The sequence below is a fragment of the Arthrobacter sp. JUb115 genome (assembly GCF_004365035.1).
Lineage (GTDB): Bacteria > Actinomycetota > Actinomycetes > Actinomycetales > Micrococcaceae > Glutamicibacter.
This window is the reverse complement of record NZ_SOBS01000004.1, coordinates 114,883-226,111: the sequence shown is the minus strand read 5'-3', so window position 1 is coordinate 226,111 and position 111,229 is coordinate 114,883. Positions and strand designations below refer to the sequence as shown.

Sequence of the window (111,229 nt, the reverse complement as noted above, 5' to 3'; positions counted from 1 at the left end):
TATGATTTGGCACGCTGGATATCAGGCCAGGATCCCCTGCAGGTGCACGCCTTCGGCTCGGCCCTGTCCGCCCCGGAGATTGCGGAATTTGGCGATGTGGACACTTCGATCAGTTCGCTGCAGTTCCCTAGTGGAGCGATGGCCCAAATAGATTGTGTGCGCCATACGAATTACGGCTATGACGAACGCATCGAAGCGCTGGGGTCTGAAGCCATGGCCGCATCTGAACGGCAACCCTCGGGGCACGTCAGCCTGTTCCAGGGGCAGCACGCGCAATCCCACGGGCTGCACGGCAACTGGTTCGACAGGGTCCAGCCAACCTATGCCGCCAGCTTGGGAGCCTTCGTTCAGGCACTGGACGAAGACCGGGAAGTACCTGTCACGTTGCGTGAGGGGCTCAAATCCCAGGCCATCGCCCAGGCCGCGGTGCGTTCCATCGCTACTGGCCATAGTGAAATGATTGACTACTCGCTCTAAGCACTGGGACAGCTAAGGCCTGGGCTTCTTCACCATCGCGAAGAAGCCCAGGCTTTAGCTGCGGTTGGGTCAGGCTGTTGCTTGAGAGTTCGCGCCCGCCTCTGCCTCTGCCAGCTCTTCATCATGTCCACCAAGCTGTTCAAGCTCATGAGCCAGTTCAGCGAGTTCAGCGCCACCGGCCATCTGGGCGGTCAGCTCTTCGACGGTGATTTCCGACTTCGAGTAGTACCCGATGGAGCGGCCGCGTTTCAGCAACAGGAACGAGTCCCCTACCGGATACGCGTGATGCGGGTTGTGCGTAATGAAGATGACACCCAACCCGCGGTCGCGCGCCTGGAGGATGTAGCGCAGCACCACGCCGGACTGCTTGACGCCCAAGGCGGCGGTGGGCTCATCGAGGATCAGGACCTTGGCTCCGAAATATACCGCGCGAGCGATGGCTACGCACTGGCGTTCACCGCCGGACAGCTGGCCGATCGGCTGCTCGACGTCACGCAGATCAATGCCCATGTCGGAGAGCTCCTGCTTGGTGATGTCCTTCATTTTCTGCACATCAAGCTTCTTGAACGGCCCAACCCCGGTGGTCAGTTCCGAGCCGAGGAAGAAGTTGCGCCAGATCGGCATCAAAGGAACGACCGCCAGGTCCTGGTACACCGCGGCGATGCCGGCATCCAGTGCGACGCGGGGACTCTTGAGCTTGATGGCCGAGCCATGCAAACTGAACTCTCCTTCATCGTGCTGGTGCAAGCCGGCGATGATCTTGATCAGCGTGGACTTGCCGGCGCCGTTATCCCCGAGAACGCAGGTGACCTTGCCCGGATCCACCACCATGTCGACACCGCGCAGGGCGATGATGCTTCCGTAGTGCTTGCCAACTCCCTTGAGGGTCAGCAGGTTGTCGCTGATCTTGGGCTCGAGCTTCTCGAGCAGGTCTTCGGTCTTCTTATTCTTGCGAGTCTTCATGATTTTTGTCCTTGGCTTCCTACTTGCTGGATTCCGCACGCTTTTTCACCACGATGTTGACCACCGTAGCCAAGAGCAGCATCAGGCCAAGGAAGAACTTGAACCAGTCCGGATTCCATTCCGCGTACACGATGCCCTTGTTCGCCATGCCGAAAATGAACGCCCCGATAGCGCCGCCAATGGCTGAACCGTAACCGCCGGTGAGCAGGCAGCCGCCGATGACCGCGGCAATGATGTAGAGGAATTCATTGCCGATGCCTTCGCCGGACTGCACCGAGTCAAAGGCGAAGAGGTTGTGCATGCCCAGCACCCAGCCGCAGAATCCAACGGCCATGAAGAGTCCGATCTTGGTGCGGACCACTGGAACGCCGACGGCGCGAGCGGCCTTCTCATCCCCGCCTACGGCGAAGATCCAGTTCCCGATCTTGGTTCGGAGCAAGATCCAGGAAGCGATGATCACCATGGCGATCCAGATGAACACGGTGATCTTGACGTCGATCCCGGCGATATTGACTGAAGAGGCAAAGACCGCCTTTGCGCTCTGGAATCCTTCAATATCCGCAATAGATGGAGAGGACACCGAGCCGCCAATGGCTCGCGTCAGGCCCAGATTCAGGCCGGTGAGCATCAAGAAACTGGCCAGCGTCACGATGAACGATGGCAGATTGGTCTTGATCAGGATGATTCCGTTGATGAAACCGATCAGCAGCGAGACGACCAAGGCCAAGGCAATGCCGACCCAGACGTTGAAACCGAAGTACCAGGAGATCATCGATGCACTGAGCGCCGAAGAAATGACGGCCACACCGGTGGATAGATCAAACTCGCCACCGATCATCAGCAGTGACACGCCAACGGCCATGATGCCGATGGTCGAAGCCCCATAGAGGACGGTGGCCAAGGATGCGGGGGCCAGGAAGACCGGAGCGACGACGGCGAAGAATACGAAGAGGGCGATGGCGCCCACGAGAGCACCGATCTCCGGACGGCCCAGAAGGATAGACAATGCGCTTTTCTTGCCGACGCGCTCGTCCAGAGCCGGAGATTTTCTCTTTTGAGAGGGTGAAGCTGTTATAGATGACATGGGATTTCCTCCGTGTCCAGGCTGCGCGCCGGATCGCCGCTACCGGCAGATCAGGCGCGCGCCGAGGGGATGTGGCTAGCGGACGCCTTCTTGGGCGAAACTGGTAATTTGCTCAGCGACGGCTTTGTCTACAACAGCCGGGCCGGACAACGTCGCCTGTCCACCGCCGATGGTGAAGCCGCCACGGTTGTTCTGCCACAGCGCATCAACTGCCATGTAGCCCTGCAACCAAGGCTGCTGGTCAACGGTGAACATCACATTGCCCTTGGTGATTTCTTCAACCAACTGCGAGTTCATGTCGAAGGAAGCTACCTCGACCTCGGACTTCGCCGTGGCTTTAGCCTTGAGCAGTGTCATCGTGATGGGTGCGCCCAGGCCGATGATCGCGTCGGCTTGCTTATCGGCTTGGAGCTTTGCGGTTGCCGTTGATTCAACCTGGGTCATGTCAGTGCCCTGCACGTAGAGTATTTCGGTGTCTGGGACGATTTTCTTCACGCCGGCGCAACGTGCTTCAAGCCCAACGTGCCCCTGTTCCTGGATGACGCATATCGGCTTCTTGATTCCCGCCTCCTTCAGCTTTTCGCCAGCGGCCTGGCCTGCAAGCTGCTCATTGGAACCGAAGTGGGCAAATGCTCCGAGATCCTTGAATCGGGCTTCACCGGCATTCAAGCTGACAATGGGGATCCCGGCATCGGCAGCCTTGCCTAGCGCTCCAGCCATGGCGTCGGGCTTGGCCAGGGTCACGGCGATGCCGTCGACGCCCTGGTCAATAGCCTGCTCGATCAGCTGGGACTGGCGTCCGCCATCAGGATCACTCAGATACTGGAGTTCTACGTTGTCCTTGGCCGAAGCTTCTTCAGCGCCCTTTCTAAGAATGTCCCAGAAGGTATCTCCTGGAGCCGCGTGGGTGATGACCGCGATTTTGATGCGGTCAGTAGCCGCCACCGCACCGCCACCGGCATTGCTTTCCGGTTCCGGTGCACGCCCGCCAGTGGACGAGCAAGCCGCCAGCCCCAATGCTGGAATGATGGCGAGCGTGATTGCGAGTTTGCGCCAAATTGGCTTTCCCATATTCGTTTCCCCTTCAGGAATCCCCGGCGCACCCCGATTGTCCCCTGGGGCGGGCCGCCTTAACAAGATGTTCCGTGACTTGAATCACAAGATGCCTAAAGTGTGCGTGACGAAAAGCGATCCGTCAAGACTTTGTTAAGACATAAGGATGTGAAGACGAGTAATTTGCCGACCTCGACAAGCACGGCGAAACGCCGCTTTCACAGGGTTCAACGGTGCAGCTGCGACGAGGAGCGCACGATAAGCCGCGGTGGAATCATCAACTGACGTGCAAATTTTCCTTCCGGATTCCGCATCAATTGGAGCAGCAGCCGCACGCTGCTGCGACCGAGATCTTCCGAATCCGAGCCGATGCTGGTCAGCGAAATTCTTCCCAGCGACGATAGGGAAATATTGTCGTAGCCAGTCACCGCCGCAGACACGCCAGCCTCATCCAGAGCCTGCAGCGCCCCAATGGCGGAAAGATCATTGAAACAAGCCAGCGATTCAGGCCGTGCTCCCGAGGCCAGCAACCGCGCTACGGCTTCATGCCCGGCCTGAATCGTTGGCCCGGCTTCCACCACCTGTACGTGCTGGCGCAAGCCATGGCGCAGCATCGCCCGATGATAGGCGGCTTCGCGCATCGCAGAAACCGGACCAGCGCCACCGGCTATATGGGTAATCCACGCATTTCCGCAATCGACCAAGTGGTCAATCACCATGCCGAAGCCCTGCTCATCATCAACCGAAACCGCGCCAGCGCTTGATTGGGCCTGGCGCCCGCCGCCAACAAATACCGCGGGAGTCTCACCCAAGGCGGCTTCGAAACTGACGGCGTCATCGGCTGATCCAACGACGAGAATTCCACTGACCCGCAAATCGCGCAAGGTCTGCAATTCCGCGGGCCCAACGCCCTGCCCGTCATGAATCGCGGCCGCACTGAACAGCACGTCAAGCCCTGCTGCTTGCAACTGTTCGCGCACCACTTCCGCGACGCTCAGAACCCAGGGATTATGCAGTTCCCCCAAGACAACGCCAATGGCATGCCGGTTCTCGGCCGAAAGCGAGCGCGCTGCCAGGTTGGGCTGATAGCCCAACTCGCGGATGGAGTCCTCGACCAGCGAACGCCGCATCGAACTGACCTTGCTAGGATCCGAGAGCACCAGGGAGACCAAGGATTTTGAGACCCCGGCATGCTTGGCGACGTCCCGGATCGTGGGGCGGCGGCGCGACGAGTCAGGCATGGCGGTCAGTATTGCACACTCGCAGCGCGCACCGGCTCATCCAGCGCCTGCCACGTGCCGCTTGCGGCAGATGCTTCGGCCGCTTCGACCACTGCGGCTGCCGCCACCGCATCGGCGATGGTGGAGTTCGTTTTCTCGCCACCGGCGACAGCCAGCAGGAACTTCTTGGCCTCGATGGTCTTGAGGTCGTCAAAGCCCATCGCGTTCCCTGGGCCTGGCTGGAACCGGGAGTATTCGCCATGCTTTGGCGAGCCGATCACCGTCGTGAATCCCTGTTCTTCGTTGTCTCGACCGAGCACGACTTCCAGTTCATTCATGCGTTCAAAATCCCACTTGACCGAACCTTCCGTGCCGTAGATTTCCAGCCGGTAACCGCACTGCGGTCCCACAGCCACCCGGGATGCCTCGATAGTTCCGATCGCGCGGTCCGCCACGCCTTCTGGGCTGAAACGCACCAACGCTGCGGCGTAATCCTCATTCTCGACTTCACCTTGCTCACCGCCTTCGATCAGGTCGAAGTGCGTGCCCTGGCCCATGGATAGTTTCGGCCGGGACGGGATCATGACATTGGTGGATGCGGAAATGCCCTGGATGGGGCCGACAACATGGCTGCATAGATCAGCTGCATGGCTGAACAGGTCAGCAAGCACCCCGCTGCCGGCCAGCTCCCGGTTGAAGCGCCACGACAGAGCGGCCCGGGGGTCTGCCGCATATCCGGCAAGGAAGCTGGCGCGGACATTCGTGATGGATCCCAGCCGGCCTTCTTGCACCAGCTGGCGGGCGCGTGCGATAGCTGGCGCATGCCGGTAGTTGAACCCGACCGAGGTGACCACGCCATTACGGATGGCGGCTTGCTCGATAGCCTGCGTTTCGGCCAGGCTTCGGCCGGCGGGCTTTTCGATCCAGAAGTGCTTGCCGGCCTCCGCTGCGGCGATCGCCATGTCGGCGTGCAGGAAGTTCGGAGCGCAAATCGAGACGACATCCACCTCGGGATCGGCTAGCACCTGGTGGTAGTCCAGTGTTCCGCGCTCGAAGCCCAGTGTTGAGATCGCGAAGTCGACTCGCGACTGCTCGGTGTCCGCGGCTATGACCAGTCTTGGCTTGATGCCCAGCTCTGGATAAGCATAGGGCACCGAACTGTAGGCGCGAGCGTGCAGCTTGCCCATCCATCCCACCGAGATCAGCCCCACGCCGATGCTGCGCTGTTCATTCATGATGTTCTCCTGTCTGCGGCGTTTAACGCCGTGATTCCCTGTGGCCGCCGCGGCTCGCCTCAAGTCTTGGACCGTTCCAAAAAACCATATGTGCCACTGGAATCCTCGGGCAATGGAATCTGCCGAATTTCTTATCTGGACGATTGGACAATCCAACCTGTTGTCCAATTCCCCTTGTCGGACCTCATGTCTGACTCGAACCCCGCGGCTGGCAACGCCGCTGGGGATCACCAACTTGCGTGGAGAATGCTTTGGAATGATTGGATTTCCAGCCAAAGGATGCCCAAATCGTGAACTTTCATATATAGTTTGTCCTGTCAAAGCGACATATCATGACAAAGTCGCCGGCAAGGAGCAACTGTGAGCACACCACTGAGCATCAAGATCGACCGATCTTCGCCCATTCCCCTTTACCACCAGGTAGCGCAAGGCATCGAAGGCGCGATCCGCGACGGTTCGCTGGCCTCGGGCACTCGACTGGAAAATGAAATCGAGCTGGCCCAGCGGCTGCGGCTTTCACGGCCCACCATTCGCAAGGCCATGGATGACCTAGTCCAGTCCGGCCTGCTGGTGCGCAAGCGCGGTGTGGGAACGCAGGTTGTTTCCAGCCAGATCCGCCGGCATCTTGAGCTGTCCAGCCTGAATGACGACCTTGAGCGCGCCGGGAAGAAGCCTTCTACCACCCTGCTCAGCTTCGAGCACATTCCCGCTCCGCCGGAGATCCAGGATCTTCTTTCGCTGCCCAAGGACGTCTCTGTCTACCACTTCACCCGGCTGCGTTCTGCCGGAGGCAGCCCGCTGGCCCTCATGGAGAACTGGGTTCGCGACGACATTGTCGAGCTGGACGAAAAGTCCTTGCAGGCCCATGGCCTCTACGAGCTCCTGCGCGAAGCAGGGGTGAACTTCCGCCTGGCCCAGCAGCGCATCGGGGCCACGACCGCAGATGAAGCCCAGGCCAAGACCTTGGACGCAGCGGCCGGTTCGGCCCTGGTGACCATGCAGCGCACCGCGGTGGATGACACTGGGCGCAACGTGGAAACCGGCTCCCATGTTTATCGAGCAGACGACTACAGTTTTGAAATGACCTTGGTGCAACGCTAGGCACCTGTCCCCCGCCGTCGAAAGGATCGACTGATGACCGATTGGATTTACCCTGCAGGTTCGGCCGCTAACGGAGAATGGAGCATCTCGCTCGGTGCCCATGACTCAGCCGTTTCCATAGACGGCTGGGCACACACCGGACTCAAGGTAGCTGAGCTGGCCCCTGGCCAAACAGTTGAACTGGAGGCCTGCAGCGAAGAACGGATCGTGGTCCCGCTCAGCGGCGAATCATTCACTGTCGCCATGGCAGGAACCGAACATGTTCTCAAGGGTCGCGAATCAGTCTTTGCTGGACCTGCTGATGTCCTCTACACCGGCATCAACACGGCGCTGTCCATCAGCTCCGCCAAAGGGGGCCGGGTCGCCGTCGCACTGGCCCCGGCCAAGCAGTCCTACCCGACCCGGCTGATCAGGGCAGAAGAGACCCCTGTGGAGCTGCGCGGCGCAGGAAACTGCTCCCGCCAGGTCCACAACTTCGGCACCCCGGCCGCCCTGGAAGCGGACCGATTCATCGTCTGCGAAGTCATCACTCCGGCGGGCAACTGGTCTTCCTACCCTCCGCATAAGCATGATCAGGAGAAGGAAGGCGAAACCAGCCTCGAGGAAATCTACTACTTCGAGACGCAGCTAGCCCAGGGCATGCCCGCCGAGGCGGCAAGCGATCCCATCGGCTACGCGCGCGTTTATGCTTCGGATGAACGCCCCATCGATGTAAATGCCGAGGTCCGCACCGGGGACGTTGTCCTGGTCCCCTACGGCTGGCATGGTCCGGCCATGGCCGGGCCGGGATACGACCTCTACTACCTGAACGTCATGGCCGGCCCGGGGCGGGTGCGCGATTGGCTGATCAGCGATGATCCCCACCACGGCTGGATCCGCCAGACTTGGGATTCGCAGAGCATGGATTCGCGCTTGCCTTTCGGCGCTGGCGCGTAGCTTCTCGGAACGCACGCCAAGTGGCGGCAGCAGGTTTTCCTGCTGCCGCCACTGGGCTTTAGACTCTCATTCCGATGCTCGGTGCATGATGCTAGCGCGCCACGGGCTTGGACAGCGGTGAAAACGCCTGGGCAAAGGCCGCGATGGCTCCTTCGGAATCTGCGCTGGCGTAGGCCTCCATGCCGATCGGGCCAGAATAACCCAGCTCGGCCAGCACACGGGCGACGGCCAGATAGTTGATCTCCCCGGTGCCCGGCTCGCACCGTCCGGGTACGTCTGCGACCTGGATTTCCCCAATGTGCGGAAGCGCCGAGCGCACCAGTTCGATGAGGTTCCCCTCGCCAATTTGGGCGTGGTACAGGTCCAGCATCATCTTCACGTTCGGGTGCCCGACGGCCTTGACCAGGGACATCGTGTCCTTGGCGCGTCCCAGCGGGATTCCAGGGTGATCCAGGATCGTGTTCAGGTTCTCCAGCATGAAGGTGACCTGGTGCTCTTCGCCGATGCGGCCCAGTGCTTCCAGCGTTCGCGCTGCGGTGAGCCACATCTCTCCGGTAGCCCGGAATTGCGGGCTGGCCGCCTGCCCGTCAACGAGCTGGGCCGGATGCACAACTAGCCGGTGGATGCCCAGCTGCTGGGCTGCCGGGATCAATTCCTTGGCGGTGCGAACAACTTCGCCCGCGCTGTCCGGATCGCAGAGGCTGCCTGCGCTGTAGCCTGTCATGGAGCCGAAACGGGCGCCGGTGGCCGCCAATGCCGGCAGGTCCTTGCCCCGGATATCCCAGAGTTCTATTTCAAAGCCGGCCTCGTCCAGGCGCTTCACCCGGTCGATCAGCGGAAGGTCCAGGAAGACCATTTCGGCACAGACCGCCAGTTGCCCGTTCATGGGTTCACCGCAAGGCGGGTGGCGGATTCCAACTTGACCGGCAGCCCGGATTCTGCGGATTCCAAGGCCGCCAGTGCGATGCGCAGGGCTGCGCGGGCGTCGGCGCCGGTGGGGACCGCCAGGGCTGCATCAGCCGTATCCTCGCGCAAGCCCCGGATCTTGCGGGCGAAGACCGAGAGCTGCTCGCGGTAGGCCTGGGCGAATAGCTCGATGTTCAACCGTTCGGTTGGCGCATGCGCTCCCTGGCTGTCGAAGCTGGCCGCGGCCAGCTGCACCGGATTGCCTGCCTGCACCATGCCCTTTGAACCGAAGACTTCTCCGCGCACGTCATAGCCGTAGCTGGCCGAGAAGTTCGCCTCGGCCACGGCGATTGCCCCATTGGAGTAGCGCAGGCTCACCACGGCGGTATCCAGCAAACCGGAGCCCCGGTGCTCAGGGGCCACCAGCGCATCGGACATGACGTGGACTTCCACTGCTTCGGCTCCCGGGTTCAACCAGTTCAGGGTGTCAAAATCGTGGATCAGGGTTTCAGTGAAAATGACGTGGGAACGGATCTTTGCCGCGTTGGGCAGCCCGCCGGCCACTTCTGGATCCCGGGTCAGCGAGCGCAGCAGTTGCGGGGTGCCAATAACTCCGGAATGCACCTGTTCCGCCACAACGGCGAAGTCCCGGGAGAAGCGCCGGTTGAAACCGATCTGCAGCAGCACCCCGGAAGCCTCCACGGCGTCAAGCGCGGCGTCCAAGTCCGACAACGCGTGCGCTGCCGGCTTTTCGCAGAAGATGTGCTTTCCGGCTGCGGCGGCTTGGGCGATCAAGCCGGCATGGAAGCTCGAAGGCGCCCCGATAACCACGGCGTCCACGCTGTCGTCGGCAAGCACGTCGGCGATGTCTTCGGTGTAGTTCGGGCAACCAAGCTCAGCGGCCAGTTCAGCGGCCCGGCCCGGCGCCGGGTCCGCTATGACATGCAATAGCGCATCCGGCAGATGCTGCGCCACGGTGCGGGCGTGGAATGCTCCGATCCACCCGGTACCGATAACGGCCAGGCGCAGCGGCTTTACTGAAGTTTCTGGCAGGGTCTGGTAAGCCATGAAGTCTCTCCTAGAACGTTCTAGATTTAGTGTTCAGGAAAATCATGGCACACTGGATAGCAACTGTCTATAACGTTCTAGAAGAAAGTTCCGCCCATGCCGACACCCCCTGCAAAACGCCCCACACTGGCCGACGTCGCCCGCGCCTCTGGGGTCTCGGTAGCGCTGGCCTCGATTGTCATGCGCGGTGCCGAGGGTGCCAGCGAAGAATCCCGGTCCCGAGTCAAGCAGGCGGCCGCGGAGTTGGGTTACCGCCCGGATTCGCGCGCGCGGTCGCTGCGCAGCAGCCGCAGCCGGACCATCGGTCTGGCCCTGGCGCTGGGAGAACCGTTGCATGCGGAATTGGCCGATGCCCTGTACGAGCAGGCAGACCAGAACGGCTTCGAGATCATCCTGGGCGCTACCGGCAAGCACCGCGATGAACGCCGAGTGCTCAATACGCTGATCGATGCGGGAGTCGAAGCGGTGATTGGCCTGTTCCCGGAACTTCCGCCGGCTCAACTGGTCCACGCCTCCAAGCAGCTTCCCATAATCAGCCTGCTGCGCACGATTGACGGCATCCCCTCCGTCATTACCAACGAAGCTGCCGGCGTTGAACAAGCCGTCAGCCACGTGGCCCAGCTCGGCCACACCCGGCTGCTGCATCTGGATGGCGGATCTGCCATCGCGGCGCAACAGCGGCGCGAGGCCTTTGCCGAATCCGCCGCCCGCGCCAACGCGCACGGCCAAGTGCTCCCAGCTGGCCCCGATGACGCCACCGCTTTCACGGTCCTGCGCGAATACCTGGAAGCAACTGCCCCAGCCGAACGCGCCACAGCGGTACTGGCCTTCAATGACCGTGCGGCGCTCGGCGCCCGCCAAGCAATCGACCTTGCCGGCCTGCATGTTCCCGAGCAGATCTGCCTGGTCGGCTATGACGACAGTGAATTCGCCAGGCTGGCGCACGCCGATCTGACCAGCGTTCGGCAAGATGTCGCGGCACTGGCCCAAGCCGCCATGCACGCGGCCCTGAACGCCCCGGGCGCTTCCAGCATCCATGCCCCGCAGCTGGTAGTGCGAGGCAGCACGGCAAGGCCCCGGGCATAGCAGCGAGCCCAGCCCCCTGCCACGTGGCGGGGGCTGGGCTTGCCAGCTCAGCGATGCGCCGCGATTCAGGCGTTGACCGCAGGCTTGACGTGGTAGATCGCTCCGGTGGAAACATCCTCTTCCAGCGCTTCCAGCGAGCGTCCACGGGTTTCAGGCACCTGCGTGGCTACGAAGAACAGTGCCAGCACACCGATGCCAGCGAAGATGAAGAAGGACCCGGTAATCCCGATCCCGGAGACCAGCGATGGGAAGAACAGTGCCAGCACGCCGTTGGTCGTCCAGCCGAAGAACACCGAGATGCCAATGCCCAGTCCGCGCATATGCAGCGGGAAGATTTCAGCCAGCCATACCCAGACGGCCACGTTCAGGAATGTCTGCATGGACATCACGAAGGCAACCACCAGGATCAGGATCACCACTGGCCGGATCGGGCTGCCAACTGGCAGCAGCATGCCCGCGATAGCCACCAGCAAGTGGCAGGTGGTGGTCAGCGACAGGCCAATCAGGAACGTCTTGCGGCGGTCCATGCGGTCCATGTTGCGCAGGGCGATAATTCCGCCAATGACAGCAACCACGCCAAAGGCGATATTCGCCAGTACTGCCTGCTGCTCTGACATCCCGGATTCTTCCAGCACGCGCGTGCCGTAGTACATGATCGAGTTGATGCCCGTGAGCTGCTGAGTCATGGAAACGCCGATGCCGATGGCGATGATGCGCATCAGCCATTTGTTCTTCAGCACCGCTTTGATGCCCACCGGCTTGTTAGCCAGCTTTTCCTCGTCGGCGACAATCTCGATCTCGTGGACTTCGGCCAGTGCGCGCTCAGGCGAACGCACGGTCTTGAGCACCCGCAACGCCTCGGCATAGCGGCGCTTTTCCACGAGCCAGCGAGGGGATTCAGGCATGCGCAGCATGCCGAAGAACAACGCCAATGCCGGCAAGGCGCAAATCGCGAACATGATACGCCAGATGCCATCCACTGTCCCGCCCAGAACCGTTCCAATGATCGCGTTCATGACGAAGGCGGCCAGCTGGCCCGAGACGATGGCCAACTCATTGCGGCCGGTGATCGAGCCGCGAATTTCATACGGTGCCAGTTCAGCCAGGTATACCGGTACGACCGTAGATGCGCCGCCGACGGCCAATCCGAGCATGATGCGTCCGGCAATCAGCACGCTGTAGCCAAAGGGCGAGAACGTTCCCAGTTCCGGTCCAGCAGGCGAAAAGACAACCAGCAGGCTTCCCGCGAAGAAGAGGACTGCCAGCATGATGATGGTTTTCCGCCGGCCCCACACGTCAGCGATCTGCCCACCGACCAGTGCGCCAATTGCGGCGGCGAAGACCAGCGAGCTGATCACCACGCCAATCTGCAGGAGATTCAGGCCCAGCTCGGCGGCCATCGGGCCTTCAGCACCGTTGGCAACACCTGTGTCATAGCCGAAAAGCAGACCGCCGAAACAGGCAACGATGGAGATTAAACCGAGACGTTTTGCATGGGGGCCCGGACTAAGGGGCGGCAGACTCGACTCTGCAGAAGCACTCTGCGCACTGGACATGGGGACTCCTTTGGATTGCCCGGGTGGAAGCGTGGCTGGCCTGCGGCCATCCATCGGATCAACTGCGATCCGGCTTCCTCCACTCGGTGCGGCGGGGGCCATTGAGCATTATTCCGGCCCCGTCGATAATTGAAAGTGATGGGCTTCACAGCCCTTATGTAAGGACAATACGTCATCAGTGTTTTCTGGGCAAGCATTCTTGGACATTTTGTCCTGGCGGATACTGCTTTTTGGACTGCCGCAGCCTCCCGGTCCGCCACTTCCCGGGACCATGCCCACAGATCATCACGGCATTTTGCGGCTCTTGCTGGATCCGCCTTCTGCGCAGGATGGCCCCTGGCAGGACGACGAAAGCCGAACCCATGCGGATTCGGCTTTCGTCATGTTGCAATTCGGCTCGGGAAGCCGGTTTGGCTAGGCGCGCACGGCACGGGCAGCGTCAACGCGGCTGCGCATCTGCTCCAACTGGTACTTGGCGACTGCTACGGCGTTCTCATTCTCGGCAAAAACGCAGGAGACCATCACGCTGTCCTGGCGGTCGGCAAATCCGTTGGCCACGAGGCCGGAGAAGAATTCGTCCCAGTTCACGTCTCCATCGCCAAGCTTCAGATGCTGGTGCACGCGCACCGCATTGCCCGGCGGGTTGGTGATGTAGCGCAACCCGTGCGAGGCATGATGGTTCATGGTGTCCGCCACGTGCACCACGCGCAGCCGCTCTCCCACTGCCTGCATGATATCCAGCGGCTTGTCCTTCATGTGGAAGGAATGCGAAGCAACGTAGACGAAGGACAGATTCGGCGAGTTCACCCCGCGGATCACCCGCCAAGCGGCCAGGCCTTCTTCGACAAAATCATCCGGATGCGGGTCAATGGCCACATTGATGCCCTCGCGCTCAATGATTGGCACGAGCTCTTCCATGGAGCGGTAGAATGCCGCCTCGGACTCCTCGGCGCGTTCCGGCCGCCCGGAGAATTCAGTGTTCATCTGGTTCACGCCGAGATCCACGGCAATCTGGATGGCGCGCTTCCAGTAGCGCACCGCGGCCTGGCGCAAATTCTCATCGGGCGAGGCCCAGCGCAGTACCGGCAGCACCGAAGCGATCTCCACCCCGGAAGCCCGGCAACGGGCCGCGAGCTGCGCGACCAGGTCATCGTCGGCCTTGGGGTGGGTGAAGAACGGAATCATGTCCGCATGCGGTGTCAGCTGGATGCTGTCATAGCCCAGCTCCGCTGCCAGTTCCGGGAACTGGAGCAGCGAATGGGTGGAATGGAACGGGGTCGGGTCCAGTGCGTATTTCATGATGCCCTTAGCTGTAGAGATCCGGCTTGCTGTTCAGCTTGACTGCCACCTTTTCGCCGGTGCGCTGGGCCTCGACTCCAGCCTCGCAGCAGGCCGCAGTGGCGTAGCCGTCCCAGGCGCTGGGCCCGCCCAATTCGCCTCGCAGCGCGGCGTCCACCCATGACTGGATTTCGGTATCGTAGGCGGCGCCGAAACGCTCCTCGAAGCCGGGGGTGACCTTGCCGCCCCACTGCCCGGCGGTACGCACATACGGTCCAGCGTCATTGCCGATGGACACGATGCCCTCCTCGAAGGAAGCCTGGGTCGCCACCTCGTAGCCGAACTTCGCGTTGACGTAGATCTCCACGTCGGCGAGCACTCCGGTCGAGGTTTCCAGCAGCACGTGCTGGGGGTCGTGCTGGCCGTTGGGAGCATTGCGGGTGGCCTTGCCCAAGCGCACCTGCACCGAGGTGATCTCGTCACCGGTGAAGTAGCGGATGGCGTCGAATTCGTGGACCACCGAGTCGTTGATCAGCATCTCATTGGTGAAGCCCTCCGGGGTGGAGGGATTGCGGTGCTGGTGGTGCAGCACCAGCAATTCGCCCAGGCTCTCGTCCTCGATCAGCTGGCGCAGCTGCCGGTACTCGGCGTCGAAGCGCCGCATGAAGCCCACTTGGATGCGCTTGCGGCCCAGCTTGGCCTCGGCCTCGACGATCTCCCAGGAGGAAGCGGCATCGGGGGTCAGCGGCTTTTCGCACAGCACCGGAATATCTGCCTCGAGCACCGCCAGCAGTGCATCGTGGTGCAGGAAGCCGGGGGTCGCCAGCAGTACCGCGTTGACCTCGCCGTCGGCGAGCGCCGCGGACAGGTCGGCGTAGCCCTTGGCACCCGGGATCCCGTCGATGGCCGCAGCGACCCGGTCGGTGTCGATATCGACAACGGCCGCGACTTCGGCTCCGGAAATACGGTGGTGGATCCGCTGTATGTGGTCGGCGCCCATGCGCCCGGCTCCAACGACGGCGACGCGCAGGTTATCTGGCACGATATGTCCTTTCAAGAATTCTTGGCTAGGTGGGGATTGCTTAGACGCGGCTGCGCGAGCCGCAGCTGAGCAGGTAGTCGCGGGTGCGGGTGGCGATGGGCAGCGGCACCGAGAAGTCGGCCACCGGGTACATGTCCTGTTCGACAATTCCGAAAATCGGACGGCCCAGCTTCTCCACTTCCTTCAAGACCTCGTTGAGGTCAGGCAACCCGGAAGGCGGTTCGCACATCACCCCGGCCAAGTTGGCCGCGGCCCAGGTCATGTCCTGTTCGCGGACCGTGGCCAGGATGTCCGGGTTGATCTGCTTCAGGTGCAGGTACCCGATGCGCTCCGGGAAGCGGCGGATCAAGTCCACGCTGGAAGCTCCACCGTATTCGGCATGTCCGGTATCCAGGCACAGGGTGGTGAATTGCGGGTCGGTGAGCTCAAGGAACTTCTCGATGTCGCCCTGACCGCAGACATGGGAGTCGGCATGGGAATGGAACTGCTGCTTGAGGCCGAATTCCTCCTGCAGGATCCTTCCCAGCCGGTCATGGCCCTTGGCCAGCGAATCCCAGGCCGAACCGTCCAGGGTGCCCGATTCGATGGCCTGGCCGGTGACGTCGTCGCGCCACATGGCAGGGATCACCACAATATGCTCGCCTCCCATGGCGGCGGTCAGCTCGGCCACCTTGCGGGCTGGCTCCCAGGCTTCTTCCCAGGCGCTGGCGCTGCCGTCGATACCGCGGTGGAAGGCGGTGAAGACGGTGCCGGCGCAGACGTTCAGGTCGCGGGCGGCCAGCTCGTCGGCCAGCTGCGCGGGGTCGGTGGGCAGGTACCCGTAGGGACCCAGTTCGATGGTCTTGTAGCCGGCTTCAGCCACTTCGTCGAGGAAGCGCTGCCAGGGTGTCTGCTGGGGATCATCGGGAAACCAGACTCCCCAGGAGTCGGGGGCAGTCCCAATGGTGATGTTCTGTGCCATGGTGCGTACCTTATCTTCTGTTCAAGGTGCCTAGTTGGAGGGGAAGTTGAAGGTGGCGGCCGTGCCCTGGGCCGGCTCCGGCCAGCGCTGCGTGATGGCCTTGCCCCGGGTGTAGAAGCGCACGCCGTCCGGGCCGTAGATGTGGTGCTCGCCGAACAGCGAGTCCTTCCAGCCTCCGAAGGAGTGCCAGGCAACCGGCACCGGCAGCGGCACGTTGACCCCGACCATGCCTACCTGGATGCGGCGGGTGTAGGTGCGGGCGTGGGCGCCGGAGGAGGTGAAGATGGCCGTGCCGTTGCCGTAGGGGTTCGCGTTGACCACTTCGATGGCTTCTTCCAGGCTGTCTACGCGCAGCACCACCAGTACCGGGCCGAAGATCTCCTCGGTGTAGGCGCTCATCTCGCGGCTGACCTTGTCGATGATGGTCGGGCCGACAAAGAACCCGTTCTCGTGGTCCTTGACCACCAGGTCGCGTCCGTCGATGACCAGCGCGGCGCCAGCTTCCTGCGCCTCGCCAACGATCTTCTGCAGGCGGGACTTCGAGGCCGGGGTGATCACCGGTCCCATATCCGCCGTCTCATCGAAGCCGTCCGAGACGTTGACGTTGCGGGCATGCTCGGCGAGCTTGTCCACCAGGCCATCGGCGGCATCGCCCACGGCCACGGCCACGGAGATGGCCATGCAGCGCTGGCCCGCGGAGCCGAAAGCGGCGGCGTTGATGTGGTCGGCGGCCAAGTCCATATCGGCATCGGGCATGATCACCGCGTGGTTCTTCGCCCCGCCCAGGGCCTGCACGCGCTTGCCGTGCTTGGTGGCGGTTTCGTGCACGTACTTGGCGATCGGAGTGGAACCGACAAAGGAGATGCCATCCACATCCGGGTGGGTGAGCAGCCCGTCCACGGTTTCCTTGCCGCCGTGCAGCACCTGGAAAACGCCGTCGGGCAGGCCGGCCTCCTTGAACAGCTCGGCGATCAGCAAGGCGGCCGAAGGGTCGCGCTCGGAAGGCTTGAGGATGAAGGCGTTGCCGGTGGCAATGGCCACCGGTGCCATCCACAGCGGCACCATCACCGGGAAGTTGAACGGGGTGATGCCGGCGACCACGCCCAGCGGCTGGCGGAAGGAGAACACGTCGATGCCGGTGGAGACCTGGTCGGAGTATTCGCCCTTCAGCGACTGGGAGATGCCGCAGGCATACTCCACCACTTCGATGCCGCGGCTGATCTCGCCGGCGGCGTCGGAGAGGACCTTGCCGTGCTCGGAGGTGACGATGCGGGCCAGCTCGCCGGTGTGCTCGGTGAGCAGCTGCTGGAAGCGGAAGAGGATCTTGCTGCGCTTGGCGATCGATACTTCGCCCCAGGTTTCGGAGGCGGCCTTGGCCACGGCCACAGCCTGCTGCAGGTCCTCGCCGCTGGCCAGGTGCAGCTGGCCGGTGATTTCTCCGGTTGCCGGGTTGTAGACCGGCTGGGTGGCGGTGCCGGTGCCGGCGCTGGGCTTGCCGTTGATGTAGTGCAGGATTTCGGTGACTTCGGTAGCGGTAGCAGTCATGGGTTCACGTCTTTCGGTATTCGAGTTGGTCTGGTGCGGTGCGCCTAGCCCAGCAGGGGCTTCTGGCGGGATTTGTGCTCGGCGTAGGTCTTGCGGGCCTGGGTGGTGGAGTCCAGCTCGGCGACCTCGCTGACCGGCACATCCCACCAGGACTCGCTGGAGGGAGCATCGGCGTAGAGGTCGGATTCGATGTGGATCAGGATCGGCCCCGAACCCTCGGGCGCGGCCTTGGCCTGGGCGATGGCCGCCGAGAGCTCATCGATGGCTTGGGGCCCGGGCTCGATCCGGATGACCTTCACGCCCAGCGACTCGGCGTTGGCAGCCAGGTCCACTGGCAAGGTCGCACCATCATCGAAGCTGTGGCGCTGGGCATCGAGCGTGCGGTACTTGGTGCCGAAACGCTGGGAGCCCAGTGATTCGGACAGGGCTCCGATGGAGGCGTAGCCATGGTTCTGTATCAGCACGGTGATCAGCTTCAGGCCTTCGGCCACGGCGGTGACCAGCTCGGTGTGCATCATCAGGTAGGAGCCGTCACCCACCATCACCACGACGTCGCGGGGCTCTTCGGAGCCTCGCGCGGTTTCAGCAAGGGCGGCGCGCTTGATGCCCAGCCCGCCGGCGATCTCGTATCCCATGCAGGAGAAGCCGTATTCCACGTGGTAGCCGAACGGGTCGGAGACCCGCCACATCTTGTGCAGGTCCCCGGGCAGCGAGCCGGCGGCGCAGACCACCACATCGCGCGGATCCATGGCCTGGTTCACCGCTCCGATGATGGCGTTCTGGCTGACCAGCGGGCTCAGCCGCTCGGCGAAGGCCGCATCAACGGTCGCGTCCCAGCGCTGCTTCTCCGTGGCGGCCTGGACTTCCAGGGCCCCCTCGACCCGGTACCCGGTCAGCGCCTCGCGCAGCGCGATCAGCGCCTTGCGGGCATCGGCGACCACCGGCAGCACGGTGCCGTGCTTGTAGGCGTCCAGCGCCGCGACGTTGATGTTCACGAACTTCACGCCCGGGTTCTGGAATGCGGTGCGGCTGGCGGTAGTGAAGTCCTCATAGCGGGTGCCGATGCCGATCACCAGGTCAGCCTGCTCGGCCAGCGCATTGGCGGCGGTGGTGCCGGTGGAGCCGATGGCGCCCAGGGAGTACTTGGAATCCCACGGCAGCACGCCCACCCCGGCCTGGGTATTGCCCACGGGGATGCCGGTGGCTTCGCAGAAGGCGGCCAGCTCCTCGGTGGCGTAGGCGTACAGCACGCCGCCGCCTGCGACGATCAATGGGCGCTTGGCTTCGCGGATCATGGCCGCGGCCGCCGCGATGTCCTCGGATTCCGGTGCCGGGCGGCGGATCTTCCACTCGCGCTCGGCAAAGAGCTCTTCCGGGAAGTCGAAGGCCTCGGCCTGCACGTCCTGCGGCAAGGAGATGGTCACCGCGCCGGTTTCGGCAGGGTCGGTGAGCACCCGCAACCCGTGGTGCAAGGCACTGGCCAGCTGCTCGGGTCGCGTGACCCGGTCGAAGTACTTGGACAGCGGGCGGAAGGCGTCGTTGACGGTGATGTCGTAGCCGTGCGGCATTTCCAGCTGCTGGAGCACCGGGTCCGCGGCGCGGGTGGCGAAGGTGTCCGAAGGCAGCAGCAGCACCGGCAGGCGGTTGGCGGTGGCCAGCGCCGCACCGGTGAGCAAGTTGGAGGACCCGGGGCCGATGGAGGTGGAGACCGCGTAGGTGGCGCGCCGGCGGGTGTGCCGCGCGTAGGCAACGGCCTGGTGCGACTGCGCCTGCTCATTGCGGCCCTGGTAGTACGGCATGAGGCTCGGGTCCTTGGCCTGCCACTGCTTCAGCGCCTGGCCCACCCCGGCAACATTCCCGTGGCCGAAAATCCCGAACATGCCCGGAATCAGCCGTTCGCGGTAGTGCGTGCCGCCGATGGAATCCACCGTGTACTGGCGGCCCAGGAATTCCACGACCGCCTGGGCAACGGTCATTGTGCGTGTAGTCATCGAGCTTCGTCCTTCTCAGCTGCGTACGGTTGCGGTGGTGTCCAGTAGCGATGCGGCGGTTGCCACGGCGGCGGCCACATCCCCGTCCTCGGGATACAGCAGGGTCCGGCCCACGGTCAGCCCCTGCACCGAAGGCAGGGCCAGCGCCGCCTGCCAGGAGGCGAAGACCTCGTCGGGACTGCCGGATGGATCCCCGCCGAGCAGGACCGTGGGCAGGGTGGTCGCGGCCATGACCCGTTCCATCTCCTGGACCACGGGAATCTTCAGCCAGGTGTAGGCGCTGGTTTCACCCAGTCCCGAGGCGATGCCCATGGACTTGATCACTGCCTCCGGGCGCAGGTCGTTGACTACCTTGCCCTCGGCCCGCTTGGAGATGAACGGCTCGACCATGGCCACCAGCTGGTGCCGGGCCAGATCCGACACGGCGTCGGCGGTAGCGGCCAGGGTTTTCACGGTGTCCGGATCCTCGTAGCTGATCCGGGTGAGCATCTTGCCGCCGTCGGCGCCCAGGGCAGCCAGGGCGGCCGCGCTGTGCCCGGTAAAGCGGTCGTCGATCTCGTTGACCAAGCCGGTGAGCCCGCCGCGGTTCATCGATCCGAAGACCAGCTTGCCTTCCAGCGCGCCCAGCAGCAGCAGGTCATCGAGGATATCGGGCGAGGCCAGCACCCCGTCGCAGGCGGGGTTCTGCAAGGCGATCTGCAGCCGGTCCAGCAGCTGGCGGCGGTCGGCCATGGCCGTGGCGCGCTTGCCCACGGACAGGGCGCCGCGGGCCGGGTGGTCGGCGGCGATGATGAAGTTCTGCCGTCCCAACACCGGGCCGGCGTGCTTCCGGCGCAGCGAAGCGGCGCGCTGCACCGAGGCCGGGTCTTCCAACCGCTGGCGGGTGATGGATTCGTAGCGGCGCGGGTCTTCCCGGTCCACTGGCAGCTCTGATGCCTGTTTCATATCTAGACCAGGTCTTTCTGGGAGTCGGGAACGGTGCGGCCGCGCTCGGCCAGCAGGGCATTGACTTCTTCCGGGTCCGGCATGGCGTCGGAGCAGGCAACCTTCGAGGCCACAATGGCTCCGGCGGCATTGGCGTAGTCAAGCACCTGTTCCAGCGGCCAGCCGGAGAGCAGTCCGTGGCAGAAGGCGCCGCCGAAGGAATCTCCTGCACCCAGTCCGTTAGCGGTCTGCACCGGGACCGGCGCGGAAACCACGCGCTCGGTGCGGGTTTTGGCCATGACCCCTTCGGGGCCGAGCTTGACCACGGCAATCTGCACACCGGCCTCCAGCAGGCGGTCGGCCTGCTCATCCGGGGTGCCTTCGCCGACGGCTACCGAGCATTCGGTGTCGTTGCCGATGGCCACGGTGGCCGATGGCAGGGCACGCGCTACCTGTTCGCGGGCCTGTTCCACGGAGTCCCAGAACATCGGGCGGTAGTCCAAATCCAGAATGGTGAACTGCCCCTGGGCCAGGGAATCTGCTGGGCGGGCGGCATAGGCCGCCAATTGCGCGGTGCGAGAAGGCTCGCGGCTCAAGCCGGTGACGGTGCTCCAGAAAATCCTGGAGTCCTTGACCGCTTGGAGGTCGATGTCGCTGCTGTCGATGTTCCAGTCCGGCGCCATCGGGAAGCGTCCGTAGAAGTACAGCGGGAAGTCGTCCGGCGGCATGATGGCGCAGAAGGTGACCGGCGTCTGCAACGTGGCGTCGCGGGCTACCTGGGTGCGGTCCACGCCGAAGCGGTCCAATTCGCGTTCCAGGAATGTGCCGAAGTCGTCGTCGCCGATTTTGGTGATCACACCGGCTGCTCGGCCGTGCCGGGCTGCCGCCACGGCGACGTTGGTGGCGGAGCCGCCGAGGTACTTGCTGAATGTGTTCACATCCGCGAGGGAAACGCCGATGTCATTCGGATACACATCGACGCTGATGCGTCCGAGGGTGAGTACGTCGTAAGTCACGCAGATCGACGTCCTTTCGAGTCAGAAGTTCAGGGATCGGCCAACTGCCGAAGATGTGAACGGTGCCACAAGAAATACTTTGCACCATGAATTCGGCACTGTCAAAGGTTTGTACTGACATATTTACAACATGAGTAACATGATGTGGACAAATCCCCGGAATTCCGGGGTTTTCCATCCGTTTCGGACGTTGAAAATAAAAAAATTTCCACATGCCATGTCATGGCTTCATGGCGTGGCCCGCGAAGTTCGACGCGTCGAAACCGTCCCGCACGGCCGTGCGCTCGAGCAAAACGCTAGGCTCTTAACGAGAACAACCGACACCCCCAGGAGGAACTGTGGCCGCAGCACGCCGTCGAGCGACCATCTACGACGTTGCCCAGGCCGCAGGTGTTTCCAAGTCGCTGGTGTCCCTGGTGCTGCGCGGCTCCCCCAGCGTCTCGGAAGCACGTCGCGCGGCAGTACTGGCCGCCATCAAGGAGCTGGATTACCGCCCCAGCCAGGCCGCCACGGCACTTGCCGGCGGCACGAGCCAGACGGTCGGCGTGGTCATCGACGACTACACCAACGTCTGGTTCGTGGAACTTCTGCGCGGGCTCCAAGAAGGACTGGCCAGCGCGGGATTGCGCATCGCAGTTTCCGACCGGGCGCTCAACGCCCACGTCGGGTCGGACCCGCTCGATGGATTCCTCAGCACCCGGGTAGAGGCTTTGGTACTGGCCACCGAACCGACTCCTGCCATGCGCTTTTCCGCGCAGGTTCCGGTCATTGTGGCCGGCAATCGCGCCACCCAGGTTCGCGGCGCGGATATTTCGTCCAGTGACGACAGGCTCGGGGCCCGCCAAGCCATTGAGTACCTGGTTTCGCTGGGCCATCGGAATATTGGCCACATCGCCGGTGGCGGCGGAGCCTCGATGCTGCGCCTGGCCGGGTACCAGGAGGCAATGAAGGCCGCGGGACTCGAAGAGCGCATCGTTTCGGTCAGCGAACTGACCACCGAAGACACCGGCTACCAGTGCGCACGGCAGCTTTTGGGCGAAGCCCCGGAAACAACGGCCATCTTGGCCGGCAACGACTCAATGGCCATGGGAGCCATGGCAGCCGCCCGGGAAGCCGGCCTGTCGACACCTGGGGATTTGTCAATCATCGGCTACGACAACTCGCCGTTCTCCGGCACCCACCTGCTGCGCCTGACAACCGTGGATAGCCGCAACCACGAGCTTGGATTGCACGTGGCCCAGCAGGTGCTCTCCCGGCTCGCCAATCCCGAACGCGAAGCCCAGCGCGTGCTGATGGAGCCGTCGCTCATCGAGCGCGGCACCTGCGCGGCACCACGCCGGCCCTGATTCCCTCCGGTTCCAAACCTTCTCCTGCAGACCCCTTGACCGCGATCTGAAATAGGTTCTAGACTCTTTTGGAGCGCTCCAAAATATTCCATGAACAGCTTTCATCCAGGAGAATTCCATGACAAAAACCATCGGCATTGCCGTCATTGGCGCCGGCATGGCCGGGCTGTCCCACATCGCTGGGTACCGCACAGCACCCACCCTCTACAGCTCCGACTTGCCGCCGCTTCGCTACGTTGCCGTGGCTGATGTGAACACCGAGCTCGCGGCCAAGGTCGCCAAGCGCTACGGCTACGAAAAGGCGCTCGGCTCCTGGCAAGAGGTGGCCGCAGATCCAGATATCGACGTGGTCTCGGTAGTTATTGCCAACCGTTTCCACCGTGAAGCCGTCGAGGGCCTGCTGGCTGCCGGCAAGCACGTTTTGTGCGAAAAGCCGCTGGCTGACACCCTTCAAGAAGCTGAAGCGATGGCCACCGCGGCCCGCAACGCCGACTCCGTGGCCCGCGTTGGCTTCACCTTCCGCCGCACCCCGGGCATCGCCACGATCCAGAACCTGATCGCCGATGGCACCCTGGGCAAGGTGCTGCATTTCTCCGGACGCTACTGGACCGACTACGGCCACAACCCGCAGGCACCGATGAGCTGGCGCTTCAAGGGCCAGCCAGGCTCGGGCGCACTGGCCGATGTGGGAAGCCACCTGGCTTACGTTGCCGAATTCCTGGCCGGCGAGATTCTTTCGGTCAGCGGCGGCCAGCTGAGCACCAGCATCACCGAACGCTTCCTGCCAGCCGGCGCCGTCACCGGCCACGATCTCGTGGAACTGAGCGACACGTCCGAGCCGGTAGAAAACGACGACTACGCGGCGTTCAACGTACAGTTCGCCGGGGCCGCAGGCAGCCTGGAAGTTTCCCGCGTGGCAGCCGGCCACCCCAATACGCTGACCTTCGAGGTCTTTTGCGAGAAGGGCGCCGCACGCTTCAGCCAGCTGCGTCCAGCGGAAATCGAAATCATGCTCACCGAGGGCCCTTCGGCAACCAATGGCTACCGCACGGTAAATCTCGGCTCGGAACACGCCTACCTCAGTGGCGGACTGCCCATGGATGCGCCAGGTGTCGGCTTCGGCCAGAATGACGCCTTCGGCTACCAGGCGCGCGCCTTCCTCGACGAGGTCTGCGGCCTGGGCAATGCACTTCCCATCAACGCAACATTCGACGAGGGCGTGCACAATATGCGGGTCCTCCAGGCGGTCGTGCAGTCCGCTGCCAATGACGGAAAGAAGGTTTCACTGTGAAACTCGGAGTCTACAACGCAATCTTCCACAACCGCCCGCTGGCCGAAGCCCTGGAGGTCATTGCCGCCCAGGGACTGACCGGCATCGAGTTGAACACCGGTGGCTTCTTGCCCCCAGTGCACGTGCCGAACATCGATGAGATCCTGGAATCCGACATCGCTCGCGATGCCTTCCTCGCCCAATTCGAAGGCACCGGCGTGGGAATCTATGGGCTGAACTGCAACGGCAACCCGTTGCACCCCAATCGCGAAATCGGCCAGAAGCACGCCGAGGACATTCGCCGCTCCATCAAGCTGGCCGCGCGCCTAGGCCAGACCCGCGTGGTCACCATGTCCGGCCTGCCCGCTGGAGACCCCAATGCTTCGACCCCGAACTGGGTAGTCAATGCCTGGAATTCGGCAGCCTTGGACCAGCTGGACTATCAATTCGGGATCGCCGCGGAATTCTGGAAAGAAATCGATGAGCTGGCTGTCGAACACGGAGTCAAGGTCGCTCTGGAGCTGCACCCGCAGAACCTGGTCTTCAACCCTGCAAGCTTTCGCGAGCTGTTGAAGCGGGCGGGTACCAGCAACATCGGAGTTGAACTGGATGCTTCGCACCTCTTCTGGCAGCAGATGGATCCAGTGGCCGTTGTCCGCGACCTGGGCCCATGGGTCTTCCACGCAGCAGCCAAGGATGTGCGCGTTAATCCGAATGCGGCCATCCAGGGGGTATTGGATAACAGCTTCCGCAAGCTGGGCGAAGACGAACCACGCACCAACCTCGGCGGGGATGAATGGGCGAACGAGTGGCCGAAGAATTCAGCCTGGGACTTCGTGGCTTTGGGCAAGGGACATGGCACCGCATTCTGGACCGAGTTCTTGCGCGCATTGCACGAGGTGGATCCGGAAATGATGGTGAACATCGAACACGAGGACACCGAGCTAGGTGCCGTTGAGGGGCTGGAAGTCGCTGCCAAGGTACTCATTGAGGCCGACGCGGCCCTGCAAGCTTCATTGGCTGCAACCTCCTAGGATCCTCCCGCTGGCGTGCAGAAGCCCGGAATTCACCGTGTGAATTCCGGGCTTCTGGCGCATGCCGTTTTCGAAGTACTCGATGCACCTAGACAGTGCGGACAACTGCTTCGTAGTCGAAGCGTGCTTTTGGCGAGCCGATCTCGCTCTCGGCTGGCTGGCCGATATTCACGACCAGGAAGCTCTTCTGCTCGCCTTCCGGGAAGAACGATGCGTCGATGGCGGAGAAGTCTGCGCCGGTCATTGGACCTACCGCGAAGCCCAAGCTGCGTGCGGCCAGCATGAAGTAGCCTGCCTGCAGGTGTGCGTTGTTGTTGCCGGTGGATGCGGCGAAGTCCGCATCAGCATCGTACATGGCCTTGGGCGCGTTGTAGCCGGGCAGGAAGTTGTCCCACTGTTCGTGCCATGCGGTGTCATAGCTGAGGATCGCTACCAGCGGAGCTGCGGCGGTCTTGGCTTTGTTGCCGTTGGAGAGCGCGTCGACCAGAGTGGCGCGGGCTTCGCCTGACCGCACGTAGGTGACGCGCAGCGGCTGGGAATTGAACGCGGTTGGACCGAACTTGGCCAGTTCGTAGATTTCCTGGGCCTGCTCCTCGGTAACCTCTCCGGTGAACGCGTTAGCGGTGCGCGCCTCGCCAAAAATGGCGTTGAGCGTTGCTGTGTCGGCCTGGAATTCCTGGGATGCAACTGTCATTGATTGCCTTTCAGATCTGTCCGAGGCCACTGGTTCGGGCCATTGCCGGATACGGTTTTCTTCTATCAATGCCCAACGAGGATCGGCTGCACCTCATTCCGGCAAGCCACGTGTTCTCCGCCACACGCAGGCCTAGGGACCGGCAGGGATTCGCGAGTTTGCGGAATCATCCCAGCTGCGATGAAGCCTGGCGCACCCGACTGCGCACAGTGCGATGATTGCGCCGAAGCAGGTCACTGCCATCGATTCGCCGCTGATCTGCCCTACCCAGCCCAGCCCCAGCGCCCCAAGTGCGGTCAGGGCGTAGCCCAGTACCCAGAAGGCGGAGCTGGCGCTGCCTCGATGCCGCAGCTCGATGCGCCGCAGTACGATGCCCAGTCCCACCGGGAACAGCGCACCATGGCTCAGTCCAGCAACCACCAGGCCAACCAGGTACACCGTGACCGCCAGGCCCCCGCCCAACCTCGGGGCAATAGCTATCAGCACCGCGCCCACCGCCAGCCCGGCATAGCCCAGCTGCACTTTTTCGCTGACCAGCTTCCCGCCCGCTTTCTGGCCCACGGCAGTGGCGGCGAAAATCAGCGAACCGATGAGCCCCAGCAGGCGCAGGTCGGTAATCCCAAAGGCGCGGACCACCAGGATGGACGTCATGGCTGTACAGCCGCCCATGACCGCAAAGCCCAGGGTCATCAGTCCGCCCACGCAGAAGTCCCGTCGTGCCAAACGCGGCACCAGCGGAAGGCTGAGTTTCCATCCGCCCCGGCGGTGCGCAACACTGTCGGGGATCATGGCCAGCAGCACGATGCACAGGCCCGAAAGCACCGCGTGCACGCTGAAAGCGATCATGGGGGTAGCCGGGAAGAAGAAAGTCAGAAATGCCGCCAAGGCCGGACCGCTGCCTAGTCCCGCCATATTCGCCAGGCTGGAAATGGCGGCACCGCGTCCGGAGCTGGAGACCAGATCCGCCAAATAGGCTGTGGCCGTTCCGGTGACCAGCCCGGCGCACACCCCGGACAGGGCCCGGGCAATGAACAGCATGGGAGCGTCGGTGGCCACGGCATAAAGCACCCCGCTGGCGGCCGAGGCGAGCAACCCGAGAATCATGACGGGTTTGCGGCCAATGGCGTCAGAGAGGGAACCGAAGATGCACAGCACCGTGAGCACCACCAGGGCGTAGATCGCAAAAAGCTGGGTCGAGTCGGCGGTGCTCAGGCCGTATTCATCCTGAAGCAGTGGATACAGCGCGGTCGGCATGGTGGTACCGCACATGGCGACCGCATAGGTTCCCAAAACGACTGCTAGCGGCCAGCCACGGGTCTGCGGCGGCTTCTCTGGCAGGACCATGCCGGAACCTCGCTCTCGTGTTGAATAACAACCCGAGCCTAGATAAGACCTAATGTCCTGTCAATGTTTATTGCTGTTGATTGAACCTCGCCAAATCAGCAGCCCCGATCAGGCCCGCCACCGGACCCAATTCGGCTTGGCTGATCTTCGCAAAGGGACGGTAGCCCCTGCCGGAGAGGGTGCGGCGGTAAGTCTCTTCCGCGGTGGCCACCAGTTGCTTCGACGCCGCGCCCAAGCCGCCTCCGATAACGATGGTCCCCGGATCCAGAACCGAGACCAGATTCGAGATGCCCAACCCGAGCCATTCGCCCATATCCGCAATGAGGTCGGCGCACGCCGGGTCGCCCTCTGCGGCAAGTCGAGTTACCTCCGCCCCGGTAACTGCGTCCGGATCATCGCCCACGGCCTCGCGCAGGCGGAATGCCACCGGCGACTTGCTGCGCACAAGTTCGGCTCCTTCCCGGCCCAGGGCATTGCCAGAGGCGTACTGCTCCCAGCAACCGCGGTTTCCGCAGGCGCACCGATGGCCGCCGGGAACGATCACCTGGTGCCCGAATTCGCCAGCAATCCCGGACTTGCCACGGTGGATTTGCCCTCCGAGGATGACCGCCCCGCCGATCCCCGTTCCGAGGGTCAGGCACACCATGTCGCTTTCACCCCGGCCCGCGCCAAAACGATGCTCGGCCCAGCCGGCCGCATCAGCGTCGTTGACCAGAGTCACTTCATGTCCTACCAGCTGCATCAGACGGTCGCGCACCGGTTCATTGCGCCAAGACAGGTGGGGGCTGAACAGCACGTTCTGCCCCTTGCGGTCCATCCATCCCGCTGCTCCAATGCCCACCGGAAGACCTTCGTTGCCCTTCGAGAGCTCGCGGATCATCTCAGCCAGGGCACGTTCGGTCCCCGCCACGTCATGGTCCGGTGTCTCGCGGCGGATTTGCCCGAAGGCGTTCCCCTCTTGATCCACAAGGGCTGCAAGGATTTTGGTGCCACCGATGTCAACGCCGATGGAAAGATTTGCTGAACTCACAGTCATCTAGCTTAGACCCTCGCAAAACGCCGATGCTCCCGCTGCCGCACAGGAGCCCCTGACTGGTCCGGTGCCTGCACGGAACATCCAACGCAGTCCAGCACTTGGGCCAGCCCTGCGCCAGGTGCCCGGAAAACTCGTCCGGCGGTGCTCCCTGGCTGTTCGCGCTGTGAAGTGCAACTGCTCGAGCTCGCGCAAAATGCCCGCAAACCGGAGTTTGCGAGCATTTCGCGCTAGCTGCTACTTCTCGTCATCGAGCAATTCCTCGGCCTCGGGTTCGGATGGGGCCGATTCCTCAGTGCCCTGATGTCTCGGCAGGCCTGGGTACAGGCATCTGGATGGCTCCGGTCTGGATCTGCTCGAATTCATCGGGTGTGACCACCGGAATTTCGTAGCCTTCCTTGTCGATGAGCTTGCCGCCCACGTAGTGGTCGCCATCGAGCAATCCGCAGATCTCCTCGGTCTTGACCATGCGCGGCGGAGCCGCCGAGAAGACCGATGCATCCTTTGTATTCCCGAACTTGAGTTCGTTGAACAGCAGGTTCAGCAGCACGGCCATCACGGCCGCCGAGGAAATCCCGGAGTGGAAGATCGTCTCGAACCACGTGGGGAATCCAGCGTAGAAGTCCGGCTTCACAATCGGGATGCAGCCAAAGGCAATCGATGCCGCGACGATCACCAGGTTCATGCCGTCGTACTTCACCTTGGACAGGGTCCGGATCCCGGAAGCGGCGACGGTGCCGAAGAGCACGATGCCTGCGCCGCCGAGCACCGGAGTCGGGATGGCAGCGACCACTCGTCCGAGGATCGGCAGCAAGCCGAGCACGACGAGGATGCCTCCACCGGCCGCGACAACGAAGCGGCTGGTGATGCCCGTGATGGCCACCAGGCCGACATTCTGCGCAAAGGCCGACTGGGTGAAGGTATTGAAAATCGGCGCCACTGCGGAAGAGGCCATGTCGGCACGCAGGCCGTCGGCAATGCGCTTGGAATCCACCTTCGATCCGGCGATCTCGCCCACAGCGAGGATGTCTGCGGTGGTTTCGGTGAGGATCACCAGCACCACGATGGTCATCGAGATGATGCCGCCGATTTCGAAGACCGGCATGCCGAAGGCCAGTGGCTGCGGGAAGGCGAAGATCGCGCCGTGCCCGACCTGCGAGAAATCGGCCATGCCCAGCAGCGCTGCGGCGACGGTGCCCAGCACGATGGCCAGCAGGATCGACATGCGGGAAATCGCTGCATTGCCGACCTTGGACAGCAGCAGGACCACCAGCAGTGTTCCGGCGGCCAGGCCGATGTTGGCCAGCGACCCGTAGTCATCGGCCTTGGCGTCCCCGCCCATGGCCCAGTTGGCCGCGACCGGGGTCAGCGAGATGCCGATCATCGTAATGACCACGCCGGTGACCACCGGCGGGAAGTACCTGACAATGCGGGCGAAGAACGGCGCAATGAGGAAGCCGATCAGCGCTGCGACGAGCACGGCCCCGAAGACCGCCTGGATTCCGCCTCCCCCGTTGACGATGGCCACCATGGTAGCCACGGATGCGAAGGACGTGCCCTGGACCAGCGGCAGCTGCGCCCCGAAGAACGGGATGCCCACGGTTTGCAGGATGGTGGCCAGCCCGCCGACAAACAGGCAGCAGGCGACCAGCAGGCCCACCTCGTCCGGGGCCAAGCCGGCAGCGTTTCCGATGATCAGCGGCGGGGCGATAATGCCGCCGTACATCGTCAGGACATGCTGCAGGCCATAGGCAAAGGACTTCCCCAGAGGGAGCTTCGCGTCCTCGGGACGATTGCCTTTGATAGATTCATCTTGTGTAGCGCTCAAGGCTGACCTCCTACGTCAGTCGCTGCCAAAGGTGTGCCGGCGTGCCAGCGCCGGCCCACCTTCAACGCCGTTCAGTTAGATAAATGCCGGAATATTGGCCCAGATGGGGTGATTCGCCTCGGTGCCTTCGCGGGTGATCGTCGCTTCGATCAGGCCGTATGGGCGATCCGCGGCGAAGAAGACCTCGTTCGGGTTGTCTTGGCCGAAGACTTCCAGGTCAACCAGGAAGTGGTGCTTGTTCGGCAAGGACATCTTGATTTCGGCGATTTCCGGATGCACTTCGAGCACTGCCTGCCCCATCTGGAACATGGTCTGCTGCAACGCGTACGAGTGGGTGTCGGCGAAGCGGGTCAGCAGCAGGTGGCGCACCGAGGTGTAGACCGCGTCGAAGTCGATGCCCTGGGCGATGGCCTGGCCGGTGTAGCGCCAGCGCGCAGTCACGTCGGTGGCCAGGATGCGGTCGGTGGTTTCCTTCAGGGTCGTGTACTTGTCCACCGGGAAACCGTGGAACTCGCTGCCCGTGGACTTCAGGACGGTGAGGTCCTCCAGGCCGGCAACGATGGACTTCTTGCCTTCGGCGTCGATTTCCAGCACGGCGGTGCGCACTTCGGACTTGTTCTGCGAGAAGGCGTGGTCATGGTCGTTGATGCGGTCCCAGAAGAACTGCTGGGCTGCCCAGCGGCCGCCGGTGATCCACTCGAATTCGCCAGTGAAGTGGTTTCCCAGCTGCACCAGGAACTCCTCGATGGCGCCCACGCCGTTGCGGGCCAGGCCATAGACGGTGTTCTTCTGGGTGTCGGTGGCGACGACGCGGCCGTTGTCGCCGTCCTGGTGCGCGGCGGTGAAGTCGCCGTGCAGCTGGCTGGTGACGTTCAGGTCCTGGATCTGGTGGCGAACGGTGTCGCGGGTGATCTTGACCAGGCGGACTTCGGCCTTGCCGTACTGGTTGGAGCCCAGCACGATCTTGGTATCTGCTGGGGCGGTGATTTCGGTAGTCATTGTTCTAACTCCCTCGGTACGTGGAATATGCAAACGGGCTGATAAGAAGAGGTACGTGGTAGTGTTCGTCGACGTCGTTGACGAAGAAATCGATGCTTACCGCGGGGAAGAAGCTTTCCGTTCCCTGCTTCCCGAAGTAGCCGCCGGTTTCAAAGGAAATCCGGTAGCGGCCGGCTTCAACCTGTATCGGTCCGAGGTTCTTGATGCGGCCATCGGCATCCGTGGAACCCGAGCCGATTTCTTGCCAGCCGGATGCCGTCTTGGCTTCCAGCGTGGCCTTGACACCGGAGGCAGGCCTCCCGGTCCCGGTGTCGAGTATGTGGGTGGTGATGTGGCTGCGTTCGCCGTTTCCATCTGCCATGTTCATCTCCTGGCTGTCGGAGGGATTGGTATCGATAAATGCGCAGGGTTCACCCCGGGCATGGGCTTAGTTGTCCACCGAGTTCTCCAGCCGCAGCAGCGCAATCTGGCGCAGCTGCTCGGCTACTTCAAGCAGTTCGGCCTGTTCTGCGTTGGCCAGCCGGCGTTCGCATTCGGCAAGGATCTCTTCGGTGCTGCGGCCGGCGGCGCGGATGAGGAATACCCTGTTGAAGCGCTGCTCATAGGCCCGGTTGGCTGCTGCCAGGCGGCCGGCGACATCGTCATCAAGGTCCAGGCCTGCCTGTTCGCCGCGGGAGAGGTCCGCTTCCTTGCTGCTTCCCTGCGCTTGTTCGCCGATGCGCGGATGGTGGGCCAGGGCGGCGGCAATTTCCTCGCGGCTGAAGGGAGCGACGTCCTGGAGCGCAAAGCTGGAAAGCGCATCGAAGCTGCTGAAAGGACGGGCGGAAACAAGGGCATCGATCCAGCGGTCGACATCGACGCAGGGGCGCAGGAAATCAGCGGCCTCGGCTGCGGGCAATTGGTTGAATACGTCTAAACGCATCGGGTGATCAGCTCTTTTCAAACGGTCGTTCTTTCCACGGACCTTGGCTGAACACCCTTACCACCGAAGGAGACTTCGGCTTCGACTCGATGCTGGTTTCGTGGAACCTTGTGTGACCACTGTAATCCACCTCACAGTGTCGCAGTCAAGGGAAAGCTGGAAAAACATTAACAAGTGTGACTTTTTGCCGGTTTCCATATTGTGGATAGATAATTTTGCGCCCAGCTATTGCAAACGCTCTGACCTAGCCCACATAATGGTTTCACAACACAGAAGATAATTTCCATATTATGGAAATGTGAAATCGCGAAGGAGGGTCGCAATGACCGCTATCAACCCAAGCAAGATCAACTGCACACCGGAGGACCAGCGCCTCATTGCCACCACCGACGCCTTGCGCACCGGACTGTTCCAGCCCATCGAGAACCTGGATCCGGATATTGCCCGCCAGCCGCGGATCACCCGTGAGGCCCCCTCGCTGTGGAGCCGCCTGTTCGGCCAGCACCCGGGACGCTAGGCGTCCCCTGAAGACCACGCAGAGGCCAACCCCTGAGGCGTCGGGACCTGGCCTCTGCGTTTTTTAATTCCGGCTGCAGCGCCTCGCGCCAGCCCGGCTAGTCCTCGCCGAATCCCATGAAGTCGGCCGCAGCGGTGCTTGGCGCCGCCAGCATGCCGACCATGGAATCGACCAGGAAGTAGCCCAGCGACTCCCAGTTGCCCCGCTGCTTGCCTTCATTGACCGTGCGCTCGTACTGCGCGCACAGCCCCAGGAACATCGGACCGAGAATCAGCGCACGCGACCTGACCACGACCTCCGGAATGCCCTCGAATTCCTTGCGAGCACGTCCTGGGCCCGCCACGCTCAGCACCTCGTCGCGCAGGCTGTCGCCCACAATCGCCGGCAGTCCTGGATGCAGCCGTGCCTGGTAGAGGAATTGCGCCCGCCAGGAGGGCCGCGGCAGCGCGTCAAAGGAATAGATCCAGGGAAGGGTCCGCACGGTGACCACCTCGCGCAGGCTCGCCTCCGGTCCGCCAGCAAGGGATGGCAGGCGGTTGCGGCAGCTGCGCATGTCGCCCAGTGCCCGCTGGAGCATGGCCTGCAACAGGTCCTCGCGGCTCCCGAAATGGTATTTGATCGCCGAATGGTTGGCAGTACCGGCATGCTCGGTAATTTTCCTATTCGATACGGCGTCTATGCCGTGGCTCGCGAAGAGCTCTTCTGCCGCATCGAGCAAGACCTCCCGCGCCTTATCGCCGTGTCGGCTCACCGTTCCCGCCTTTCCTCGCATCATCTCGTCCCGGCACCCAGGAAGTGAACCTCGGCACAGTTGCAGACAATTTTACGCCATATGGCGTAAATTAGTTGTTAGTATTCAACTAAAGACCTTGGCGGGTTGCCTCGCACCCCGCTGCAGACCGAGAATCCAAGGAACATGCGCAGTTGAGCAACGACGCCGCAGTCACTGAAAACCCGCCGCCCTCCCGCAGGGCCAAGCACGAGAAGCAGCCTCTTTCCGAGCAGGAAGCGGCCGCCAAACGCGCCAAGGCCGAAAAGATCGGCAGGACTGTCGCAGTCTTCATCATGCCATTGATGATCGTGGGCATGATGATCTGGGGCTACCTGGGAGCCATGCACCACCAGTCAGCCGCGAACATGCCGGTGGCCATTTCGGCCACCAGCAGCGCAGCGGCCGGTGACTTTGCCCGGGCGCTGGAGGACAGCAATGCTGAGGCCGTGGACCTGCGCATCGTGGACTCGGCCCGCGAAGCCCGCGAGCTGGTCTACGACCGCGAAGTCACCGCTGCGGTGGACCTCGATGGCGATACGGCCACGCTGTACACCGCCAGCGGCGCCGGCATGTCAGCCACCTCGGCCATCACGGCCGTGCTCACGCCGGTCATCATGGAGCAGTCGCTGGAACTGGCTTCCCAGGATCTGGTGCCGCTTCCGGAGAACGACTCCATGGGCATGGGCGCCATGCTGCTGGCCACCGCGATGATCACTGCCGGCTACATGCCCTGGTCGATGGCCTTCTCGAACTCCCCGGAACTGCTCAAGCGCCGCCGCGCGCTGCCGCTGCTGGGCGGATGGTCGATCCTGCTCTCCGGGCTGGGCATCCTCGTCGGCGGCCCGATCCTGGGCGTCATTCCTGCCGCGAGCATCCTGCCCGCGTGGTCGACCCTGGCCTTGGGCGTCTTCGCCGTGGGCGCCGGGCAGCTGCTGCTGACCCGCATATTCGGCGCCATGGCCGTCATCCCCGGAATGTTCCTGTTCATGGTGCTGGGCCAGCCGGCCTCCAATATGGGCATGTCGGTCTACACCCTGCCGAAGATCTTCCCGTTCCTGCACCAGTTCCTGCCGATGCCGACCCTGGGCGAAGCCATGCGCTCGGTGCTGTACTTCAACGGCGACGGAGCGGCCCGGCATATCCTGATTCTCGCCGGCGGTGCCGTCGCGGCGCTGCTGCTGGTCGCCCTGCTCGATGCCCTGCGCATCGCCAAGGGCAAGAGCGATATCCCCACCCAGATCAATGTCGCTTCCCTGCATGGCGGCCCGCGCCCCAAGAACAAGGCGTGGCGCTACATCACCTTGGCCGCACTGCCCTTCGGCATGATCGCCATCATGCTCAGCTCCATGCTCGGCGCCATGCAGACCCCGGTGCCACGCGACATGCCGGTAGCCGTCGTGGGCTCCTCCGTGGAGCAGGCCCAGCAGACCGTGGATTCGCTGAACGAATCCATGGAGGGCATGTTCGAGTTAACCGCCATGGACAATGCCGCTGACGCCCGGTACCTGGTCGAGTCCCAGGAGCTGTCAGGGGCCTTCGTGCTGCCTTCGGAGCAGAGCCCGGAAGCTGCCGTCTATACCGCCCAGGCTTCCGGCAACGCCGCATCGCAGCTGGTGGTCCAGGTGTTCACGCAGATCGGCCAAGCGCAGCAGATGGACGTGGACCACCAGGAGCTGGCCCCGCTTCCGGAGCACGACAATATGGGCACCGTGGCCATGTACCTGGGCATGGGCTGGGTGATGGCAGGCTTCATGGTCATCATGGTCGGCGCCACCGCGGCACCGCACATGGCCCCGCTGCAGAAACTGGTCCCGCTGGTGGCCGTGTACTCGGCCTTCATGTCCGCCGTGCTCTGCCTGATCGCCGGCCCGTTCACCGGGGCAGTGGTGGGCCACTTCGGGCAGCTGTTCAGCGTCGGCATGCTCGCGATTTTCGCGGTGGCCATGCTCACCACGGTATTCAACCGCCTGCTGGGCATGGTCTGCCTGGTCCCGACCATGCTGATCGTGATGTTCCTGGGCGTCCCCGCCTCCAATGGCGGGCTGTCCATCTACATGGAACCGCGCATCTTCACCATCCTGCACGACATCCTGCCGATGCCGGCTGCCGTTGAAGCCATCCGCGCGATCGTCTACTTCGACGGGGTCGGGCTCGGCTCCCACCTGGTGGTCCTGGCTATTTGGGCCTTGGCCTGCCTGGCCGTGACCATGGTCATCGACCAGCTCAAGCCGGTGCAGACCTCCAGCCACCCGGTTTCCGCCGAGGAGCTCGCCGCGCTGCAAGGCCGGGCGCTTGAAGCCAAGGCGAGCGAAGCCGCGGCATCCGCCGACGCCATCGACGCTGAAGCCGGGGACTTGGCAGACGCCGAAGCCGCGGCCGGCGAAAGCGGCACTGGAAACCGGGAGAAGGACGCGGTCAGCGTCTAATCAGTCCTTCTCCCCTGCAGATGCGGGCCGGTTCATGGATGTGAAATGGCCCGCATTTTGGTGTCCCCTAGCGATCGATCTTGGCTACGGTGAGCAGCACGCTGGAATCCTGCGTGGCGCTGATTTTCAGCCTCCCCTCGGGAAGCACAATGAGATCCTGGCTGCGCCCCTCCCACTGGTTGCCCATGGATGAAACGGTGACCCTGCCCTGGAGGACCAGCAGTGTCGCTTCGCCGGGATTCACATGTTCTTGCAGCTCGGTGCCGGCCGTGAGCCCAATGACGGTTTGGCGCAGGGTGTGCTCATGTCCGCCGAAAACCGTGCTGGCAGCTCGGCCATTGGTTGCATCCGCGGCTTCCCTCAGCTGGGTTCGGGCGATGGCGGCCAGCGAAAACTTCTTCATCAAATCCCTGCATCTCATCTCTCGGGCTGGATACTCCGGGCTGATTAGCCTGTGCTGCTACAAGACTGTCCCCGCACCGGGGCAAAGGTCAAGGAAAGCGCGGGGACTACTTCAGTACCAATTGAGCCAGCACCGGCAAGGCAATGACCGACAGGACGCAGGTGATCACGATGGCCACCGCAGTCGGCTCGCCATCCCCGGTGTCGTTCTGGGCCATGATGTAGGCGGTTGCGCTGACCGGCATGGCCGCCATGAGCACCGCGGCATTGAACCAGATGCGATCCAGATCCGGGGCGAAAACAAGCAGCATGGCCACCGTCAGCAATGGCATCGCCACGAGTTTGCCCAGCACCATGGCCGCGATGGAGGTTCTCGCCCAGCTGCCGCCAGCCGCAGAGCCATCCGGAGCAACCGGTGCATGCTTCCTGGCACGCGAACGGTCAATGGTCCGCTTCAGCGACATGCCGATGACGAAGAGCGCACCCGGGGCGGCCGCGGCGGATATCAGGTCAACGGTGTCGTCCACCGGCCGCGGCACGGGCACACCGAGGATTGCTACCGTGCCGCCAAGGACCATGGCCCAGGTGACCGGGCTGTAAACCAGGGCATTGCGGATGGTCCGGGCGATGCGCGCTGTGCTTGCCGGATGCTGGCCTCCTTTGCCGTTGGGCAAGAGAATTTGGGCAAGGATGGGGAATCCGACCATGAAGATGATGTTGTGGACCAGTTGCCCCATGCCCGCGGCGAACCCGGCTTCTGTGCCCATGACGCCGAGGATAATCGGGATTCCCAAGTACGACACGTTGCCGAAGCTGGTGGTCAGCATGCCGGCGAGCGCCCGCGCCCGGTTTGCGCGCAGCAGATAGCGGAAAGCCAGCCAGCTGAGCAGGGCGAAAAGCAGCGCGGAGACGATACTGATCCACAGGAATGCGAGTGGCACGCCTTCGCTGATATCCGCCCGGGCTACCACCTTGTAGAGCAGCGCCGGCAAGGCGACATAGAAGACGAACACATTCAGTGCCGGTTCCACGCTGGCCGGGAATTTGGGTGCATGGCTGGCGCCGTAGCCGATGAGCATGACGAAGAACAGCGGCAGCACGCCATAGAGCACGTCGAGGAACACAAGCCTCCTTAGGGAATGTTCGGCCGGGGTCGCGGGGACCGAGCACTTCAAGGTTAGTTGCTTGCCAGGCTGATCCGGGAAATGCGCCGGGGGCGCTTCGCAACATGCAGGCGAAAACTGGGGTTTGGCGGCGCAAATTCCTAGGATGAGACCACGCGCCTCGTCCGATCACTGTTGAGCTTTCCGCAAGGAGAATTGATGTCCCACGCATCTGGAGTCCCGCAGGCCCCGCGCACGATTGCCATCACCGGCGCAGGATCAGGCATTGGCCGCGCCACCGCACGCCTGCTGCTGGCGCAGGGATGGAATGTGGTGCTCGCCGGGCGCACCGCGGCTAACCTGCATGAGACGGCGCAAGGCCACGGTTCCGCCTTGGTGGTTCCCACGGATGTTAGTGATCCGCAGGCTGTGGAACACCTGTTTGCCGAAGCGGCGCAACGTTTCGGCACGGTCAATGCGCTGTTCAATAATGCCGGGATTTTCGGTCCCTCGGCAGCCATCGATGAGCTGAGTCCGGCCCAGTGGGATGAGGTTTGCCGGATCAACCTCACCGGGGCCATCAACGCGGCCCGCACGGCCTTTGCCCATTTCAAGGCCAACGACGGCGGACGCATCATCAACAATGGATCGATTTCAGCGCAGGTTCCGCGGGTGAACTCCGTTGCCTATACCGTCACCAAGCACGGCATCGCCGGCTTGACCAAATGCCTTGAACTTGATGGACGGGAGCACCGGATCAGGGCCACGCAGCTCGATATCGGCAACACCGCCAGTGACCTGCTCGATGATTTCGGTGCCACCCAGGGTGCCTTGCAACCGGGCGGCCAGCGGCTCGTCGAGCCGACATTCCCGCTGGCCCAAGCCGCTGAGGCCGTTGCGTACATCGCCGGGGTTCCGCTCGGTACCTCCATCAACCAATTCACCATCACTGCTGGCGGAATGCCCTACATCGGGCGAGGCTAGGGCGCAGGCAACCGGAGGAAGGAATTGGCGTGCAAGTCGATGCTCCGGTTGCGTGCGGCAATGCTCCGCGCCATCAGATCATCATGGGATTCTGGTTGCGCTACACGGCATGAACCTGCCAGAACTGCGCCAGTGGCCGCAGCGAAACGCCTTTCAGCCACGTGCTGCGCTTTGACTCCGCCGGCAAGAGCGCGAAACTGGCAGGCGTTCGCAGCTGCTGTGCTGGTTCTTCCCCTGCCGTACTAAAGGCCTAGAAGAATTCCGCCAGCAGCGCTTCGAGCTTCGCAAAAGCGGAATTCCATGCCTTGGTGCTGGATTCGATAACCTCATAAGGCAATGGGGTTTGGGTCAGCGTCAGCATCGTCTGCCCGGCGAATTCCTTGAATTCGATACGGGTTTCGATCACGAGGTCCAAGGTCATTTCGTGCGGGCCGTCGGCACTGACCAGGCATTCGTACTCGTCGAAAGACGTCAGGACCGCCTTGAGCGGCACCTTGGCATCCGGGTTATCAGCCTGCACCATATTCAGCTCATGCCGGCCGCCGACCTTGGCTTCGAATACGACGGAATCTTCCTCGACAAGCCAGCCATCGGGACCCCACCACTGGGCGATGATTTCCGGCTCGACGAAGGCAGCCCAAACGGCGTTCTTCGGTGCGGAAAATTGCCGGGCGACTACGAGTTCAGTCATCGATTCCATAAGGTCAATATTATCGCGGCCCGCCATCAGGTTCACCCGCAGGGGCAACTACCCCTGCGGACGGCGAGGCTCCATGCGGCTCGCGGTGTACAGCGTTTGCTCATCCGGCGAGGTTCCGGCAGCTTCATGGGCGCGCATGACCTTCATTGCGCGGTCCCATTTGATGCGTTCGCGAGGGCTGGCGAGGACACGGCGCTCGGCCGGACCGAAGATGGACAATCCCAAGTACTTCAGACGCCAGAATATGCGGTAGCCGACGCTTAGTCCGGTGGTATCGGAAATGATCGGCAGGGGTGATTCATCCATGATCGTCGTCCTCTTCGGTCATTGGGTTTGCGAGTACTGGCACTTCAATCATACGTCATTAGTTGGTGCACCAACTAAATGGGGTTCTAGCTTTTCGGAGCGTTCGAACCTGCAGCAATAATGCGGTCCAGGATGCCGCGCAGCTCCAGCACATCCTTGTCGGTCAGGGCAAGCCGGGCCATCATTTCGCGCGGCACCTCCACCGCTTCAGCACGCAGCGCGGCACCCTTCTCGGTGGGCTGAATGATGACGGCCCGCTCATCGTCCGGGTTCTTCGTCTTTGCCACCAAACCGGCAGTTTCGAGGCGCTTGACCAACGGGGAAAGCGTTCCCGGATCCAGGTGCAGATGCCCGCTGAGGGCACGGGCGCTGATCGGCCCCAAGTCCCAAAGGGCCAGCATCACCAGGTACTGGGGATGCGTCAGCCCCAGCGGATCCAGCACGGGCTTGTATGCCGAGATCACCGAGCGCGAGGCTACGGCCAGGCCGAAGCACACCTGCTTTTCCAGCTTGAGAAGATCTTCGTCGCGAAGAATAGCACTGTCCACGTTGTCGCAAGCTCCTTGAAAGATGCCTAATACCACTGCATTGATCGTACCGCGGTCGAGAATACCGTGCCCGGGCCGAAAGCTGCCCCGGGTCGCAGCGCCAATTCCAGTTGCGTTCGAATCGGTGGCGCAAGTAGTCAAAGCGGGCCACAGTGAATAGCCTTGGCATATGAGCAATCTTGAGCACCGGCCTGAGGAGATCGGCTGCAGTGCAGTGCGTTCCCAGGCAGAGGTTGAAATCCTGGAACCACGCGAAGTGCCCTTGGGCGGTCCGCGGGCAATGACGGTCTTCCGGACACTGCCGCAAAAGCAGCGCAGCCTGATCGGCGCTTGGTGCTTCCTGGACCATTACGGTCCTGACGATGTCGCAGTCACCGGCGGGATGAACGTGCCCCGTCACCCGCACACCGGACTGCAGACTGTCTCTTGGCTCTTCACCGGAGAGATCAACCATATGGATTCGGCCGGGTTCAAGGCGACCGTGCGACCCGGCGAGGTCAATCTGATGACCGCCGGGCACGGAATCAGCCATTCGGAGATCCTCACCGAAGACACCACCATCCTTCACGGCGCCCAGCTATGGACCGCGCTGCCGGATCATGCACGGGATATGGAACATACTTTTGAGAACTACCGCCCGGAAGCGCTCACCGCTCCCGGCTGGTCGCTGTCGGTCTTCCTTGGCACCTACGGGGTGTCGGGCAAGTCGTCCACCTCCCCGGTGAAGACGCACACCGAGCTCGGTGGCGCCGAACTGCGCCTTGAACCGAACACCGAGATCGAAGTGGTTGTCCCCGGGCACCATGAGCACGGGATCCTCCTGGACTCCGGCAATCTTGAAGTCAACGGCCATGAACTCGCTCCACGCGATCTCGGGTTCGTGCGTGCGGGATGCACGACCCTGCGCCTGAAGTCCGGGGACCAGCCGGTTCTGGCGCTGCTCATCGGCGGAGAGCCGCTGAAGGAAGACATCCTGATGTGGTGGAACTTCGTAGGCCGCACCCATGAGGAAGTCCTCGCGTTCCGCGCGCAATGGCAGGCCGAGATCGGGGCCGAGCCCGGGGATGCCTCCGAGGATCGCTTCGGGCCTTTCCCGCCTAATACTCCGGCAGCCTTGCCGGCTCCAGCACTTCCCACCGTTCGCCTGCGCCCGCGCGTGAACCCCGCCTAACCAATAAGGAACTCCCAATGAGCGACATCAAACCAGTATTCCTGCCCGAGCGCCAGCGCTTCGCCCTCGACGATGACGGCAAGATCATCGGAGCGGCGCACTACCGCGATTTTGATGGGGCCCAAGGCGTCGAGCGGATCTTCTTCCACACCACCGTGGATGAGGAATACGGCGGACAGGGCCTAGCCAGCGTCATGGTGAAATTCGCGCTGGAGAACACCATCGCCAGCGGTGCCAGGATCGTTCCGGTCTGCCCGTACGTGAAGGCCTACGTTGCCAAGCACACCGAGTATGCGCAGCATATCGTGGAACCGGACAAGGACCACCTGGGCATCCTGCCGCGCGGCTAAACCGGAGATCTCAGGGGTTCATCTTGAGGCCGCGTGCGGCCAGCTCGTCGCGGAGGATGCGGATGGCTTTCGGGCCGACGCCGTGCAGCGCGAGCAGCGCCGCGGTGCCGGCTTGCCCCGCCTGCTCGAGACTGGTGATGCCGGCCTGCTCGAAAGCCCTGGCGGCGGGGTTGCTCGTCTTGGGAAGCTCTGTGTCCATGATCCCAGCGTAGTCAGGCTGCTGGCTGCGCAACAGGTTTGGTGCGCGGCGAGATCGCGATCAGGACCAGAATCAGCAAGAGGCTGAAGCTGAAGACCGAGATGAACTCCATCCCGGTGGCGGCCATCGCGAAGATGACGCCACCGATGGCGGTGGTTCCGGCGTTGCCCAGGGAGTCGGCCACGGTCATTGCCGATGAGTTGAATCCCTGTTCATCCTTGGCAGACAGGGCCAGCATGTTCACGTTTTGCCGCGGGAAGATCATCCCCATGCCGAAGCCGCCCACGGCCCATCCGCAGACCAGCACGAGGACCGGCGGATGGAAGATCGCGGTGGCCAATGCGGTTGAAATCGCTACGCTGCCGGCGATCGCACCCACGGTGATGCAGGTGGAGGATTCCACCTTATCCCCCAGCTTTCCTTGCAGCCATGAACCCACCGACCAGCACAATGCCGAGGCCGTCAGGATCAGGCCCGCCCGGTCGGGACCCAGCTGGTAATCCTCGCGCAGCAGGTACGGCAGATAGACTTCCACGCCGAAGAAGGCCCCGGCCACGAAGATGCGGGTCATGATGGTGGACGGCAGCCCCTTGGCCAAGCTGAACGTGCCCTTGGGCAGCAACGGGCGAATTGCTGCAAGGGCTACCGCCAATGCCAAGACCAGTCCCAGAAGGGACCAGCTGCCCTGCGCATTGCCGAGCAAGTTCATGCAGATGACAGCCAGTCCAGCCAGGCCGGCCAGCATCAGCCGCTTCTTGGAAATCGGCCCCAGGTCCGGATTGCGCTGGGAGCTCAGCGACTTCAACGCCGGCACGATCCCGCAGAACGCGAGAACCACCAGCACCGCCACGCCGGAGAACACCCAGCGCCAACCGAGGTGCACGGCCATCAAGCCGGCCAGCCAGGGGCCGATCATCGCCGGGACCACCCAGGCGGTAGCGAACAGGGCGAAGATCTTGGAATGCAGATGCGCAGGATACGCGCGGGCAATGAGCACGTAGATGGCGACGGTGATCGCGCCACCGCCAATTCCCTGCAAGATGCGCCCGGCAATCAGGACCTGCATGTTCTCGGCTGAACCGCAGATCAGCAGCCCAATGCAGAAAACGGCCACGGCGATGGACAGCGGGTGCTTCGGCCCCCACCGGTCGGTGACTTCTCCGGCGGCAACCATCCCCAGCATCCCGCTGGCGATTGGCGCGGCAAAGGCCAGGGCGAAGTAGCGTTCGCCCTCCAGCAGCTCGCTGACCAGTGGCATTACCGTGGTCACGGCCATGGATTCGAAAGCGACCAGGAAGACGAGCACGAACATGCCAAGGGTGGTGGCAAGATACTGCGGAGCATAGATCGTTGACTCGGCGCGCTCGGCTGATTGGCTGCTGCGGTTCAGGGGCATGCATCCATGATCTCAGGTTTCCCCTAGCCGCCGATCACGTGCAGGCTGAAGGCCGCCAGGAAGCCCGAGGTCACCAGCAACCCTGTGTAGTCGAGCTCCACCTTGTAGGCTTCCGGAATCATGGTGTCGGCGATCATCGTCAAGATGCCTCCGGCAGCGACCGCGGTGGCGAAGGCCAGCACTTCACCGGGCATGGATTCCAGCAGCAGCGCTCCGAGGAAGGCAGCGATGCCGCAGGAAATGGCTATCGATCCCCAGAGCAAAACGATCGAGGACCCCTTGCGCCCGGACGCTTTCATCTGTGCGGTACTCGCCAGTCCCTCGGGGACATTGGAGATGAATATGGCGATGAGCATCGCCGGATTAATGCTCGCGGTGGCGACCACGGAAAGTCCAAGCGCCACGGACTCGGGAATGCCGTCGATGAGTGCACCGACCGCGAGCGCGGTTCCCGATGACTCCTGCTCTCCTGCGCGCTGCGCCTGCCGCTTTGAGGTTCTCCAGGCCAGCAGCCGGTTCGCGCCGAAATACAAGGCAGCGCCCACGATCACGCCGCCCAGCGTCGCAACGAGGCCGCCGGTTTCATAGGCTTCGAGCACCAGCTCGAAGGCCAGTGCGCTGACCAGGACCCCGGCACCGAAGGCCATGATGGCGCTGACCCAGACCTTGGGGATCTTCAGCCACCAGGCCGCGCCAGATCCCAGCAGCAGGGCCGAGCCGGCCACAGTGCCCCACAGCAAAGCCTGCATCGAAGCGAACATGGCACCCACTATAGCCAGCAATTCGCTGGCTTAGTAGGTGCCATATGAGTTCTGACTGGGACTAACCCTCGGTGGACATGTTATTGAAGCGCGAGTAGTGGCCCTGGAAGGCCACGGTGATGGTCTTGGTCGGACCGGCACGGTGCTTCGCGATAATCACGTCAGCTTCGCCCGGACGGTTTTCCTTGTCGTAGACGTCATCACGGTGCAGCAAAATCACCATGTCGGCGTCCTGCTCAATCGAGCCCGATTCGCGCAGGTCCGAAACCATTGGCTTCTTGTCGGTACGCTGCTCGGAACCACGGTTCAGCTGCGACAGCGCAATCAACGGAACGTCGAGTTCCTTGGCGAGCAGCTTGAGGTTACGCGAGAACTCGGAAACTTCCTGCTGGCGCGATTCCACGCGCTTGCCCGAGCTCATCAGCTGCAGGTAGTCCAGGATGATCATGCGCAGCTCATTGCGCTGCTTGAGGCGACGGCACTTGGCACGGATTTCCATCATGGACATGTTCGGCGAATCATCAATGAACAACGGGGCTTCGTTCAGCCGGCCCATGGTCGTGGCGATCTTGGTCCACTGTGCGTCTTCCACCGAGCCCTTGCGCAGATCCTGGAGCTGGATGGATGCTTCGGCCGAGAGCAGGCGCATCGCAATTTCATTGCGGCCCATTTCCAAGGAGAAGAACACGGTGGCCATATTGTGCTTGATGGCAGCAGAACGGGCGAAGTCCAGCGCGAAGGTTGACTTGCCCACCGCAGGACGGGCGGCGATGATGATCATCTGGCCGCCCTTCAGGCCCTGGGTCAGCTCGTCGAATTCATAGAATCCGGTGGGCACACCGGTAATGCCATCGCCCGCGTTGGCCGCGTTCTCGATTTCATCAACGGTGTCTTCGATGATGTCCGAAAGTCGCACATAGTCTTCACTGCTGCGGTTCTCGGCCACCTTGTAGACCTCTGCCTGGGCTTCGTTGACGATTGCGTCAACTTCACCATCTGGCGAGTAGCCCATCTGGACAATACGCGTTCCAGCGTCAACCAATCGGCGCAGCACGGCGCGTTCGCGCACGATTTCTGCGTAGTACCCGGCGTTGGCTGCAGTTGGAACCTGCTGGATGAGATTGTGAAGGTAGGCGGCGCCACCAATGCGCGAGATTTCGCCGCGCTTGGTCAGCAAGTCGGCTACGGTGACCGCATCGGCTGGTTCGCCACGACCGTAGAGGTCGACAATCGCCTCGTAAATTGATTCGTGGGAGGGACGGTAGAAGTCGGTGCCGCGAATGGATTCAACGACGTCAGCAATGGCGTCCTTGGAGAGCATCATGCCACCGAGGACCGACATCTCGGCCTCGATATCCTGTGGCGGCTTGCGCCCTGCGTCGGAATCTCGTCCTTCGTAAACCGGCTCAGCACTCATTGCAGACACTTCCATCCCCTATTGACCCGCTGGGAAAAATTATCCTTGCCTCATGGCAACGCTTCATCGTGTCAGTCGATACGGACATTTGGATGTCAGGCGCCTGTGGATATTTCTCTCCCGAACCCAACACTAGGGCTGTTATTAACAGGCGTAAACCTCATTATCCACAGAATATGTGGATAACACTCCTCTACCTGTGGAGTTCCCTGTTCACAGTCTGGGGAGAACTCTGTGGATTACCCCACTCTACGTATCATTAATATCTGTTGACTTGGTTGTTTGTATTCGCACACCTGTGGACAGAAACTTAATTCATTGAAGCTCACGCCAACCGACCCAAGGTTATCAACACCCTTAATCGCCCAGTTCCCGGGGTTTTTCACCCTTTGTACACATTTGCCCACGTCTTGTCCACAGTTTTGTGGATAACCTTGTGGATACTGGTGAATTTACAAAACCCTAAGTCACCGTGGATTAAATTCGCCAGCAAGGCCGGATCTTCCAGTAGTCCACAATCGGCTAGGGTTTCTGCGTTCGGGGGCGGTGGATAACTTAATGTGTGCAACGACTCGGCGGGCGAACCTGGATCAGCGACTGGGCTGCCGGCGCACTCTCGCCACTTCGCGTCCGCGACGCGCGCCAGTGAAGACCCCATAAAGCGCCGGTTTCATTTGTGATGCGCAGCCTTTGCATGGCTCGGAAACCCCATCCGAGGGTTGCCGGCAATTCGCTGCCACTCTGGTCCAGCGTGCAGCGAGGATCCATGAGCTACCTGCGCGGTTCTGTTCGACGACCCAGGCGGGTGGCGGATATGGCGAGTTCAAGGTTTCTCGCGACAGATACTTTGATGACGAGGTTATCGCCAAATGCCTGGGGCAGCTGGCCCAAGATGGCAGGCCATGAGATTGCCAGCCATCTTGCCACGTCTTCAGGGTGGCGAGAGAGAACGGGCATTGCCGGTGTCGAGGGCTGCGGGGAACGGCTCAACCCGCCTAACCGGAATTCAAAAAGCTCCGGCCAGATCGATGATTTGATCTGGCCGGAGCTTTGGAAGATGCGAAGCGCTTATACGAGCTCAGGAATCGGCAGCGAATGGAACCGCGAATCATGGAAGATCTGTGGCGAGTGCTCGGAGGTGCGGTGCCCGTGGACTTCCATCAGGACTACCCAGTGATCCCCCGCTTCGACCTCGTTGTAGATCGAAGTCTCCAGCCACAACGTGGAGTCGTTGACGAAGAGCGCGCCCTGGTCCGAGGAATAGGTATCGATTCCGCGGAACCGGTCGCCATTTTTCGACGCAATCTGAGCGCAGACACCATCATTGCGTTCGCTCAGCACTGAGACGCCAATGCGGCCAGCTTCGCGCAGCTTTGGCCAAGTGTTCGAGGACTTCTGCACGGCGAACATCACCAGTGCAGGTTCGAGGGAAACTCCCACGGTAAACGATGAAGCGACAATTCCGGTCTTCACGCCATCCAGTTCTGCACAGAGGGCGGCTACCCCTGATGGATGCTGAGCGAAAACCTTGCGCAGGGTCAACGGGTCAAGTTCAAGATTCAATGACATGGCTCGATTCCTTTGGGTCTTGCCCACCGCGCAGTAGCCTGCAAGCATTGGCTTCTCGTTACTCGAAGCCGCTTGGGCTGAAGTTCCGCGCCGTGTGCGGTACTTGTTCCAGCACATTTTGCGTGGAACCGAATCCTCACCTGGAGCACCCCACTACCGTTGAGAGGGTTGCCGATCAGCAAGCCAGGGCTTATAGCTGATGCTCTTGATTCTGTTTAAAACGATATGGCTCATGACGAACAGCCGTCAAACATTTCACTTCGCAAATCGCAATATTCGACGCAATATTCGATCCAAGGCCCCGCCAGAAGTCCTTGGGCAGTCTTTTATTCGCCATACGCCGCGCTTCTTGAACGCTTCGGCCCCATGATCGCAGCAGGCTTCCGCCGCTCTTGATTCGGCAGAACACTAACTCCTCCCCTGGGCTCGGGGCCCTGGCGCGAATTCCCTACCGCCCACCGTAATGAAACTTGGTTTCCCGGCATGACGCTGAGGTTCATGCCACTATTGGTCATGGAGTGCATTGAGTCACACTCCTGCTTATTGTTCTCCGTAACCATCGATGACGATTGAGGAATAGCCACACCATGGTAGAGATTCAGGCAAACCATTCAGAATTGACCCCACTGCGTTTCTTGGAACGCACAGCCGAGGCCTATCCGAAGAAGACCGCCGTCATCCATGGAACTCGCAGCTTCTCCTATGAAGAATTCGAAGCACGGGTGCACCGCTTTGCCCAGGCGCTGAAGGCTCGCATTGAGCCGGGCGACCGCGTGGCCGTGCTGGCACCGAATACTCCCGAAATGCTCATGGCGCATTACGCCGTACCGCTGGCAGGCGCAGTCCTCGTTGCCCTGAACACCCGACTCTCGGCCCACGAGCTGCAATACATCATTGATCATTCTGCTGCCAAGCTGATGCTTGCCGACACAGAGCTGCTGGAAAACACGAAGACCCTGCGCCGCGATAACCCAACGCTGGAGGCGCTCATCGAGATCACCGATGACCAGTACGCCGGAGAACGTCCGGACGTGCCCGTGGACGCCACCTTGGACGAGCTAATCGCACAAGCCTCGGATGAAAGACTTCCCTACGCCATCGCCGACGAGCGGGCTCCGATCACTCTCAATTACACTTCGGGCACCACCGGCAAGCCGAAGGGCGTGCTCTACTCGCACCGCGGCAGCTACCTGAACTCGTTGGGCGAAGCGCACCACCAGGGCTTCACGGCCAAGACCCGCTACTTGTGGACCCTGCCGATGTTCCACTGCAACGGCTGGTGCACTCCATGGGCCGTCACCGCAGCGGGAGGAACGCACCTGTGCCTGCGCGGCGTGCGCGAAGATTCCGTTTGGGATGCCATCGAGGATCTTGGAACCACCCACTTGTGCGGCGCTCCGACCGTCTGCTCAATCATCGCCGACTCCACCCGCGCCCACCAGCTCGATGCTCCACTGCGCATCACCACCGCAGGTGCTCCCCCGTCCCCGGCAATCATCTCCAAGCTGCAGAAGCTGGGCATCGAGGTAGTCCATGTATATGGCCTCACCGAGGTATACGGACCGTACACGGTGTGCGAGTACCAGGATGAGTGGGATGCCCTCGATGGCCCGGACCGGGCCGCGAAGCTCGCCCGCCAAGGCGTTGGCATGATTACCGCCGAGTCCGCACGCATTGTTGACGAGAACATGAACGATGTCCCGGCGGATGGACAGACCATGGGCGAAATCGTGCTGCGCGGCAATAACGTCATGATCGGCTACTACCGCGATGAAGCGGCCACTACCCAAGCTTTCCATGGCGGCTGGTTCCACACCGGCGATCTGGGTGTCATGCACCCGGATGGCTACATCCAGGTGCGCGACCGGTCCAAGGACATCATCATTTCCGGCGGCGAGAACATCTCCACCATCGAGGTGGAGCAAGCCCTCGCCTCGCACCCAGAGGTGCTGGACCTGGCCGTCATCGGCATCGCGGACGAGAAATGGGGCGAGCGTCCGGTGGCATATGTCATCCGCGCCAGCGGATCCTCCCTGGACGCGCAAACGCTGATTGAATTCGCCCGCGAAAAGCTTGCCGGTTTCAAGGTGCCGCGCACCATCGTCTTCCCGCAGGATCTGCCGCGCACCTCCACTGGTAAGGTGCAGAAGAATGTCCTGCGCGCCCAAGCGCTCGAAGCCAGCACACCGAACTAGCCTGAGGATCACCAATTGGAAAACACTGCACCGCGGATTCCCAACAAGACCAGCCGCTTCACCGAAAGCATCGGACTGGAATTCGACGAAATCACGGCCACGGAAGTACGCGGCCACGCGCAGCTGGACGAGAACCACCACACCCCTTGGGGCGTGGTGCATGGCGGCGTTTACACCTCGATCATCGAGAGCGCAGGATCAGTGGGCGCCAGCTACGCGGTGGCCGAACGCGGGCAATTCGCCGTGGGCGTGCACAACGCCACCGACTTCCTGCGCCCTTCCACCGGAGCACGGGTTCAGGTAATCGCCACCGCGCTATTCCAAGGGCGCACCCAGCAGCTCTGGGAGGTCATCATCACCGATGAATCCACCGGCAAGCAGCTATCCCGCGGCCAGTTGCGCACCCAGAATGTGGATTTGCCTGAGAATCCGGCCTAGCTGGTTTTCACACCGCGAGCACGGGCGTACGGTAGGTGGCATCTAACGCTCAAGCTCCAGGAGATTCGCCATGAGTGCGACCTATACCTTCGATGTGTTCAGCAGCCTCGATGGCTTCGGCAGCGCCGCCGGCGATTGGGGCGGCTACTGGGGAAAACAGGGGCCAGAGCTGTTAGCCCACCGCCTCGCGCTCTACACTCCGGCTTGCCGCATGGTTTTCGGGGCCAACACCTTCCGTCTCTTCAGCCGCTTCTGGGCAGAAATCGAGGCGAATCCCGAGGTTGAAGACGCGTGGGGTGTGGCCCTGCACGACAAGCCCGCCACCGTCATCTCCACCACCCTGGAAGAGCCGCTGTCCTGGCCAAACCCCACGCTGGAGCGCGCTGATGCACTGGAAGTCGTCGCACAGCTCAAGGAAGCTTCAGATGTGCCGCTGCGCTCCCACGGCTGCTTAGCGATGAACCATTCCCTGCTGGCGGCAGGTCTTGTGGACTTCATCCAGGTGACCATCTTCCCGGTACTGACCGGGCATAGCGGTTCTGCCCCGGTACTTGGCGGGGTCGATGACTACGATCTGGAACTTGTCGAGTCCAAGCTGCTGGACGGACGGATCCAGGAACTGACTTATCGCCCGACGCGCCATCAACCAGCCCATGCATAGCAGCTCGATGAAGCGCATTCTGGGTACCTGCCTAGTGCTCGGCGCAGTGTTCCTCGCCGGATGCTCCGCGCCAACCCCGCCTTCAGCTCCAGCTACCGAATCGCAAGCTGTTCCAGCACCACTGGCCACCGGCTTGGACGCCCCATGGTCCATGGTTTACGCCCAAGACAGCCTGCTGGTCAGCGAACGCGATTCTGGGCGGATCGTGGAGATCTCAGGATCCGGACCAGGCCGCGAAGTGGCTCGGCTCGATGATCTGGTGGCGACCGGAGAAGGCGGACTGCTGGGCTTGGCCTTCCTCTCCCCAGACCAGCTTTTTGCGTATTCCACCGCTGAATCCGGCAACCGCATCCAGCGGTTCACGGTGCAAGGCAGCGCCAGGAATCTTTCACTGTCGGCCCCGCGCACCTTGATTGACGGGTTGCCCTCGGCCAGCATCCACAACGGCGGGCGGTTGGCCATCGGTCAGGACGGGATGCTCTATGCCACCGTGGGCGATGCGGGCAATCCCCAGCAAGCCCAGGACCTGCAGCAGCTGGGCGGAAAGATCCTGCGCATGGCACCTGACGGCAGCGTCCCGGACGACAACCCGTTCGAGAATTCCCTCGTCTACAGCTACGGGCACCGCAATGTGCAGGGCTTGGCGTGGGGTGCTGATGGCACCATGTTCGCCAGCGAGTTCGGGCAGAACACCTTCGACGAGCTGAACATCATCGAAGCCGGGGGAAACTACGGCTGGCCCGAAGCCGAGGGAAAAAGCGGCGGAAATCCGTCGTACACCGATCCGATTGCGCAGTGGTCCCCGTCCGAAGCCAGCCCCAGCGGCATCGCGATCCTCGATGGCACCCTCTACCTGGCGAATCTGCGCGGAGAAGTGCTGCGCGCGGTGGAACTGGACGAGCCGGCCACCGAGCATGAACTGCTCGATGGCCGGCTCGGCCGGCTACGCGACGTGCTAGTGGATCCTGACGGCGCACTGCTGGTGCTGACCAACAATACCGACGGGCGCGGCCAGCCAGGGGCGGGCGATGACCGCATCCTGCGCATCGATCCCCGCCTGGCCGGCGACTAGCTGGCCGGGCGCATGTCTCCGGTCTCCTGGAAGCGCTGGTGCCAGGACAGGGCCTCGCCTAGCAGATGCGGGGTGTGCTTGCCGTAGCTGTCCTTGCACGCACGGTCGAAGTAGTCCTGCAGCATCGGGCGGTACTCCGGGTGGGCGCAGTTATCGATGACCAGCTGCGCACGCTGCTTTGGCGAGTGGCCGCGCAGGTCGGCCAGGCCCTGTTCGGTAATCAGGATCATGGTGTCGTGCTCGGTGTGGTCCACATGCGAAGCAAAAGGAACGATGCCCGAGATCTTGCCGCCCTTGGCGGTCGATGGGGACATGAACACCGACAGGTAGCCGTTGCGGGCGAAGTCGCCCGAGCCGCCGATGCCGTTCATCACGTGCGATCCCAGCACGTTGGTGGAATTCACGTTGCCGTAGATGTCGGCTTCGATCATGCCGTTCAGCGCAATGCAGCCCAGCCGGCGGATGATCTCCGGATGGTTCGAGATTTCCTGGGCGCGCAGCAGGATGCGCTCGCGGTAGTGGTCGACGTTGCGGTTGAATTCCTCGATGCCCTCCGAAGACAGCGAGAAGCTGGTGGCAGAGGCGAACTCGATGGTCCCGTCCTTGATCAGCTCCAGCATTCCGTCCTGGATGACCTCGGTATAGGCGGTCAGGCCCTTGTAGCCGCCACGGGCTAGGCCAGCGAGCACTGCGTTGGCGATATTGCCCACGCCCGACTGCAGCGGGAGCAGCTTCTCGGACAGGCGTCCGGCACGGATCTCGGAATCCAGGAAGGTCAGCAGGTGATCGGCGATCTTCTCGCTGGTCTCGTCCACCGGGGCGAAGGGGCTCAGGCGGTCTGGCGCGTCGGTTTCCACGACGGCGACGATCTTGTTGACGTCGACGTCCATGTACTGCTGGCCGATGCGGTCACGCACGGTTCTCAGGTCGATCGGCTTGCGGTGCGGAGGCAGTGCGGTGCCGTAGTAGACATCGTGCATGCCCTCCATGGCCGCAGATTGCTGGGAATTGACCTCGATGATGATCTTGTCGGCCATCTCCAGCCAGGTCTTGTTGTTGCCCACCGAGCTGGAAGGGATCAAGTCGCCCTCGGCGGTGACGCCGACAACTTCGACGATGGCCAAGTCGATCTTGCCGTAGAAGCCGAACCAGGCGTGCTGGGCGACATGGGACAGGTGGATGTCCATGTATTCCATGTTGCCCTCGTTGATGCGGCGGCGCAGCTCGGGGTCGGACATGTACGGCAGGCGCAGGTTCATGCCTTCGGCCTTGGCCAGCACGCCATCAAGCTCAGGGGCGGTGGAAGCGCCGGTAAGCACGTTGATCTTGAAGTCCTTGCCCGCAGCGTGCTGGCGCTCCATCTGCGCTGCCAGTGCCCCGGGCACGGCCTTCGGGTATCCTGCACCGGTAAAACCGCTCATGGCGACAGTCATGCCTGGCTTAATGAACTCTGCAGCTTGCTCGGCGCTCATCAAGCGATCAGCAAAGGCCCGGTGGTGAATACGTTCGTGCAAAATGCTAAACCAACTCTCTTGGTGGTAAATCAAATCTCTCATTGGGGTCGTTTACGGAAATACACATTCCCCGTCGAACAATTCTTTCCACCTTCGTGAAAAATCGACTTGGAAGGGTACGCATTTCCTGTTCCCAACCCTTTCAGCCTACACTCAGGACAATCGTTCTCGCACCGTTCTAGGAGACCCCATGCGAAAGCCATTTACCTTGCTGACATCCGTTGCCCTGGCACTAAGCCTTGTTTCCTGCGGTAACGGTTCCGCGTCAACGAACGTTGAAAAATCTGAAGATTTGGCAAGCGTGTCGCCTTCACAGCCAGTGATTCCTGGCCAGGGCAACATCAGCACTTCCGGCGTGGATTTCACAACGCTCACGCCAGCCGATCTCAAGCTCACCACGGACATGGACTACGAGTTCCTCTCAAGCAAAGGAGCCAGGGGTACGGTGACGTTCATCGATGCGACGGACCCCAAGGCTGCCGAGGTAGAAGCTTTCCTGAAGAAAGCCGTTGGATACCACCGTGAATACTTGAAGGTTCGGGTCGATAACTCCGAAGGCACCGACGTAGTCTCGATTCCGGAAGTCACCGTTGAAGGAGCAGACGAGCTTGAGTACCCATTCCTCAGCATGAACAGCACACTCAGCGAAGCAATTCCGGTGATGAATTCGGACTACTCCTACACCACCGCTGACGGAATGAAAGAACTCACCGAAGCGGAATACGAACAGCTCACCGAAGAAGGCTATGCGTTAGATGAGAAGCAACGCTTCAACATCAAACCAGGAGGAAAAGGGACTCTCCTCTTCGCCATGGAAATTGACGAAGGTGCTCTGCCTAAAGACATTGCAACCGTCTCAGTACCTGTCCACGGGATCTTCGAAGAAGTGATGGCCAAGAATGGTTTAGTCTCTGAATACAAGGAATGGAAAGCCTTCCAGGAGGCAGGCAAAGAGTGGAAAGCTTACTCAACCGCAGCACCCGAAGGCTAATCTCCAGTTCAAGTTAACTGAAAAAACGCCCGACCATTTTCGTTTCATCACGAAAATGGTCGGGCGGTTTTTTCATGGATTTTATACCGGTAAATATACCGACTCGCAACCAGCTTGCTTACCAGCATCAGGAAACACGCAAGTCACGTGAGGGCCTGCGCTGGTAAGCCGTGCGACTATTCGGCTTCGTGCTTACCGGTGCCCACTTCCTGCAGCTTGTCCGCCACACCGGTCGGTTTCCACAGGCCATAATGCATGGCCACGGCCACCAGGAACGAGCCGAGACCGGTCAAGAGCGCAGTGCCCACGTTGTACACGGTTCCGGCCTGCAGCGCGGCCGCCAACTCGGTGCACAAGCTGATCAGCACCGACAGAGCCGCGAGGAACACGGCCTTGCGGCCCGGGTTGGTCTCGCGCTTGGTCACGAGCCCGACCAGCAGCGGGAAGACCACGGCTGCCAGAAGCGTGAAGATCTGGAATAGCGGGATGTGAAACTCAATCATGGTTAGTCTCCATTGTTGGTGTTGATGTACCGCTGGAATCCGTGAATGGTCCAGCCTTCCGGATCGCCGTCCAGCTTGAGCGGCACACCCTTATTGGTCTTGTTGTAGAAGCCGCGGGCTTTGAGGAAGCGCTGCAGCTCATACCAGAACCAGTAACCGTCGCCGCCATCAACCTTGAGCGGAGTTCCCTTAGGGACCCCGGCGCGGGCATGCTGGGTCACCTTGTAGTAGCCGTTAGCCTGCAGCCACTCCATCGCGTCCTTGATGGTGCGCTGGCGCCACTCGCCATCCCAGCGCTCGTTGTACCGAACGCCGATCTTGACCGCTTCCATCAGGATCTGGAAAGCGCCCACGGTGATCTTGCCGAAATCCTTGTCCAGGATCAGATCTTCATAATCCGTAGGGAAGACCGTGGAGCCGTCAGGCGGGGTCGAGTTCAGCTGCTTCTTCACCGGCTTCGGTTTTGGCTTCGGCTTGGGCTTTGGTTTCGGCTTGGAGGATCCGGCCGGCTTGGTGGCCGGCTTCTGGCCCCGCAATACTGCCTGGGTCTGGGCGCGCATGTTGTCCATGGAGTAGCCGTTGATGTCGATCTTGCGGCCGCGCGGCAACGCATACTCTGAATGACCGCAGACGAACGACGCGTCATCTTCCCCGATGGCGTCCAGGAGAGCCGCGTTCAGCTTCGGGTAGGACTCGCGCTGCTCGTCGGTCCAGTCCGATGGGCCGGCCGCTTCGGCTTCGATACCGAAGAAATGCGTATTGCCGGTGTGGCCCTTCCATGTTCCGTACCCGGCGTGGTTGGCGCGTCCAGCCGCTACGATAACGGCGATGCCGCGACGGTCCAGGTAGACGTTGCACAGCGGACCGGGCAGGCCGGGGCGGCCGTTGGTCACGACTCGCAGGGACGGTCGGGTCTTGGAGTTCTTCGGGCCGGCCGTCCAGTGATCCATCACGCCCTTGGGAGTGAAGCTTGCCGATCCTCGGGTAGACCAGCCCTTCACGTATTCGACCTTGAGTCCGCGTGCTTCGAGCTTCCGAACAAGATTAGTTATGCGAGGCATGGTCAGTTTCCTTCCTCGTCGCCGGCACCAGCAGCGACGGTCTCTGGTTCTTCGTCGGATGCGTGGTCGATCATTCGACCGAAACGCTTGGTGTCCCAGTCGAGCGTCACGTCGTCATCGCTGATATCTGCAGCTGTCACGGCAGTACCGGCAGCTGGATCCTTGATGTCACTCATGAGTGAGGTTTTCCTTTCGGTTATTCGAAAGCCCCGATACCGGTTGGTATCGGGGCATAAAGAAAGCCACCTCGAAGGAGATGGCTTGGAAGGGTTATATGGTGCTCGTGTCCGGATCGTCTTCCGGTCGTTTGGGCGGATCCGGCGGAACGGGCCACGGACCGAGTTCTGCAGCATCCGCCCCGTATTCAATAGCCAGGCGCCGCCAAAGAGAAGCAGCGTCCTGCACTTGAAGACGGAAGTCCCTCTCGAATTGGTGCATGGCTTCGGCGTAGTGGGCACGGGCTACCAAGTTCTTGTTTTGCGTGCGTTCGGTCTTGGTTTTGCCGGATCTCACGCGGCCAATGGCAGCGAATATCTCCCGCAAGGTTGCACCACCGCCGAGAGCAGCGATAAGGGCGAGGATGAACTGTGGCCCGTCCATGGGGCCTCCTACTTACCGGGCTCGTAATCGTATTTTCGAATGGTCGCAAAGCGTCTAGCGAGACTCAAGAGCACGAGAGTCAACGCCAGGATCTGTGGCCATCGATTGCCGGCTGCCGTGAACTGCAGATACATGACCATGCCTAGGTAAAGCATGATCGCAGTCCCGCAGAGATAGATCGCTGGCCGCTCGATGATCCATTTGCCCCCGGGTGTTCCGTAAACCCCTGCCAGTCCGCCCAGCGCAGCGAACAAGCCCCACACGAGCGTGAACGTCGTCCCAGCCGGCGCTTCGATGCTCCGAGGCGGATCCAGAAGGACAACGATGCCCAAAGCCGAAAACACCAGGTATGAAATGGTCTGCAAGGCAGTGATCACACGAGGCTCTTGCAGGCGGAGCCAGAGGACTCCAATCCAAGATTGGCCAGCTCTCATAGCGAGCCTCCTTCAAGACTCGTCACCGCGGCAATCAGCACCGTGTCCGTCACGTTCTCGGTGGACACGGTGCCGTCAATATCGCAACTGATGCCATCTACACAGGCTTGGGTCACTTTGATGCGGTTGCTCATCGTGTCCGGCTTTCCTTCAATCTTGAAAGCAATTTCCAGACGGAATCCCCACATCGCATCGCCACTCAGCGCCCGCTGAATCTTCAGCAGATCGCTGGTGGTCTGCGGACGGGGCGGATCCATGACGGCGGGCGGTGGATCCACTTCTGCCGGCGGCGGATCCGCTTCGGCCGGCGGCGGATCCTCAGTCGAGATGACTGGTTCTACTGGTGTTTCGCTCACGTTCTTTCTCCTTTCCGCAATACGCGGTCACTTGGTGTACTTGATTTCGAGCTTGACTGAAGATCCCTTGGCGTAGCCGTAGTAGGTTAGCCCGGCATTACCGGCGCCTAGACCGATGCCCCGATAGGTGCCGTTCTTGAATCCGTTCCAGTACGACGATGGGATCGACAGGGTCACCGTGCCACCTCGTGGGACTTTCGCCTTCCACGCAGCCTGTGTCATGCTCGGCAGCGTGGTTGGTAGCGAGTTGGCGCCGTGCAGCATGAGCTCTGCCGTTCCTCCGGTGCCGTACCACCAGTGCGGGAAGGTGATCGTGACGCGCATAGAGGTGATCGTCGCGCCCGATAGGGCGGTTGCGATTAGTTCTCCGCGGGAACCGTTGCCAAACACCGCCACCGAGCGCAGCATGCCGGCATAGGGCCCGTCGCCCTGGTACATGCGGTTCTTGCCGTCCGCATAGGTGTATCGGGAACTGCCATCGAAGGAGCGGTATCCGGACGGCGTCCAGGTTTGGACGTAGTTCTCAGTTTCCTTCTCAGGCGGCGCTGGCGGTGCCGGCGCTGTCAGATCCCTGGCCGCGGTGCGGTTGATGCCAGTTTCCGGCGGGGCGAAACCAATATCTTCGACCCACACACGGAAGACGCTACCCGGGTTGAAATTTCCGAAGAGCATCTGGCCGCCCTCGCCGCGGAAAGTGAACAGGTAACGCACTCTACCGGCCGAGCCTAGGTCATAAAATGATCCTCCGATCGGCATGATGATGTCCGCGCTATTGCTATTTCGGACTACGATGCGGTGGATCAACGGGCTGTTCATGGTCGGTCGAGACCCATCACGAGTCTGATAGACGCAGAGCACTCCCGTGACGCCTGGCCGAATGTAGACCGACATCGGGGAGATCTCGATCCTGTATCCGCGACTTGGTAGGTTGTCGTAGGACAGTTCAAGGATCTCGCCCTCGCGGTTAGTCGCGCTGAACTCCCTGGTATCCCTGTACCCTCGAACAACCATGGCTCGTGGAAAGAAATCCAGAAGTCCGCTGCCATAGTCCGTCGAGAACCCTTCCAGGTTCGTGCCGCCCATGATCGGAACTCCAGCCATCGTCGCCTCGCCCTCGATGTTCAAGGACTTGCCAGTGACCCCGCCGTCGGCGTCCAAAGCGGCGAGCGTGTCGCCGGTTGCCGGGTCCGTAACCGCATAGACCGTTCCGCCATTTGCCCGAATCTCAGTGACCGGCTCGCCTCCTTCCGGTCCGTAGGCACGGAATCCGTTGCCGTCCAGCTTGACCCCGATGTCCGGAGCCGTGTGCGACTGGAAAGTGTTGCCGGTGAAGGTGCCGCCTTGGAATTCCTTGCCGACGAACATGTCCGCTTTGACGATGCGTGCTGTCAGGTCTGCGATGAAGCCCTGGTTTGCAGCGAGGTCTTCTACATCGAGCTGCTTGGCTTTTAGCGAGCCGTCGATGATGACTTCTCCACCGAAACGCCGTTTGACCGAAAGCCCAGCAATGCTTACCTGGGCGTTCGTCTCACTTCCCGAGCTGTGGTTGAAGTAGATCGTCGCGATGTAAGCCTGCCGGACTCCCGGCTTAGGAATCATCCGGGCACGCCACTTCGTCCAGGTCGTCGGCACAACTGCCCCTGAAACCGGATACGAGGTGTTGCCGTAGAACAGATCTGAGTCATCGATGCGAGTGCTAGTCATCGCGTGAGCGCCGTTTTGGTCACGGACCTCGATGTATATTCGAGAATTCGGGACGTTCGCTTTCACCCAAACGACAAACTCGTACTCGTCACCAGCCACAACGTCGAAGCGCGAAGCAGTCGAACCCTTGTTTCCCTGCCCCACTGCACTCTTGAACGCGACCGATGCTCCCGGGGGAACATCAACCAGGTCGGGCGTCAGTCCTGCGGCCCAATCAATTGCTTCGTTGTTGTAGCCCAGCCCGGTGGCGATGTAGTTCTGGAAATCTCCAACAGCGAGCATGTTGAAAGTGGCCTTGCGCGACATGACCACGTCTGCCCACAACTTGTTGATCACAGCTTCGGTCATCGTCCCTGTGGTTACATACAAGTTCTTCACATCAACCGTCTGGAATGTTGCAGTTGCAGCAGCGATTTCCAAGGCGTTCAATCGTGCCGTAGCAATGGTTCCGGAAGTGATCTGTCCTGCTTCCAATTCGAGGAAGCGGGCGATCTTGGCAGCGACAGAGTTTGCTTCAACGTGATCTCCGGTGATTGCACCAGTGGCGATCAGTCCTCCGTCTTTGACCCGGTACAAGGACGGCAGGTCCATGCGGACTCCGCCTGGTGCATCCTGGCGAAGATAGATCAGGCAGTAGGCCGCCGTCGCTGGGGCTTTGCCCTTCGCTTCGCGCTTAGTCCAGGACCAAGTCAACGGCTCCGGCGTTGCGGTGGTGGTCGCGATGTACACGCCTGCAGCGGTATACCAGACCAGGCCTACTGCAATCTTCGGCATGATCCCAGAAGGGTAACTGCCTCCGGCTCTCACGTAGAAGCTCGCTTTGAGTTCTTCCCCCGGCTCGACGCTCCAACCGGTAGATCCCATTGGGGCCGAGTATGGCCGCGAACCGATTCGCCACGTGTTGGAAATGGTGGTGATCGTGTCGGGAGCAACCATGTAAAGGTGGTTTCCCTCGGCAACGCCAGCGCCGACTTGGCGCCCGGGGTTTGCGCCGCCGACGGCGTAGCCGCTGATGTGTCCCCACGCTGCTGGATCGCTCGTCGAAAGGTCCCACGGAATCAGGTTCTCGCCCTGTCCAATGACAATTTGGTCAACCAGGATCTTTCGAGCGCGGATCACCTCGGCCCACAGCTTTTCGATCACCGCTTCTGCGACGAAAGCAGTGCCGGCAGTGAGCTTGCCGAGATCCAGATTCGAAATGGCGGAGCTGCTGACCATTCGGACAGCCCACGAAGTGCCTGTCCACTGCCATTCACCGATGACATCGCCAGTTGCGTCCACTTGGCGCCACAAGTCGCCCTTGCTTGTGCCGTTGCCGCTCGGACTCGTGGTGCCGTAGAAGACCGCGTTCTTCGTGCCTGCCATGGTCAGCGCGCTCGTCGCGGTGTCCTGGGCAGAGCCTGCAGCGTTGAGCGCTTCCTGGGCTTTCTGCTGGGCAGTTGCCGCTGCTTCGATGGCGGCCTGGGCTTCGGTAACATCCACAGCTAGGAAATCATCGACGTAGTAGGCGTTGTTTCCCGCTGCGATCCAAGGAGCGAATCGAATGTTCGTGATATCGGCCGTGGTTGGCTTGAAAGTCAGCGTGACTTTCGTGAACTGGGAGGTGCTGATCGAGCTGGGCTCGATACGGCCAACGGTATGCGAGGCGGTTCCGCCGGCAGCAGTCTTCACCTGGAGCACGAAACCCACGCCAAGATTCGGCACTTCGGTGCCGCTGCGTTTGACCCAGTACTCGGCATAGTAAGTTCGCCCGGGGGACGACGGTACCCACTCGGAAGTGGGCCAGATGTTGCCGCCCGGGTTGGGGCCAATCCTCAGAGCCTTCGCGCCTGAACGGGAGTTTCCAGATTCTACAGCCGAGGATGCATCTGTCCGCCAGCCATCCGAACCGGCTTCGAAGTCACCATTGCGGACCAGGTTCTGGCCGCGCGCGATGATCTGATTGATTTGAGTTGTCGCGGTTGACAGGGCCGTGTCCGCGGCGGTCTGCGCCGTCGCGGCAGCAGCCTTGGCTTCAGCGCTCACCTGCTCCGCGCCAGCCACACGGATGAACGCCGTGTCCATTCGCTCATTGAGCTGAGCTCCAGTTTCAGCCAGCCCCGCTTCGGCGACGGCGATCCGCTGGTTCATTGCGGGGAATTCGACGTCACGGAGATTGTCCATGCTGGATTCCAGCCCTGGCAGAACGTTGTCCTTCAGGTCGCCGATAACGCCTTCATTCGCCACGAGCCGAGTTTTGTGGTCTTCCAGTTCATTTGCTGCCTGGTCGAGCTTCTCGCCAATCTTCCCGGTTTCTGTAATCAGACCGCCAGTTACTTCATCGAATCGGATCAATTCGTCTTGGATGTCTACCGGCGATGGGAAGTCTGGGACATCGATCGTGACAGTTTCCGAAAGTGGTGACCACTTTCCGGCTTTCGACACGGCGACGAGACCGAAGGTCCACTCCCCCGGGTCGATCAGCACTACCGCCGCATCTCCAAGTTCACCGGTAATCGTCGCCAGCTGAGTCGCATTGCTCGGGGCGAAGACACTTACCCGGGATGCATGGAGCGAAACATGGGAGAAGTCCATCGGGGACAGGACGTTGTCTGCGAACTTACCCGACCAGCGAGCTTCAACACTGCCTAGGCCGGCGGTGACTGCTGGGGCGGCTGGTTCAGGCGGTACCGGACCGCCCACGGTGTTGGTCGTGTGGGTGCCATCGTGCTGCTCGCCGATGATCTGAACCAGGTTGCCGTCCTTGTCGTACTCCTCGATCCGGCCTGCCTCAATCGAAGAGGTGCCCAGCTGCGGCTTAGCAAGAGCGGTCGCCATGCGCCTTGTTTCAGCAATCTCGTTGATCAGCCAACGGGCATCATTGTCTAGACGGGTCAATTGCTACTCACTTTCAAACTCATGCGCCCCGTAGGGCAATCAATGTCGATGCTCATCACGCGAACCCACTGATCGATCTGCGCCCATCCTGCGTCGCCGGTGAGGTACAGCCAATCCCCGGCGTCGAAAGATCCGTAAGGGCACATGGGATGATCGAGCAGCTCAAGGTCCTCAAAGGTCCAATCTGACGTACGGGCAGCAAGCTCAATCCTCGCCTGGGCTGTAGCCTGTGAAGTCTTGGACAGCTCCTTGCGTTCCACGACTGCGACACGGCGCAACCTGCCCGTGTTGTTCGTTGCGGTGGCTCGCACAGTCGCCCGACCTTCGCCGGCACCAAGAACGACAACTTCAGAGGCGAAGTCGGCTTCATCCAGCGGCGGAGGGGCCGTGACGTTGACGCCTATCTCAAGTCGCAGATCCTCTCGCTTCACTCCAATATCGGGGTACCCGAGTATCAGACGGTGGCTGAGCGCATCATCGCCGTCCCACACAGTTTCTTCCCTGTAGTCGAAAGGAGTCTGTGTGGCCAGGTCTGTCAGCACTGAACCGAGATCCGTGGTCTCCCACCAGTTCAGCGTGTACGGGGCCGCTTCCTGCTCTGATAGATCAGAGACTCTAGACTTCGCCTCGTTGTACGCTTCCTTGGTCGCCCTCGCGTTGGCCTTGGCTACGGCCAGAATGGGCTTTCGATCCTCCCATTCGAAATAGAACTCGATCGCCGCGTCGAACTGCGCCGTCGAGACTTCCACCCACTGGCGGCCATCCCACTTGTGCAACGCGGTGATACCTTCGCTGTTGCCCTTGAACCACAAGTTCTTTTTCGAACGCTTATCTCCCGAAGGGGCTGAAGCTTGCTTGATCAATAGACCGCCAGCCGCCATTCCTGCAGCTTGGAAAGTGCTATCAGCGAAGTACTGCAGCGCTTCCGCTTCAGCCACAGCTTGGTCCGCCAGGGCATCCATCCGGGCTTTCTTGCTGGCCATAACCTCTTTGGCCTTGGTTAGTACGGCCCCCTCCGGTTTACCCAGATAGATCCCGGACTTAGTGGCATCCACCACCACTCCCAGATCCCCGTTGGCTTTGCTCTGGATACGGGCCCAGATCAACCTGACCACGTCCAACGCATCGACTCTCGTGGACGAGTACTCCGAATCAACCCAAGGCATCCCCATTGGATATGAAGTGAAACCGCCCGCCTGAACTTTCAGCCAATCACCCTCGGTATTCAGCCCGTCCACAATCGCGAATATCGGATCCCGGCCCTCCTGCTCGGCTACGATCGCTGAGCCCCATTCCGAAAGCCCTGGCTTCCCCGTGGGAGTCTTCAGCATGCGATACCCCAGGGGAAGCTCCCCGGAGATCCCCTGGGGAGCTGAGAGCGCGTCAGAGACCTTAGCCTTCTGCAACTGCAGGTCACGGTCCACCCACTCTCCATCCGGGACAGTGAGCAGGTGGAATCGCCAATCAGACATGGGAGTCAGTCCCTTCTATGAAGTCGCTCAGGTCGTGGACGGGTCTGCAGCTTCGAGGAACCGAACCTGCAGACTCATGCCGGAAACACCATCGAGCGAGATGGAATTAGTGACGCCGCCAAGCCGCTGCGCTTTAGGGACGAAAAGCTGCTCCGTCCCCCGGTATGCGGCAGGAATATAGACATCGTCAACAACGGTCCAATGCGCACGCGACACATTGTTTGCGGCCGGCGTATCGAACTGGAACTTCTGCGTTGATCGCTCACGTTGGGATGACGCTTGATAAGGCCCGTATTCCACCCAGGCCTGCCCGAATGCGTTGCCGGCCGCGTATCGGACTGATAGCCATTCACAGCGGATCTGAGCACGTGTTGCCCACGTGGGGATGTCGATGCTTTGCGGTCCGCCATTGTTCGGGAAGTACTCGCCCACACTGGTCGGGCTCGCGGTGAGCACTTCAGTATCCGGGGTTGCCATTGCCCTCGGCCGCCACACGTCTTGAGTCCTCGGAATCGCGACATCACGCAGATCGGTGATCATGCCGTTGGTGATCGTCCCCGTCGAAGCCGGGATCGTAATCTTCGCCAGGAGGACCGCCGGATAGGTGAGTCCCAGCTGGCTGATGTTCTTCAAATTCGAAGGCACACTTGCGATGCGTTCCAACCTGGCGTAGTTGAATCCCACAGGATCAGGCGGCGCTGCTCCCTCATACTGAGGATCCAGTACCCGAGCGATGATCGCATCGGTCCGGGAGCCAGTGGAACCCGTGGCAGGAATAGTGATCGATGTGGACGAAGGATTGCGCAGCACATAAGTCTGTTGAGTTCCTCCGGCATAGCGATTGAGAATCAGGGCGGCTCCCGGGCGGACTGAGACTGTTCCGTTCGGAGTTGTCTGAGCCTTCACGGCGAGCGAGGTCGGCTCCACAATGCCTTCGGCGCCCGATGTGGCTGCATAGGCCAGCAAGCGAGCTACTTCGGGGCTGTGCTGGGCACCTCCGCCGACAAACCACGGAGTCAGGTCTAAAGCCATGATGGCCTCCTTATCTAAATTGAGTAGTAGGCATTCCGCCAGCGAAGTTCCACCTGAGCGGTGCCTGTCGGATCTGTTCCGCCGAAAGTCAGGTCAGAAACGCCCGTGGGCAGGACCGCTGAGGAAAGACGTGTCTTCCTGGTCAGCAGCCCTGCCACAGGGCTCGCCCCTCGCAAGACGGTTCCAGCAAACGAATCGACAGTGATCGACTGCCCAGCGGGAATCGAGCCCTTGAGCGCGATCTCCCACCCTGCCGCAGCCCTGACGAACGGATTACTGATTGGACCCTTGAAGACGACCTTCAAAGGCGTCGCTGCGGTTCCGCGATTGTCTACGTAGCCCGCGCGCGGAGCCGAAGACCGAACAGTGGAAAGCGGCGCTTCCAACGGCGCCATCAGACCACCTGTCGAAGCCGGAACAATCGGCAGAGTCAAGACCGTCTCCGACTCGTCGAAATTCCGGAGATCCAGCACTCGGAAGTCGCATTCGATCCGGCCACGTCCCTGAACGGCCAGCACATCACCTCGCATGCCGGCATATTTATCCGGTCGCCCATAGACGCGGCGCCATCGGCCATCGATCTCGTACGACAGCGGGACCATCTTCATCGGACTCGTCCGGTGCTTCGGATCATGCCATCGCCGTGAAAGCCGCTCATCCTCGGCGAGCGCTGAGGTGAGGTCTTTGCAGTTGGTGGAGATGCTGAGGGCCCATGTTCGTGAGCCGAGGAAGTCTCGACCGGGGATGGTTCCGTCTCGTTGGGATTGGTCGGTGTCTGCGGTGCGGATGTCGGCCGGGCCGGGGTCGAAGTCGGTGACGAACAGTGGTAGTTTGTCTCCGAATTCGACCCCGTCGAAGCGGAATCTCATTGGCGTTTTCCTCCTCGGCCGTTGACTCGATGCGCGAAGCGCAGTTCGCGGGTCAGATCGGAAACGGTTGCTCCTTGTGGGAGTTGGATGTTTCCGATGTAGGTTCCTGGCTGGTTGCCGGTGCCTGGTGTTGCGCGTGTTGCCTCAATGGATTTGAGGATGGCGTCAACGTAGGACGAGCGGTTTCCGCTGATGGCGGCTAGCTGTGCCTGCAGGCTGGTGTTGGAAAGGATTTTCTCGGTCATGCTCGCGGTGCTGATTCGAGCTGTGGACGAGAAGTTCACCAGTTCGGGTCCTTCTTCTCCGACGAGTGAAAGGCCTCGTGCGAGGCCTCCCTTGGCGAATGCCTGGATTGGCTTGACCTGTCCGCCGGCGGCGTAGCTTCCGTGCTTCTGGTGGAATGTCCACGCGTTCATGGGGTTGCCGTATCGCTGCTTGATGTAGTTCAGGCCCCATTTGGCCTGTCCTTCGGCAGTGGATTCGACGGGACCATGGAGCGAGGTCATCTTCTGGAAGAGGCCACGTGCTGAGCTGCTGGAGTTCGCGGCATCGACTTTCCAGCTGGATTCCTTTTGGATGATGGACTGCAACGCATCCCATTGATCCCCGGATCCCCAGCCGTATTGTCCAGCCACGCCTTGGACTGCTTCCTTTGCCTTGGACTTTCCTCCGGTGAAGAAGCCCTTCACGTTGGACCAGGAGTCCTTGGCGAAGTCTCCGACGGTGGCTAGCTTTGACCAGGCCCAGTCCTTCAGGTCGGTGAAGATCTTCGAGCCGAAACCGACGGCAGCGTCCAGGAATTTTCCGCCGTCTGGGAACTTCTCGGAGAACCAGCCCTTGATCTTCCCGCCAACGTCGAGCAGCGACTGGATGGGATTCCATCCGCCGCCGCCTGCGCCTTCGGGCAGTGCAGCGCCGCCGAGGAACGGTGCCGGGTCTACTGGCTTGCCACCGGTCCACGTTTCGAAGTGAAGGTGTGGACCGGTGCTTCTGCCCGTGTTTCCGGAGAACGCGATCTTCTGGCCTTGCTTGACCATGTCGCCTACCTTGACGAGCAGGCGGGACAGGTGGCCGTAGTAGGTATTCCTTCCGCCCTCGTGGCCCAGGAAAGCACCGATGCCGGTACGGCCTGTGATGGCGTTCCATCCGGCTTTCAGGATGGTGCCGTCCATGGCTGCGTAGATCGGTGTCCCTACCGGGGTGGCGAAGTCCTGGCCAGCGTGTGGATAGCGACCGCGACTGGCCCCGAAGCCAGAAGACACGCGTCCCCCACGCAGAGGCCGGACCAGGCCGCCATTGGCGTACCCGAGCGCCTTGTCGCCAAACTGGTTGAGCGAGTCAAGGAAGCCTGGTGCCCGGCGCTCAATGCGGCGGCGGGAGGACTTCTTGACCACGAACTCGTCAGCGTGGACGATTCCGGCTTCCTGGTACTTGTGGCCTGGTCCAGTCCAGCCGCCATCAGCAAATCCGGCAGGCAGCTTGACGTGCTCCAGCGTTCCGATCTTGATGAATCCTGCGACCTTATTGAAGGAGTCGATCAAGCCCTTGTTGATCACGGTTTCAACCATGAACTTCACTGGAGCTTTCGCAATCCCCTCAAGGGTGTTCCAGATCTTCTTGATCCCATCAATTCCACGCTGGAAGGCAGGCTTCACATTCGTTTGAATGAAGCTTCCCAGCGCCTGGAAAATCGGCTTGATGTTGTTGTTCCAAACATCCCGGATCTTCCCCGAAACTGAATTCCAGGTGTCGATGGTCCATTTCTTGATCTTGGACCAATTGGCGATCACGATCGCGGCGATACCGACAACGGCTGCGATAGCCCACCCGATCGGCCCCATGGCTATCAGCCAGGCAGCAGCCATGCGGCCGGCTTGCAGCAGCGACTGGGTGCCCATGAGCACCCATTTAGCCACTACCTTGGCTGATTGAATGCCCATCGCGACCGCTGCCTTGCCTGCAGGAACGATCACGCCGACTGACCAAGAGAGAGCCATCTTCAATGCCTGGATCATGGACCGCGTTGCCATCAGCACCCAGCCGGCAATAATCTTGCCCGCCTGCACGCTGAAGCTCGCGGCACCCGCGACCGCCTGCCTGATGACAGTGCCCGTCCAAACGGCGGCCGTCTTGATCCCCGAGGCAACCGCAGCGGCGGACATCGCTACCCAAGAGCCAATGATCCGCGCTGACTGGATAGCGAATGTCGCAGCGCCGACAACAGCATTTCGGATGATCGTCCCTGTCCACACAGCGGCCGTCTTGATTCCAGAGCCAACCGCCGCAGCGGACATCGCGGCCCAAGAACCGATCATCTTGTACGACTGGGCAACGAAAATCGCAGCTGTCTTTATCGCTTCGGCCTTCACAACCAGGAAAGCAGCAACGTTCTTAGCGCCGGCAATAGTTGCCTGGACGCCCCAGCGAACCAGCATCGGGACCATCAGCGCACCAATGACGCCGGCTCCGATAGTCACCGCCGTGCTGTTGTCCTGGATCCACCCCGTAGCGCCCTGCAAAATCGGACCAAGAGTCTGGCCGATAGAATCTGCAGTAGAGCCTACCCATCCAGTGAACGATTCCAGCGCGGGGATTGCCGTGGTATTCACAAAGACGAATGCCTTGGTGAGCATCGGCAAAAACGCAGTTCCGATAGTAGTTTTCAGATCCGCCCAGCTGGTCAAAGCCACCTGGCGCTGATGCTCGAAAGTTCCCTCTTCACGCATGAAGTTACCCTGGGCATCCGCGGACTGCGCATAGAGCGCCGACTGGACAGCCAATGCCTTCGACTCTGCATCCATCTGCGGAACCTTGCCAGCAGTAGCTTTCTCGTAAGCATTCTCAGCAGAGGTCAACGCCAGCTGGGCGCGCTTCGCCTCGTCCGAATCCTTGCCGTGCTTCTTGATAACCTCGTTATATTTGCTCTGAGCCAAGGTCATCTTGGTTGCAGCAGTTTCCACCTTCTCGGAATCCACCACTGGCTTGATGATGTTCTTCGACAGCGCCTCGGCTTCCAGCGCCGCGGCACTCAACGTAATGCCATAGCGCTCGATGGGATCCATCTCGCCCTTCAAGGCAGACGAGATCGCTTCGATCGCTTCCTTAGTGGTGCCACCGAACATGGACGCCATATCCGCGCCCATAGCAATCAGGCCATTGGACTTGTCAGCAATCGCATCCATGGGCGTACCCATGTTCTTCAGCTGGGACCCCAGAAGCGTGCCGAACTCCCGGTACTCATTCGAGGACAGACCCACGGTCTCAGAGGCCGTCTTGGCCCACTCGTGCATCTGCTGGGCGTTCTCCTTGAACACCGTGTCAATGGCACCGATCGACTGTTCCGCCTGGCCAGCGAGATCAACGGACTGCTTGCCGAACTGGAACGCTTCAGAGACAGAGAAGCCTACGGCGAGCGCGCCGGCGGCGGCCTTGAAGGCGCTGGAGTATCCGCTGCCTGCTCGGCGTCCACCGGTTTCTGCTTGCTTGGTTGCCGCGTCGGTGGCGCTCTTCACGCCCTTCTGTACGAAGCCCTTGACGCGCTGTCCGACGCCGCGCCATCCGTTGGCGTACTTCTTTGACGCGTTGGAGGAAGCGTTGGCTGCTTCTTTTGTTGCGCGTTCGGACTCTTCGGTGGCTTTCTGCAGGGTCTCGTGAGCTGCCGTCGAGGTCTTCATTGCCCCGACGTAGTTCTTCTGCGCGGTCTCCGCGGCGTAAGTGGTCTGCTGGACCCGGCGTTGTGCCGATGCCACGCGCTCTTCAGCTGCTGCTAGCTGGTCGGGGGTTGTCTTGGATGAGGCGCGGACCTGGTTGAGTTTCTCTTCGGCCACGCGGAGCTTGCCGGCGGCGTCGGCGGCAGCGTCGCGGGCTTTTACTGATTTCTCGGCAGCAGTCTGGACGGTCTTTCCTGCGGTCTCGGCTGCACGCTTCAATGCCGGGAGTTCGGAGTTGATCCCTGCTTGTGCGCCCTGTGTCATTGCGCGGCCGAAGGCGTTACCTGCGGTACGTCCTTCGGCCGGCATGACAGAATTCATCTCTTTGCGGACGTAAGTCTGGAAAGAGATGAAGCGCGGGGTCACTGTAACGAATGCGTTACCAGCGTTAAATGCCAAGACACCCTCCTTTGAAGGTCGTGTTTTCTAGGGAGGGCGCTGTTACCCAGCGGCCACATGCTCGGCTGCATGCGGCGTGAACCAGTTGATGAGCATCTGGCCAGCTTCTCGGGCCATTTGCTCTCGGATGTCTCCCACAGCCGTGTGCGGACGTGCGTAAGGCTTGCCCCGGTATTTTGGTGAGCTTTTGCCTTTGTCCGTGGGAATCGAAGACAGAACCGCTTGGGCGACATCGCCCAGGCGGTCGTGGATAGCGGAGAGTGCAACGAGTTTGGCGTCGTACTCTTCCAATGGCGGAGCGTATTCCCCGCCAGTGTCCTGCTCTACCAGAATCCTGGCGATCTCTGGGTCATTCAGGATCGCTGCCTGGAACCGTGACGCAGACGGCAGTCCGTCGATCAAGCGGAGCAGGTACGTCCATCGACGTTCGCCCCACAGCCTGTCCAGGTCTGCGTTGTAGACCTGGGCCAGGTCTGCTGTGACTGCGTCACGGTACTTGGCTAGGATCCCGTAGAGCCGGTGCCTTTTTCCTGGGGCCCGAAGATTGCTTCGTAGTGGGCCATGATGCGTCGGCCAAGCTCGTTGATCTGGTAGAGGTTCAGCTTGGCGTCCATCAGCTTCTTGAAGTCCTCTTCGGATAGCCACTTCTTGACCATTTCCTGGGTGCTGGCCTTGATCAGGTCGTTCAGGAATTCTTCGGCTTTTGTCCATTCCATTTCGCCTGGGTCAGGGAAGGTGATGCGCTTTCCTCCGGTGAGCGCTTGGCGGAACGGGCCAGCGTGGGCGGCAGCGTCGAGGTCTGCCATCGTTGCGTTGATCTTAGGTGCATCAGTCATTGGATGTACCCTCACTTTCTGGGTGTGTGTTTGGCTGAGTGGCGCTTGCTGTTCCGGCTACTTGCCGGCGGATTTGTTGGCAGGAGCGTCCTGCGACGCCGCCTTCTCGGCAGCAGCAGTCTTCCCTGCTGGTTCGGGCTTCACCGTGAATCCCTGGGCCTTGAGACGGACAATCTCGGTTGGATTGTCAGTGGGGATCTGAGTCTTCTTATCGGGACTGATGAGAATTGCCATGGTGGCTCCTCCTCTTTCCATGTTGTTTTCCGGGTGTGTGAGGTAATCCGTGGCGGCCAGCGGCATTGTCTTCCTACACACCCAGTGAGAAAGGAAATACGCCGATGTAGCCCAGCCGCCACGAAAACTAACCAGGTGCGGTTATGCGCTGGTGATTTCCCAGCCGAGAGCTTCAGCGTTGTTCTTGAAGCCCAACCCGCCCTTCTGCTCGGCTTTGATGTAGCCGAGAGCGGAATCCGTATAAGCCTTCAATCCGATTTCGAACGCCCGGGCATCGGACTTGGACCAAGCCTCGGAAGGGAAGCTGGTCACCGAGACACGGGGGTAGAACTTCGATTCGAACCACGGCTCGGTCGTCGATCCGTCAAAGGTGATCGCTACGCACCGGAAGAACTTGCTCTCCGGGAAATCAGGTACCTCGTACTTGACCAAGCCATTGGCACCGACCTTTGGAAGCACGATTCCTTCAACGAGCGACACGATGCTTGCCCGAACGGTCTCCAAGGCCGTGAAGGTGACGTTCCGGGTATCGCCGCTGATGTCTTCGCGAACAGGAGACAAATGGCCCAAGGCATCTACAGCTTCGGAGTCGGTTTCACGTTCGTGGTTGATACCGTCCGGCGACAGCAGGCCCACCGGCAGGTATGCCTCTGGCAGGGAATTGATGAGCAGGCCCGTAGTGTCGGTCAAATCACCGGGCACTTCAGAACCTTCTGGTGCCAGGAACAGCGCGGCACCGAGCGTCTTGCGGACGCCCTTGATGTTTTCGTTGGCGCTTTGGAAAGCGCCCCAAGTCTGAGCGGTCATTGTTGAGCCGTCTCCTTCCGCCCGTTGTAAGGGCATAGAAAAAGGCCCACCCAGCTAGGGAAGGCCTGCGTTGATAGTTTGATACGAGCTAGATCGGTCGGGTTTCGGCCCGGTATATGGCTACGAACTTGCAGATTTCCGGTGAGGGGAAATCCTCCTTCGTGGGCACCATCTCGACGGTGACGCTGTCAATGACTCCGTCTGCTGTTTCCAATGGCCCCTTGGTCAGGCTCGCTCTGACCGCTTCGGCAAGATCCTTTGCTGATGTCCGCCCAGTGGCGTACACGTCAGCCAGGATCTTGTCAGTGCGGAAGATGCTCTGCTCGTTGCCGCCGCCGTCTTGGATGTGCACCACTTCGCTGCCATCCAAGTCTTCCGGGTTCAACTTCAGCGTGGCGTTGAACCCGTCGGCTGCCAGCGCGTTCTTAACGCACTTCACAGCGTCCGGGAATACATATGGGGACACATCTACCCGCTTTCTACGATGGAGGAGATCCTGCTCAGGATCCGATGCTTCCGCTCCACAGCTGACGCATACGGAACGGTGTTGACGATGCGAGCTGCTGCCCGTTCTTCGTTCTTCCAACCGGCGATGTTCGTCGTCGGTTCAACGGCAAACCCCGCACGGTACTCGCCCGACTTCACTGGGCTGATAGCTCGAATACCAGAGACAGCAGCAGTTGCTATGCCGACCATGGCGGCCTGCATTTCCGGCGAGCGCCCGACTTCTGCGAGTCCTGCAGGGTCTGGTTCGTAGAGTTCAGCCATTCGACTCGGCTCCCTTCAGCGGTACTTCGACACCGAGTGGCGTGACTCGCGGCCGCCCGTCAACGAAGTATGTTCCTGCCCCCATGGCGTTGTCAGGGACTACGATCTTGTCTGTTGATTGAAACTCGAATTCTGGATCCGGGTCTCGAAACAGTGACAGCTTCGTAGTGACGACATCGGAGGCTTGATCATCCTTCGTTGACGAGCTGGTGGAGATCAGGCAGTTCTCAACTGAGAGCACCTGCCCAGGTTGCGGGTCTCCGTTGTCATCTAGGCCGCCGGCGCGTGTGACGACGACTTTGCATCGCCAGTCATCGGGAAATCCGTCAAGTACGATCATCGACGCTCCTTGCTGAACCTGCTAGTAGGTGTCTTTCCACTGGGGGAAAATCCGGTTGAGCCCGTAGGGTTTCGGGGACTCGATCTTTGGCAGCGCGGCTTTCTCTGCGCTTCCTTCGATGATTTCGATCATCCATTTTTCGAAGTGCAGCCGGTCTTCGTTCCGGCGTTCCTCCACCGTGAAGGAACGCGTCATGTTGCCAGCCTGAACCGACAGCGATTTCTTGCCTTCGTTTTCAAGCCCCGGGAGTATTCCGATGACCAGGGCGATGACGATGTCTTTCACGTCATCGGCGGTCGGGTCACCGGCGCTGATCCGTGCGTCAATGTCTTTCCACTGACGCCGGATCTTGCGTGATGCAGCACCTATCCAGTAGGACGCCCGTGAAGTTTCCACTGGGCTGAGCGGGCGCCATGCTTCCTCAATGTCTTTCGGCTCTGCAAAGTCGGCCATGGTCACCCGCTCTCCTATTTCGCTCCGCTGGCCTTAGTGCCTGGGGCCTTTGCCGGTGGCGTCTTCAGCTGAGCCAGTTCGCTTTCGGCATCCGCGGCCTTAGCTTCGGCATCGCTAGCCTTAGCTTCTGCTGCCTTCGCCTTGGCTTCGGCAGCTTCAACTTCCTTCACAGCCTTGTCGAGCTGCTCCTGCAGACGTTCAGCCTCAGTGGTTTCTGGCGCCGGCTCCTCGGTGCCTTCTACTAACTCAATGAGCTTTCGTGCCAGGAGGTGCTTGATCTGCCCCTCGTGCACGCCCTGCGGGATGATGCTTCCCTCTGGGACGATGCGAGCAACGCGGTTGCCATCAGGCGATCCAATGGAAACCTTCACGACTCGTGCTTTGGCCTTGTAGATAGCCATGGGTTATACCCCCGTTCCGGTGACGTAGATTCCAGCCAGCGGGTTAGTTACCACTGGCACATGCGGGTTGCGGGCCTGCAGGCGCGTCTTGTCCGACTTTTCACGGAAGGACGCGATCTCCACGCCAGTGTCACTGCCGACCGGACGGTACTCCGGGGAAGGGATCTTCTCACGTGCGATACCTCCGAGTACCCGGCGGTCCACGAACAGCGGATCGCTGATCTCTCCGCCGTCGGCAGCCACCCACGTGATGCCCCCAATGGTCGGGAAAGCACCGGTCTTGGCGGTGTCGTCGTTGTCCGGGAGGATGTCGAGCAGCTCCGGAACGATTTCGGCGTGCTGGACGCCGTCCAGGACCACGGTGTCGATGTCGTAGCCCAGCTTCAGGGCACGCACCGTCGCCTTGGCCACCATCGCGTCCTTGAGGATCTGCTTGCCGTTGGTCCAGGCACCGCCGGCGACGGTTTGAGTCACCGAAGAAGTGATCACGCCCAGGGCAGTGTCATTGGCGCTGAACACCAGTTCGGTCTGCAGGTACATCAACGCATCGTCGATAGGCTGGCGCAGCAGGCGTCCAACCTCTTCGTCGGTGATTTCAGTGGCAATGCCGTCCTTCAGCGCGGTGTACATCTCGTACTGCTCGGGAGACATCAGGGTCAGCTTGTAATCTGCACCCGGTGCTACGGTCTCGGCACGGCGATTGGTACGGAAGTTCTCCTTCGTCGGCACCATGATGCCGCCGCCCTGTACTTCGTAGCGGCCCTGCAGCAGGAAGTTTCCGATGAACTGCTGTGCCTTCAAGATCTCGTCCAGGCGACGAGCGAGCAGGGTAGGCGACTTGATGAAAGCGATCAGGTCAGCCGCGCTGGCTTTCGCCACCTGGCTCGGAGTGTATGGGTAAGTCATCATTTTAGGTTGAGTCCTTTCTTAGCGCTGGAGCACCTGAATGAGGCCGCCGTCGGCAGCTGCAGTCAGGGCCAGACCGATGACGGTTCCGGTAGTTGCGGTACGAACGGCGCCGGCACCGGCGGCTTCCACTTCGGCGCCAAGAGCTACAGCGCCAGAGGTTTTCAGCTCGTGGATGACCTTGCCGACTTCGACGGTGACCTTGTCGCCGATCTCCGCGTCATGGCCGGCAATGCCAACGTAGGTAGTACTGCCAGCGGCTGCAGGAGCCACAGAGCGGTCAGCAGCTCCTACCTGGACAGGGTGGCCTCCGGTGACGGGGGCAGTCACGTCGAAGGTAATGGTGTCACCTGGACGGAAGAGTGGCAGGTACTGGGTAGCCATGGTTAGGCCTCCTTAGAGTAGATGTTCTTGTAGAGCTGGTCCTCGTCCGGGGACTCATCAACTCCACCGGTGTAGCCGTTGGCCTCCACTGGCACGAGTCCTGGAGCCAAGGCCTTGAGGCTTTCCTCAGCGCCCGGATCCTTCTCCAGCAGGTTGAGCCAGTGATCGCGGCGTGCCGGCGGGATACGGCCATCTCGCACAGCGTTCTCAACGGCCTGGGAGCGGTGTTCCGCTTCCTGCTGGTCTCGGGCGTCGCGGCCGGCCTTGGCATCTGCCTTGAGCTGCGAGTACTGGGCTTCGTCCAGCACAACGGTTCCTTCAGCAGCAACGCCGGCCTGATGTTCCTTACCATCGAAGGTGACGATCTTCTCGACATCATCTTCTGCCTGTTCAGCCAGAACCTCATCGAGTGCCGCTAGAGCAGTATCCTCGGTGATTTCCTGGCCTTCATTCTTGATCCCCAGACGCTGGATGACGCCCTGGAGTAGAGAGTCCGACATGTCGGCTCCTTCCTTTGTATTGGGCTGTGTCGGGGAATCCGCATCAGCCAGATCGGTTCGCCACTGACCGGCCACGGCGAGCGCTTCGGTCAAGTGGTCTTGGATGTCGCGCCGTGCTGGCGCGCCATTGGTTGGTGTTAGTGCAGGCGGTGCCGGCGCTTCTCTTCGACCGGCGTAGGCGAAGACGCTGAGATCCAGATGGTTCTTGAGGTCTTCAGCCTGCTTTTCGGTGGCTTCGGAACCGACGATGTTGTCCGCAAGGCCTGCGGCCACCGCTTCTTCGGCGGTGTACCAGGTCTCGGCCGTCATGCGTTCCCGCCATTCGTCCTGCGTTCCTCCGGCCCGGTCCGCGTAGACCGAGGCGATGGTGTTGGAGATTCGGTCGAGGAATTCTGCAGCTTCCCGGAAGTCTGTCGGGTTGCCTATCGCAATGGTGAGAGCGTCGTGGATCATGATCTCGGCGCCCTTGCCCATGCTAATGTCGTCGGCTGCCTGGATGATGAAGCTCGCGGCCGAGGCGGCAAGCCCGTCTACTGTCACCGAGATGGTGGCCTTGTGGCGCTTGAGAGCGTTCATGATGGCCAGGGCGTCGTAGACGTCGCCGCCGGGGCTGTTGACCCGGAGGTTGATCTTCGTAGCCGTGATGCGAGACAGGTCCTTGACGAACTGCGACGCTTCAACTCCCCACCAGCCGCCGATGGCGTCGTAGATGAAGACCTCGGCTTCTTCCTCGGTGGTGGCTTCCATGCGGTACCAATTGGCTTTGGCGGAATTATTGGGAGGTTTCAGCAGATTCTTCCGATGTGGTTGCGGCATCTGGATTGTCTCCTTCCTGATTTTCGGCTGCTTCTTTTTCTTTGACGGTGACCGGGACAAGTCCGGTGTGCTTGATTTCCGGCAGGCCTACTTTCGTTGCGGAGTCCACCGCGTCGAATCCAGCTCTGGCGAGCGTGGCCATGGTTTCAGTTCGCGCTCTCATGAGTTCGATTTCTTCATGTTCGACCTTGCCTCCCCCCTCAGCGGCTGCTGGGGTTTGTTGGCGTGCTGTCTCCGCGTCGGCTTCTGGAAGTCCGTAGACCGTCCGGACATGGGTTTCAAGAGCGTCGTCTGGTCTCAGGGCTCCGCATTCAATGAGTGCCTTGATGGCTTCGGCTGTGGCGGGGTGGCGCGATCCGATTTCATCGAAGGTCACCAGGGGTGCTCTTTCGGTGGGCCCGAAGTTCAGATCCACCATGTCTTCCACAATGTGCTGGGAGGCGGTTTCGGCGATGTCCCCGGCGATTGTCTGCAGCGAGAGGGTGAAGAAGTCGGCAAAGGTGCTTCCCAATGCCCAGGAACCGGTTTCGGTGCCAAGGTTCAGGAAGTGCGCTAGGACGGCGCGGGCTATCTGCTCGTCGTAGTAGCGGATGGGTTTCTCTGCGTCTGGCAGCTGGCCAGATACTCCGAGCAGTTCAAGTTTTGCGCCCTTCGGCATGGAAGCGCCTGCGGTCTCACCGGATCTCACGCCTTTGGCAATTTGCAGTCCTGCGTCGATCTCCTGCTGCCTGATCTCCTGGTACTTCTCCGCTGGCAGATTCTCGGGAAGATCTCCGGTGGTGTATGCAGGGAATCCCATGCCGTTGCGGTCTACAGCTTGCAGCTGCACGCGAAGCATGCGGTCCTTGAGCAGCCAGAACTTATATGCTGGCCGAAGCAGCGACTGGCCGAGCCAATTGCCGCCTTCACGATCAAGCACATACGCGACCAGCCGGTCTACGTCCATGGCATTTTTGTTTCCGAGCTGGTCTCCGTGCTGGTAGACGCGCTTCAAGCCGCCATCGCGGTCAACGTCTATTTTCGAGATCGTTCGGGGCGGCCTGTACCCGAGCTTTCGGAGCCTGGCCATGCCCTTCTCATCGATGCGGTACACCTGCTCGAAGTACGCGTGGCCGAAAGGAAGCATCAGCAGGGCAAGGCGAAGGTGCTCTTTCCAGGAGAACCGGTCACGAGACCGCGGCGCAGACGAAACGCTTTCGCCTTTAATCGGCAGCCCCAGATCTTCGGAGACCATCTGGACTACTTCGGGTCGTGCCCCGTTGGGATCAATGCGCCAGATCGTTCGGCGGATCGGCAGGGTGACTGCACGCAGCACTGACATGACCTGCGAATCCTGGCGACGCATCTTGTCGTAGATCTCTATGTTGTTAGGCCATTGAAGTTCCTGAGTATCCTCTTCAGTGCTGTAGCCGTAGAAGTTCGATGTTTGGTACCCGGTCTCGCTTGTAGATGCGCTCAAGGCTCCTCCTTTCTCAGAATCCGATTGAACTTATGTCAGACGTGAATGCCTGGCCAGCAGTTGTGCCGATTGAACGGTTCCCATACGAAGTATCTAGATCAGTCGATTTCACGGCGGCAGGCGGAGGGGGCGGCGGCAATTCGCGGTCATCCCGTCGAGTGAGCAACCAGAGAGCGGCAACGGTGGCCATCAGCGGCGCAGTATCCGCCGGCGAGGCCTTGTCGTCCGGGATCGTGGCTCCGCCGCTAAAGGTCTTCAAGACTGCCGTGGTGGCTGCCAGATCCAGAGGAGGCTGTTTGTGGTGCCGAAGCTTCTTCTCGGTGACGAAATCCATGTAACGCGCCCAGCCGTTGGTCAAGTCCGTGCCCTGCCAAGGAACCACAGGAACGTCGAACGGCAGCTCAGGATCGTCCTTGGCTTCGGCAAGATCTTCCATCAACGCCGAAACCTGAGCGCCCTTGGATTGCCCTGTAACGCCCTTGATCGAGTCGCGGCGCTTGGAGCTCATCAGGTAACCAAAAGTCCATTCAGTGCCATGCCTGGCCGCCACCAGCTCAACTTGCGCCCGTCCATCCGCTCTGTACCCTGCACGGGCCATGTAGACGTACTCGCGGTCGCTGGACTGGGCCAGGCCGACTGTCACGTCGGAAACGATCTTGTCTTCCTCGGCAATGCGAGTTGTTCCGTCCGGGCCGACCTCGGGCTTGTTCTGCCCTTCCTCCCACACGCCAGGTGGGAACGGACCTTCCAGAACGCCGTCCGACCACTGGCACAGGCACTCGGTCCTGTACACCCATTCCGGATCCGTCTTGCAGGCAGCGACGAGCGTGCGCTCCGTGAAGCCCGGGTTCCAACCAACCGAAGGGTTAGCTTGAGCCCATCCATCACGGTCCCACTTTGAACAACCGGGAGGTGCCGACCACTCGAATAAGCCGAGAGTGTCAGGCTCCTGCTCCCATTCGTCGTCCTCGTCGTACCCCTCATCATCAGGGTCATCGTTCTTGCCCATTCCAAGATCGATCACATCCGGAAGCAGGTCTTCTCCGGACTGGCAGATGCCGTCCGGGTCCCCCGCCCCCTCATGCCCCATCTGCCGCAAGTACCGCAGGACCACGCTAGTTACATCGCCCGCGTTGGACAGCGCCAAAACTAGCGCTTCAACTTGGGCCATCGTAGTCTTGGTGATTGCTCCCCAGGCATCCCAATTCTGATGTTCGCGAAGCTCATCGAGCAGGATCAGGTTGCCGGTAAAACCACGGCCAGCTTTTCGGTTGGCAGCCTTGACCTTGTACCTGGTCTTACTGCGCTTCTTCGCCTGCCGAAAGTCCTCGACATCGCGGATGATCTCCAACGCCTTCTTGCCGTTGACCTTGACGACTTTGTCGATCAGCGGTGAAAGCTCCTCGGACTCCTCCACCATGTCCACGGCGCCCTGCCAGACTTCCTCCGCTGTTTCCAAGTCCTGGGCCGTACCCAGCACCAGGGGCCAGCCCCAGACGCAAATGATCCAGATAGCAAGCACCTGGGAGAGAGTGGACTTGCCGTTCTGGCGGGCAATCAAGACAATCACGGTACGGAAGCGCAGCTGGCCATCTTCAAGCAGCTCCAGCATGTGCACCAGCAGCCACTTCTGCCACGGATACAGCGTGATCTTCAGAACCTCTTCGGCGAAGTCGATCACGTCATAGCCAAGTGTCCACTGCTCTGTCTCCGGCGAGCGCGGTTCCAGGGGTCGCAATGGCGGGGTGAAGACGCGTGGCTTTTCCTTGCCGTACAGCTTGGGCCGTTTTTTCTTAGCCTGTCCGGCGGCGGTTTGCCCTCTCCTGGAGGCTTGAGACGTTGCTGCCACTACCGCCTCCCTTGTCCTGCTTCGGCGACTCTGGCGCGACGGCAGCGCTTAGCGATGCTGGCGTGATCTGCAGTTCGGCGCAGGCCTTGATGTACTGAGGCATGATCTTGATGACCGCCTCGTTGAGCGCTTGCATCGAGTCGCGTTGCGCTTCATCGATCACCCATGCCTGGGTCCTGGTTGCTGCGATGAGGCCGGCGTACTTCTTGCCGGCATCGCCCTTCAAATGCGGTGCATTCGCGATTGCGGCGGCGGTAGCATCTGCCATGTAGCCGCGCTTCCTGGTGGGTTTCACCAGTGGAGCGAATCGGTCTCCCCAGGCGCGGATCTGCTCGGCTAGTTTGCGTTCTACTTCTAGTGCGGGGTGTGGCTGGACTTTGCCGCGAGCGTCGCGGACCACCATGCCTTCCTCTTCGATGCGTTCCTGAGCCTGCCGCATCCTTGCCACCAGGTAGCAGAACGCTTCAAGTGCCTGGCGGTCTACGGTGCCCGCTACATCGTTACTGGCCACAATTTCATCCCAGACAGCTTTGACGTTGTCGGGAAGCCGGTCGGGCGGGTTTAGACGTGGGTCGCGTTCTTCAGCTCGGTCCACCATTCCACCTCCTTGGCAGTCAGCTCGTGGGCTTCAATATCGCTGTAGCCAAGCACGTTGAGTGCCTTGAATGAGCCAGCTCGCAGAGAGTCCATGCTGACCGCTGAGATGTTTCCATCGTCTGCCGCTTCGGAGTCTGCCCGCTCGATGTATTCGGGGCGAAGTTTCGCGACAAGATCTGAGAGCGTCCGGCGGGATTTGCGCCAGTCGATCATGGTCGCGATGTCCGGCACGGACATGTGCGGGTAGTCGGCGAGAACGTCACGAACGGCCGGCTCGAATTCCTCGGTGGCACTCGGCCGCCAGTAGTCCATTCGCGCGTCTTCGGCAAGCGCTCGGCGGACAGCGTTGCGGGATACCTCGTGGTCTCGGGCAATCTCCCTGATGGCATGACCGCTGCCGTGTAGTTGGATGATCTTGGGGCGGTCTTTCATGAGATTGCCGCTCTATATGCCGTAGCGGCGCGGCGTTGCTTCCCGTTCTACCTTGTACCAGACCGGGATAGTCAAGAATCCGATTCGAGAGCCGCTGAGGATCCGCTTACCGTCCTCCGTATGCGGGCAGTAGTCCGCTCGGACACGGAGAGCGCGGCCGTCGTAGACCAGGGGCTGTCGGGCAATCCAGTGCGGGTCAATACCATTGGCTTCCAAGAACCGGCACACCGCATCACGATCGATCACCTCGGGGTCAATAACACGCATTCGCATCCCTTTCTGCATTGACGGGTTCACTTTCACCGCCATAACGCCTTGTCAGACTGAAAATCAGTTCAAAATTTTCCGGGGGGAGAGGAAACTGCACGGCGCTAGTGTCCGGGCCGGGGAGGTGCTGGATTTTTTTGGGCCTCGCCTCGGACAGGGTCACCAGTCGTCGGTGATTCCGAGCCCGGTTTGGATCTTTGCACCGGCTGACTTGTTGCAGTCGAGATGCGCCGGTGCCCAGTTCAGCGGGTCCCACGTGAGCTGAGGGAAATGCTTGCGTGGCTTGATGTGCTGCACACTGCATGACTGCCGATGCGGATAAGCCAACGAGTAGTCGATGCCCTGGTCACAGATGACACATGGTGTTTGGTTCCGTCGACCCTTTGCTTTGACCTGCTTCAGCGCTTCGGCTGCAGCTCGTCCGCTCCATGGCTTCACTGGCGCTTGATTGATGTTCATCTCGTGCACCTCCAGTGTCCTGGGCATGACGAAGCCCGACTGCTTTGGGGAACAGTCGGGCTTCGCTGGAGTCAGTGATTCCACTTCATCATTAATTTAATCATGCTAAGTCAAGGAATTAGATTCCCGCATGATTCCGCGGTCTAGCGCCTCTCGGTCTACGTGCTGCCATGGACTTGGCCCATGAGTCCCACGGGATCATGTGCGACCTGTCGGTGGTGCACACCACGGTCTTGGCCTTCCCTGCCTGGTCCCACATGGTGGCCAGATCTCCCCCGCACATGGCTAGGGTGCCGTCCGCTAGACGAGTAGGGGCCTTGCATTGATCGGGCACGGGCAGCTCTACCGTAGGGGCGTCAGCTACCGTCACCCGGGCTATCTCCTCGGCGGCCTCGGCTGCACACCAATAGGCCTGCAGCACCTGGCCGGCATCCGGTATCGCTACCACCCTCAGCATCTGCCACCGATACAGCCATTCTGCGATCGAGGGCGTTGACTGGTCATCGGGCAATCGCACGTCGGGATACTCGTCCACAAGCAACGCAACGATCTTCCACACCTGGCGGCTGGCCGTGATCACCGCATCAACTACATCGACGCGGATCGGCAACGGCGCAGATACCGCTGTCCCCTGTCTGCCTCCCGATCCTTGCCCTGGGAGCAATGCCTCCTGTGCAGCATCCCACCGCTCAGCAACCAGCCTCAGATCCGAACGCATCCGATCCTCGCACTCATGGCAAACCTTTGAACCAACAGCAGCGACAGGTGATGAACCCAATCCCCAACCCTTAGCATGCACCACGCACACACCCGCTTCATGGGCTTGTTGCGAGAAGCAGCCCCAGCACAAGCAATCTGGGCTATCAACATGATCCGGCATTACAGATCCCCCTCCACATACTTTCGTTCAACTGAGTCCTGGCACTTCCTGCACGGCAACTGCAACCCGTGGATCTCACACGAGCTATTCGGCTCGTCCACCTGCTGCCCCTTGACCCCGTAGTACCTCGACCCGAACCTTCCACCCGCAATGACTTCTGGCGCTTCCCCCGCATCATGAGAGACAACACCAGTACTTTCAGGAGTTCGGTGTTCAGACGTTGCGTTATTCAGACCAGGATTCTTCTTCCCCCGTCTGCGTCTGGAACGTGGTCTTCGGGGCTTAGATGAACCGATGGGAGAGCTGGGCTGACCCTGGGCTGACCCTGAGCCAGACCCTGGCCCTTCCATACCCTGCCCTGCCCTGCCAGCCCGTGCACGCGTATGCGCGCGCCCGTAGATAGCTTTTTGCTCTGCGACCATCGATGGTGGGCTTACCTGACCATCGATGGTCGCTAATTTGGTCATTGCCGCCGGAATATCAGGGTTTTCCTCAGCTGCCCAGGCTGGCATGTCGGCCTCGTCGCCTTCGAACACATCTGCTTCTACAGCCGGTTCCGAAGCGACGTTCTGCGAACCCGAAGGTGCGATCGTCAAGCTCGACGGAGATGATGCTGGAGCTGATGCCGTGGAGAGACTGAGACCGAATCGAACGGCTGGATCCTGCTGCACCGGCTCGACAGCCGGTGATTCCGCTTCGGTCTCCGGAGCGACGTTCTGCGAACCCGAAGGTGCGATCGTCAAGCTCGACGGAGCCGAAGCGGTTTCACGGACTGGAGCTGGGCGCAAGGTCTTGCCGGCCTGCTCAGGAGTGCGTCTACCCTTTTCCCGATTGCACTGGGCACAGGAAAGGACGATATTCCTAACCCCGACAGCCAACGTCGGGTCAACATGATCCATTTCAGGGCGCTTATCGCCCTTGCTGGTCTTCTTGAAGACCATATCGCCGCAATAGCGGCATCTTCCCCTGGAACACTTCGAGTCTTCGGCGTCGCGTGCCCACACCGCAGCCTTGATCTGCGGATCGTTGAGCTCTTTGCGCTTGGCTCTCGCCAGACGCACTTCAACGCCTTTGTCATACCCGAACTGGAACCAGTCGTGGAAAAGATAATACCCTTCCTTGACCTTCCGGCACTGCTCACAGGAATGCCCGGCCGTATGCCACAGCCCCACCTCAACCAACCGCGCGGCCAAGAGATCAACTGCATCGCTATTGAGCAGAATCTTCATCAGCTGCACGTGGGAGACGAGGCCATCGGTCAACGCGGCCTGGGTGACGCTTCCTGCCATAGTCCAGAGCCCTAACGCTGCCATGCCCACCAGATCGTCCTGCAGCGCCGCTTCGGCGAGCGCTGAGGCTTTCGGGTTGACGTGGAGTTGGTCATCAACTTGGAAGAATGGCAATTCTTTTCCCTCCTTTCAAAATGGATCAAATCTGAGTTATTCGGAACTGGGCAGGCCGGTGGCGACCTGGCAGAAATGAGGACCCTCATCACGCTGTTGTCTCGATCCTGATCACTTGCTCGGGGTCGCTGCGGTGCTTGATCTGAACACCGTTCCAGGTGAGTTCCACGACGGTGGCGTGGAGTTGGTGGGTGAGGTAGGTGATGCGGCCGTAGAGTCGTGGCTCGTTCGGGATGTTGATGCAGGCGTGCAGTCCCAAGTGCTCTAAGTTGTTGAGGCGGCCGGTTTGGATCTCGTCCATATCCCAAAGTGGATCGAGGCGTGGAACTGGCCCATCGTTCTTGGGACGCTTCGACTTCGCTGACTCGGTCACGCGCCCACCTCCGGGCGGTGTAAGACACGTAGCCGTCGGGCGACCTGAGCGATCTCTTCTGATGTCCACCACGGGCGGCCATTTTGCGTACCTGTGGTGAGTGCTGCCCAATCCTGGTTGAGGGCTTTGCAGAGTACAACGGGCGCGTCGCCGCGGTCATCGTAGAGGTCTGCGATGACGCTTCCGACCGGCAGTGCTTCGAGTTCTTCGACACTGTTCACTACTGGCTGGGCTACTGCGAGGTAAGCGGACGCGGCAGCGCGGGCATATTCCGTGAAGATTTGCTGTCCCGCTTCGTCCATCAGATCCCAGCGTGAGTAATCTCCACAGTCTTCGAATAGCAGGGCTTTTGCTCCGGCTTCGAGCGCGTCCGGGTTTAGCAGGGTGTTATTCATTGGACTTCTCCGCTTCCTGTGCTCGTTCTGTTATTTCTTCCTCGTGCCGTCCTGCGTCGTAGCATTCCTTGTCTTGGCAATACTTTTTACGAGGATCGAAGCGTGTTCGACCTCCGAACATGGCCTGAGCCATAGCGATTCCACTTGTGACATAGGGCTCTGGATCATGGCTCTTATCGCACGGGTTCAGCGGGGGCTGGTTAGGCATCGTCCGCCTCCGGGCGGTCGGCTTTGATTGTGGCGAGCAATGGCGCGCTATACGGGCTAACGGGCTTCTTGAATGGCGCACCATCATCCGTTGCGTTACACGCCCTGATGCCAGCACTCAAACCCTCTTCGAACGCTGCGTTTGCCAGCGCAAGGCCTGCCCGTGTCATCACAAGCTCTTCCACGCTGTTCACTACCGGCTGGGCGGCTGGCGCGGACGCTTGGGCGTTCTCAATCAGGCGAAGCACCGTATTCCGGGCCAACGGAGTACCGCTCTCCACGATCGCTCGGAAGTTTTGAAGATCCGCAACGGTAAACAGCGCTTCCGGACCATCATTGAGTGCCAGGTGCTGCTCGATGTGACAGTTCTTGTGGACGGTGAAGTGCGGGATGAACGGCATAGGGGCAGCCGTTGGGAGTGCAGGCAGGGCGTCGGCGAAGCGTTCGAGCGCATCAGATCCACGAAGTACGGTGGGAGGCAAAGCTGCTCGGTAAGCGGACAAGGCGGCCCTGGCATCGCATTCGTAGCGCTCCCGCTGTGTAGCGTCCAGGTCCTCCCACTCGTCAAGGTCGAACTGGTCATCGCGAACGTCAAAGATCGCCTTCGCGGCCGCTTCGAGCGCGGCTGGGTCGATGATTTCAGATTTCATGTCTTCTCCTGTTCTGGTGGGGTGTTACCGCAGATTCGGTCCAGCTAGGACAAAATCGGACTTCAACGGCTGGGAGGCAGCCATCCTGGAAACTTCCGAAGCCGGCCCGGAGATGGCCCTTGCCACCATCTCCATGACGCCGCTTATGTCTTCGGCGATATAGAGGAAAGTCCGGAACGGATTCACCTGGATACGCATGCTTCGGATCTCGCTTTTGGCCAGAAGCATGGCTTCCCGGCAGTTCTTTTCGTACAGGGCTGCCAAGCGTGGCTGTCCCGTCCGATGGCAGTATGCGGCGTGCTGGGCCATGTCGATGGCGCGGGCAATGTTCCGGCTGCTCATTTCCTGCCCCGGTTCCAGAGTTCTTCCACTTCGGCATGCTCGACCAGGAAGTCTGCGAGCCGCCACAGGCCAATTAGGGCTAGAGCGGCGAGGACCAGCGGCCAGGCCCAGCAGAACATCACGGCTCGTGCCGAGTACTTGAGAATGCGACGCCCTACCTCAGGAGTGTCGGACAGGACACCCACCTTCGCGAATCCACAGACAATCAGCCCACCGATGAAAACGCAGAGCACTCCGCACATATACACGTTGAACAAGGCTTCCAAAGCTGGCCAAGTCATGGTTTCACCTCTGGTGTTTCCGGGCCGGTGACCGCAACCTTGGACGATGGCCACAGTAAGAATGTTCCGGCGCTGGTCTCGATCCGCACGATCTTGTACGACTTGAGTTGGTGATCCCCTGCCACTTGCACGGTCATCAAGCGATGCTCGACGGCCTGCAGCGTGCCGAAGTTGCCGATGGACTTCCCAAAGTCTGTTCCGTTGAGACGTCGGGCTTCAATCATGGTGGTCATGGCGACACCTCAGAGGCTGTGTAGATGTTGGGCATGATCGAGAGGATAGGGATTCGCCAGCCCAGAGTCACCATGTTGTAAGTGCGCCCCGGATGCATCTGCCCGTAGGAATCGGCGGAGTTGAAGCGGCCACGAATCCAGTCATCCCTAACGGCCAGGGTGCCGCACTGCTCGGTATAGACCCGGTATTCGTGGCCTTCCTCGCCCTGGGCCACTGATTCCTTGCCCGTGACAGTGCAAGTCTTGGACTCTTCGTGGAAGCTGGCCATAGCACTCACGCCCACGCCGACGACAATCAAGAGAACGACTGTCGCGAATCCCAGAACTCCTACGAAAAGCGGCTGGCCATGGTGCCTCATGCCTGCACCATGTAGGCCGCGAACCGGGGCAGCCCGTCGCCTCGTTCTCCGCGGACTAGGGTGGCTTCTTCCATCGGATCTTCTGCGTTCGGCCCTGGTGTCCAGGCCCAGTCCGTGCGGTACGAAATGCTGAACTCCACGAGCTCATCGGCGCCTTGCAGGGTCTCGATGGTCTCTCCGGTCATCTGTTCAACGTATGTGCGGACCGCGTCGTCGGCGCTGTGGGCATCCGTCGTCCCCGTGACGATGAAAAGGTCTGTGTCTTCGCCGAGTGCAATGACGATGATGTTTTCGCTGGTCATGACTGCTTCCTGCTTCTCTTGGTGGTGATGTGCTCGACGATTTTGTCCGGACGGTGGCCGAACCACTGTTCCGCTTCTCCGGTAGTGGTATCGATGACCTGGACGAAGGGCATGGTCGCGCCGACGCCCATTTGCTCCGCGATATCCCGCAGCTGCTCGATCTTCTCGACCTGGTCATCAGCTACGTGGATGGTTTGGTGAGGGACTTGGCGCAGGTTGAGGGCGTTCTTGGTTTTGACGCACTCCCCACACGCATCCTTGGTGTGGACGGTAACTTCAAGAGCCACTGCGTTCCCCTTTCTTCAAGTCGCTTCGCAGCCCCTGGACTTCGTGGGCGACCGCCAGCAGGGCATTGATGACCCCGCCCAAGAGTTGCCCAATGGTTGCGGTATCCGGCGTAACCTCCCACATGTTCGCTTTCGCCATGTTCTGGTTGGCCGATTCCGCGTAGGGATTCTTCTGTGCATTTTTCACTGGAATATTCCTTTACAAAGGTTTTCGTTTGTTTTTTGGAAAACAATGATTCTCATATTGCTTTCAGGTCGGCCGGCAGCACGCGCGTCCAGGTCTCCCTGCGCTGCACATGCCGGAGCTGGCTTGCCTTATCCATGTCGACGCGGTCAACAGCAATCCAGCCGGCGAAGTACCCCCCGCAGTACACGCACAACCCCGAGGACTCCGGCCCAACTGCCGAGAAAATCAGCGGCTGCTCGTAGGCCTTCTGCGCTTGGGTGAACGCGGCTAGACGTCGGGAGTCCACCTTTACCGGAGGCAACTTCGCCTCTGCCCGTGCTGCTGACGTGCTGATCGTTGCCCACAAGCCGGTGAGGTCCCGTTGCTGGACCGGCTCAGTGACCTTCAGCTCGTCACCTCCAAAGAGTTGTCCAATACGCCTGAATGACATCGTGGCCACTGGAACATCACGCCGAGTTCCTGGTTCTCGCTCCGACTTGAACGACACTGACACTTCGAGCTCTGCATCCGACTCGTCTTTGCCGAGTTTGAACATGCTCAGGACTGCAGCACACGACTCCGGAGTCATGGAGAACTGGCCCAGCTCAAAATACGGATTCCGCTCTCTATCGAAAGGAATACGAGCAATGGCCGAGGTAAGCCCATCTGAGGCTGTGCAAAGAATCTCGGCGGTATCGGTCAAAGTCACGACCACGCACCGCTGCTGAAGGTTCTTCTTATCCGATGCGACATGTGGCTTCGTAGCCACGAGGGCTGCTCGGAATAGTCCAAGCGAGACCACGAAAGACAAGGTGTTCATGTCTTTTTCCTCTTCCGTCTAGTTTTCGGCTTGATTCCAGCGGCCGCCTGCCTGCGCTTGTGCAGCCACTTTCTTTCGGCGGGAGTTTTCCCTCCGAAGATCCCGTCGGTCAGTTCTTTCTTGTCCAGCGCGTATTCCAGGCATTCCTCCCGGACCGGGCAGGAACTGCAGACCAGCACCGCGGCGTCAGTCTGCGATCCTGGCTTGCCCGGCGGCGGGAAAAAGATGTCCTTCTTCTTCAGCTGTTCGTAGTAGTCCTTGCAGGCGGCCTTCTCGCGCCAGTCCACTACGTCCGAATGCGTTGAGGGCTGGTGCTTCACGGTGCTGGCGGAACCACGAGTTACTGGCACGGTTTCTCCGGCGCCTTGCGCGGCTCCTGCAGGCGGAGCCGTCCGAGTTTTGACCAACGCAACTCCCTTACGCGCTTCTGGGCATCAGCAATGACCTTTTCGCGATCTTCACCGCTGAATGCGATCAAGAGGCCGTGGGCGTCGCGTGCTGGCACACCTGGCGCTTCCCAGATCTTCGCTCCCCAGACCAGCTCCCCGGCCGCGAGTCCCGGGCTGGCACGTACTGAGCTTCGAGGCCATTGCAGGCTGTCAGGATCCTTCCAATCGAATCCCTGGTACATGCGTTCGCGATCGACCACCCGTGGGGCCGGCGACGTCGAAGGATGCTGCGCCATGGCCAGAAATCGCAGATGCGGTCCATGACTGCGCAAGGTTGATGCTCCGCCGTTCGCTGGAGCATCCGAAACTTGGGTGAACGGCATCAGGCCACCTCCCCAGATTCGCCAGTGGCAGCGCACCCAGGGCAGATCTGTTCGCCTGTGGGCTCGAAGGGTTCAGTCCCGCACGATCGGCAAGCCTCACCCACTGCCTGCACGATGTCCAATTCCCTTGACCGTTCGGGGATGGCAGCAGCGCAGTACTGCATGGCGTCGATCTCGGCAGCATCGAGCACATAGCCGAGAACGTTGACGATCAGGCCATAGAACCGGAAGTTGTCCCTTATCCACAACGACGCATAATGCGAGCCGCTATGCTCGGCCGAGGTACGGAGGAAGCCCCGGAGGTTATCGAGCTCAGCAGGTGAGCCGCACAGCAACTCGTCCAGAGCGACAAGGTTCGCCAGCGGAAGCCGCATCAAGTTTTTCTTGACCTGGCCAATCCATTTCGCCCGGGCCAGTTCGTATTCTTCGTCGTCCATCGACTCTCCGTCGACGGATGGTAAGGCGGTGATCATGGCGATCATTTCTTCGCTTTCACCGTCGCTGCACCAGCGTTCAACGCGCTTGAGGAGCAGCGTCTTTACGTCTGCTTCCGAAACAGCTTTGCGGTCCTGGATGCGACGGATGATGCTTTTCGTCCGGACCCCTGCGATTTGAGCCAGCCCAGAGTTCAACCGCTGCTTTTCTTCCTGCTCCGCGATCTCCTCCGCGGTCGGTTCCGGCTCTTGTTGGCCGGCTGATTCCTTCTCCTGGAACCACTGCGGCGTTGATGCCTGGTACGCGAAAACGTACTTGTGACCTGCCTCGTGGTGCTCAGCCAGAGACATCTCCTCAGTGATCTGTTCCCACTGGGTCTTGGCCCACGGAGCATGCGGTGGTGCTTCTACAGCGCCCAGCTCGGCAAGTTCTTCCTTGATCCTGTCCTTGGTCAGGCGTGCTTCAGTCGCAACGATATGCTTCTCGACCTCGTCATCATCAGCGCCGGCTGGAAGGTCCTTGATGGCCCTGTCGTACAGTTCCGGGTCTCCGGACTGGTCGGCCAGCTCATAGAGACGCTTCACGGTATCCAAGGTGGCTGCGCCCTTGGTGAAGTCTTCTGAGAGCTTGTCGTTGCGCTGCGCCATTCGGCCACGCAGATTCACTTCAGTGCGGCTCATGCCGTGCTTCTTGCCGATGGTCGTAATGTCCTGGCCGAGATCCAAAGCCATTTGGATACCCTTGGAAATTTCCGACTCGCGTAAAGGGTTCTTGGTTCGGCCCGTGCTGAGCATCGCGTCCAGGTCAGCTACCTTGTTGCGGTCCGAGCTGGGCCATACCATGCATGGAATGTCCGTCTCTCCGGCTTTCAACGAAGCCAGGTACCGGTGGTTCTCCTCTCGGATCAGGTAATCGCCCTCGATGTCAGGATGCGGGTACACCGTGATGGGTTCGATCAGGCCGACAGATTTGATCTGCTTGGCCAAGAATTCCACTTTCTCCGCGTCGTACCCCTCGCGGATATTGTTCTCGTTCTCATGTACCGAAGTGATTGAGAGGATCTGCAACGTGCCTCTGAATTTGGACAACTAAATACACCCCAAAGTGTTGATGAAGTAGGAATCATTGGGCTGCCTTTAACGGCGGCAGCCTGCCGGGTTAGGCAGCTCGAAGAGCTTTATGCGCTTGGAGCTCGACCTGCACCCAGTCAACGACGGCGCCAATGCAAACGCCCGCGAAAAGAATCATGATCAAGGCCCACAAACCATTGGGCAGCGGGAAGGCGAAATACAACGCCACGACCAGGACCGCGATAATCGGCAACCAGATCCGCCACATTCGCAGTGAGCCTTCCCGGTAAATCTGTTCGGCTGCCATCACAGCCCTCCTTCAAACAGCGACTCTGCTTGGACTGGCTGCTGCGAAGCCGGAACAACAACGAAGTAGTGAGTGTTCACGCCTTCCACGGTCAAGGTTCCTCGGCCCTCAGGATTGTCCGGATGCAGATTCTCCTTGGATACAGTGATCCGGTGGCCCCGATACTGCTGGAACTGGGCCCAGTCCTGGACAGACTTGCTCGCCTCGCGCGCCATATCGGTCTTCGGCTTATCGAGCCAAGAAATATTGCGAACTTCAGACGGCCTCGCGTGGCCAAACGGAATGATCCTGACCTGACCGAGCATCCGAGTCATTTCGTGTCCTGCTTCTCGATGAAAGGCTCAGACACTTCGCGAAGCTTCTGCAAGGCCACGACCAACTGGTCGCCGCGCGTGATGGCATGCTTCAACGCAGAGCCCACATTGCCCGTTGAATCGAAGTCAAAGGTCACGTTGAGCGCTGCCCGCAGGCGATCGTTCGCCACCTTCACATCCTGGTGAACGTCACGGCGTCTCTTGGCCTCGCTCATGCGGACGACATCCGCTGGTGTTTTTGCCACTGACCCAGTGAGCCCCGGGAAAAAGCGCTCAGGATTTGGACTGCTCATGCCGCGACCGTCGTCTCTTCAGCAGCGATGCGAGCGCATACCTCGGCCAGGACGATCCCGACCTCGTTGATGCACCTGTCCTTGATTGCCCGGGCTTTTGGGCTGAGCACTTCAGCCGCTCCCGCGTTGTTCGATAGAGTGGACATCGAAATCACTATCTCCTTTGCTTACCGTTTTGGATTATTGGTTTCATGGCCCTCAGCAGCTGCAACTGCTGGGGGCCTTCCTTTTTCTTGCCCAGTCATGATCAGGTAGGCCCGGTCATGCTCTTCCCTGTGCCGATTTGCATCACCATCAAAGCTCATAAGGCAGCCACACTTCGGCGATTACGAGTTGAGAGTTTGCTACTTGCAACAGTGGGCTCGGGTTTATGGTCACGAGCTTCAAAAAGTTCATCCCATGGCACATCAAGTCTCGCGGCAATCGCAAGAGCAAGATCTTCGGAGAGGGACGCCATCCCTCCTCGCTCAATCAAGCTGATCGTGCTCTGATCTCGACGCACAAGATAGGCCAGATCTTCCTGACTGAAGTGGCGCTGCTTCCGCCATCGACGGATAGCGGCTGGGTCTTTGACTTTCATCCAGACCTCCTTTCGTGCGAACTTCCTGCGTCTCTGCGTTGCGTACATGACCATGATTCCCCAGTCCTTTCCGGATTACAAGTGAAGAGCTTGTAACTCATCATTACTCATATTTTCCATGAGCGCAAGTGCCCGTCTATTTATTGGCAAGTTAGACTTGTTACTTGTAACGAGTGACGCAACTGTCACTTTCATGAGTTATGAGCCATAAGAGAGAGTTTTCTTCGTGAGCAACCAACAGACCCTCAAGGACCTCGTGCTCCTGGCTGTCGATCGACATAAGACGTCAGGGCGACAGCTAGCAGTGCGAGCACAGGCCCATGGGTTTGACATCACGGTGACGACTATCAATCACCTCAAGGCCGGCACTTACAAGTACAATCCATCTCCTGAAACAATTCGGGCGATTGCTTGGCTTGCTGGCGTTGAAGATTCGGTTGCTTTCGAAGCAGCATCACAACGAATCCCTGGCCCGCCTTTTTCCAAGGAACTCCCCGAGGACGTAGACCACCTGTCGCCACGTTCTCGAAAGATCATCTTGGACCTTGCTCGGGCACTCATAGACATGGAGTCCGACAATGAACTCACTCAACCGCAATCCAAAACTAAACCTCATACCAGGCTCCGAGCAGTGGCGCCTGAGGGTGACCCTCGCCCTGGACAGAAGACGAACCCAGGTGACCTAGGGGTCACTGAAATCTTTGGCGAAGAAGCCCGAAACTATCCACTCCCGAACCTCGACCAAATGGCGGCTCACCCCAACTTCAAGAGCAAACGCCAGAAGTGGGAAGAGGCCTACGGCGAGCGCGGTGAGGAGTCTCAGGACTCGGGCGAGGATCTTTAGGGAGCTTTTTAGCTTAGGCGTAGGACATTTTGGTGTTGTATTCGTGTTCTATTTTGTGGAGTTGCTGTTTTAGTTAGTTCGAATCTATATTCGAAACATGATTTCTTCACTTTCCGCATGGGGTGCCGTCCGCCACTTGGCGACATCTCTGATTGTTTGGACCCGCCCTCATTCGACGGTCCCGGCATCCACTGACGGTCGCCGTATCTTCATGGATCCTGGCTTGTTTCAGGACGAGGCGCTTTGCGCACTAACTCATGAGGCGATCCATCTAGAGCGCAATCATTCTGGCTGCCAGCCTCCAGTTGTGGAGCGGGAGGTGCAATTAGAAGTTGCCCGTCGTCTGGTTTCCTTCGAAGGGTTGAAACGAGTGGCTGGCTGGGCCAAGAGTCCGGCCGAAATGGCTGATGAGCTTGGTGTCACTGAAGAGGTGGTGCTCTTGAGGTTGCAATCGCTGGATGGTGACCAAGTGCAAGAACTTTGGCCGCCTAGCGAGTACATCGCATAAGTTACCCACACCTCGACGTGCTTTTATTTATCGGCATCTGCGCGTCTTCACACTCGAACTGATGCACTATATCCACAGGAGTTTCCACAATGTCATCGAATAAGCCAACTACTTCCGAGACATCACCTGCCACCCTTCCTCCGGGCGTGGTTGCATGCAATCTCGATGACCATGGCGATCATTCAAGTGACCTGTTGACGCTCCTCATTGCCCGCCTTGAAGATCTACTGCGCCCTCAGGCGCCAGGAAAATTGAAATGAACGCCGCGGCGAAACCCCGGGCGATTCTTTACCTGCGTCAATCCATCGCCCGGGAAGAGTCCATCAGCTTAGATCTGCAGGAGGACGCAGGGCGTCGCTATGCAGAACAACAGGGCTATACGGTGGTAGCTGTCAAAGCTGACGAAGGGATCAGCGGACGCACGTGGAATCGCAAAGCGGTCAAAGAAGTCATGGCCATGGTGGAGAATGGCGAGGCGGACATCATTGTCCTTTGGAAGTGGTCTCGCCTCTCACGCGCTCGGCTGGACTGGGCTATCGCACTAGACAAGGTTGAGGCCGCCGGCGGACGCATCGAATCAGCCACAGAGCAGGTAGACGTCAGCACCAGCACGGGCCGATTCGCCCGAGGCATGCTCGCCGAATTCGCCGTCTTCGAATCCGAACGCATCGGCGACACCTGGAAAGAATCCCAGGCACGCCGCGTCTCACAAGGCCGCCCACACTCAGGCATCTACCGGTTCGGCTACATCTACGACAAAACGACCGGCTACACGCCAGACCCCCTCGCGGGCCCGGTCCTCGTCGAATGCTACCGCCGCTACAACCGGGGAGAAAGCCTCTCTCAGCTACTCGCCTATGTGCTCAGCACCGGCATCCCTTCAAGCACCAGGACAGACGCGAACAACTGGACCACCAGCCGAATCAGCCAAATGCTGAAGTCGCCTTTCGCGGCCGGCTTCTTCACATACAACGGGAAAACCTACCAGGGCAACCACGAACCATTGATAACAGCTGAAGAATGGGAGGCCCACCTCGTCAATCGAGCCGCGCGCCAAGGTGCTCGAAAACCGCGAGATCCACGGAACCCATACACCGGCCTTCTCGTCTGCACCAGGTGCGGCCACAAGATGTACCAGCACGATAAACACGACCGGGCCACGCGGTACATGTGCTCTGGTGCCCAATCGAAGAAGCTGCATAAAGGCGGCTCCATCCACCAAAGCAAGATTGACCGCGCCCTGCTCCGATGGTTCAAAGAGCGCATTGCTGACGAAGCTGACGAAGCAGCCAGGCAGGCCGCACAAAAGACGCCGGACTTGCCAGCCATGAACACTACGGCAACAATACGGCGAGCGCTCGTCAAGGAACAATCTCGGCTGGACTCGCTCACCGCCAAGTATGTTGACGATGTCATTCCCCGGGCGTCTTACGAGAAGCTTCGCGATGAGTCCCTGGAGAAGATCGAGGTCTTCGAGACCAGGTTGCGCGAGGTTCGCGTACATCAGAGGCAGTCGCGGCCGAAAGTCGATCCGAAGCTACTGGAAGCCTGGCCACATATGCATGCGGTCGAGAAGCAGCAGATCCTTGGCCTCTTGATTGATCGTATTGAGGTGACCCCTGGTCATGATGCCGGCCATGTCTTCATCGTTCCGAAATGGGCCGTATCGGCTGCTGGATAGTTTCAACCGCATGATTCCGGGGATTTACAAGGGTGGGTTTAGATGTTTACACGTTCGTGCAAAATAACCCCTTCAGAACTTCCTTGTGACACAGGTCTATAACCCGCGTCTCACCGGAATACTTTATCTGGTCAGCACAGTGATTCAGGCCTCGCTGTGCGCTTCTGAGCGATGGGTGGCATATTTATCGATGAGGTGCGCTCTATTTGCGCTGACCGGTCGGTCAGGAATGGCAGCTTGGCAGCGACCGCCGGGAGCTCGATCACTAGCCAAGTTCGGCGTGCGTGCCCTCGCGGATCGCTTTCACTTGCAGGCTGGCGCCCATGGCTTCTGCGTAGCGGCGCAGGGTGGCCAGCTGGACTCGGTCAAGGTCCCCGGTCTCCATGCGGGCGATGCGGTCCACGCTCAGCTTCAGCACGGTGGCAAGTTCTACTTGGCTCAGTTCTGCTTCTTCGCGCAGCGCACGCAACGACAGGCGCCGGGACTCGCTTTGCACACGGCGCTGATGCTCTGCCACAGCTTCGCGTTGCGCCTCGGTCAATACTTCAGGATCCGCACACGCAAAACCCATTTGTTCCACCGCTTCTCTCGATCGTGCTGGCTTTGGACGTACTCATCTTCGAGGCTACGAGTCCGCTGCTCCTCTGCCAACGATTAAGACGCGCCCAGCGCGAGACGATCTGATGAATTATGCGCAAACCCGCGGTAGCTCCACGATACGGGCGGCCAGAAGTACCGTAGGGGCCAAGGATTTACCAAAATGCTCCCAAAAGTGGATTGCGCATCAGCAACGGCGAACCTACCTTTAAATCGACTCCCGCTCAGGAGCCCTCTGCGATGAATGTTGGAGGTATCTGCAATGAAGAAATGGACTCGGTGGCAAGACTGGGTCGGCGTTGCGGCAGGTATTGCGGCCGCAGTTTCAACCACGTGGCTTGGCGGAACCAGCACCTCGATGACGCTAATGGCGGCTTTCGGCCTGCTCATGGTGATCACCGGTGTCTGGAGCGTCATGATGCCGCGCCTGGTTTCAATGGAATGGGCACTGGTTATCGCCAGCGCCTTGCTATTCGCCTCGCCATGGATGGGATCGTTTACCGATTCCGCTGGCGTCGCTTGGATGTCGTGGATCTGCGGTGGTGTCGGCGTCGTGGCCGGCCTGCTCGCGCTTTCCCCTGCCATTCAGATGCGCCATGCAACTGGCGGCTCCCGGATGGCACACTGAAAAACTGTAATTCCGATCGGTGGCTGCGATGCCGATGCATCGTGGCCACCACCGTTAACCCCGGTGCCCAACGGACGCACCTCAATCGACGGCTGGCCCAACGCGCTAGCTGACTAGACGGCCTGGACACCGGGTTAACGCCAAGAGGTGGCGTGCTCTCCTTGCGGAGTGCACGCCACCTCTTGGACAGAAGCTGAGTCTAGAAGACTTACTTCTTGGCAGCAGCTACAACCTGCAGGCGCAGGTTTGCAAGAACGTCAGCGTGAACGCGAACGGTTGCGGTGTAGTTGCCAGTCGACTTGATCTGGTCGTTGACCTCGATGTTGCGCTTGTCGATCTTACCCAGACCGGCAGCCTCTACGGCAGCAGCAATTTCGGTGGTCTTAACGGTGCCGAACAGGCGACCGTTCGAGCCAGCCTTCATGGTGATCTTCACCGGCTGGGACTTCAGCTTAGCTGCAAGTGCCTGAGCATCCTCAAGGTTTGCAACGGCGCGAGCAGCACGTGCAGCCTTGATCGACTCCACCTGCTTCTCACCGCCCTGGGTCCAGACGATTGCGAAGCCGCGTGGCAGCAGGTAGTTACGGGCGTAGCCGTTCTTTACCTCGACAATATCGCCAGCAGCACCGAGACCGGATACTTCGTGAGTCAGAATGATCTTTGCCATTTTGCTATCCCTCTTCCTTAGCCGCGGCCAGCGCCGGAGTAAGGCAACAGGGCTACTTCACGTGCGTTCTTGATTGCCTGTGCGATCTTGCGCTGTTCCTGAACGGAAACGCCAGTTACACGACGAGCGCGGATCTTACCGCGGTCGGAGATGAACTTGCGCAGCAGTGCGGTGTCCTTGTAGTCGATGACAGTGATGTCAGCGGCCTTCAATGGGTTGGACTTTGGTTTGGGCTTACGGATTTCAGCCTTAGCCATCGTGGAGCTCCTTAGCTTTGGAGCCCGCAGAGTGATCTGCGGGATGGTGAATAAATATTGTTTAGAAAGGCGGTTCGTCTGCGCCCGGGTTGCCCCAGCCGCCACCGTTGTTTCCGCCGGTGCTCCATGGGTCTGCGGCTGGAGCATTCCATCCGCCACCCTGCTGAGGCTGCTGCTGACGCGGCGCCTGAGCTGGTGCACTTTGCTGCGGTGCGTTGGAGAAACCTCCACCACCGTTGCCGAAGCCACCGTTGCCACCGCCGGAGCGCTGGGTACGGGTGACCTTGGCGGACGCGAAACGGAGCGATGGGCCGATTTCATCGACTTCAAGCTCCATGACGGTGCGACGTTCGCCTTCCTTGGTGTCGTAAGAACGTGAACGCAGGCGACCCTGGGCGATGACACGCATGCCCTTGGTCAGCGTTTCAGCAACGTTCTCTGCAGCTTCGCGCCACACCGATGCGCGCAAGAACAGGGCTTCCCCGTCCTTCCACTCATTGGACTGGCGGTCAAAGGTGCGAGGAGTCGAAGCGATCGTAAAGTTCGCTACGGCTGAACCGGACGGCGTAAAACGCAGCTCCGGATCGGCAGTCAGGTTTCCGATAACGGTAATAACAGTCTCGCCTGCCATTGACTCTCCTTAAAAAGATTGAACGTTAATTCCTACGACGGAAGGTTGCGCGTATTTAAACGCGTGCCTCTTCCGGACGGGTGACCTTGTGGCGCAGGATCAGTTCGTTGATCTTGAGCTGGCGCTCAAGCTCAGCGGAAGCTGCTGGCTCTGCGGTGTAGTTCACCACTACGTAAGTGGCTTCTGCCTTCTTCTTGATCTCGTAGGACATCTTGCGACGACCCCAGACATCAACCTTTTCGATAGTGCCACCGTTGGAGCGGACAACCTCGAGGTACTTCTCGATGGTTGGCTCTACGGTGCGGTCATCGACCTCTGGATCAATGAGGACCATAAGTTCATAAGCACGCATGTGAACCCACCTCCTTTGGGCTAAACGGTCGCGGTATTTCCGCAACAGGAGGTTCTTGCGTTATCTGTGCACCAGACGCCCAACTTTCGGGCATGCAGTGGCACAGACCTTCCAATCCTACCCGAGAGACCCGAACTTGCATAAGCCTTGGTGTCCTAAATCATGCTGGGCTACTCGGAATCCAAGGCAGCCTCGATCCTTTCGCCAAAGATCGGGGCCAAGGTGCGCATGTAGGTATCGCTGATGTGGTGCTTGTCCCGGTAGACCAAGACATTCCCCACCACTGCCGGGCAGGTTCCATCCATGCAGAAGTAATCGCTGAAGTCGAGCACTTCGACGCGCGGCTCCAGTTCGGCGGCCTGCTTGGTGGCATCGCCCACTTCATAGGCTCCCTTTTCCGGGAAGGCGCACTTATCCGGGTTCTGCACGTTTTCTTCCACGCAGTCGCGCGCATAGGAATCCTGCGGCGGCCGCGGGGTGTCCACAATGGCGTAGACCGGCAGGCCCGCGTCTTCAAGGGTGGACCACGTCGAAGCCAGCCCCTGTGCCGCGTCAGTGGTAAAGGTGGCTCCTCCCCAACTCGAGGTGATCACCGCGTTGATGTCATCGCGCGCAGCCAGAGCTTCCATGGTCTGGTCGATGGCTTCTTCGCAGTTGATGCTGCCATCCCGATCCGCCTTGCGCTGGGCCTCGGAGAACGGGCAGGAATTCTTCAGATAGGTCACCACTTTCCAGCCCTTGCTTTGGGCGTATCGGCTGACGGCCTCGAACCAGTGGGCTGCATGGGAATCACCCACCAGGGCCACGGTGTAGCTGGCGTCCTCGCTGCCGAATTCGCATTCCTTGATCTGCGTGGATTTCGGTTCCTGGACGCAATCTCCCAGTTCGGGCTGGTCCTCGGCGGCCGTCGCAGGAAGCGGGACGACCTGGCGATGGCCGGAAAGGTACGCAGGTGCGCCCTGGCCCACGGAGGCCGCGCCAAAACCAGCTGGCGGGTTTTGCATCATCGCGCCCAGCTCACGCTGCTCCTGGCCCACAAGATGCTGCTGCATGGCACCTGGCAATAGCGCGATGGACACGGCCAGCCCGACCATCGCCGCCCCTGCAATCAAGGAGCGGGCAGGAGAACCGGCTATGGGGCGGAAGTGGCGCATGGGAGTTTCGACCCACTTCAAGCTGGCCCAAGCCAAGAGCAGGGACCCGGCCAGCAAGGCCAGCGACTGCAATGGGTCCGGGTTGCCCCCGGCCAGTTCGATGAAGAATACGATCAGCGGCCAGTGCCACAGATATAGCGAATACGAGGCGAGGCCGACCCATTGAACGGGAGCCCAGTTCACCAGCGGGTGCAGGGAACCAGGTCCTCGCGTACTGCCTGCGGCAATCACCACGGCGCAGCCAAGAACCGGGAGGGCCGCCGCAATCCCCGGGAAGACTGTTGTGGCGTTGTAGCTGAATGCCGCGAAGCAGATCGCCGCCAAAGCCACGAGTACGGCAAGATTTCTGAACTGCCAGCTGGTTGCCCACGGTGGAAGCTTCAAGGCGCCGTTGGCGTGCGCCTGGACTGCCAAGGCCAGCAGTCCGCCGACGGCCAGTTCCCAAATGCGGGTGGTGGTGGTGAAGTATCCGGCGCTATTGCCTGAGTAACCGGCATAGGCCGAGTATCCCAGCGACAAAAGTGCGGTGGCTGAGAAAATGATCCAGAGCATGCGGCGCCGCGGGGCAAATCCATCGCCACTGCTAGCGTCCGCATTCGGTTTGGCCAACAGGCACACGGCCAAAACCAGCAACGGCCAGAAAAGGTAGAACTGCTCCTCCACGCCCAGGGACCAGAAGTGCTGCAACGGCCCGGGTGCTTGATCCGAAGCGAGGTAGTCGACGGAGTCGGCGGCGAGAACCCAGTTCTGCACCGAGAAGGCAGAGGCGATGGCCTGGGTGCCCAAGGCACCCCACTGGGTTTTGGGAAAGATCAGCAGGCTTGCCACGACAACTACCAGGATCACCAGCATGGCAGCCGGGAGGATTCTTCGCGCTCGGCCGGCAAAGAAGGCTGCGAGGCTGACCCGGCCGGTGCGTTCGGCTTCACGCAGCAGGTGCGAGGTAATCAGGAAGCCCGAGATGACGAAGAAGATGTCAACCCCGATATAACCGCCTGGAACTGCGGATGGCTCAAGATGATAGGCGACGACCAGCAGAACCGCCAAGGCGCGGAGCGCTTGGATCTCCGGGCGGAAATTCTTGACCTGCAGGGAATTCGAACTCATAGTCATTGATCAGACCAGCAGGGGGTAAACAGCAGGTTATCAATGGGCAACAGTCGGTCTAACGACCCGTGGGAACCTCATGGGCGGTGCCTGGGTTTGCGCTTCGCAGCATGGACCTAGCCCAGCAGTTTCCGATTTGCCGTGGACAGCGGGTATTTGGCGTCGAGTTTGGCATCCAGGCTCAGACGGAAAGCAGCCTCAAGCAGCAGCTGCCCGACGCCCCAGTACACCGGGATCAGCAACCAGATGTACCACCCAAAGTTGCCGGTGGTAGCCAAGATGACCGTGCCGAAAGTGACCAGGATGCCCAGCCCGCGGAACACGGCCAGGATCCCCTTGGTTGCCGAATCCCGACGATCTTGATCTGCTTGGGCCCGCGCTTCAAGCCCATCCACGGCCTCGGAGAACTTCGGAGTCTGGACGCTTTTGAACAGGTCTCCAACCGGCACCTCCAAGGCCTTGGCGACCAGTGAGATAGTCTCCAAGCTCGCATCATTTCCGGCTTCGAGCCGTTGGACCGTTCTGACAGTGATGCCGCTTTCGGCGGCTAGACGTTCTTGCGTCCAGCCCTTGGCACGGCGAAGCTCTGCAATCCGTGATTCATTCATGCCACTTACGCTAGCCAATGGCGCCCCGAAAGCACCACGACATCGACGTGACAGTTACCCGACTGCAACACGACAGCGGCCAAGAACCAAGGCTGGCCTGCGACGAAGAAGTATTCCTGGCGGCGACTACCTCAGCTCCGTTAAGAATTGCGCTGTTGCTTTTCACGGATCAAATCCAGTGCCAGCACCGAGCCGATCACTGCCTGGCGTTGCTGTGCGTTGAGGTTTTCCGCCAAGCGCAGGGCATAGGTTGACTTGCCGAGCAATGCGTTGCCCATCCCGGACCATTCTCGGGTCACGGTTCCCAGAACCCCTCCGGGACCGGTGATCTGGAAGTCGAAGTCCCAGATGCTGCCCAGTAATTCGAGCTCTTCGCCCAGCATCGAGATGGAGACCCTTGTTTTGAAGAAGGTGATCCTCTTGACCAGGCTGGCCAGCGGGGCAGCGTTGCCATCAAGGATTTCAAAACGATCGCGGCCCATGGTCATCGTGTCCTTGACGATGACAACCGGATTGCCTGGTCCATCGAAGACCGTGAGTTCGCGAGCCCCAACGAACATGCGGCCCAGCGCGCTTCCGCCGGTATCCACGTGGGCAATCTGCATCCCGGAAGAATCAAGAATCGCGAAGTCGTTCTTCGAGATGTTCTTCGTCTGCTGGAAGATCAACGTGTTCTGGTTGAGGATCGTCATGGTGCCGATTATGCCATCGATTAGGCACATCGGGCGAAGATCCCCCGGGGAGGCGAAAAGCCAGCCCGCAGGCCGGCTTTTCAGGTTGGACTTGCTAGGCTCCGAAGAACTCGCGAGAGACCTTGGACAGATACCAAGGGTCGTCAACGCCGCACATCTCGCGGGCCGAGTGCATGGACAGCAGCGCGACTCCCACATCCAGGGTGCGAATGCCCAGTCGGGTCGCGGTCAATGGTCCAATGGTGGATCCGCACGGTACGCGGTTATTGGACACGAACTCCTGGTAGGGAACTCCCGCCGACTCGCACCAGTTGGCGAATGCGGCAGCACCCACCGCATCGGTGGCATAACGCTGGTTCGCATTGATCTTCAGCAGCGGGCCGGCATTCAGCTGCGGACGGTTGGCTGGGTCGTGGCGCTCTGGGTAGTTCGGGTGAACCGCGTGGCCAGCATCGGCAGACAGGCATACAGAATTCGACAGGGCGCGAGCGGTGTCTTCAACTGAAGCATCCATGGATGCCTGGATGCGGTTGATCAGCTCTTCCAGGAATGGGCCGCAAGCGCCCGAGCGCGAGGAGGAACCCAGTTCTTCGTGGTCGAAGGCAGCAAGCATGGCAATGCGGTTGCCTGCTGGCTTGCGGGAATGGCCCGTCAGCGCAATCAGGCCTGCGTGCACCGAGGTGAGGTTATCCAGCCGGGCGCTGGCGAAGAAGTTCTTGCCCTCGCCAAAGACCTCGCCGCGCTGCGCGGGCGCGGTCAGGATGTCGTAGCCGGCTACCTGGGCCGGGTCGACACCTGCAGACTTCGCCAGGATCGCCAGGATGTCGGCATCCGCCAGATCGCCGGCGCCAAAGATTGGATTGGTGTGGGTCTGCTTGTCCAGGGTCAGGCCCTCATTGACCTGGCGGTTCAGATGGATCGCTAGTTGCGGGATGCGCAGGATTGGTTCGGTCTTCGCCAGGTGCTCGGAACCGTCCTTGAGTACCAATCGGCCGGCGAGCACCAGTTCGCGGTCCAGCCAGGAGTTCAGCAGCGGTCCGCCGTAGACTTCGACCCCTGCCTGCCACCAGCCGTTGGAACCGGTGGTTGGCTTCGGCTTGAGCTTGAAGCCCGGCGAGTCGGTGTGGGCGCCGAGGATATGGAATCCGCTGGTCGCAGTGGCAGCTTCTGGCTGCACCCAAGCGATGATCGCACCGTCGCGGACCACGTAGTAGGAACCCGGGACCAGGTTCCAAGCCTGCTTTTCGTCCAGACCGGTGAATCCAACAGCGTCCAAGCGCTGCGCGGCCGAGGCCGCGGCGTGGTAGCTCGATGGCGAGGTTGCGACGTATTCGGCCAGATCTGCAATGTGGGCCATTGCTGCGGCTTGTGCCATGGCTGGTTACTCACTTCTTTCTGTCAAGAGATGTTTGTCAGACGGTTCTTCAGGTTTTGATTCCCGCCTGAAAAGTCGAGTTGCCTCCCAGCTTAGTAGCCTGAACCACATTTGCTGATGTCCTGCTGAGCCTGCCTCCGCCCTGGCAACCTGGCAGACACCCCTATCCGGGTCTTGACTTGGCACCTCGCTCTCGACGAAGCTGAAAGCAGTCCCGGAGACAAGGAAAGCGAGTTCATCATGGCTACGGCTGATCGAACACCAGAGCAAGAGAACATTCCAGCAGAATCACGCGAGGTCGAAGTGGAGACCACCGTACCGATGGATTCCAAGGTCCAACGGGCCAAACCTGCCGGTGCAGATAAGCTCCCAGCGACCAAGTTGGGTCGTATCTGGACCGCTACGATCTTCGGCTTGCTCGTGCTGATCCTGCTGATCATCTTCATTGCCCAGAACCAGGAGCAGGTGACCCTGAACTACTTCGCGTATCAGGGACAGGTCAACCTCGGGCTGGCATTGTTCTTTGCCGCTATTGGTGGCGCCCTAGTGGTCGCGATCGCCGGGGTGGCCCGCGTGATACAGCTGCGCTCTACGGCGAAGAAGCAGCGCAAGGCCAATAAGCGCTAGAAAGCTCCATGGCCGCCGGGCGGAACCCCATGGGGTTTCACCCGGCGGCCATTTTGCTGCCTCAGCGATGCCTAGTAGTCCAGGCCTTGGGATGGAATGACCAGCCCGGTCTCGTAGGCGTACACCACCGCTTGAACACGGTCGCGCAGATGCAATTTGGTCAGGATGCGCCGCACGTGGGTTTTCACCGTTGCTTCGGAAAGGAAGAAACGGTGTGCAATCTCGGCGTTGGATAGTCCCTCGGAAAGCGCACGCAGCACTTCCTGCTCACGCGGGGTGAGATCATCGAGCAGCGGGTCATGCGGAGTTTCGGCCGGCTGGTTCCGGTTCCCGGCGCCAGCGTTGCGCACATAGGTTTCCAGCAGGCGGGCAGTCACCCGGGGTGCCACCACAGCGTCGCCGGAAGCTACCAGGCGCACCGCTTGGACCAGTTCTTCCGGGGCCACGTCCTTGAGCAGGAACGCACTGGCTCCTGCCTGCAGCCCTGAGAAGGCGTACTCGTCCAGGTCAAAGGTCGTCAGGATAATGATCTTGGTTTCCGGATGGTCCTTGGCGATGCGTTCGGTCGCTTCCAAGCCGTCCATCTTGGGCATGCGCACATCCATCAGGACCACATCGGGTTTCAGTGCGGCCGTCTGGGCAAGGGCATCGAGTCCATCGACAGCTTCGCCGGCGATGACGATGTCGTCTTCACCTTCGAGGATGAGGCGGAATCCCATGCGTAAGAGGGGCTGGTCATCGACCAGCAGTACCTTGATTTTGTCTTCCACGCTTATTCCTTCACTGCCTTCTGGTTTTCGTTCTGCAAGCTGCATTCGGGTAGCTTGAGGACCGCTTTCACAATCCATCCGCCACTGGCTACCGGTCCGGCATCAACCGTTCCGCCAAAGAGCGCGGCTCGTTCGCGCATGCCGCGCAGACCGCGTCCGCTGCCGATACTCGGAACTCTCGTTGCATCTCCGTTGTCCATGATTTCCATGCGCAGTTCTTCGCGGCGCCGTTCCAGGCGAACCTGCACATCACTTACGTTACGGGCATAGCGCAAGGAATTAGTCAGGGACTCTTGAATGATACGGAAGACGGTCAGCTGGAAGGTGGTGTCCTCCGGCAGCGGATCGCCCGTATGGGTAAATGAGACCGGCAGACCTGCGGTACGGAATCCTTCGAGCAATTGCTCCACGTTCCCGCCGGTAGGCTGCGGGGCCAGCTCTCCGGATTCTTCTTGGCGAAGCACGCCCAGCATGCGGCGCATATCCGCCAGGGCGGCGCGACCGGTTCCAGAGAGCTCATTGAGCACTTCGTCGGCACGGACCTGATCGCGCTTGGCCACCACTCGTGCCCCCTCTGACAGGGCAATCATCACCGAAAGCGAATGGGCGACAACGTCGTGCATTTCGCGGGCGATGCGGTTGCGCTCTTGCACCTGGGCCAGTCCGGAGACCTGCGAGGCCCAGTGGTTCAGTTCAGCTTCGTGGATGCGCGCGTTGCGCACATTCATGCCCACCGCGGCTGCGGCAATGTAGAAACCGATGACGAAGCTGCCCGAGACGGCGATGATGACGCGCGTGAAGATGGTTTCGTCGATTCCATCTTGCGGGTCGAATTCCATTCCGGCCATGTCCGGGAAGCCCATCAGCACCATCAGGACCGTCTGGAAGCTGCCGGCCAGGATGGCCAGCGGGATGGTGCGTTTGGCCGAATAGCTGGTGGCGACCGTGTACAGGGCGATAATCATGCCTACCCCGCCCAGTCCACCTTGCGGACCAGCAATCACCAGGGCCAGGCATTCGAAAATGAACACCAGGATGATCACCGTCATCGGTGCCCGGCGCCGGTACAACAAGGCAGCGCTGACGGCGAGGGTGACGACCAGCAGGCCGGTGGCGTTGGCTTCTGGCATCGCTGCCATGACCAGGACACCGGGCAGTGTGAGCAGCAGATAGATGACTACCGCACCGATGACCACCAAACGTGGGTGGGTACGCAAATAACGGCGTATCCGACCCATGCGCTTGGCGGCCAGTTCATCGAAGGAAACCACAGTTTCCTGCAGCGTCGGTTGGCTCATGTTTCCAGTCTAGTTTTCTCGATCAATCCCTGCGCTACTTGATGTCCCGCTTGGTCAGCAGGATTGCACCCAATACCAGTGGAAGCACCACCCAACCCGCCACGCCCAGCAGTTGCTGCCAGGTCTCCAAGTCGGTGACAACACTTGCGGGCGTCGCCAACCCCATGCCCAACTGGTCAGGGGTGAACTTCGCGATATTCTGCGCCCAGTCGGTCAAGGCGGTCAGGATGGAAAGGATGATCGGCAGCACGAAGAACAGGGCAGCGAGGCTGGTGATGCCGCCGGCCGAGTTGCGCAGCAGCATCCCCAACGCCAAACCGATCAACGCCGCCATGGTCACCGCCAGCGTTCCGTACCAGAGCACCCGTTGGAAGGCATCGCTGCTGAATTCCAAGTTCATCTGGTAGTTCTCGGCAATCGGCTTGCTGATCGCGAAGGCCAAGAGCGAGCTGACGATCTGGACGACGGCAGTGAGCAGGATGATCAAGATGCCCTTGGCGGCCAGGACTCGCAGTCGCCGCGGGCTGGCCAGGAACGTGCTTACCGCTGAGCCGGTGGTGAATTCACCGCTGAAGAGCAGGACACCAAGCACGCCAAGGATCAGCTGGCTGAAGACCAGGCCCGAGCCGATGAGCTCAGCGGCGAATCCCGGGGCCGATAGGCCTTCCATGCCCGGCATCTGATCCGTGTCGCCCATGCTGGCACTGAGCGAACCAATGCCCCACGTGGCCACGGCTGCAATGCCCACATAGAACACGATGGCCAAGAGAACCAGGATGCGGGTGGAGTTCAGGGAGAAGAAACGGATGGACTCACTGCGCAGCACGCCGAAGAGGGTGACCTTGCCATGCGGTGCGGTTGCTAGATGGTTAGACATGTCCTTACTTCCCGCCGCCAGTCTCGGCAACTGTGTTCGAGTGGTATTCGACGGCATCGCGGGTCAATTCCATGTAGGCGTCTTCCAAGGTGCGTTGCAGCGGACGCAATTCGCTGAGCACCACCCCGTATTCCAAGGCACGGCGGCCAATGGATTCTGAATCGGGGCCGGTAACTTCCAGGCCATGCTCATCAATCCGGCGTAGCTGAATACCTTCACCATTCAACGCATTCATCAAGATCTCAATGTCGGCTGAACGCACAATGGTCTGGTCAAGACCGTTGTCGATGAATTCAGTGATCGGCGCATCGGCCATGATGCGGCCACGGCCAATCACGATCAGGTGATCCGCCGTCTGGGCCATTTCACTCATCAGGTGGGACGAGATGAAAACGGTTTTGCCATCGGCCGCCTGCTGGCGGGCCAGGTTGCGGACCCAAGCCACGCCTTCGGGATCCAGGCCGTTGACCGGCTCATCGAGGATCAGCACCTGCGGATCTCCAAGCAGGGCCGTGGCAATGCCCAGCCGCTGCCCCATGCCCAGCGAAAAGCCGCCGACCTTCTTGCGCTGCACGCTAGACAAGCCAGTCAGATCCAGCACTTCGTGCACTCGGGACTTCGGGATCCCCGCGGTAGCCGCCATGGCACGCAAATGCGCCAGCGGAGTCAGGGATTTGTGCACCGACTTAGCTTCCAGCAGGGTGCCGACTTCGGTCAGCGGGTGACGTGATTTCTTGAAATCGTGCCCGTTGACCAGCACTTCACCGCTGGTAGGTTTGGCCAGTCCCACGATCATGCGCATGGTGGTGGACTTGCCGGCACCATTCGGGCCGAGGAACCCAGTCACCATGCCTTCTTGGACCGTGAACGACGCATTATCGACCACGGTTTTTCCACCGTATTTCTTCGTCAACTGCTCTGCCTGGATCATATTTCCAGCCTAGGGAATTCGAGCCCAGCTCTCACCGCCCCCAGTGCTGATTTATGGCTCAACCAAAAGGGTGATGGCAGGGAAGCGAAAACTGGGCCCATGCACCAGATGGTGCATGGTCCCAGGGTGCCAAGGAAGTTAGAAGGTCGTCGTGAGCACGAACATCATCCCTGCGACGGCTAATGCGAAGGGCAGGGCCAGCAAAACCATCAGCTTCTTTTGATCCCGCACGATCGCAACGCATTCCCTGAGGAAGGCACTCGGACGGTAGTAGGCCGCCGTTTTCCCGCCGAAGGCACGGGCATCCAAGCCGAGCTTGCGTGACGCCATCGCTGCACGCAGCGCATGATAGTCGCTGGTGACCAACCACAGCTGGCCATCCGGACGCTGGGCACGGACCAAGGCGTCGGAGAACTCCAGGTTCTCAAGGGTGTCCCTGGCCCGGTCTTCAACCAGAATCTGTTCATCGGCAATACCCTGCTCACGCAGGTAGCGGGCCATGCTTACGCCCTCTGGTTCTTCCTCATCATGGCCCTGTCCCCCGGTCGGAACCATGAAGGGGCGAGGAGATGGCTGCCGTTGATGCAGGTCTATGCCCTTGTCCAAGCGGCCACGCAGCAACGGGGTAACCTTGCCATTGATTGTGCGGGCGCCAAGGACCACCACGGCGGCGGCTTCGCCCTTGGATGGGTATCTGGCGTGCACCCATGCGTACAGCAGCAGCATGGCGAACAAGCTCGCCGTGAAGACGGAGGCCATGAACAGGACGAAAGCCAGCGAATAGGTCCACCAGGATTCGATGCGAATCAGCAGCACCGCAATGACTGGCAGGACAAAGACGGATAGCCCGGCTGCCAACGACAGCAGATTCGCAGGTTTGGCTCCTTCGCGCCGGCACATCAGGATCCCGTTGTAGATCAGCGCGGCACCGAAGACAATGACCATCAGCGGGGTCAGCACCAGCACTATGGAGAAGAGGAACCCAAACCCGGGGATCACACTGGTCAATAGGTCGACGACCGCCGAAATGGTGAAGAACACCAGCGGCAAGAGAAGTGCAGCCAGACCCAAGCGGCGTGGGTCCTTGCGGTATTGCCGGATAAACAACCACCAGAGTGCTGCCAGGAAAACCCAGCCAACGAGCTGCGCGAGCACAGATTCCATTGCCTCTCAGTTCACCGATTTCCAGTTTGCGATTCCGTATTCCCGCTTGAGCATCGATTGCGCTCCGAGGAATCCGCCCATGCCGTGCACCGACGGCCCCGGAGGCGCAGCCGAGGATACCAAGTACAGTCCTTTGGACTGCAGGTACCACGGGTCGGTCGAGATCCGAGGCCGCTTGATGCTGCCCAGCAGGTCCATGGTTCCCCCGGAAAGATCGCCACCGACCAGTGCCGAGTTCTGCACTTCCAAGTCCTGGGCGGTGACAACATGGGATTCAATGATTGTCTCGCTGAAACCAGGGGCTGCCTGTTCAATCATTTCCTTCAGTTCCCGGCTCATGTCTACCGGAGAATCCAGTGGCACGTGGCAGTAGGCCCAGATGACGTGCTGGCCCTGCGGTGCCCGCGAATCATCAAATTGCGAGGGCTGGGCAACAATCATGAACGGCTTCGCCGCTCCCCGGCGCACTGCGGCGCGTTCGGCCTTCCCGACCTGCGCCGCGGTGCCGCCCAGGTGCACGGTGCCGGCCTTGCCCAGAGTCTCGTCGCGCCATGGAACCGGTGCCGAAAGGACGTAGTGCACCAGGCAGCTTCCCGGCGAGCGCCGGATACTGCTCAACGCGTGCGAGAGCCGTTCAGGCAGGTGTCCTGTTGAAAGCTTGGCCGCGTTTTCGGCGGAGGTATCGAAGAGGATGCTCTGCGCAGAAAGCTCATCAACATGGTTGACGCGGGTGCCGGTAAGAATTTTTGCTCCATGAGCCATCGCTTCTTCGGCCAAGGCGTCGCTGATGGCTTGGGAACCTCCACGCGGGATGGCCCATCCCTTGCCGTGCGCTGTTGCTGCAAGGAACAGTCCTGCCCCGGCATTGGCCGGTCCGCGAGAGCCTCCCGCAACGTGGGCGGAACAGCCTGCGTAGAGCGCGGCGGCGCGTTCAAACTTTCCAGAAAAGAGTTCCTTGACTGCCATGCCCGCCACCGTGCTCACGGCAAAGGTCGCCAACGCTGCGGGGTTCGAGGGAACCCTCAGCAGAGGATTGAGCAGTGTCTGGCTGACCCCGTCAATCTGCTTGACCAGCGGGCCCAGGAGCCGGGTGTACATCTCGCCGTCCGCGCCTCCAAGTTCCTGCCCGGTGCGTTCCAGGTCCTTGTACGCGTAGGCGGTCCGGCGATCCAGCAGCACATGGGCGAAGGACAGCTCGGGGACGATGAACTCCACCTTGTCGTGGACGCCCAGTTCATGCATGGCTTGGGATTGCATGGCCATCGGATGCACTGCGCTGCCCAAATCGAATTTCGCTGCAGAACCATTCAGCGGCTGCGTTCTGGCGGCCCCGCCGATGGTGTCGTTGGCTTCATATACCGTGACGCTTAATCCAGCACGGGCAGCAACTGCTGCGGCTGCTAGCCCATTGGGCCCCGCACCGACAACGGCAACATCGCTCATGATTTATTTCCCGCCACTTCATTCGTTTTCTTGGATTGAGGCAGCAGTCCGCGCAGGGTCCAGCGGTCCTCCAGTCCGGCGAATGGGCCGGCCAAAGGATCATCCTGGCCCACGGCACGAATCGGGTCGTGGCGTGGATCAAGAATTGAACGTGCCACCAAGAACATCAGGTATCCCAGCATCACCATATGCGCCAGCACCAGCACCGCATAACCGGTCTCAGGGAAGGCCTTCTGCGCTTCTTCCGCAGAGAGGGAATCAAGGTAGAACCAAACAGCGTAGAAGTGCGCGATTTCCACGAGCATCCAGACAACGAATTCGCGCCAGCGCGGCAAGGCGAGGGCGAACAGCGGAATCAGCCAGACGATGAACTGTGGTGAATACACCTTATTGACCATGACAAAGGAAGCAATGATCAAGAAGGCCATGGAGGCCAGGCGCGGGGTGCGTTTAGCAGTCAAGCCCAGCACTGCGACGCCCACGCAGCACAGGAAGAAGAGGACCAGGCCGTAACGGGAAATCTGTTCGGCTTCAAAGAGCGGGACCCCTCCCCTGTTATCGGCGATGACATTCCATGCGTGCCAGAAGCTGGAGAAGCCTGCCCCGCGTTCAGAAGAGAAGTTGAAGAAGTGCATGAACGAGTCGGGGAACGCCAGCGCATAGGGAAGGTTCACCAGTGCCCATGTCGCCGCGGCGGTTCCGCCAGTCACCCAGAAGGTCTTGAGCCTGCCGGTGCGAATGGCCAATACCAGCACCGCGCCGAGGATGAAGAACGGATAGATCTTCATCGCGGCACCTAAGCCGATCAGCACCCCGGCAAGGACGGTGTGCTTTCGTGCGAATGCCAGCATGCCCAGGGCCAGCAAGGCCACAGCCCACATGTCCCAGTTGATGCTGCCGGCCAGGATGATGCCCGGGGCAATAGCCACCATTGCGGCATCCCACGGGCGGCGCCCGGTCATCCGCAGGGTGGCGATCACGGTGACCATCCACAGGATCGCAACGAGCAGCAGGTTGATGTCGAAGTACAGCAGCGAACGGTTTTCGATCCCCGTGGGGATGATCGAGGCAACGGCCGAGGCCACCGTGCTCATCAGTACCGGGTACTCGAACTGGGCGGTCGCGCTGAATGGCGCCCAGGGGTTCTCGGCGAAGCCGCGGGCGGAGAACAGCGGAACCCAGTCGCTGTAGCACGCATAGGCGTACGGGTTGTTGCCAGTCCACCCGTTGACCCGGCAGGGGTTCTTGGCAAGGAGCATCAGCAAGGCGCCCACGGTGGTCATCAGGATAATGACTCGTTCCACGCTGAAGAATCCTGGATCGACTCGGCCTGGATCGCTGTGTCGTCCCAGGCGGCCACCGATCATTGCGGTGAACTGTCGAAGGAACCCGTCAGCGCGTGATGGCACGGTAATCCGCAGGGGGCCACGCGTGGGCTGTGACTGGTTTGGCTCGTGCATACCCTCCAGCCTAAATGTTCTGTGCCTAAGCTCCGCCTTGCACACTCATGTTTCATTAGTCGCTTTGATCTTTTATGCGGTTCCGAGGGCTCGAAATCCCTCTTCCGGATTCGCCTACTGGTACGTAAAACGCTTGCTGACCTCGCATTCAGCAAACAAACAGGTGATTACACCGGCACTTCACCGTGCGTTAACCCAGATGCCCCCTCTTAGTTAACTTGTGCCCATAGCGTCTTACTCGTGAGCAAAACCAACCAGCCAAATGCCATGGCGATCATCCCCGCCAGGGGAGGATCCAAGGGCATCCGGCTTAAGAACCTGCGTGAGATCGGCGGCAAATCGCTGCTGGGCCGCGCAATCGAATCAGCCAGATCCGCGGCGGCAGTCAGCGACGTCGTGGTCAGTACCGACCATGAGCAGATCAAGGCCGAAGCGCTTCGCTACGGGGCGCGAGTCATCGATCGACCGGCAGATATCGCCGGCGACACGGCCAGCAGCGAGTCAGTTCTGCTCCACGCGCTAGCGAATGCGGAATCTCAGCCAGAGATCACCGTGTTCATCCAGTGCACCAGCCCGTTCATCGATCCGGAGGATCTGGACGCAGCCATTGCGGCGGTTTCTTCGAAACGCGCCGACGTCAGCTTCGCAGCTGTAGCGGACCACGGTTTCCATTGGGGCCTGGATCCGCAGGGCGAAGCGGTCGCCGTAGGCCACGACAAGCTGCACCGTCCGCGTCGCCAGGATCGCGAACCGCGCTTCCGCGAAACCGGGGCCTTCTACGTGATGGATACCCGGGGATTCCGCGAGGCAGGGCACCGTTTCTTCGGAAAGGTCCGGGTTCACGAAGTTCCAGCAGAGCACGGCATTGACATCGATACCGAGGCAGACCTGCTGCTCGCTGGGCTGGCCGTTCCGGCCACCCGGGAACCGATCGAAGTCGACGCGGTCATCACGGATTTCGACGGGGTGCATACCCCGGACACCGCGTATGTCGATGAGCACGGAACCGAAACCGTGCGCGTCTCCCGCTCCGATGGAATGGGAGTGGCCCGGTTGCGGGCTGCCGGAGTGAAGTTCCTTATTCTCTCCAAGGAAATCAACCCTGTTGTCGCCGCCCGCGCCGCCAAGCTGAACGTCGAAGTGGCCCACGGAATCGACAA

The 111,229-nt window shown here is 60.7% G+C and carries 123 protein-coding genes and 1 riboswitch (2 of these 124 running past the window's edge); of the genes, 23 read left to right on the top strand and 100 right to left on the bottom strand.

Translation table 11 applies throughout. From position 1 onward, the window contains the following. Positions 1-477 carry the final stretch of a Gfo/Idh/MocA family protein gene (locus EDF61_RS08915; RefSeq protein WP_105656531.1) on the top strand. Its footprint begins 525 nt before the window's first position, so 477 of the gene's 1,002 nt are visible here — the last part of the coding sequence; its start codon lies beyond the left edge, outside the window; it ends in the stop codon at positions 475-477. Positions 478-546: 69 nt separating this feature from the next. Here EDF61_RS08915 and EDF61_RS08910 read toward each other — a convergent pair whose 3' ends face one another. The 5 genes from EDF61_RS08910 to EDF61_RS08890 all read right to left on the bottom strand — a co-directional run bounded on the left by EDF61_RS08910 (position 547) and on the right by EDF61_RS08890 (position 6,032). Further along, positions 547-1,440 carry an ATP-binding cassette domain-containing protein gene (locus EDF61_RS08910; protein WP_105656532.1) on the bottom strand — a complete coding sequence of 298 codons (894 nt, stop codon included), beginning with the start codon at positions 1,438-1,440 and terminating at the stop codon, positions 547-549. A 19-nt stretch (positions 1,441-1,459) separates the two neighbouring features. Then, complete coding sequence (locus EDF61_RS08905; RefSeq protein WP_133833854.1) at positions 1,460-2,524, bottom strand: ABC transporter permease; 1,065 nt, start codon at positions 2,522-2,524, stop codon at positions 1,460-1,462. Between the two features lie 75 nt (positions 2,525-2,599). Next, positions 2,600-3,595: a substrate-binding domain-containing protein gene (locus EDF61_RS08900; protein WP_133833853.1), complete on the bottom strand. Its 996-nt coding sequence runs from the start codon at positions 3,593-3,595 to the stop codon at positions 2,600-2,602. Positions 3,596-3,804: 209 nt separating this feature from the next. Then, a complete protein-coding gene (locus EDF61_RS08895; RefSeq protein WP_133833852.1) occupies positions 3,805-4,818 on the bottom strand; it encodes a LacI family DNA-binding transcriptional regulator in 1,014 nt (337 codons plus the stop codon). A 5-nt stretch (positions 4,819-4,823) separates the two neighbouring features. Further along, positions 4,824-6,032 carry a Gfo/Idh/MocA family protein gene (locus EDF61_RS08890; RefSeq protein WP_133833851.1) on the bottom strand — a complete coding sequence of 403 codons (1,209 nt, stop codon included), beginning with the start codon at positions 6,030-6,032 and terminating at the stop codon, positions 4,824-4,826. 360 nt (positions 6,033-6,392) lie between these two features. Here EDF61_RS08890 and EDF61_RS08885 point away from each other — a divergent pair, with 360 nt between their 5' ends. Beyond that, entirely contained in the window at positions 6,393-7,133 is a 741-nt protein-coding gene (locus EDF61_RS08885; protein ID WP_133833850.1) for a GntR family transcriptional regulator, read from the top strand. 33 nt (positions 7,134-7,166) lie between these two features. Then, the gene (gene iolB, locus EDF61_RS08880; protein WP_105656538.1) at positions 7,167-8,069 is read left to right on the top strand and encodes a 5-deoxy-glucuronate isomerase; all 903 of its coding nucleotides are present in this window, start codon (positions 7,167-7,169) and stop codon (positions 8,067-8,069) included. Between the two features lie 91 nt (positions 8,070-8,160). On the opposite strand, the gene EDF61_RS08875 is transcribed toward iolB, so the two are convergent. Both EDF61_RS08875 and EDF61_RS08870 read right to left on the bottom strand, forming a co-directional pair. Continuing rightward, positions 8,161-8,955, bottom strand: coding sequence for a TIM barrel protein (locus EDF61_RS08875; protein WP_105656539.1), 795 nt, complete (start codon positions 8,953-8,955; stop codon positions 8,161-8,163). Next, positions 8,952-10,043: a Gfo/Idh/MocA family oxidoreductase gene (locus EDF61_RS08870; RefSeq protein ID WP_105656540.1), complete on the bottom strand. Its 1,092-nt coding sequence runs from the start codon at positions 10,041-10,043 to the stop codon at positions 8,952-8,954. The genes EDF61_RS08875 and EDF61_RS08870 overlap by 4 nt, the downstream gene beginning before the upstream one ends. A 96-nt stretch (positions 10,044-10,139) precedes the next feature. Between EDF61_RS08870 and EDF61_RS08865 the strand changes: the two genes are divergently transcribed. Next, entirely contained in the window at positions 10,140-11,129 is a 990-nt protein-coding gene (locus EDF61_RS08865) for a LacI family DNA-binding transcriptional regulator (RefSeq protein WP_133833849.1), read from the top strand. 65 nt (positions 11,130-11,194) lie between these two features. On the opposite strand, the gene EDF61_RS08860 is transcribed toward EDF61_RS08865, so the two are convergent. The 8 genes from EDF61_RS08860 to iolC form a co-directional block, all read right to left on the bottom strand. Then, complete coding sequence (locus EDF61_RS08860; RefSeq protein ID WP_133833848.1) at positions 11,195-12,685, bottom strand: sugar porter family MFS transporter; 1,491 nt, start codon at positions 12,683-12,685, stop codon at positions 11,195-11,197. A 414-nt stretch (positions 12,686-13,099) separates the two neighbouring features. Next, the gene (locus tag EDF61_RS08855; RefSeq protein ID WP_105656543.1) at positions 13,100-13,984 is read right to left on the bottom strand and encodes a sugar phosphate isomerase/epimerase family protein; all 885 of its coding nucleotides are present in this window, start codon (positions 13,982-13,984) and stop codon (positions 13,100-13,102) included. A 7-nt stretch (positions 13,985-13,991) separates the two neighbouring features. Next, a complete protein-coding gene (locus EDF61_RS08850; RefSeq protein ID WP_133833847.1) occupies positions 13,992-15,005 on the bottom strand; it encodes a Gfo/Idh/MocA family protein in 1,014 nt (337 codons plus the stop codon). A gap of 40 nt (positions 15,006-15,045) precedes the next feature. Beyond that, positions 15,046-15,966 carry a sugar phosphate isomerase/epimerase family protein gene (locus tag EDF61_RS08845; protein ID WP_133833846.1) on the bottom strand — a complete coding sequence of 307 codons (921 nt, stop codon included), beginning with the start codon at positions 15,964-15,966 and terminating at the stop codon, positions 15,046-15,048. A 30-nt stretch (positions 15,967-15,996) separates the two neighbouring features. After that, positions 15,997-17,511 (bottom strand): CoA-acylating methylmalonate-semialdehyde dehydrogenase, encoded by a 1,515-nt coding sequence (locus EDF61_RS08840; protein ID WP_133833845.1) that lies wholly within the window; start codon positions 17,509-17,511, stop codon positions 15,997-15,999. A 44-nt stretch (positions 17,512-17,555) separates the two neighbouring features. Continuing rightward, positions 17,556-19,487 (bottom strand): 3D-(3,5/4)-trihydroxycyclohexane-1,2-dione acylhydrolase (decyclizing), encoded by a 1,932-nt coding sequence (gene iolD, locus EDF61_RS08835; RefSeq protein ID WP_133833974.1) that lies wholly within the window; start codon positions 19,485-19,487, stop codon positions 17,556-17,558. A 30-nt stretch (positions 19,488-19,517) separates the two neighbouring features. Then, complete coding sequence (locus EDF61_RS08830) at positions 19,518-20,447, bottom strand: Cgl0159 family (beta/alpha)8-fold protein (RefSeq protein ID WP_105656548.1); 930 nt, start codon at positions 20,445-20,447, stop codon at positions 19,518-19,520. 2 nt (positions 20,448-20,449) lie between these two features. Then, complete coding sequence (gene iolC / locus EDF61_RS08825) at positions 20,450-21,442, bottom strand: 5-dehydro-2-deoxygluconokinase (RefSeq protein ID WP_105656549.1); 993 nt, start codon at positions 21,440-21,442, stop codon at positions 20,450-20,452. Positions 21,443-21,780: 338 nt separating this feature from the next. Between iolC and EDF61_RS08820 the strand changes: the two genes are divergently transcribed. The 3 genes from EDF61_RS08820 to EDF61_RS08810 all read left to right on the top strand — a co-directional run bounded on the left by EDF61_RS08820 (position 21,781) and on the right by EDF61_RS08810 (position 25,092). Beyond that, positions 21,781-22,788, top strand: a complete 1,008-nt coding sequence (locus tag EDF61_RS08820; protein WP_133833844.1) for a LacI family DNA-binding transcriptional regulator — start codon at positions 21,781-21,783, stop codon at positions 22,786-22,788. A gap of 118 nt (positions 22,789-22,906) precedes the next feature. Continuing rightward, on the top strand, positions 22,907-24,079 hold the full coding sequence (locus tag EDF61_RS08815) for a Gfo/Idh/MocA family protein (RefSeq protein ID WP_133833843.1): 1,173 nt from the start codon (positions 22,907-22,909) through the stop codon (positions 24,077-24,079). Further along, complete coding sequence (locus EDF61_RS08810) at positions 24,076-25,092, top strand: sugar phosphate isomerase/epimerase family protein (RefSeq protein WP_133833842.1); 1,017 nt, start codon at positions 24,076-24,078, stop codon at positions 25,090-25,092. The genes EDF61_RS08815 and EDF61_RS08810 overlap by 4 nt, the downstream gene beginning before the upstream one ends. Positions 25,093-25,180: 88 nt before the next feature. Here the strand turns inward: EDF61_RS08810 and EDF61_RS08805 are convergent, their stop codons facing one another. From EDF61_RS08805 to uraD, 7 genes are all read right to left on the bottom strand, one after another. Beyond that, positions 25,181-25,786 carry a malonic semialdehyde reductase gene (locus tag EDF61_RS08805; protein ID WP_133833841.1) on the bottom strand — a complete coding sequence of 202 codons (606 nt, stop codon included), beginning with the start codon at positions 25,784-25,786 and terminating at the stop codon, positions 25,181-25,183. Positions 25,787-25,918: 132 nt separating this feature from the next. Next, positions 25,919-27,130 carry an MFS transporter gene (locus tag EDF61_RS08800; RefSeq protein ID WP_133833840.1) on the bottom strand — a complete coding sequence of 404 codons (1,212 nt, stop codon included), beginning with the start codon at positions 27,128-27,130 and terminating at the stop codon, positions 25,919-25,921. A gap of 67 nt (positions 27,131-27,197) precedes the next feature. Then, entirely contained in the window at positions 27,198-28,160 is a 963-nt protein-coding gene (locus tag EDF61_RS08795) for an ROK family protein (RefSeq protein ID WP_286134082.1), read from the bottom strand. A 295-nt stretch (positions 28,161-28,455) separates the two neighbouring features. Beyond that, on the bottom strand, positions 28,456-29,991 hold the full coding sequence (locus EDF61_RS08790) for a nucleobase:cation symporter-2 family protein (protein WP_105656556.1): 1,536 nt from the start codon (positions 29,989-29,991) through the stop codon (positions 28,456-28,458). A gap of 75 nt (positions 29,992-30,066) precedes the next feature. Continuing rightward, complete coding sequence (gene pucL, locus EDF61_RS08785) at positions 30,067-30,990, bottom strand: factor-independent urate hydroxylase (RefSeq protein ID WP_133833839.1); 924 nt, start codon at positions 30,988-30,990, stop codon at positions 30,067-30,069. A gap of 4 nt (positions 30,991-30,994) precedes the next feature. After that, entirely contained in the window at positions 30,995-31,351 is a 357-nt protein-coding gene (gene uraH / locus EDF61_RS08780; protein WP_105656558.1) for a hydroxyisourate hydrolase, read from the bottom strand. 66 nt (positions 31,352-31,417) lie between these two features. Beyond that, positions 31,418-31,912, bottom strand: a complete 495-nt coding sequence (uraD, locus tag EDF61_RS08775; protein WP_105656559.1) for a 2-oxo-4-hydroxy-4-carboxy-5-ureidoimidazoline decarboxylase — start codon at positions 31,910-31,912, stop codon at positions 31,418-31,420. A 322-nt stretch (positions 31,913-32,234) separates the two neighbouring features. Here uraD and EDF61_RS08770 point away from each other — a divergent pair, with 322 nt between their 5' ends. Next, the gene (locus EDF61_RS08770; RefSeq protein ID WP_133833838.1) at positions 32,235-32,429 is read left to right on the top strand and encodes a hypothetical protein; all 195 of its coding nucleotides are present in this window, start codon (positions 32,235-32,237) and stop codon (positions 32,427-32,429) included. 97 nt (positions 32,430-32,526) lie between these two features. On the opposite strand, the gene EDF61_RS08765 is transcribed toward EDF61_RS08770, so the two are convergent. Then, positions 32,527-33,180: a TetR/AcrR family transcriptional regulator gene (locus EDF61_RS08765; protein ID WP_166650753.1), complete on the bottom strand. Its 654-nt coding sequence runs from the start codon at positions 33,178-33,180 to the stop codon at positions 32,527-32,529. Positions 33,181-33,353: 173 nt separating this feature from the next. Here EDF61_RS08765 and EDF61_RS08760 point away from each other — a divergent pair, with 173 nt between their 5' ends. Continuing rightward, entirely contained in the window at positions 33,354-35,627 is a 2,274-nt protein-coding gene (locus tag EDF61_RS08760; protein WP_133833836.1) for an ABC transporter permease, read from the top strand. A gap of 67 nt (positions 35,628-35,694) precedes the next feature. Here the strand turns inward: EDF61_RS08760 and EDF61_RS08755 are convergent, their stop codons facing one another. Both EDF61_RS08755 and EDF61_RS08750 read right to left on the bottom strand, forming a co-directional pair. Next, positions 35,695-36,030, bottom strand: a complete 336-nt coding sequence (locus tag EDF61_RS08755; protein ID WP_133833835.1) for a cupin domain-containing protein — start codon at positions 36,028-36,030, stop codon at positions 35,695-35,697. A 106-nt stretch (positions 36,031-36,136) separates the two neighbouring features. Continuing rightward, a complete protein-coding gene (locus tag EDF61_RS08750; RefSeq protein WP_133833834.1) occupies positions 36,137-37,153 on the bottom strand; it encodes an AEC family transporter in 1,017 nt (338 codons plus the stop codon). Positions 37,154-37,351: 198 nt separating this feature from the next. On the opposite strand from EDF61_RS08750, the gene EDF61_RS08745 reads away from it, so the two are divergent. Continuing rightward, a complete protein-coding gene (locus EDF61_RS08745; RefSeq protein WP_133833833.1) occupies positions 37,352-38,116 on the top strand; it encodes an SDR family oxidoreductase in 765 nt (254 codons plus the stop codon). Between the two features lie 250 nt (positions 38,117-38,366). Here the strand turns inward: EDF61_RS08745 and EDF61_RS08740 are convergent, their stop codons facing one another. From EDF61_RS08740 to EDF61_RS08730, 3 genes are all read right to left on the bottom strand, one after another. After that, on the bottom strand, positions 38,367-38,807 hold the full coding sequence (locus EDF61_RS08740) for an SRPBCC family protein (RefSeq protein ID WP_166650752.1): 441 nt from the start codon (positions 38,805-38,807) through the stop codon (positions 38,367-38,369). A gap of 57 nt (positions 38,808-38,864) precedes the next feature. Continuing rightward, positions 38,865-39,122 carry a hypothetical protein gene (locus tag EDF61_RS08735; RefSeq protein WP_286134083.1) on the bottom strand — a complete coding sequence of 86 codons (258 nt, stop codon included), beginning with the start codon at positions 39,120-39,122 and terminating at the stop codon, positions 38,865-38,867. Between the two features lie 86 nt (positions 39,123-39,208). Beyond that, positions 39,209-39,670, bottom strand: a complete 462-nt coding sequence (locus EDF61_RS08730; RefSeq protein WP_105656568.1) for a MarR family winged helix-turn-helix transcriptional regulator — start codon at positions 39,668-39,670, stop codon at positions 39,209-39,211. A gap of 169 nt (positions 39,671-39,839) precedes the next feature. On the opposite strand from EDF61_RS08730, the gene EDF61_RS08725 reads away from it, so the two are divergent. Beyond that, a complete protein-coding gene (locus EDF61_RS08725; RefSeq protein WP_105656569.1) occupies positions 39,840-40,841 on the top strand; it encodes a pirin family protein in 1,002 nt (333 codons plus the stop codon). A gap of 17 nt (positions 40,842-40,858) precedes the next feature. Continuing rightward, complete coding sequence (locus tag EDF61_RS08720) at positions 40,859-41,191, top strand: GNAT family N-acetyltransferase (RefSeq protein WP_105662222.1); 333 nt, start codon at positions 40,859-40,861, stop codon at positions 41,189-41,191. A gap of 10 nt (positions 41,192-41,201) precedes the next feature. On the opposite strand, the gene EDF61_RS08715 is transcribed toward EDF61_RS08720, so the two are convergent. The 5 genes from EDF61_RS08715 to EDF61_RS08695 form a co-directional block, all read right to left on the bottom strand. Further along, positions 41,202-41,390, bottom strand: a complete 189-nt coding sequence (locus EDF61_RS08715) for a helix-hairpin-helix domain-containing protein (protein ID WP_105656632.1) — start codon at positions 41,388-41,390, stop codon at positions 41,202-41,204. 13 nt (positions 41,391-41,403) lie between these two features. Further along, the gene (locus EDF61_RS08710; protein ID WP_133833832.1) at positions 41,404-42,786 is read right to left on the bottom strand and encodes an MFS transporter; all 1,383 of its coding nucleotides are present in this window, start codon (positions 42,784-42,786) and stop codon (positions 41,404-41,406) included. Between the two features lie 23 nt (positions 42,787-42,809). After that, positions 42,810-43,547, bottom strand: coding sequence for a ZIP family metal transporter (locus EDF61_RS08705; RefSeq protein WP_105656633.1), 738 nt, complete (start codon positions 43,545-43,547; stop codon positions 42,810-42,812). A 61-nt stretch (positions 43,548-43,608) separates the two neighbouring features. Then, positions 43,609-44,964, bottom strand: coding sequence for a replicative DNA helicase (dnaB, locus tag EDF61_RS08700; RefSeq protein WP_105656572.1), 1,356 nt, complete (start codon positions 44,962-44,964; stop codon positions 43,609-43,611). Between the two features lie 1,068 nt (positions 44,965-46,032). Further along, positions 46,033-46,533, bottom strand: a complete 501-nt coding sequence (locus EDF61_RS08695; protein ID WP_105656581.1) for a flavin reductase family protein — start codon at positions 46,531-46,533, stop codon at positions 46,033-46,035. 94 nt (positions 46,534-46,627) lie between these two features. Further along, a riboswitch (SAM riboswitch) is annotated at positions 46,628-46,744 on the bottom strand. Positions 46,745-47,120: 376 nt separating this feature from the next. Here EDF61_RS08695 and EDF61_RS08690 point away from each other — a divergent pair. The 4 genes from EDF61_RS08690 (at position 47,121) to EDF61_RS08675 (ending at position 50,899) form a co-directional block, all read left to right on the top strand. Next, entirely contained in the window at positions 47,121-48,728 is a 1,608-nt protein-coding gene (locus tag EDF61_RS08690) for a long-chain-fatty-acid--CoA ligase (protein WP_133833831.1), read from the top strand. 15 nt (positions 48,729-48,743) lie between these two features. Continuing rightward, the gene (locus tag EDF61_RS08685) at positions 48,744-49,166 is read left to right on the top strand and encodes a PaaI family thioesterase (RefSeq protein ID WP_105656583.1); all 423 of its coding nucleotides are present in this window, start codon (positions 48,744-48,746) and stop codon (positions 49,164-49,166) included. Between the two features lie 70 nt (positions 49,167-49,236). Beyond that, positions 49,237-49,827 (top strand): dihydrofolate reductase family protein, encoded by a 591-nt coding sequence (locus tag EDF61_RS08680; RefSeq protein WP_105656584.1) that lies wholly within the window; start codon positions 49,237-49,239, stop codon positions 49,825-49,827. A gap of 7 nt (positions 49,828-49,834) precedes the next feature. Beyond that, positions 49,835-50,899 carry a PQQ-dependent sugar dehydrogenase gene (locus EDF61_RS08675; protein ID WP_133833973.1) on the top strand — a complete coding sequence of 355 codons (1,065 nt, stop codon included), beginning with the start codon at positions 49,835-49,837 and terminating at the stop codon, positions 50,897-50,899. Here EDF61_RS08675 and scpC read toward each other — a convergent pair. Continuing rightward, positions 50,896-52,413, bottom strand: a complete 1,518-nt coding sequence (scpC, locus tag EDF61_RS08670; RefSeq protein WP_181148790.1) for a succinyl-CoA:acetate CoA-transferase ScpC — start codon at positions 52,411-52,413, stop codon at positions 50,896-50,898. The genes EDF61_RS08675 and scpC overlap by 4 nt on opposite strands. Before the next feature lie 190 nt (positions 52,414-52,603). Here scpC and EDF61_RS08665 point away from each other — a divergent pair, with 190 nt between their 5' ends. Beyond that, complete coding sequence (locus EDF61_RS08665; RefSeq protein WP_133833830.1) at positions 52,604-53,404, top strand: hypothetical protein; 801 nt, start codon at positions 52,604-52,606, stop codon at positions 53,402-53,404. Positions 53,405-53,580: 176 nt separating this feature from the next. Here EDF61_RS08665 and EDF61_RS08660 read toward each other — a convergent pair whose 3' ends face one another. The 50 genes from EDF61_RS08660 to EDF61_RS08430 all read right to left on the bottom strand — a co-directional run bounded on the left by EDF61_RS08660 (position 53,581) and on the right by EDF61_RS08430 (position 90,398). Then, positions 53,581-53,907 carry a hypothetical protein gene (locus EDF61_RS08660; protein WP_133833829.1) on the bottom strand — a complete coding sequence of 109 codons (327 nt, stop codon included), beginning with the start codon at positions 53,905-53,907 and terminating at the stop codon, positions 53,581-53,583. 2 nt (positions 53,908-53,909) lie between these two features. After that, entirely contained in the window at positions 53,910-54,968 is a 1,059-nt protein-coding gene (locus EDF61_RS08655; protein WP_133833828.1) for a peptidoglycan recognition protein family protein, read from the bottom strand. Between the two features lie 2 nt (positions 54,969-54,970). Further along, positions 54,971-55,144, bottom strand: a complete 174-nt coding sequence (locus tag EDF61_RS18775; protein WP_166650751.1) for a hypothetical protein — start codon at positions 55,142-55,144, stop codon at positions 54,971-54,973. Positions 55,145-55,238: 94 nt separating this feature from the next. Further along, positions 55,239-55,568 (bottom strand): hypothetical protein, encoded by a 330-nt coding sequence (locus EDF61_RS08650; protein ID WP_133833827.1) that lies wholly within the window; start codon positions 55,566-55,568, stop codon positions 55,239-55,241. A gap of 8 nt (positions 55,569-55,576) precedes the next feature. Further along, positions 55,577-55,933, bottom strand: coding sequence for a hypothetical protein (locus tag EDF61_RS08645; RefSeq protein WP_133833826.1), 357 nt, complete (start codon positions 55,931-55,933; stop codon positions 55,577-55,579). A gap of 65 nt (positions 55,934-55,998) precedes the next feature. Beyond that, entirely contained in the window at positions 55,999-56,358 is a 360-nt protein-coding gene (locus EDF61_RS08640; RefSeq protein WP_133833825.1) for a hypothetical protein, read from the bottom strand. 27 nt (positions 56,359-56,385) lie between these two features. After that, a complete protein-coding gene (locus tag EDF61_RS08635; protein ID WP_133833824.1) occupies positions 56,386-60,879 on the bottom strand; it encodes a carbohydrate binding domain-containing protein in 4,494 nt (1,497 codons plus the stop codon). A 56-nt stretch (positions 60,880-60,935) separates the two neighbouring features. After that, positions 60,936-62,411 (bottom strand): hypothetical protein, encoded by a 1,476-nt coding sequence (locus EDF61_RS08630; RefSeq protein ID WP_133833823.1) that lies wholly within the window; start codon positions 62,409-62,411, stop codon positions 60,936-60,938. A gap of 27 nt (positions 62,412-62,438) precedes the next feature. Beyond that, positions 62,439-63,443 carry a hypothetical protein gene (locus tag EDF61_RS08625; RefSeq protein WP_133833822.1) on the bottom strand — a complete coding sequence of 335 codons (1,005 nt, stop codon included), beginning with the start codon at positions 63,441-63,443 and terminating at the stop codon, positions 62,439-62,441. A gap of 14 nt (positions 63,444-63,457) precedes the next feature. Then, on the bottom strand, positions 63,458-64,312 hold the full coding sequence (locus tag EDF61_RS08620) for a phage tail family protein (RefSeq protein ID WP_133833821.1): 855 nt from the start codon (positions 64,310-64,312) through the stop codon (positions 63,458-63,460). Beyond that, on the bottom strand, positions 64,309-68,421 hold the full coding sequence (locus EDF61_RS08615) for an aggregation-promoting factor C-terminal-like domain-containing protein (RefSeq protein ID WP_133833820.1): 4,113 nt from the start codon (positions 68,419-68,421) through the stop codon (positions 64,309-64,311). The genes EDF61_RS08620 and EDF61_RS08615 overlap by 4 nt, the downstream gene beginning before the upstream one ends. 42 nt (positions 68,422-68,463) lie before the next feature. Continuing rightward, complete coding sequence (locus EDF61_RS08610; RefSeq protein WP_133833819.1) at positions 68,464-68,823, bottom strand: hypothetical protein; 360 nt, start codon at positions 68,821-68,823, stop codon at positions 68,464-68,466. Positions 68,824-68,921: 98 nt separating this feature from the next. Continuing rightward, positions 68,922-69,257, bottom strand: a complete 336-nt coding sequence (locus EDF61_RS08605; protein WP_133833818.1) for a hypothetical protein — start codon at positions 69,255-69,257, stop codon at positions 68,922-68,924. A 57-nt stretch (positions 69,258-69,314) separates the two neighbouring features. Beyond that, complete coding sequence (locus EDF61_RS18770) at positions 69,315-69,491, bottom strand: hypothetical protein (protein WP_166650750.1); 177 nt, start codon at positions 69,489-69,491, stop codon at positions 69,315-69,317. A gap of 141 nt (positions 69,492-69,632) precedes the next feature. Beyond that, complete coding sequence (locus tag EDF61_RS08600; protein WP_133833817.1) at positions 69,633-70,298, bottom strand: hypothetical protein; 666 nt, start codon at positions 70,296-70,298, stop codon at positions 69,633-69,635. Positions 70,299-70,386: 88 nt separating this feature from the next. Beyond that, positions 70,387-70,764: a hypothetical protein gene (locus tag EDF61_RS08595; RefSeq protein ID WP_133833816.1), complete on the bottom strand. Its 378-nt coding sequence runs from the start codon at positions 70,762-70,764 to the stop codon at positions 70,387-70,389. Between the two features lie 2 nt (positions 70,765-70,766). After that, the gene (locus EDF61_RS08590) at positions 70,767-71,066 is read right to left on the bottom strand and encodes a hypothetical protein (RefSeq protein WP_133833815.1); all 300 of its coding nucleotides are present in this window, start codon (positions 71,064-71,066) and stop codon (positions 70,767-70,769) included. After that, complete coding sequence (locus EDF61_RS08585) at positions 71,059-71,406, bottom strand: hypothetical protein (RefSeq protein ID WP_133833814.1); 348 nt, start codon at positions 71,404-71,406, stop codon at positions 71,059-71,061. The genes EDF61_RS08590 and EDF61_RS08585 overlap by 8 nt, the downstream gene beginning before the upstream one ends. A gap of 21 nt (positions 71,407-71,427) precedes the next feature. Beyond that, entirely contained in the window at positions 71,428-71,859 is a 432-nt protein-coding gene (locus tag EDF61_RS08580) for a Gp19/Gp15/Gp42 family protein (protein WP_133833813.1), read from the bottom strand. A gap of 14 nt (positions 71,860-71,873) precedes the next feature. Further along, positions 71,874-72,260, bottom strand: a complete 387-nt coding sequence (locus EDF61_RS08575) for a hypothetical protein (RefSeq protein ID WP_133833812.1) — start codon at positions 72,258-72,260, stop codon at positions 71,874-71,876. Positions 72,261-72,263: 3 nt separating this feature from the next. Next, positions 72,264-73,169, bottom strand: coding sequence for a phage major capsid protein (locus tag EDF61_RS08570; protein WP_133833811.1), 906 nt, complete (start codon positions 73,167-73,169; stop codon positions 72,264-72,266). A gap of 18 nt (positions 73,170-73,187) precedes the next feature. Beyond that, complete coding sequence (locus EDF61_RS08565) at positions 73,188-73,550, bottom strand: capsid cement protein (RefSeq protein WP_133833810.1); 363 nt, start codon at positions 73,548-73,550, stop codon at positions 73,188-73,190. A 2-nt stretch (positions 73,551-73,552) separates the two neighbouring features. Further along, a complete protein-coding gene (locus EDF61_RS08560; protein WP_133833809.1) occupies positions 73,553-74,866 on the bottom strand; it encodes a head maturation protease, ClpP-related in 1,314 nt (437 codons plus the stop codon). After that, positions 74,823-76,325: a phage portal protein family protein gene (locus tag EDF61_RS08555; RefSeq protein ID WP_133833808.1), complete on the bottom strand. Its 1,503-nt coding sequence runs from the start codon at positions 76,323-76,325 to the stop codon at positions 74,823-74,825. Before EDF61_RS08555 ends, EDF61_RS08560 begins: the two co-directional genes overlap by 44 nt. 13 nt (positions 76,326-76,338) lie before the next feature. After that, on the bottom strand, positions 76,339-78,174 hold the full coding sequence (locus EDF61_RS08550) for a terminase large subunit domain-containing protein (RefSeq protein ID WP_133833807.1): 1,836 nt from the start codon (positions 78,172-78,174) through the stop codon (positions 76,339-76,341). After that, on the bottom strand, positions 78,119-78,772 hold the full coding sequence (locus EDF61_RS08545) for a P27 family phage terminase small subunit (RefSeq protein WP_133833806.1): 654 nt from the start codon (positions 78,770-78,772) through the stop codon (positions 78,119-78,121). Before EDF61_RS08545 ends, EDF61_RS08550 begins: the two co-directional genes overlap by 56 nt. Then, the gene (locus EDF61_RS08540) at positions 78,736-79,203 is read right to left on the bottom strand and encodes a hypothetical protein (protein ID WP_133833805.1); all 468 of its coding nucleotides are present in this window, start codon (positions 79,201-79,203) and stop codon (positions 78,736-78,738) included. Before EDF61_RS08540 ends, EDF61_RS08545 begins: the two co-directional genes overlap by 37 nt. Before the next feature lie 12 nt (positions 79,204-79,215). Next, complete coding sequence (locus tag EDF61_RS08535; RefSeq protein ID WP_133833804.1) at positions 79,216-79,470, bottom strand: hypothetical protein; 255 nt, start codon at positions 79,468-79,470, stop codon at positions 79,216-79,218. Between the two features lie 159 nt (positions 79,471-79,629). Beyond that, positions 79,630-80,013, bottom strand: coding sequence for an HNH endonuclease (locus tag EDF61_RS08530; RefSeq protein WP_133833803.1), 384 nt, complete (start codon positions 80,011-80,013; stop codon positions 79,630-79,632). Between the two features lie 34 nt (positions 80,014-80,047). Further along, positions 80,048-80,647 carry a hypothetical protein gene (locus EDF61_RS08525; RefSeq protein ID WP_133833802.1) on the bottom strand — a complete coding sequence of 200 codons (600 nt, stop codon included), beginning with the start codon at positions 80,645-80,647 and terminating at the stop codon, positions 80,048-80,050. 161 nt (positions 80,648-80,808) lie between these two features. Next, the gene (locus tag EDF61_RS08520; RefSeq protein WP_133833801.1) at positions 80,809-82,212 is read right to left on the bottom strand and encodes an HNH endonuclease; all 1,404 of its coding nucleotides are present in this window, start codon (positions 82,210-82,212) and stop codon (positions 80,809-80,811) included. Positions 82,213-82,300: 88 nt separating this feature from the next. Further along, the gene (locus EDF61_RS08515; protein ID WP_208294241.1) at positions 82,301-82,513 is read right to left on the bottom strand and encodes a hypothetical protein; all 213 of its coding nucleotides are present in this window, start codon (positions 82,511-82,513) and stop codon (positions 82,301-82,303) included. 68 nt (positions 82,514-82,581) lie between these two features. Next, on the bottom strand, positions 82,582-82,980 hold the full coding sequence (locus EDF61_RS08510) for a hypothetical protein (protein ID WP_133833799.1): 399 nt from the start codon (positions 82,978-82,980) through the stop codon (positions 82,582-82,584). Positions 82,981-83,180: 200 nt separating this feature from the next. Beyond that, entirely contained in the window at positions 83,181-83,837 is a 657-nt protein-coding gene (locus EDF61_RS08505) for a hypothetical protein (protein ID WP_133833798.1), read from the bottom strand. A gap of 24 nt (positions 83,838-83,861) precedes the next feature. Continuing rightward, positions 83,862-84,179, bottom strand: a complete 318-nt coding sequence (locus EDF61_RS08500; protein ID WP_133833797.1) for a hypothetical protein — start codon at positions 84,177-84,179, stop codon at positions 83,862-83,864. After that, on the bottom strand, positions 84,176-84,460 hold the full coding sequence (locus tag EDF61_RS08495; RefSeq protein WP_133833796.1) for a hypothetical protein: 285 nt from the start codon (positions 84,458-84,460) through the stop codon (positions 84,176-84,178). Before EDF61_RS08495 ends, EDF61_RS08500 begins: the two co-directional genes overlap by 4 nt. Continuing rightward, positions 84,457-84,693 (bottom strand): hypothetical protein, encoded by a 237-nt coding sequence (locus tag EDF61_RS08490; protein WP_133833795.1) that lies wholly within the window; start codon positions 84,691-84,693, stop codon positions 84,457-84,459. Before EDF61_RS08490 ends, EDF61_RS08495 begins: the two co-directional genes overlap by 4 nt. Continuing rightward, positions 84,690-85,052: a hypothetical protein gene (locus EDF61_RS08485; RefSeq protein WP_133833794.1), complete on the bottom strand. Its 363-nt coding sequence runs from the start codon at positions 85,050-85,052 to the stop codon at positions 84,690-84,692. Before EDF61_RS08485 ends, EDF61_RS08490 begins: the two co-directional genes overlap by 4 nt. Then, on the bottom strand, positions 85,049-85,354 hold the full coding sequence (locus tag EDF61_RS08480; protein WP_133833793.1) for a hypothetical protein: 306 nt from the start codon (positions 85,352-85,354) through the stop codon (positions 85,049-85,051). Before EDF61_RS08480 ends, EDF61_RS08485 begins: the two co-directional genes overlap by 4 nt. Then, entirely contained in the window at positions 85,351-85,641 is a 291-nt protein-coding gene (locus EDF61_RS08475) for a glutaredoxin family protein (protein WP_133833792.1), read from the bottom strand. Before EDF61_RS08475 ends, EDF61_RS08480 begins: the two co-directional genes overlap by 4 nt. Beyond that, positions 85,631-85,828, bottom strand: a complete 198-nt coding sequence (locus EDF61_RS08470) for a hypothetical protein (RefSeq protein WP_133833791.1) — start codon at positions 85,826-85,828, stop codon at positions 85,631-85,633. Before EDF61_RS08470 ends, EDF61_RS08475 begins: the two co-directional genes overlap by 11 nt. Positions 85,829-85,880: 52 nt before the next feature. Further along, the gene (locus tag EDF61_RS08465; protein WP_133833790.1) at positions 85,881-86,627 is read right to left on the bottom strand and encodes a hypothetical protein; all 747 of its coding nucleotides are present in this window, start codon (positions 86,625-86,627) and stop codon (positions 85,881-85,883) included. Next, complete coding sequence (locus tag EDF61_RS08460; RefSeq protein ID WP_208294240.1) at positions 86,624-86,914, bottom strand: WhiB family transcriptional regulator; 291 nt, start codon at positions 86,912-86,914, stop codon at positions 86,624-86,626. The genes EDF61_RS08465 and EDF61_RS08460 overlap by 4 nt, the downstream gene beginning before the upstream one ends. A gap of 53 nt (positions 86,915-86,967) precedes the next feature. After that, positions 86,968-87,399, bottom strand: coding sequence for a hypothetical protein (locus tag EDF61_RS08455; RefSeq protein WP_133833789.1), 432 nt, complete (start codon positions 87,397-87,399; stop codon positions 86,968-86,970). Continuing rightward, positions 87,399-88,922, bottom strand: a complete 1,524-nt coding sequence (locus EDF61_RS08450; RefSeq protein WP_133833788.1) for a ParB/RepB/Spo0J family partition protein — start codon at positions 88,920-88,922, stop codon at positions 87,399-87,401. The genes EDF61_RS08455 and EDF61_RS08450 overlap by 1 nt, the downstream gene beginning before the upstream one ends. 70 nt (positions 88,923-88,992) lie before the next feature. Continuing rightward, positions 88,993-89,211, bottom strand: coding sequence for a hypothetical protein (locus tag EDF61_RS08445; protein ID WP_133833787.1), 219 nt, complete (start codon positions 89,209-89,211; stop codon positions 88,993-88,995). Next, complete coding sequence (locus EDF61_RS08440; RefSeq protein ID WP_133833786.1) at positions 89,211-89,525, bottom strand: hypothetical protein; 315 nt, start codon at positions 89,523-89,525, stop codon at positions 89,211-89,213. Before EDF61_RS08440 ends, EDF61_RS08445 begins: the two co-directional genes overlap by 1 nt. After that, positions 89,522-89,818 (bottom strand): hypothetical protein, encoded by a 297-nt coding sequence (locus EDF61_RS08435; protein WP_133833785.1) that lies wholly within the window; start codon positions 89,816-89,818, stop codon positions 89,522-89,524. The genes EDF61_RS08440 and EDF61_RS08435 overlap by 4 nt, the downstream gene beginning before the upstream one ends. After that, positions 89,815-89,964: a hypothetical protein gene (locus tag EDF61_RS18765; protein WP_166650748.1), complete on the bottom strand. Its 150-nt coding sequence runs from the start codon at positions 89,962-89,964 to the stop codon at positions 89,815-89,817. Before EDF61_RS18765 ends, EDF61_RS08435 begins: the two co-directional genes overlap by 4 nt. A 155-nt stretch (positions 89,965-90,119) precedes the next feature. Next, entirely contained in the window at positions 90,120-90,398 is a 279-nt protein-coding gene (locus EDF61_RS08430) for a helix-turn-helix transcriptional regulator (RefSeq protein ID WP_133833784.1), read from the bottom strand. 226 nt (positions 90,399-90,624) lie between these two features. Here EDF61_RS08430 and EDF61_RS08425 point away from each other — a divergent pair, with 226 nt between their 5' ends. The 3 genes from EDF61_RS08425 to EDF61_RS08415 all read left to right on the top strand — a co-directional run bounded on the left by EDF61_RS08425 (position 90,625) and on the right by EDF61_RS08415 (position 93,431). Beyond that, complete coding sequence (locus tag EDF61_RS08425) at positions 90,625-91,242, top strand: hypothetical protein (protein WP_133833783.1); 618 nt, start codon at positions 90,625-90,627, stop codon at positions 91,240-91,242. Between the two features lie 97 nt (positions 91,243-91,339). Then, complete coding sequence (locus tag EDF61_RS08420; protein ID WP_133833782.1) at positions 91,340-91,750, top strand: ImmA/IrrE family metallo-endopeptidase; 411 nt, start codon at positions 91,340-91,342, stop codon at positions 91,748-91,750. Between the two features lie 256 nt (positions 91,751-92,006). Then, the gene (locus EDF61_RS08415) at positions 92,007-93,431 is read left to right on the top strand and encodes a recombinase family protein (RefSeq protein ID WP_133833781.1); all 1,425 of its coding nucleotides are present in this window, start codon (positions 92,007-92,009) and stop codon (positions 93,429-93,431) included. A gap of 265 nt (positions 93,432-93,696) precedes the next feature. Here EDF61_RS08415 and EDF61_RS08410 read toward each other — a convergent pair whose 3' ends face one another. Then, positions 93,697-93,972 (bottom strand): helix-turn-helix domain-containing protein, encoded by a 276-nt coding sequence (locus tag EDF61_RS08410; RefSeq protein WP_166650747.1) that lies wholly within the window; start codon positions 93,970-93,972, stop codon positions 93,697-93,699. Positions 93,973-94,290: 318 nt separating this feature from the next. Between EDF61_RS08410 and EDF61_RS08405 the strand changes: the two genes are divergently transcribed. Continuing rightward, positions 94,291-94,656, top strand: a complete 366-nt coding sequence (locus EDF61_RS08405; RefSeq protein WP_166650746.1) for an SPW repeat protein — start codon at positions 94,291-94,293, stop codon at positions 94,654-94,656. A 208-nt stretch (positions 94,657-94,864) separates the two neighbouring features. Here EDF61_RS08405 and rplI read toward each other — a convergent pair whose 3' ends face one another. The 8 genes from rplI to EDF61_RS08365 form a co-directional block, all read right to left on the bottom strand. Then, on the bottom strand, positions 94,865-95,323 hold the full coding sequence (rplI, locus tag EDF61_RS08400) for a 50S ribosomal protein L9 (protein ID WP_105656588.1): 459 nt from the start codon (positions 95,321-95,323) through the stop codon (positions 94,865-94,867). A gap of 17 nt (positions 95,324-95,340) precedes the next feature. Further along, positions 95,341-95,580, bottom strand: a complete 240-nt coding sequence (rpsR, locus tag EDF61_RS08395; RefSeq protein ID WP_013350683.1) for a 30S ribosomal protein S18 — start codon at positions 95,578-95,580, stop codon at positions 95,341-95,343. A gap of 61 nt (positions 95,581-95,641) precedes the next feature. Continuing rightward, on the bottom strand, positions 95,642-96,211 hold the full coding sequence (locus EDF61_RS08390) for a single-stranded DNA-binding protein (RefSeq protein ID WP_013350684.1): 570 nt from the start codon (positions 96,209-96,211) through the stop codon (positions 95,642-95,644). Positions 96,212-96,266: 55 nt separating this feature from the next. Further along, entirely contained in the window at positions 96,267-96,563 is a 297-nt protein-coding gene (rpsF, locus tag EDF61_RS08385; RefSeq protein ID WP_060703203.1) for a 30S ribosomal protein S6, read from the bottom strand. Between the two features lie 170 nt (positions 96,564-96,733). Next, positions 96,734-98,824, bottom strand: a complete 2,091-nt coding sequence (locus EDF61_RS08380) for an acyltransferase family protein (protein WP_133833778.1) — start codon at positions 98,822-98,824, stop codon at positions 96,734-96,736. A 116-nt stretch (positions 98,825-98,940) separates the two neighbouring features. Next, positions 98,941-99,432, bottom strand: a complete 492-nt coding sequence (locus EDF61_RS08375) for a helix-turn-helix domain-containing protein (RefSeq protein ID WP_105656590.1) — start codon at positions 99,430-99,432, stop codon at positions 98,941-98,943. A 140-nt stretch (positions 99,433-99,572) separates the two neighbouring features. Beyond that, positions 99,573-100,124 carry an LURP-one-related/scramblase family protein gene (locus EDF61_RS08370; RefSeq protein ID WP_166650745.1) on the bottom strand — a complete coding sequence of 184 codons (552 nt, stop codon included), beginning with the start codon at positions 100,122-100,124 and terminating at the stop codon, positions 99,573-99,575. A gap of 94 nt (positions 100,125-100,218) precedes the next feature. Beyond that, positions 100,219-101,499 (bottom strand): M18 family aminopeptidase, encoded by a 1,281-nt coding sequence (locus EDF61_RS08365; protein ID WP_133833777.1) that lies wholly within the window; start codon positions 101,497-101,499, stop codon positions 100,219-100,221. Positions 101,500-101,739: 240 nt separating this feature from the next. Between EDF61_RS08365 and EDF61_RS08360 the strand changes: the two genes are divergently transcribed. After that, the gene (locus EDF61_RS08360) at positions 101,740-102,126 is read left to right on the top strand and encodes a LapA family protein (protein ID WP_133833776.1); all 387 of its coding nucleotides are present in this window, start codon (positions 101,740-101,742) and stop codon (positions 102,124-102,126) included. 71 nt (positions 102,127-102,197) lie between these two features. Here the strand turns inward: EDF61_RS08360 and EDF61_RS08355 are convergent, their stop codons facing one another. The 7 genes from EDF61_RS08355 to EDF61_RS08325 form a co-directional block, all read right to left on the bottom strand. Next, positions 102,198-102,941 carry a response regulator gene (locus tag EDF61_RS08355; protein WP_105656594.1) on the bottom strand — a complete coding sequence of 248 codons (744 nt, stop codon included), beginning with the start codon at positions 102,939-102,941 and terminating at the stop codon, positions 102,198-102,200. After that, on the bottom strand, positions 102,899-104,194 hold the full coding sequence (locus tag EDF61_RS08350) for a sensor histidine kinase (protein ID WP_105656595.1): 1,296 nt from the start codon (positions 104,192-104,194) through the stop codon (positions 102,899-102,901). The genes EDF61_RS08355 and EDF61_RS08350 overlap by 43 nt, the downstream gene beginning before the upstream one ends. Before the next feature lie 34 nt (positions 104,195-104,228). After that, positions 104,229-105,071 carry an ABC transporter permease gene (locus tag EDF61_RS08345; RefSeq protein ID WP_133833775.1) on the bottom strand — a complete coding sequence of 281 codons (843 nt, stop codon included), beginning with the start codon at positions 105,069-105,071 and terminating at the stop codon, positions 104,229-104,231. A 4-nt stretch (positions 105,072-105,075) separates the two neighbouring features. Beyond that, the gene (locus EDF61_RS08340) at positions 105,076-106,002 is read right to left on the bottom strand and encodes an ABC transporter ATP-binding protein (RefSeq protein WP_133833774.1); all 927 of its coding nucleotides are present in this window, start codon (positions 106,000-106,002) and stop codon (positions 105,076-105,078) included. A gap of 138 nt (positions 106,003-106,140) precedes the next feature. Continuing rightward, a complete protein-coding gene (locus tag EDF61_RS08335) occupies positions 106,141-107,166 on the bottom strand; it encodes a YdcF family protein (protein ID WP_133833773.1) in 1,026 nt (341 codons plus the stop codon). A 6-nt stretch (positions 107,167-107,172) separates the two neighbouring features. Then, positions 107,173-108,609: a phytoene desaturase family protein gene (locus EDF61_RS08330; protein WP_133833772.1), complete on the bottom strand. Its 1,437-nt coding sequence runs from the start codon at positions 108,607-108,609 to the stop codon at positions 107,173-107,175. Next, a complete protein-coding gene (locus EDF61_RS08325; protein ID WP_133833771.1) occupies positions 108,606-110,069 on the bottom strand; it encodes a glycosyltransferase family 87 protein in 1,464 nt (487 codons plus the stop codon). Before EDF61_RS08325 ends, EDF61_RS08330 begins: the two co-directional genes overlap by 4 nt. A gap of 240 nt (positions 110,070-110,309) precedes the next feature. On the opposite strand from EDF61_RS08325, the gene EDF61_RS08320 reads away from it, so the two are divergent. Then, positions 110,310-111,229, top strand: partial view of an acylneuraminate cytidylyltransferase gene (locus EDF61_RS08320; protein WP_105656601.1) — the 5' portion only. The gene runs 265 nt beyond the window's last position; the window shows 920 of its 1,185 coding nt (coding positions 1-920); its start codon is at positions 110,310-110,312; its stop codon lies off the right edge, out of view.

Bases quoted from the DNA above. Each gene is read 5' to 3' on its own strand.
- EDF61_RS08675 (WP_133833973.1), top strand. From the start codon at position 49,835: ATGAAGCGCATTCTGGGTACCTGCCTAGTGCTCGGCGCAGTGTTCCTC.
- EDF61_RS08495 (WP_133833796.1), bottom strand. From the start codon at position 84,460: ATGACTTGGCCAGCTTTGGAAGCCTTGTTCAACGTGTATATGTGCGGA.
- EDF61_RS08635 (WP_133833824.1), bottom strand. From the start codon at position 60,879: ATGGCGACCGCTCTTGCTAAGCCGCAGCTGGGCACCTCTTCGATTGAG.
- EDF61_RS08715 (WP_105656632.1), bottom strand. From the start codon at position 41,390: ATGGACACAGAGCTTCCCAAGACGAGCAACCCCGCCGCCAGGGCTTTC.
- EDF61_RS08585 (WP_133833814.1), bottom strand. From the start codon at position 71,406: ATGATCGTACTTGACGGATTTCCCGATGACTGGCGATGCAAAGTCGTC.
- EDF61_RS08390 (WP_013350684.1), bottom strand. From the start codon at position 96,211: ATGGCAGGCGAGACTGTTATTACCGTTATCGGAAACCTGACTGCCGAT.
- EDF61_RS08800 (WP_133833840.1), bottom strand. From the start codon at position 27,130: ATGGTCCTGCCAGAGAAGCCGCCGCAGACCCGTGGCTGGCCGCTAGCA.
- EDF61_RS08770 (WP_133833838.1), top strand. From the start codon at position 32,235: ATGACCGCTATCAACCCAAGCAAGATCAACTGCACACCGGAGGACCAG.
- uraH (WP_105656558.1), bottom strand. From the start codon at position 31,351: ATGGCAGATGGAAACGGCGAACGCAGCCACATCACCACCCACATACTC.
- EDF61_RS08840 (WP_133833845.1), bottom strand. From the start codon at position 17,511: ATGACTGCTACCGCTACCGAAGTCACCGAAATCCTGCACTACATCAAC.
- EDF61_RS08380 (WP_133833778.1), bottom strand. From the start codon at position 98,824: ATGAGTTCGAATTCCCTGCAGGTCAAGAATTTCCGCCCGGAGATCCAA.
- EDF61_RS18770 (WP_166650750.1), bottom strand. From the start codon at position 69,491: ATGGCAATTCTCATCAGTCCCGATAAGAAGACTCAGATCCCCACTGAC.
- EDF61_RS08875 (WP_105656539.1), bottom strand. From the start codon at position 8,955: ATGAACGGGCAACTGGCGGTCTGTGCCGAAATGGTCTTCCTGGACCTT.
- EDF61_RS08340 (WP_133833774.1), bottom strand. From the start codon at position 106,002: ATGATCCAGGCAGAGCAGTTGACGAAGAAATACGGTGGAAAAACCGTG.
- EDF61_RS08560 (WP_133833809.1), bottom strand. From the start codon at position 74,866: ATGCCGCAACCACATCGGAAGAATCTGCTGAAACCTCCCAATAATTCC.
- EDF61_RS08890 (WP_133833851.1), bottom strand. From the start codon at position 6,032: ATGAATGAACAGCGCAGCATCGGCGTGGGGCTGATCTCGGTGGGATGG.
- EDF61_RS08570 (WP_133833811.1), bottom strand. From the start codon at position 73,169: ATGATGACTTACCCATACACTCCGAGCCAGGTGGCGAAAGCCAGCGCG.
- EDF61_RS08895 (WP_133833852.1), bottom strand. From the start codon at position 4,818: ATGCCTGACTCGTCGCGCCGCCGCCCCACGATCCGGGACGTCGCCAAG.
- EDF61_RS08605 (WP_133833818.1), bottom strand. From the start codon at position 69,257: ATGACTGATGCACCTAAGATCAACGCAACGATGGCAGACCTCGACGCT.
- EDF61_RS08355 (WP_105656594.1), bottom strand. From the start codon at position 102,941: ATGCAGCTTGCAGAACGAAAACCAGAAGGCAGTGAAGGAATAAGCGTG.
- EDF61_RS08500 (WP_133833797.1), bottom strand. From the start codon at position 84,179: ATGAGCAGCCGGAACATTGCCCGCGCCATCGACATGGCCCAGCACGCC.
- EDF61_RS08490 (WP_133833795.1), bottom strand. From the start codon at position 84,693: ATGACCACCATGATTGAAGCCCGACGTCTCAACGGAACAGACTTTGGG.
- pucL (WP_133833839.1), bottom strand. From the start codon at position 30,990: ATGACTACCGAAATCACCGCCCCAGCAGATACCAAGATCGTGCTGGGC.
- EDF61_RS08330 (WP_133833772.1), bottom strand. From the start codon at position 108,609: ATGAGCGATGTTGCCGTTGTCGGTGCGGGGCCCAATGGGCTAGCAGCC.
- EDF61_RS08695 (WP_105656581.1), bottom strand. From the start codon at position 46,533: ATGTCATTGAATCTTGAACTTGACCCGTTGACCCTGCGCAAGGTTTTC.
- rpsF (WP_060703203.1), bottom strand. From the start codon at position 96,563: ATGCGTGCTTATGAACTTATGGTCCTCATTGATCCAGAGGTCGATGAC.
- EDF61_RS08910 (WP_105656532.1), bottom strand. From the start codon at position 1,440: ATGAAGACTCGCAAGAATAAGAAGACCGAAGACCTGCTCGAGAAGCTC.
- EDF61_RS18775 (WP_166650751.1), bottom strand. From the start codon at position 55,144: ATGAGTGACATCAAGGATCCAGCTGCCGGTACTGCCGTGACAGCTGCA.
- iolB (WP_105656538.1), top strand. From the start codon at position 7,167: ATGACCGATTGGATTTACCCTGCAGGTTCGGCCGCTAACGGAGAATGG.
- EDF61_RS08660 (WP_133833829.1), bottom strand. From the start codon at position 53,907: ATGATTGAGTTTCACATCCCGCTATTCCAGATCTTCACGCTTCTGGCA.
- EDF61_RS08805 (WP_133833841.1), bottom strand. From the start codon at position 25,786: ATGACAGTTGCATCCCAGGAATTCCAGGCCGACACAGCAACGCTCAAC.
- EDF61_RS08535 (WP_133833804.1), bottom strand. From the start codon at position 79,470: ATGCGTGTTATTGACCCCGAGGTGATCGATCGTGATGCGGTGTGCCGG.
- EDF61_RS08590 (WP_133833815.1), bottom strand. From the start codon at position 71,066: ATGGCTGAACTCTACGAACCAGACCCTGCAGGACTCGCAGAAGTCGGG.
- EDF61_RS08485 (WP_133833794.1), bottom strand. From the start codon at position 85,052: ATGAGGCACCATGGCCAGCCGCTTTTCGTAGGAGTTCTGGGATTCGCG.
- EDF61_RS08370 (WP_166650745.1), bottom strand. From the start codon at position 100,124: ATGACGATCCTCAACCAGAACACGTTGATCTTCCAGCAGACGAAGAAC.
- rplI (WP_105656588.1), bottom strand. From the start codon at position 95,323: ATGGCAAAGATCATTCTGACTCACGAAGTATCCGGTCTCGGTGCTGCT.
- rpsR (WP_013350683.1), bottom strand. From the start codon at position 95,580: ATGGCTAAGGCTGAAATCCGTAAGCCCAAACCAAAGTCCAACCCATTG.
- EDF61_RS08900 (WP_133833853.1), bottom strand. From the start codon at position 3,595: ATGGGAAAGCCAATTTGGCGCAAACTCGCAATCACGCTCGCCATCATT.
- EDF61_RS08735 (WP_286134083.1), bottom strand. From the start codon at position 39,122: ATGGATGAATCACCCCTGCCGATCATTTCCGATACCACCGGACTAAGC.
- EDF61_RS08755 (WP_133833835.1), bottom strand. From the start codon at position 36,030: ATGAAGAAGTTTTCGCTGGCCGCCATCGCCCGAACCCAGCTGAGGGAA.
- EDF61_RS08445 (WP_133833787.1), bottom strand. From the start codon at position 89,211: ATGGCAGCCGAACAGATTTACCGGGAAGGCTCACTGCGAATGTGGCGG.
- EDF61_RS08350 (WP_105656595.1), bottom strand. From the start codon at position 104,194: ATGAGCCAACCGACGCTGCAGGAAACTGTGGTTTCCTTCGATGAACTG.
- EDF61_RS08650 (WP_133833827.1), bottom strand. From the start codon at position 55,568: ATGGACGGGCCACAGTTCATCCTCGCCCTTATCGCTGCTCTCGGCGGT.
- EDF61_RS08725 (WP_105656569.1), top strand. From the start codon at position 39,840: ATGAGCAATCTTGAGCACCGGCCTGAGGAGATCGGCTGCAGTGCAGTG.
- EDF61_RS18765 (WP_166650748.1), bottom strand. From the start codon at position 89,964: ATGTCCACTCTATCGAACAACGCGGGAGCGGCTGAAGTGCTCAGCCCA.
- EDF61_RS08745 (WP_133833833.1), top strand. From the start codon at position 37,352: ATGTCCCACGCATCTGGAGTCCCGCAGGCCCCGCGCACGATTGCCATC.
- EDF61_RS08515 (WP_208294241.1), bottom strand. From the start codon at position 82,513: ATGGACGAGATCCAAACCGGCCGCCTCAACAACTTAGAGCACTTGGGA.
- EDF61_RS08545 (WP_133833806.1), bottom strand. From the start codon at position 78,772: ATGGTGGACCGAGCTGAAGAACGCGACCCACGTCTAAACCCGCCCGAC.
- EDF61_RS08420 (WP_133833782.1), top strand. From the start codon at position 91,340: ATGATTTCTTCACTTTCCGCATGGGGTGCCGTCCGCCACTTGGCGACA.
- EDF61_RS08505 (WP_133833798.1), bottom strand. From the start codon at position 83,837: ATGAAATCTGAAATCATCGACCCAGCCGCGCTCGAAGCGGCCGCGAAG.
- EDF61_RS08375 (WP_105656590.1), bottom strand. From the start codon at position 99,432: ATGAATGAATCACGGATTGCAGAGCTTCGCCGTGCCAAGGGCTGGACG.
- EDF61_RS08405 (WP_166650746.1), top strand. From the start codon at position 94,291: ATGAAGAAATGGACTCGGTGGCAAGACTGGGTCGGCGTTGCGGCAGGT.
- EDF61_RS08710 (WP_133833832.1), bottom strand. From the start codon at position 42,786: ATGCCCCTGAACCGCAGCAGCCAATCAGCCGAGCGCGCCGAGTCAACG.
- EDF61_RS08680 (WP_105656584.1), top strand. From the start codon at position 49,237: ATGAGTGCGACCTATACCTTCGATGTGTTCAGCAGCCTCGATGGCTTC.
- EDF61_RS08360 (WP_133833776.1), top strand. From the start codon at position 101,740: ATGGCTACGGCTGATCGAACACCAGAGCAAGAGAACATTCCAGCAGAA.
- EDF61_RS08435 (WP_133833785.1), bottom strand. From the start codon at position 89,818: ATGAGCAGTCCAAATCCTGAGCGCTTTTTCCCGGGGCTCACTGGGTCA.
- EDF61_RS08580 (WP_133833813.1), bottom strand. From the start codon at position 71,859: ATGGCCGACTTTGCAGAGCCGAAAGACATTGAGGAAGCATGGCGCCCG.
- EDF61_RS08525 (WP_133833802.1), bottom strand. From the start codon at position 80,647: ATGCGTTCGGATCTGAGGCTGGTTGCTGAGCGGTGGGATGCTGCACAG.
- iolD (WP_133833974.1), bottom strand. From the start codon at position 19,487: ATGACCGTTGCCCAGGCGGTCGTGGAATTCCTGGGCCGCCAGTACACG.
- EDF61_RS08600 (WP_133833817.1), bottom strand. From the start codon at position 70,298: ATGACCGCTCAGACTTGGGGCGCTTTCCAAAGCGCCAACGAAAACATC.
- EDF61_RS08565 (WP_133833810.1), bottom strand. From the start codon at position 73,550: ATGGCTACCCAGTACCTGCCACTCTTCCGTCCAGGTGACACCATTACC.
- EDF61_RS08345 (WP_133833775.1), bottom strand. From the start codon at position 105,071: ATGTCTAACCATCTAGCAACCGCACCGCATGGCAAGGTCACCCTCTTC.
- EDF61_RS08665 (WP_133833830.1), top strand. From the start codon at position 52,604: ATGCGAAAGCCATTTACCTTGCTGACATCCGTTGCCCTGGCACTAAGC.
- EDF61_RS08870 (WP_105656540.1), bottom strand. From the start codon at position 10,043: ATGGCTTACCAGACCCTGCCAGAAACTTCAGTAAAGCCGCTGCGCCTG.
- EDF61_RS08815 (WP_133833843.1), top strand. From the start codon at position 22,907: ATGACAAAAACCATCGGCATTGCCGTCATTGGCGCCGGCATGGCCGGG.
- EDF61_RS08855 (WP_105656543.1), bottom strand. From the start codon at position 13,984: ATGAAATACGCACTGGACCCGACCCCGTTCCATTCCACCCATTCGCTG.
- EDF61_RS08630 (WP_133833823.1), bottom strand. From the start codon at position 62,411: ATGTCTGATTGGCGATTCCACCTGCTCACTGTCCCGGATGGAGAGTGG.
- EDF61_RS08620 (WP_133833821.1), bottom strand. From the start codon at position 64,312: ATGAGATTCCGCTTCGACGGGGTCGAATTCGGAGACAAACTACCACTG.
- dnaB (WP_105656572.1), bottom strand. From the start codon at position 44,964: ATGAGTGCTGAGCCGGTTTACGAAGGACGAGATTCCGACGCAGGGCGC.
- EDF61_RS08845 (WP_133833846.1), bottom strand. From the start codon at position 15,966: ATGGCACAGAACATCACCATTGGGACTGCCCCCGACTCCTGGGGAGTC.
- EDF61_RS08455 (WP_133833789.1), bottom strand. From the start codon at position 87,399: ATGCCGTTCACCCAAGTTTCGGATGCTCCAGCGAACGGCGGAGCATCA.
- EDF61_RS08720 (WP_105662222.1), top strand. From the start codon at position 40,859: ATGAGCGACATCAAACCAGTATTCCTGCCCGAGCGCCAGCGCTTCGCC.
- EDF61_RS08575 (WP_133833812.1), bottom strand. From the start codon at position 72,260: ATGGCTATCTACAAGGCCAAAGCACGAGTCGTGAAGGTTTCCATTGGA.
- uraD (WP_105656559.1), bottom strand. From the start codon at position 31,912: ATGCGTTTAGACGTATTCAACCAATTGCCCGCAGCCGAGGCCGCTGAT.
- EDF61_RS08740 (WP_166650752.1), bottom strand. From the start codon at position 38,807: ATGACTGAACTCGTAGTCGCCCGGCAATTTTCCGCACCGAAGAACGCC.
- EDF61_RS08325 (WP_133833771.1), bottom strand. From the start codon at position 110,069: ATGCACGAGCCAAACCAGTCACAGCCCACGCGTGGCCCCCTGCGGATT.
- EDF61_RS08440 (WP_133833786.1), bottom strand. From the start codon at position 89,525: ATGACTCGGATGCTCGGTCAGGTCAGGATCATTCCGTTTGGCCACGCG.
- EDF61_RS08430 (WP_133833784.1), bottom strand. From the start codon at position 90,398: ATGAAAGTCAAAGACCCAGCCGCTATCCGTCGATGGCGGAAGCAGCGC.
- EDF61_RS08480 (WP_133833793.1), bottom strand. From the start codon at position 85,354: ATGACCAGCGAAAACATCATCGTCATTGCACTCGGCGAAGACACAGAC.
- EDF61_RS08705 (WP_105656633.1), bottom strand. From the start codon at position 43,547: ATGTTCGCTTCGATGCAGGCTTTGCTGTGGGGCACTGTGGCCGGCTCG.
- EDF61_RS08335 (WP_133833773.1), bottom strand. From the start codon at position 107,166: ATGGAATCTGTGCTCGCGCAGCTCGTTGGCTGGGTTTTCCTGGCAGCA.
- EDF61_RS08365 (WP_133833777.1), bottom strand. From the start codon at position 101,499: ATGGCACAAGCCGCAGCAATGGCCCACATTGCAGATCTGGCCGAATAC.
- EDF61_RS08540 (WP_133833805.1), bottom strand. From the start codon at position 79,203: ATGAAAGACCGCCCCAAGATCATCCAACTACACGGCAGCGGTCATGCC.
- EDF61_RS08830 (WP_105656548.1), bottom strand. From the start codon at position 20,447: ATGAAACAGGCATCAGAGCTGCCAGTGGACCGGGAAGACCCGCGCCGC.
- EDF61_RS08865 (WP_133833849.1), top strand. From the start codon at position 10,140: ATGCCGACACCCCCTGCAAAACGCCCCACACTGGCCGACGTCGCCCGC.
- EDF61_RS08905 (WP_133833854.1), bottom strand. From the start codon at position 2,524: ATGTCATCTATAACAGCTTCACCCTCTCAAAAGAGAAAATCTCCGGCT.
- EDF61_RS08625 (WP_133833822.1), bottom strand. From the start codon at position 63,443: ATGGCTTTAGACCTGACTCCGTGGTTTGTCGGCGGAGGTGCCCAGCAC.
- EDF61_RS08465 (WP_133833790.1), bottom strand. From the start codon at position 86,627: ATGAACACCTTGTCTTTCGTGGTCTCGCTTGGACTATTCCGAGCAGCC.
- EDF61_RS08510 (WP_133833799.1), bottom strand. From the start codon at position 82,980: ATGAATAACACCCTGCTAAACCCGGACGCGCTCGAAGCCGGAGCAAAA.
- EDF61_RS08415 (WP_133833781.1), top strand. From the start codon at position 92,007: ATGAACGCCGCGGCGAAACCCCGGGCGATTCTTTACCTGCGTCAATCC.
- EDF61_RS08690 (WP_133833831.1), top strand. From the start codon at position 47,121: ATGGTAGAGATTCAGGCAAACCATTCAGAATTGACCCCACTGCGTTTC.
- EDF61_RS08655 (WP_133833828.1), bottom strand. From the start codon at position 54,968: ATGCCTCGCATAACTAATCTTGTTCGGAAGCTCGAAGCACGCGGACTC.
- EDF61_RS08860 (WP_133833848.1), bottom strand. From the start codon at position 12,685: ATGTCCAGTGCGCAGAGTGCTTCTGCAGAGTCGAGTCTGCCGCCCCTT.